Origin of the sequence: Halostella limicola, from assembly GCF_003675875.1 — an archaeon.
GTDB lineage: Archaea > Halobacteriota > Halobacteria > Halobacteriales > Natronoarchaeaceae > Halostella > Halostella limicola.
On record NZ_RCDI01000007.1, the window covers coordinates 1 to 112,306 of the forward strand.

Sequence of the window (112,306 nt, forward strand, 5' to 3'; positions counted from 1 at the left end):
ATTGCGTTCCGGGACGAGGGGGAAGCGTTCCGGGACGAGGGGGAAGCGTTCCGGAACGCGGGAGTGGGGTGCCGCTGAACTGGGGTGCCGTGGGAGGGCGTCGGGGGAAGCGGGGCAGGGGAACCGGACGAGACGTCGCCGCCTCAGTCCTGCGAGACCGCGGTCGCGGTCGCGGCGGCCGTCGCGTCGTTGGGGGGTCGAACGACGACGGTGCGGTCGCCGCGAATCACGACGTCGCAGTCCGCGAGCGTGAACGTGAGCCGAGCGTCGAACTGCGGAGAGTCCTCCCCGAACAGGCGCTCCAGCGCGTCCGGGTCGACACTGTCGTAGAGGGGCACGTCGATGTCCATGGGATCTACGCCCTTGGCGTCGGCGACGGCCCAGACGACGGTCTCCGGGAGGGACTCGTTTTCCGCACTGCGTTCGACGGTGGTCGGTAGGTTCACGCTCATGTTCCATCCCTTCGTAGTACATCCGGCCCCATGGGTACCGTGGCTACAGTGATACGGGAGCCGATCGGATCGGGGCTATATGCATAACACGGGGGTCACTCCTCGTCGAAGAGGAGCGTGAGGAGTTTGCGCTCCGCGGCCCGCAGATGCCTGTTGACGGTCGGCTGCGAGACGCCGAGCGTGTCGGCGATCTCCTGCCCGGTCCGCTCGCGGGGCCAGTCGAAGTAGCCACCGTAGAACGCCGCCTCCAGCACCTCGTTCTGCCGGTCGGTGAGCGACGACTCCACCATCGACCGGAACCGACGCCTCGACCGCACCGGCCGGTCGAGTTCGCGGCGGGCGACCGGCGCCGCGTCGTACCGCTGCCGGAGCCACCGGACGAACGAGTCGACGTCGATCGGAGACGGGAGTTCGACGACGAGGCGAAGCCCGTCGCCGTCGGTGGTCCCGTCGCGGGGGAGCGCGTTCCGTTCCAGCAGCTCGCCGAAGAAGCCGTCCTCGTCGAAGACGACCTCGATCCGGACGGAGCCGTCGGACCGGTCGACGACTGACGACCCGCGGACGTCCGCGCGGTCGTCCGTGGCCGCGAGCAGGTCGTCCGCTGCACCGTCGGGCACGAGCACGATCGTCCGGACCCCGTCGTCATCGAGGCAGACGCGCTCGAACTCCAACTCCGTGCCGGCGGCGCCCGCGAGCGCGACGGGCGGGACGTCGTCGCCGACCCTGAGTTCCAGTTCGGTCGACGAGTCGCTTGCGATAGCGCGCCTGCGCTCGACGTTTCCGAGCGCGTACCCGGTTAGGTCGCCGACCGCGCCGAACGCCCGCCGCTCGCGCTCGCCGAACGCGTCCGGTTCGGTCGCGTAGACGACCAGCACGCGGCGGGGAACGTCGTAGCCGCGGATCGGAACGGCGATGACCGAGCGGAACTCGCGTTCCAGCGCGGCCTGCCGCCAGGGATCGAACGGAGGGTCTCCGAGTACGTCGTTCTGCGTCTGCACCGTCCCCTCCTGAAGTGCTCGGCCGGCCGGACCCTGCCCGTGCGGGCTCTCGTCGACGGTTACCGATATCTGCTCCAGGTACCCCTCGCCCTCGCCGGCCGAGACCGTCGGGATCACGTCCTCGGTGGCAGGGTCGTCCTCGCCGACCCAGGCGAACGCGAATGGCTCCGCAGCGGTGATCCGCTCGCAGACGCCGCGGAGGACCTCGCGCTCGGAATCCGCGCTCACGGCGACGTCGACGCTGCCGCCGAGCACGTCGGCGACCGCCGCCGTTCGGTCGAGCGAGGCGGTCCGGGCCTCCAGCGCGGAGGTCCGTTCGCGCAGCGATTCCTCCCGGTCCGCCCGGTCGAGGGCTGCTCGGACGCCCTCGGCGAGGATGCGGACGGTGTCGCGCTCCCGGGGGGTGAAGTCGTCGCCGGTCGCCGTCCAGACGACGACGCCGTGCTTGCCGAGCGGAACGCAGAACCCCCGGAATCCCTCGCCGACCGCGAACTCCGTCGGTTCGTACGTGGCGAACGTCTCCCAGAGCGGGTTCTCGACCGAGTCGCCGAGCAATTCGTCGGAGAGCGCGCCCTCCGGTGATTCCGCGACCGGCCGGAGTTCGCCGCCGCTCTCGTCGTAGAGGGCGACCATCGCCGCGGGCGCGTCGAACTTCGCCTCGGCCGCGTCGACGACCGCCTCGCAGATCTCTGTCCGGGTCTCGGCGGCCGACAGCCCCTGCGTCACCTCCGCGACGGCAGCGAGTTCCCGCTGGTGCTCGACCTGCTCGGTGACGTCGCGGATGATCCCCGTGAAGAGCCGGTCGCCGTCGTACCGGAACTCGCTGAACGAGACGCCGAGTTCGATCGTCGATCCGTCGCGGCGTCGGCCGGGGAGTTCGAGGTAGTCCCAGTTCAACGCTCGCTCCCCCGACCGGAGGTAGCGGTCCATCCCCTCGCGGTGGCGCTCGGCCATCTCGTCGGACATGAGGAGGGAGAGCGATTCGCCGATCAGCTCCTCGGGCGCGTAGCCGAACACCTCCTCGACCGCCGGGTTGACGTACCGGATCTCGCTGTTCGCGTCGATCGTGACGATCGCGTCGGACGCGGCGTCGGCGAGCGCCTGCAGGTGCGCCTCGCTCCGCGTCGCGGCCGTCGCCTCGGCGTCGGCACCGTCGTCCGACGGGCGCTCGTCACCCCGCACCGCGCGTTCGATCGCGTGCACGAGGAGACGGTCGCTCGCCGCGCTCTCCCGGTCGACGAACTCGGCGCTGGCGTCGAACACGTCGTCGACGGCAGCCTCCTCCGCCGCCGCGTAGACGACCGCAGCGACGTCGGGAAAGCGCTCGCGGAGCGCGTCGAGAACGGCCGCGTCCGCGCAGACGAGGCAGTCGATCTCGTCCGGATCGAGGCCGCGCGAGCCGCGGCCGGTCTCGAAGAACTCGATCGAGATGCCCGTGTCGCGGACGGCGTCGGCGACGGCGTCCGCGGTCGCCCCGTCGGCCACGACGGCGACCGACGCGGCGGAGAGGGATTTCCGTCTCATCGGCAGTCGTCCCCCCTCGTACGACAGATCATATAGTCGTCCCCAGTTACATTCAAACTTCTAGCTGTGAAATCGTTAAGCCGCAGATTCCAAAAAGACCTCCACCCAAAGAGTGGGGTATGTGCCGAGGAACCGAATGCCACACAGATGGTCAAACGCGATGAGCGAGCCGAAGTCAGCGGAGCAGGGCGATAGCGCCGTTTCCGTCGCCGAACCCATCGCGGTCAGCGGCGCGGAGACGTACTTCCGCTCCGTCGTCGAGAACACGTCGGACGGCGTCGTCGGCGTCGACGAGAGCGGCGACGTGGTGGTCGCTAACCCGGCGGTCGAGCGGCTGTTCGGCTACGCGCCCGAGGAACTGATCGGCGAACCGGTGACCGCGCTGATGCCCGAACGACTCCAGTCGGACCACGTCGCCGCGTTCGAGCGATACCTGTCGACGGGTGAGCGCACTGTGGACTGGGACTACCTCGAGTTCCCCGGCCAGCACCGAGACGGGCACGAGCTCCAGTTGAGTATCGCGTTCCGAGAGTCGGAACACGGCGGAGAGCGGGTGTTCACCGGGTTCATCCGCGACGTCACCCCGCGGAAGGAGCGGGAACGAGAACTCGAGCGCCAGCGCGACGAGCTGGAGCGGTTGAACCGGATCAACGGCGTGATCCGCGACATTAACCGGAGCCTCGTCGGGGCCGCGGACCGTGACGCGATGCTGACCGCCGTCTGCGAGCACCTGGCCGCCGCCGATCGGTACCGCTCCGCCTGGATCGGCGAGCGGGACCCGGCAACCGACCGTCTCCAGCCGACCGCGTGGGCGGGCATCGAGCTGAGCGAGATCGATCGCGCGTCCGCGTCGGCGGGCGACAGCGACAACCCTGATCCGGTCGCTGCGGCCGCGCGGACGAGAGAGTCGCAGGTGAAGAACGGCGTCGCCGCCGTACCGATCGTCTACGACGGCACGCCTTACGGGGCGTTGGCGATCCGCGGCGAGCAGCCGGGACTGTTCGACGAGCGCGAGCGCAGCGTCCTGACGGAACTCGGCGAGACCGTCGGTTACGCGATCAACGCGCTCGAACAGCGGCGGATGATCATGAGCGACGCGCGCCTGGAGGTCACGCTTCGCGTGAACGACGCCATCGACGAGTGCAACGCGCTCGTCGGCCGCGAGCTGGCCGTCCTTCGGACCGTCGCCGGTAAGGGCGACCGAGTCGTCATCTTCGTCTCGACCGATCCGGACGTCGAGGCGGCCGACCTGACCGCCGCGTTCGGCGACGTCGTCACCGTCGAGAACGTCCGGCGGGTACGCGACGGACTGTTCGAGGTCGTCGCCGAGGACCTGCCGGTGACCCGGGCGCTCTCGGGCCGCGGCGGGCGACTCAGGTCGGCGAGTATCGAGGGAACGAGTATGCACTTCGTCACTGAACTCCCACAGGACGCAGACGTGCGGGCGCTCGTCGAGACGGTCCGAGAGGCGTTCCCTGACACTCGGCTCGTCGCACAGCGGTCGGTAACGAGGGACGAGCGGTCGGTCGAGGAGTTCCGCGCGACCGCGGACGCCGAGGTCACCGAGAAACAGCGGACGGCGCTCGAAGCCGCGTACTTCGGCGGCTACTTCGACAGGCCCCGCGAGAGCACCGGCGAGGAGCTGGCGGCGTCGCTCGGCGTGTCGCCGTCCACCTTCCACCAGCACCTGCAGGCGGGGCTGCGGAAATCGCTCGCGGCGCTGTTCGAGCAGTAAGTGAAGCGATTCGCACATCGAACGGAACTCGGCGCCGTTCGAGTGCGTCGTTGCGTGTAGTCCGCTAGCTTCGACCGACGATCGGCGACTCGCCGCAGTCGATACACACGTACTCGTCGCCGGCCGTCTCGACGATCGGAGCGTTACACTCGACGCACTTCATCTTCGCATTCCGTGCTGCGCGCGGATAGCGTCCCATGTCCATGCAACGTCGGCGGCGAGGTATAAACCGGCGCGACCGTTGCCGTCGGTTGTCCGGCGTTGCGCCGAATAGTACCGCCCTTCGCGGGACACGACGACGCGCTTGCGCCGGGCGCTTGACTAAGACCGCCCTAGGTCGGGGTGAACCGCGCCTTACTCGCGCAACGTCGCCCGAAGTTTAACACCCGGCGTCGTGACCGACGAGTATGTACGACCGAGTGCTACTGCCGACCGACGGGAGCGAGGCCTCCCTGACGGCGGGCGAACACGCGTTCGACATCGCGTCGACGTACGGCGCGGATCTCCACGCGATCTTCGCCGTCGACGAGACGGTGTTCGCCGCCGACGCCTACTCCGGCACCACCCCGGACCAGTACGAGCAGGTGGGGGAAGAGGCAGTCGAAGAGGTGGCGGAGCGCGCCGCCGACCGCGGCGTGGGGCCCGTCACGCGCGAGGTCGTGTACGGGCCGCCCCATCGGGCGATCGCGGACTACGCGGCGGAGAACGACGTGGACCTCGTGGTGATGGGGACGCACGGTCGGAGCGGCGTCGAGCGCTATCTGCTCGGCAGCGTCACCGAAAAAGTCGTCCGGACGGCCGACGCCCCCGTCCTCACGGTGCGCCCGGAAGCATGAGCACGCCGACCATCACCGAGGAGGACGAAGCGATCCTCGACTACCTCGCCGAGAACGCCGCCGGGCGCGCGGACGTCGCCGACGCGGTGGGACTGAGCGACGACGAGACGGCGGACCGCCTCGACGGCCTCGTCGAGGGCGGCCTCGTCCGCGAATCGACGGGCACCTACGAGATCACCGACAGCGGCGAGCGACTGCTCGCCTCGCCCGGCGACGGCACGGCGGACGCCGGGGTCGACACGCCGCCGGCGGTCGGCGAGGCGATAGCCGAGATGGACCTCGCGCCTGACCACGCGGAGGCCCTGGAGGAGGCGTTCGCGTTCCTGCGGCACTGGGGCGCGGCGTCGTCGGCCGAGGTGATCGACGCGGTGTACAGCGAGAACCCCCTCGGCTACGCCTCGGCGGACGACTGGTGGGCGGAGGCGATCCGCGACCCGCTCGCGGAACTGCCCGAGATAGAGCGCGACGGCGACGCGTGGCGCCACGCCGGCGGCGGGGCGGTCGACGACGGCGACGGCCGGCGGGCGTTCACGTCGACCGGTGAGGAGACGTACGGCAGCGTCAAGCACGCGTTCGAATCGCTGGACGTGGACGCGCAACAGCGCGAGGCCGTCACCGCGGTGTTCGAGCACCTGCAGAGCCACGGCGGCGCGTCCGAGGACGAACTGCAAGAACTCGCGCGCGACGCCGCCGATGTGGAGGCGTCCGCGGGCACCTGGTGGCGCGACGCGGTCGCCCCCGTCCTGCGGGAGTTGCCCGGTATCGACCGGGGTGACGGCCGCTGGCAGTACTCCGGAGACCATCCAGAGTAGCTCCGGCGGCGCGTCGGCACGCCCGGTCAGTTCGCCCGAGCTACCGACCCGCTTCCTCGTCGTCGAGGCCCGACAGCGCGCGCTCGTCGTTGTACTCCTCGGCGCCGCTGGCCTCGCCCGTCAGTTCGTTGTACACCGCCTCCCGGACCTCGTCGGCGGACTCGAAGCGCTCGTCGACCAGTCGGTCGAACACGTCGCCGACCGTCTCGGTCTCGTTGGCGAGGTCGATCTCCTCGTCGCCGTACTCCGTCGCCAGTTCCTCGCTCGTCGCGGGATACTTGTACTCGTCGAAGAAGTCGGCCCCCAGGTCGGCCGACATCCGCTCGGCGCTTTTCGCCCGCTCGCGCCGGCGCTCGTTCGCGCGGTCGGTCACCTCGCTGGCGTCCGGCTGGTCGTCCGTCATGGTCGGACGTTCCCGCGTGACGCGGATAAGCCTGAATCCCAGGTCGGTTCCGAGTGGTTGCCAGATGTCGTCGTCGTACTGCACTCGTGCGGTTATCAGTACTATGACACGGCCTAACATACTTCTCTCTGCTCCACTTACGCCACGACACCCTCGGGTGGGGACAATGAGTGATTCTAACGAGCAATACATGGAGAAGCGGTCGCCGGGACGGGGAGCGAGCACGGAAGGGAGCCGACTGGGCAATCGGTTCAACTCGCGGCTGCGTGAGGCGTTCGGCTCGTCGCCGTTCATCCTCACGAAGTTCGACAAGTTCATGAACTGGGTGCGGGGGTCCTCCATGTTCATGCTCCAGTTCGGCATCGCCTGCTGTAGCCTGGAGATGATGCACAGCTACTCGACGAAACACGACCTGGACCGCTTCGGCGCGGGCGTCCCGCGCGCCTCGCCGCGACAGGCCGACGTGATCATCGTGCCGGGGACGATCGTCTCGAAGTTCGCCCCCCGGATGAAGCGCGTCTACGACCAGATGCCCGAGCCGAAGTTCGTCGTCGGCATGGGCAACTGCACGGCCTCGGGCGGCCCGTTCCAGAAGGGGTACAACGTCGTGAAGGGCGCGGAGGAGGTCATCCCGGTCGACATCCAGATCCCGGGGTGTCCGCCGCGACCGGAAGCGCTCATCTACGGCGTCGCCAAGCTGCAGGAGCGCGTCGCCAACGGCGAGTCCGCGCCGGTCGTCGTCAAACCGTACGAACTGGAGCGGTTCGGCGACCTCGACCGCGGCGAGGTCGTCGACGAGCTGTCCGACCGCATCGACGAGGAGACGCTCGTCATGGAGTACAACTGGGTCGAGGGGAACACGCCATGAGCACGCCAGAGGAAGAGAAACGAGAGCTCGAAGCGGGGGCAACGACCGTCGACTACGACGCGATCGAGGACCTGCTCGGCGACCGCGTGCTGGACCGGGAAACCCACAGCAACGCCGAGGCGTTCGTGATCCGGCCCGACGAGGTGCAGGCGGTCCTCGAACTGCTCAGGCGGGAGGCGGGGTTCGACCACCTCTCCTGTCTCACGGCGCAGGAGTACGAGGACCGCTACGAGTCGATCTACCACCTCCGGAAGTACGACGACCCGACCCAGGAGGTGGGCGTCGTCGTGCCGACGCCGCGCGACGATCCGGTCAGCGAGTCCGCGGAGCCGGTGTTCCGGACCGCCGACTGGCACGAGCGCGAGGCGTACGACCTCGTCGGCATCGAGTACGAGGACCACCCGAACCTCCGCCGCATCCTCCTGCCGGAGACGTGGGTCGGCCACCCCCTGAGCAAGGACTACGACCAGCAGCAGCCGCAGGTCGTCACGCTCGAAGAGCACCGGAACCCGCTGGAGGACGACCACCGGGACGAAGAGTCGGATACGATGATGCTGAACATCGGCCCGCACCACCCGGCGACCCACGGCGTCCTCCACCTGGAGACCGTGCTCGACGGCGAGCAGGTTGTCGACGTCAAACCGGACGTCGGCTACCTCCACCGCTGCGAGGAGCAGATGGCCCAGAACGGCCACTACCGCCACGAGATCATGCCGTACCCGGACCGCTGGGACTACTCCTCGCACTACCCCAACGAGCACGCCTACGCGCGGGCGGTCGAGGACCTGGCGGACCTGGAGGTCCCGGAGTACGCGCAGGTACTCCGGACGATGACCTCCGAGTTCGGCCGCATTCTCGGCCACATGCTCGCCGTCGGGACGTTCTGTCTCGACATCTACGGCGACTTCACGGCCATCTTCATGTACTCGATGATGGAGCGGGACCGCGTGTTCGACATCTGCGAGGACCTCGCCGGCGCGCGGATGATGCCGAACTACTTCCGCGTCGGCGGCGTCGCCTGGGACCTGCCGGAGCCCCGCGAGGAGTGGATCGAGAAGGTCCGGAACTACCTCGACGGCCTGCCGGGGCGCCTGGAGGAGCTGCACGACCTCATCTCCGGCAACGAGATCCTGCAGGAGCGGACGGTCAACGTCGGCATCATCGAACCGGAGGTCGCGAAGCAGTACGGCTGTACGGGGCCGGTCGCCCGCGCGTCGGGGATCGACTACGACATCCGCCGGGACGACCCCTACAGCTACTACCCCGAACTCGACTGGAACGTCGTCACCCGCGACGGCTGCGACAACTACGCCCGGACCATCGCCCGCATGGAGGAGGTCGAGGAGTCCGCGAAGATCATCGAGCAGTGCGTCGACCTGCTCGAGGACTGGCCGGAAGAGGAGCGCACCATCCAGAGCAACGTGCCGCGGACGCTGAAGCCGCCGAAGGGCAAGGAGACGTACAAGACCGTGGAGGCGTCGAAGGGCGAGCTCGGCATCTACATGCGCAGCGACGGCACCGCCAAGCCCGCTCGCTTCAAGATCCGGAGCCCCGACTACCACAACCTCCACGCGCTCCCCGAGATGGCGGAGGGCGAGTACGTCCCCGACCTGGTCGCCGCGCTCGGCAGTCTGGACGTCGTCCTCGGCAGCGTCGACCGTTGAAAAAACGAGGAGATCAGCGTCGAGGGCGCGTCACCACTGCTGGGGCTGCTGACCGCCCATCCCCATCTGACCCCCGCCCATCTGCTCCTGCGGCATGGGTTCCATCGGCTGTCCCATGCCGCCCTGCTGGCTCATCTGTCCGCCACCCATCTGGCCGCCGCCCATCTGCCCCTGCCCGGCCGGCGGCATCTCCTGCGCCTGCTCGAACTGCTCGTGGGCGCGGTGGAGCTGCTGCTGGACCTGCTGGATGAGCTGCGGCTGGCCGAACGACTCCAGGAGGTTGTACGTGCTGTCGAGCGCGCGGCGGATCGTCGCCGCCGTCTCCTGACAGTGCGGGTTCTGGTGGCGCTCGATCTCCTGCAGCGCGTCCTCGGCGACCGACGCGAACAGCATCGCCGCTTCGAGGCCGTAGATCGAGTCGCGAGCGATCAGCCGGTCGTTGAGCTCCGCGAGGTCGCCGACGTCCTGACAGACGCGGATACACGTCGACATGTGTGGCCCCTCGTCGATCATGTTGTCGATGCACCATCTGGTGACGTCCGCGACCTTCTCGAAGTCCTCCAGCGCGGCGTGCAGTTCGCCAGTGAGGTCACCGTCGAAGCTCCGGCCCGTCTGCGGGATGAGCTGGGCGTGCTGGCCCTGCCCGCCCATCTGCTGTTGGCCCATGCCGCCCTGCTGGCCCATCTGCCCTGTCATCTGTCCCTGCTGTGCACCCGTCCGAGGAGGTTGTTGTTGCGACATTGGAATCACTCCCAGACGCTGGGATGGTTTCGGTCGTCCCCCGGGAACTCCCGCGGGAGTCACGCGACGCTACGCGGGAGACGTGGATAAACCGGCGCGGTCGTTTCCATAGTTTTGCGTCGGATAACGGGAAATTTCCCCCGACGGCGGCCTCGAACGGCCGTTGGACGGCCGCTGTGTCGGGGTTTCGTCGCTGTCGCCGACGCCGGTTCGGGCCGACAAAGAGACCGTTACTCGGGTGGCCCGATGCGTCATCCGCCGCTCTCGGTGAGCGCCCGCTCCAGGTCCTCGGTGATCTGCGGCAGTTTGCTCCGGTCGTACAGCGCGGCCGCGGGGTGAAACGTCGGCCGGACGAGGCGGCCACCGCGCTCGAACGTCTCGCCGCGGAGGTCGGTTATCGTCTCATCCGTGTCGAGGATCTCCTGAGTCGCGAACGAGCCGAGCGGGACGACGACGTCCGGGTCGACGCGGTCGAGTTCGGCCTCCATCACGGGCCGCCAGGCGTCTATCTCCTCGACGTACGGGTCGCGGTTCTCCGGCGGGCGGACCTTCACCAGGTTCGTGACGTACAGGTCCTCCCGGGCGATCCCGATGTCCTCCAGGATGCGGTCTAACTGCTGACCCGCCTGCCCGACGAACGGTTCGCCCTGCTTCACCTCGTTCCCGCCGGGGGCTTCCCCGACGAGCATCACGTCCGCGTCGAACTCACCGGCGCCCGGGACGAACCGCTCGCGGTCGAAGTGTTCGTCCGGGACCTCGTCGAGAACGGCCGCGAACTCGTCGTCGAACGCGCTCATGCGTACTGGGCGGGGTCGCTCTCGAAGCGCTGCTTGCAGTCCTCGCTGCAGAACCTGTACGTCTCGCCCTCGTATTCGGTCTGCGCGGGGGCGAACTCCGAGCCCCCGTAGTCGGTCTCGGCCGGGTTCTGCGCCTCGACGTCGCGGTCGCAGACGGGACAGGTCGTCATGCCCGCGGTTCGACGGCCGCGCAGTAGAGTCTTTGCCCCTACGCGGTCGGCGCGTCCTCGGCGTCGACGACCGTGACGGTGTAGCCGTCGGCGCCCTCGGGCACCATCGCGGTCACCGAGACGGTCCGCTGGTCGTTCTCGCCGAGTTCGACGGGCGACCCCGTCACCGACTTGAGCTCGTCGCCGTCGTCGAGAAAGCGGACGACGGGCACGACCTCGCGGGGCGCGGCCTCGTTCAGCACGGTCGCCTCGACCGTCGCCTCCTCGTTCCTGACGTCGGCGGGGACCGCGCCCGGCCTCGCGTCGCCGCTCTGGAACTCCGTGTCGATGACCGCCAGGTGCTCGCTCGACTCGCCCATCGCGTGCCGGTAGATCCGGAGTCGGTTGCGGGCCGCGCCGATCCGGCGGGCGGGGTCGCCGTCCAGTTGCTCCTCCAGACGGAGGAGTTCGTTGTCGATCTCGTCGATCATGGCGTCCTGACCGCCCGGGTCCCGCTCGGGCACCTCCTCCAGTCGCTCGATGACGGCGTCGACGTCGTCGTTCACGTCGGCGTCGCTCTCCCGGCGAGCGGTCCGCAGGTCGTCGCGCACGTCTAGCAGCGGCGGAAGCGATGACATGGACGAACGTTCGACGCCGCGCCGGATGGGTCTAGGGGCGCGATCGCGTTCCGGTCCGGGACGCGCCGACGCAGATACGACTGCGCACGTCGGCGGGACCGCTCCCGACCGGGCGTGTCCGGGCTCTACGAGGAGGGGCCGCCGTCGTCCCGAGCGGCCTCCCGCGTCCGCTCGACGTCGACCGCGAACGCGTCGGGCAGTTGCTCGAACGCTTTGAGCGCGATCACGTCGGGGTCGTTCTTGAACGAGCCGTACGCCTCGCCGACCGGTTCGAGGTCGCGCTCGGCCTCCACGTCGTCGAAGTACGACTCCGCGACATCGGCGAGGTAGACGAACTTGCCGTCGTCGCCCGCGCCGAACGACGCGCCGAGCAGGCGGTTAGCGTACGCGGCCGCGCGGACGTGATCCGGCGCGTCCGAGAGATCCCCCTCGTCGGGGTCGCGCTCTAGCGTGAACTCGGGCAGGCCGTCCCAGTCGATCGGCGCGGTTCCTGACGAAGCCATGGATCGTCCGACGGCGCGAGGCTACGAAACGGTACGGGTCGTCACTCCGACTCGTCGTCTGGGTCGTCGTCCGGATCGTCCTCTGTCTCGACGTCGTCCTCGCGGCGTTCGGTCTGCTCGACCGCGTCCATGTCCTCGTCGCCGCCGCCGTACTGGTTCACGTCCTGTTCCTCGTCCTGATCGCCGGCGTCGCTGTCAGTTTCGTCTGCCATGGATAAGCCTACGGCGTGCAGCGGGATAAACGGCCGTCGCTACTCGTCGCCGGCGTCTTCCCGCGCCCGGGCATCCCGGTACTTGGCGATGTTGTCCGTCGCGGCGTCGACGCGCTCCCGCACGACCTCGTTCTCGATCTCGTCTTCCAGCCCGAGCAGCTTCTGTTCCAGTTCGCGCAATCGGTCGAGGTGCGGCTCGTCCTCGCCCGTCGTCTCACCGTCGACGAGCTCGGCGAGTCCCTCGTCGACCGAGTGCAGTTGTTCGCGAACGGGCGCCGCCGCGTCGTCGGACGCCGCCTGAAGCTCCGTCCGCGCCGCGGAGAGGTCTGACATGCGCGGACCGTACGACGGCGAGCGTAAAGGAAGTGAGGGCGAGCCCGGCGGTGACACCGCCGGGAAAGAGTGTAGAAGCGCCGCCGGCGCAGTGATCAGCGAGGTAACGCCGGCTTAGTCATCTTCGCGCCCGAACGGCGCGTCGACGTCGTCGGACGTGGCGAGACGAGCGACTGCTGTTTCCCGTCGAAACCCGTGCTACGGGGCATAACCCCTCCTTTCCCGGCGGCGACCCGTCCCCGGTCGTGAAACGGGACCGAACAGTCGAACCGGTTTATTCGCCGCCGCAGCGAAGCGGACGACGAGCCATGACCCACCATCAGCACCACCAGCAGGGCGAGAGCGACCGCGAGACGAACGAGTACCGCCCGACCGGTCAGGGTCGAACCGGGAGGCAGGGCGACCGACAGCGCGGACGGGACGAGAGCAGTACCAGCCAGCAGGGACAGCACGGCCAGCGCGATGTCACCGACCGCGGTCGGGAGCAGGGCGACCAGCACCGGCGACAGCAGCGGCGGGGGCAGCAACACCGCGGACAGAGCGATCGCGGCGGACAGCAGGAGACGCAGCGAGACCAGCAGAGCGCCTTCAGTCGTGGCGGCCACCGGAGCGGCGGTCAGGGCGCCGGCGATCGGAGTAGCGGCAGCAACAGGCGGTACGGGCAGGGCCTCGGCGGTAGCCGGCACGGCGGGAAGCGAAGCGGCGAGGACCCGAGCGACCCGTTCCAGGGTGGCCAGCAGCAGCACGGCGATCAGGGCGGCCGCCGGTTTCAGGGCGGCCAGCAGGAGCACGACGAGCACGCCCACGGCCTGCAGCGACAGGACAGCGGGCAGCAGACCGGACACCACAACGACCGGCAGCACGCCGGACAGCAGCGGACCGACCGCCACCAGCAGACCGGCCGCGGACGAGGGACGAGCCAGTACCAAGGTCAGAGCGGCAGCGAGCATCAGCACTCGGGGCAGCACCAGCAGTCCGGGCGTCAGCACGGGCAGCACTCGAGCCATCAGAGCGGCCGGCAGCAGGGCGGCGAACGCGAAGGCCTGAAAGAGCGCGGTCTCAGCCAGGACCACGGCGGAACGACGGGGGAGTACGACGAGGAGACCCAGCAGCGCGGCCGGCGGACCGGCGGTCGCCACTGATCGCCGCCGACCCGTCCGGGCGGACCAACGCGTTCCGGGAGAACGCCCGATATTCAAGTCTTTTCCCCACGTACACGCCGACGCATGGTCGACCAGTATCACGTGACGTTGGTCATTATTAGCGTCGCCATTTTCGGCGCCGTCGTGTTGCCGAAGCTCCTCTCCGACAAGCCGATGTCCTTTCCGCTCCTCTACATCGCCTTCGGGGCGGTGGCGTTCTCGCTCCCTATCGGAATGCCCACCATCGACCCGGTCGGCAGCGCCGAGCTCACGGAACGGCTGACGGAACTGGTCGTCATCATCGCGCTGATGGGCGCGGGGCTGAAACTCGACCGGCCCTTCGACTGGCGCGCCTGGATGTCCGCCTGGAGGCTGCTCGGTATCACGATGGTGATCACTATCTTCGTCACCGCCGTGATAGGGTGGTGGTTCCTGGGGATGCTCCCCGCGCTGGCGATCCTGTTCGGGGCGGTCATCGCGCCGACCGACCCAGTGCTGGCCGCCGACGTACAGGTCGGCGAGCCGCAGGCGGACCAGGACGAGGAGATAGATCCGGAACGCCAGGAGGGCCAGATCCGCTTCGCGCTCACCTCGGAGGCCGGCCTCAACGACGGCCTCGCGTTCCCGTTCACGTACGCCGCCATCCTCGCGGCGGCGGGGCCGGGCGTGCTCGCCGTCGACTGGCTCGGGGAGTGGCTAGCGTTCTACGTCGTCTACAAGATCGTCGTCGGCGTGATCATGGGGTACGTCATCGGGAAGGTCGTCGCGTGGCTGGTGTTCGGCGCGCCGAGCACCACGACGCTGGCCCGCGTGATGGAGGGGTCCGAGGCGCTCGCCGCGACGCTGCTTTCCTACGGACTGACGGAGATCGTCGAGGGGTACGGGTTCATCGCCGTGTTCGTCACGGCGCTGGTGCTCCGCCACTACGAGTGGACCCACGACTACCACGAGACCCTGCACGACTTCGCGGTCGTCGTCGAGCGGCTCCTGATGGCCGCGGTGCTCATCCTGTTCGGCGGCGCGCTGGTGAGCGGGCTCCTGGCACCGCTCTCGATGGCGGGCGCCATCGTCGCCGTCGTCCTCGTCCTCGTCGTTCGGCCGGTCGCCGGGCTGATAGGGATGCTCGGCTCGTCGGCCGATTGGAGCGAGCGCGCCGTCATCTCCTTTTTCGGCATACGGGGGATCGGTTCGTTCTACTACCTGGCGTACGCACTGAACAGCGCGCGCTTCGGCGCTCACGAGGAGATATGGGCGATCGTGGCGGCTATCGTCCTGTTCTCGGCGGTGTTACACGGGGTCCTGGCCAATCCGGTGATGGCCAAAGTCGACGCGGTGCGGGAGACGCGGCGACCGTCCCCCGCCGACTGAGAACGGGCCGTACGTTGCCACCGGTCGGAGCGCCGTCACTTCGGGTTTTTCGGTTTGGAACCCCCCACGCGCGAGAAGAATTCTCGGATCCCGTACGCGAACGTGACCGGGTCGTCGGGACGGAGATAATCGAAGTTCGGGTCCTGGTAGCACGAGGCGAGTACCTCCCGGATAGACTCCCAGAGGGATGGACGAGTCTCGAAGGGAGAGTCGTCCTGAACGATGCTCAAGAGATGACTGAACTCGCCGATCAGGAGATGGCTGCCGACGCCGAGGTCGTACTGAGGGTCGATCTCCGCCTGTCGACCCTGGGACTGGAGCCAGTAGTAGTACGGAAAGTCCGCGTTGGCTCTGACAGTCGCGGGGAGCGACTGCCACATCCGAGGATTGATCTCGGTCAGCATGAGTTCGCCGGTCTCCGCGTGTTCCATGTACTCGATGCAGGCCAGGCCGTGCCACTCGAGGTGGTCGAGGAGCCGCCGGGCGACGTCTTCGAGGTCCTGCCGATAGATCGATTTCCGGTACACGCCTCCCCCGCCGACGTAGGAGTTACCGCGGATCTGCTCGTGCTGAAACGTCGCTAACGGTTCGCCGTGGTCGTAAATACCGGCGAACATGAACTCGTTGGACTTCGGAACGTGCTCTTGAACGATCGGCTCGTGACCCATCTCGTCGACGATTTCGGCCTCGTCGGGCGTCTCGCCCGCTCGAACGTACTGCACGCCCTTCACCTCCTCGACCTCGTTTCGGGGTTGATCGTCGTGATAATCGTTCGTGAGGAGGTTGTACCGGGACTTGACGATCACGTCTTCGTCCCACCGGTCGACGTCGCTGAGGAGTCGCGTATCCGGTGCCGGGACGCCGGCCGCTTCGGCGGCGTCGAAGAGTTCGATCCGGTCGTGGACCGTCCGGAGCTTGTCTAACGGCGGTGCCACGAGTGAGACGTGTTCCGCGAACTCGGCTTCGTACTTCGAGAAGACGTAGATATCGTGCTCGCGAATGGGAACGATCGTCTCGACGTCGGAGCGAGCAGCGACGTCCAACAGGCTCTCCTTGTAAGCGGACAGGTTCTTCTGGGGGGAGGGGAGAGTCACTGTCTCGTCGCAGTAGCGGGACCCGAATTCGGGCACCCTGTCGCGTTCAGAGGCGACGATCGTGTAGATATTCCGCCGAGAGAGCGAACGGATACACGGATAGCTTGCCGGGTCCCACCCAGTCGGGATGAGGACCGACCTGTCTCTGTTTTCGCTGGCGGTCATATTTCTACTGAACTTCACGAAACCATAGGTATACGGCGGTTAAATATATCTCGCGTTTATTACTTGTGTCCTACGAGTTTCCAACCGGGGTCAGGAACGACGGTCCAGAGCGATCCCAGCACCGATTTTGAGGATAGTAAACATTCCACGCGATCGAGATCCGGAGTCGGTAGCCCCCGGGAGGACGGGGACTTATTGCCGTCGCAGCCCTGCACGAGGACGATGGTCGAGTTAAACGAGCACGTCCTCGACGAGTTCGGACACCGCGGAGACTCGCTGATAGCGGAGGAGTTCCTCTCGCTCATCGAGCGCTACCACTCGAGCGACGGGCCCGGCGTCGACCGGTCCGTCGTCAGAGCGTACGCGGAGGCGCTCGACGAGCGGGGGATGAGCCAGCTTGACAGCGACGAGATCGAAGCGGAACTCGACCGGAAGACGGTCGAAAGCGAGACGTGGGCGGGCGACGGCGTGTACGAGGTCGGCGACGACAGGCTGAGCAACTACCCCGCCGCGTGGCACGACCGCCTCGGGGGGTCGACGGATATCGTGGAGTTCGTGGAGACGCTGACGGGCGTCGACCCGCCGATCGGCCAGACCGGAGCGGGCAGTAGCGTCCCCGAAGACGTCCTGATCGACATCGTCGCCGTCGTCGGCGGGCTCGACCGCGAGGAGGCGAAGGTGCGGCTGGAAGAGCTCCGCCGCGACGGCCCGCTCGTCGAGGACGCCGACCAGCACCCGCAGGCGGGCGTGCGACTGGAAGAGTAGCGTCGCCAGTATAGTGTCGCCGTGAGGTAAGGTTTAAACGAGCGAGATGCGTTGTTTCCACTGATGGAAACGGCAGAGACGGTGACCGTCGACTGCAACTGTAAGGTCGGCCGGGTCATCGACCGGTACGACGTTCCGGAGCTACACGAGGAGCTCGCCGACCGCTGGGGCGAGGACAGTCTCCGGGACCTGGAGGAGTACGTCAATCAGAACCTGCTCCGGGCCGCCATGCGCCGTTCGGGGATGGAAGTGCTCGACGGCGAGGTGGAGAACTTCTACGAACTCCTCGTCGGCGACGACACGAGCGAGGGCGTTCGCGTCGAGGCCCGAAAGCGGCTCGAACGGGCCTCCGTCGACGTCGACGCGGTGCGGGACGACTTCGTCTCCCACCAGTCGATCCACACCCACCTCCGGGAGTGTCTCGACACCACGTACGAGGACGAGCGGAGCGACGAGGACCGGATCGAGTCGGCGACGGACACCGTGTTCGCCCTCCAGAACCGGACGGCCGCCGTGACCGACGGGACGCTCTCGCAACTCAGGGACGCCGACGTCATGGCGCTCGGGGAGTTCGACGTGTTCGTCGACGTGAACGTCACCTGCAACGAGTGCGGCCGCCACCACGAGGTCGGCGCCCTCCTCGAACGCGGCGGCTGCGAGTGTCAGCAGTAGCGTTACACACATATACTTGTAAACATATATATTGACGTACTCTACTGCGGAATTATCATTTCAAATTACAGTCTGGACGGGGTCGCACCTGTTCGCTCCGGGGCGGCGAAAATCGCCCGCCAGACGGGCATCGACGCGAGGCGGACGGGGATCGGACAGCGTGCGATGCCGACCGGTCGAACCGGCGATCCAATGGCTGTTTCCGGCGGCGTCTCGGACGAGCCACTATTCACGGGATCGATGAACCGTCTCCGGTTAGGTTCCAGTCTATCTGCGGACTTCTAGAAAAGTAAGATATAGCTTCGAACGGATACGACGTTCGGCCGCGATTACGGACGGATGACGATCTCACCGTCCGCGTAGACGGTGACGTGATAGTCGTCGACGGGGAGTTCGAGTCGGCCAGCGGACCGAGACTCGCCGTCGGTCCGCGGTTCGAAGAGGGTATCGAGCGCGTCGGGATTGACGTGGGCCCCCAGCCGCCGCATCTCCGTCGGATCGGCGTCCGCGATCTCCGCGAGCGCGGTGATCAGCGTCACGCTCAACGATCCCTGATCCGACCAGTCGTGGTGTGCGTAGTACGCGTTCGCTTCTGGATCGTACGTCACTACGTCCGACGATCGGGAGAGCCCTGAACGGGTCATCTCGTCGAGTACCCTCCTCGACTGTCGGCGCCGTTCGGCCGCGACCGGTTCGCGATCAGTGCCATCACTAACTACGGCCGTTGTTCTCAACGAACTAAAGGGTTTGGAACTTGATACGGATCCGAGTTACTGGCTCGCCGGCCGTTCATGCTCGGCGGCGTGGTCGAGAAACCGGTCCACGATCGGGTCGCCGCGGTGGACGACGTAGCGGTCCTGTGGGTCGAAGTCGACGACGCCGGCGTCGTCTAACTTCGGGAGGTGAACCTGGCCGAGCGAGATAGCGACGCGTTCGCGGGCGTCCGACGGCGACTCATCCTCCCGGTCTGCGACCCGGTCGGCGAGTTCCAGCAGTGGGACCGGGTCGTCCGCCTCGCGGAGGCAGTACAGCGCGTTCCGCCGTCGTTCGGTCGCGAGCAGATCGAACGCGGCGTCGAGAGCGCTCGAAACGTCGTCACGGTCGGCCAACACGTTGCGGGGACCTGTGTCGTTCGTCATCGGGAGATGACACGAACGCCAGTCCGCATAAGTATAGCCAGGTTACGAGAGAGTACGAACCATCTACGCGTCGGATCGGGCGGATCGGACCGGGCGACGGGTATCTGCGTGTTAGCGTTTTTGAAGCCGGTTACCGGCAGTAATGACCACCTATGATACTGGCGGTCGGCTGTATCAGACGTTTACTTATCCCGGGCAGGGTGGTAGACCGACCGAGCCACCGGATGAGCAACCAGACCGCCGGGTTCGAGTACGACGCGGTCGATCCGCGGAGTCGGAGAACCTTCGGAGCGGCCTACGCGGCGGCGTTCGCGGGCTGTCTCGTCAGCTCCGCGCTGACGTACGCGTACGTGGGCGGACCGGCGAGGGAACTCAACCCTGTGCTCCGGTCCGTCATCGGCGCAGTGGGCCTGGAGTGGATGATCGTCGTCAGGGTCGCCGTCGCCGTCGGCGGCTACTGGGGATACTACCTGCTGGGTCGACTCTCGGGCCGGGAGCGGACGGCAGTCGCTCTCGGCTGGGTGACCGCGCTGGTGTACGTCGCCGACGGCCTCCACGACCTCCGGGTCGCGCTCGCCGCGGGGCCGGTAGTGCCCGTCGAGATCGCTATCGGCGTCGCGCTGGCGGCGCTCGCGGGGTGGGTCGGCGTCGTCTTCCGACCGCCCGAGGTCATCTAGTGGGGACATTACAATGATCGAACCGATCGTTTTCGATGCCCTAAGCCGGGCAAACGCATGAAACGAACGCATACCGCGGAACGAACGCAGTCCGAGCGGCGCGTCGCCGCCGCTCGCACCCGAGACCGATGACGTGGACGGTCATCGAGGGGGCACGCATCGTGACGCCGACCGGCGTCGAACGGGGAAGCCTCGTCGTCGACGGGGACCGCATCGCCGCTATCGCGCCGCCCGTCCCGCCGTCGAACCCCGACCGCCGGATCGACGCGGACGGGAAGTTCCTGCTTCCGGGCCTCGTCGACCTCCACGGAGACGACGTCGAACAGCACGTCTTCCCGCGGTCTGAGGCGCGCGTCCCGGTGGAGATGGCGCTCGACGCGTGTGACAGGGTCACCCTCGCAGCGGGGATCACGACGAAGTTCCACGCCGTCGCCTTCGAGGAGACGCCGTCGGAGAACCGGTCGCTCCACCTAGCGCGCGAGCTCCGCGACGCGCTCGCTGACTCGGACGAGTTGCTGGCTCGACACCGCTTTCACGCGCGGTGCGAGGTGAGCGACGCGGACTGCGTCGCGGCCGTCCGCGACGCGATCGAGGACGGCGGCGTCTCGCTGGTGTCGCTCATGAACCACGCCCCCGGGACCGGACAGTTCGACGACGCGGAGTCGTTCGAGCGCCGGTACGCGGACGGAAGCGGGAGCGCGGAGTGGGATGCGGAGTCGTTCGCGGAGCGGCGGGACTGCGACGATTCGGTACTCACCGCGCGCGTGAAGCGCCTTGTCGACAGCGCTCGCGACGCTGCGGTTCCGGTGGCCTCGCACGACGACGAGCGTCCGGCGACGGTCGACCGAATGCGGCGCCGCGGTGTGTCGATAAGCGAGTTCCCGGTGACGGAGGCCGCCGCCGAAGCCGCGACCGACCGGGGAATGACGACCGTAATGGGCGCACCGAACCTCGTCCGGGGCGGGAGCCTCTGGGGGAACCTCGGCGTCGAAACGGCGATAGCGGCCGACGCGGTCGACGTGCTCTGCAGCGACTACCACCCGCACTCGCTGCTCCGCGCGCCGTTCGTCGACACAGGCGAACCCCTCCACCGGCGGGTCGCCCGGGTGACGAGCGCCCCGGCCGACGCGGTCGGGCTAGACGACAGGGGCCGGATCGAACCAGGAGCGGTCGCCGACCTCGTGCTCGTGGATCCCGATCCGCGACCCGCGGTCAGCCGCGTACTCGTCGGCGGGGACCCCGTCTATCGATGCGGGAACGGCGAAACTGTCCCTTAACCGCCGTTTCGACATGAAACACCGTCGAACAGTAACGCCGTTTTATTCCTCTCTCGTCCGATGATTCACTCGCTGGTGACGGTACGATCTACGACGGGGGACCGGGGCTCGAAACCGCGGACGCGAACGCGACACCGTCCCGCGTCGGCCGGGGGACCGACGGGGGACGCTTGGCCGGTCGCGATAGGGGGCGCGACCGGCTGTTAGCCGTCACCAGCGAGGATCGTCGTCTCTTCGGAGCGGTTTCCAGCGGCCGTTCGCGGCCGCGAGCCGCCTCGAATTTTGGGTTCGTAGCGTTCCGATACCGGTTCTGTGGGAGGACTTATTGATCGTTATGGACCTGGGAAAGAATCTGAGGTTGACGCTACTGTTTCAAAGTTCAACCTACCCTGATCACAGGGTCATCCTGACACAACTACCATTTTAAGAACATGTATAATTATATATTAGTTAACTTTATACAATCCCGTGTCATCTTATCGGGTGCTACAAACCGAAGTGACGACACGGCGCCCCTAGGGGGGTGGGGAACAGGCTTTCAACCACCGAAAAATTGGACACGCATGTCACGAATTGGGGAACGCAGCAGTCGGGGTGCATGGTTTACGAACGCGGCGGGTTACCGAACGGGAACGCGATCACAATGAGCGTCACTCAGGAATCGGTACCGCCGGAAGGGGAAGAGGAGATCCAAGAGACAGCCGAAGAACAGCAGACGGCCGAGGGGGAGGAACAGACGAAGGAACTCTCGCTCGACGTGATGTTCGAGGTGCTCAAGAACGAACGGCGTCGGTTCGTTCTGAAGTACTTCGACGAGAACGAGGGGCCCGTCGCGCTCGGCGACCTCGCCGAACACGTCGCCGCCCGTGAGAACGACAAACCGGTGCGCGAACTGACCTCCGGGGAGCGCAAGCGCGTGTACGTCGGTCTCTACCAGTGCCATCTGCCGAAGATGGACGACGCCGGCATCGTCGACTTCAACCGGAACCGGGGACGGATCGAGCTCGGTCCGAACGCCGACCTCCTCGACGAGTACCTCGAAACCGAGACCGAGACCGAGCGGCCCTGGCCCCGCTACTATCTGGGTATCGCCGCCGTCGGCAGCGTCCTGTTCACCGCCGGCCAGGTCGGGCTATACCCGTTCGAGTGGGTCACCGGACTCGTCGTCGCGCTCGTCATCGCGGCGTTCGCCGGCTGCGCGCTCGTCCACGACCAGTTCGCGGACGCGTAGAGGGGCTCCTTTTCGTCGCTCTCGGCTTCGAAGTGCACTCCTACGACCGATAAGCCGCTTCTGAAAGCTCCGCAACACATCTATAACAAAGGCCGCAGCGACGCAATCTCGTGTTACCACGTGACAATCCCGACCGTACCGGTCGGATGGATAGCACGAGGACCGATCATGACTGCAAAACGCGCGAGCCGCCCTGCGAGACGCTTCGCGGCGGCTCCGGACGAACGATAACGATGTGTGGAATCACGGCTCACGTCGGAACGGACGAGACCGTCGAAGAACTGCTCGTCGGCCTGGAGAACCTGGAGTACCGGGGATACGACTCGGCCGGCGTCGCGGTGAAAAACGGCTGCGGGATCGAGGTGTGCAAACGCCGCGGCGAGATCTCGCAGCTCAAACAGCAGATCCGGGCCGAGATCACCGGCTCGGGGGTCGGCATCGGCCACACCCGCTGGAGCACCCACGGCCCGCCGACCGACACCAACGCGCACCCCCACACCGACTGCACCGGCGAGGTCGCGGTCGTGCACAACGGCATCATCGAGAACCACGACGACCTGAGAGCCCGACTGGAGAAGCGCGGGCACGCGTTCGAGAGCGACACCGACACCGAGGTCGTCCCTCACCTCGTCGAGGAGTACCGCGAGGACGGCCTCTCCCCCGAGGCGGCCTTCCGCCAGGCGGTCCAGCAACTCGACGGGAGCTACGCGGTCGCGATGATCGACGAGGACGACGACGCGGTGTACGCCACCCGCAGTGGGTCGCCGCTGGTGATGGGCGTTGACGACGGGAAGCGGTTCCTCGCGAGCGACGCGCCCGCGTTCCTCGAGTTCACCGACCGCGTCATCTATCTGGAGGACGGCGACGTCGCCGTGCTCACCGAGGACGGTCACCGGATCACGGACATCGACGGAGCGCCCGTCGAGCGGCCCCCGGAAACCGTCGACTGGGTCGCGGAGGACGCTGAGAAGGGCGGCTACGACCACTACATGCTCAAGGAGATCCACGAGCAACCGACGGCGCTGTCCCAGACGCTCCAGGGCCGGACCAGGTCCGGCCACGACGAGGTGAACCTGGAGGACTTCGGTCCGGGGACGTTCGCCGACGTCTCGGACGTTCAGTTCGTCGCCTGCGGCACGTCATATCACGCCGCGCTGTACGCCACGCGCTTCCTCTCCAGCCGCGGGATACAGGCGCAGGCGTTCCGCGCCGGCGAGTACGCGACCAGCCCCGCGCCGATCCGGGACGAAACGCTCGTCGTGGGCGTGACCCAGAGCGGTGAGACGGCGGATACGCTGGACTCGCTCCGCAACGCGGACGCACGCGGCGCGCGCACACTCGCGTTGACGAACGTCGTCGGAAGCACCGCGGCGCGCGAGGCCGACGACGCCCTGTTCATCCGCGCAGGGCCGGAGATAGGCGTCGCGGCAACGAAGACGTTCTCCTCGCAGATCGCGACGCTCGCGCTGCTCGGGGAGCGGATCGTGCGGGACGTGAGCGGCCTCGCGAGCGACGGGATCGCGGACCTGCTCGGCTCGCTCGAGACGCTGGACCGCGACGTCCAGCGCGTGATCGACGAGAGCCGCGCGGAGCGGATCGCGTCGACGTACCTCGACGAGGAGTCGTACTTCTTCATCGGCCGCGACATCGCGTACCCGGTCGCGCTGGAGGGCGCGCTGAAGTTCAAGGAGATCACCTACGAGCACGCCGAGGGGTTCGCCGCGGGCGAGCTGAAACACGGCCCGCTCGCGCTCGTGACGCCGGAGACGCCCGTGTTCGCGGTGTTCACCGGCCGCCACGACGAGAAGACGCTGAACAACGTCGAGCAGGTGCAGGCCCGCGGCGCGCCGGTGATCGCCGTCGCTGGGGAGTCCCACGAGGAGGTCCACAAGGTCGCCGACGAGGTGCTGACCTACCCCGACGCCGCGCCCGAGGTCGCCGCCGTGCTCGCGAACGTCCAGCTCCAGTTGCTGTCGTACCACGTCGCCGACCGGCTGGAACGGGCGATCGACAAGCCGCGGAACCTCGCAAAGAGCGTGACCGTCAAATGACCGCCGAAAACCGACCGCGCACCGGAGGCCGGAGATGAGCGGGATCGATCCGAGCGAGGTGCAGATCGACTGGCACACGGACGGCTCCGACGAGCAGGTCGCAGTCGGCATCGACGCCGGCGACGTGAAGCTCGCGGTCGCGTTCCCGGTGTCCGCGTCGAAGTCGGAACTGGAGACGGTGCTGTCCGAGCGCGACCGCGAACTCGAACACTACTTCGAGGCGCTGGCCCGGGTCCGCGACCGGAGCGAGTTCCCGCCGCTCGAGCGACGGGAATGACGGGGAAAAGGAAAAGCCTACCTCCGCGGAACTAGCAGTATAACAAATACCTCGTTTCCGCAAAGAAACGTAACGACTGAGAGACAGATGGAACGCCGAAGATACCTACGCCTCCTCGGAGCGGGCGCGATCGGAGCGGTCGCCGGCTGCCAGTCGTCTCCGGACGACGAGAGCGACGGCACCGCGACGCGTGACCCCGACCGGACCACGTCCGCGCCCGCGACGGAACGAGAGGTAGAGGAGGAACGGGTCGAGAACCTCGAAGAGGAGTTCGACACGGTCGTCAACGTGGTCGAGGACCTCGACTGCGACCCGTCCGGGGAGCGCCCCTGCAACGACGCCGTCGTCGAGGCCGCTGGGGACCGGACGCTGTTCCGGTTCCCCGAGGGGACGTACCAGTTCAGCGGCTACACGCCGCTGCGCGAGCTCGACCGAGTCGGCATCGTCGGCGACGGCGACGTGACGTTCCGGCCCCCGCGCGGCTTCAACGACAAACTCCTCGACATCGAGGCGAGCTGGGCCGTCTGTCGCAACTTCGATATCGACATCCGAGAGACGAACACGACGGCCGGCCTCCGCGTGGTGTCGGACGAGGGGTTCCACGTCGAGGACATCGAGTACATCGGACGGGGGATCCACCGCGACGACAGCGTCGTCGACGGGCTCTTCCCGGTCGTTCGGGACCCCGACGGCGTCGGCGTCGTGAAGAACCTCGTCTCGAAGAAAGGGTCCGCGTGGGGACACTACGGCGACGGCCGGGCCGGGATCTACGTGGGGAGCATGAACCGCGGCACGGTCAAGGTCGTCGACTGCCAGTTAGAAGAGTTCGGCGGTCCGGGCATCTACGCGACCGCGACGCCCGGGAACGTACAGGTGATCGGCGGTACCTACCGCAACAACAACGTCGCCTCGATCCGCATCGGCGGCGAAGGGAGCTTCGTCGACGGCGCCTTCGTCGAAGCGAGTCTGGAGAAGTACACCGGACCGCGCACACGCGAGGACCAGGCGTTCCGCCTGCGGGGCGTCGTCATCAACCAGAAGTCCGCGTACGTCGACAAGCCGCCCGGCGCAGAGATCCGCAACACGGAGATCCGGATCCGGGACGTACCGAGTCCGGGCGGCGGGATCGCGGTGTTCGGACCCGGGAAAACGGCGACGGTCCGCGACACCGTCGTCTCGAACGACAACGACGGCGCACCGGCCGTCTACCGCGAGGGACAGCAGGCGTTCGACCACCACCCGGCGTCCGAGGGCGAACGCTGGCTCCACATGGAGAACGTCACCGTGGAGGGCTCGGCCCGGGACGGCACCGCGGTCGTCGTCAGGGACGCGCCGAACTCGATCCTGCGTAACTGCGACATCCAGGCCGATGGCGAGCAGCGCGACGGTGTCAAGTTCGTGACCTCGCCCACTTCGATGATCGACGGGGGGAGCGTGCTGACGACGGGGTTCCCGGTGAGCATCGAGAGCGGCCCGGTCCCCGACGACCACGACATCCTCCTGTACCTCCAGAACGGTCCGGAACTCGAATCGACCGGCGTCGCAGGCTCGGAGGAGAAACTCCTCGTCGACAACGTGATCACGGGGCCGATCGACTTCCGTGTCATCTCCGCGTTCGACACCACGACCGACCAGGTACGTATATCGATCACGGACGTCGGCACGGACGGCGTGTACGGTAGGGTGCTCTCCGAAGAGGAGTGAGCCAGCGTTAACCACCGCTTACCGTGGCAAAACAGCCGTTCTCAATGCGCGTCGGGACGGGAGAGAACCCGGCCTCGGGGCCCCGATTTCTCCCGGTAAGCTTCCCCAATCGAGCGGTAATAGCTCATTTCCCGAACCCGAAACAGCGCATCGGAGGGCGTGTTCCCTCGACTGCGTATAAGATTCTTTTACGGCTGAGTAATTGAATCCTACCGGGGTTGGTAAGTACCCGGTAAGTTAGAACTGTTAATACGGCCACTTTGCGGTGTGGTGTGGGCGGTAACTGGTGAAAATGGTTATTCAAGTAACCCCCAGTTAACCGGCCATGGCAGAGCACCAAAACGACGGGCCTTCCGGGAAGGAAGGAGTTACTGGCACCGATGATGGGAAAGACGGCCTTATCGACCGGCGTTCATACCTCAAACTGAGCGGCGCGGCCGCGGCGAGCACAGTCGTCGCCGGCGTCGGATCCGCGTCGGAGACGGTACACGGTATCGGGTTCGACCGCGTGGTCAACATCGTCGACGACTACGGCGCTGACCCGAACGGGAACGAGCCGATCGACTCGGCGCTCGACAGTGCGATCAGCGACGGGACGCTCGTCCAGTTCCCCGAGGGCCGGTATCAGTTCGGCTCCGTCGATAAGGTCCTCACCGGCATGCAGAGCATCGGGTTCCAGGGCCTCGGCGACGTGAAGTGGGTCCCCCCGACGGGCGCGCCCGGCGACAAGCCGATCTTCAACGTCGGCGGCCGCAGCAACTCTGTTAACCACTTCTTACTGGAGGATATCGACATCGACATCCGGGCCGACAACACCACGGCCGGCTTCAAGCTCCTCGTTCAGGACGGCTTCCACGTGGAGAACGTCGAGTTCATCGGCCGCGGCGACTCCAACGACTATCAGGAGGGCGGCGGACCGAACATCGTCGACTGTTTCATCACGCGCATCGCCAGCAGCAGCGGCGAGGGCGTCCTCAAGAACGTCGTCGCGAAGAAGGGCTCGCACTGGGCCCGGTACGGCGGCGGCCGCGCGCCCATCTGGGCCGGCCCCGGCTTCAAGGGGACGCTCAAGGTCATCGACTGTCACTTCGAGGAGTTCGGCGGGTCCGGCATCTACGCGACCGCCATTCCCGGTAAGATACAGATCGAAGGCGGCGTGTTCCGAAACAACAACGGGCAGGCCATGCGCTTCGGGGGCGACGGCAGCTACGTCGACGGCGCGCTGATCGAGATCGACGCCAGCAAGTACTCCGGCAAGCGCGAGTCCCAGTACGAGGACCGCGCGTTCAAGCACCGCGGCATCGTCATCAACCAGAAGTCCGACTACATCGACAAGGCGCCCGGCGCCGAGATCCGGAACTGTGACATCGTCATCAACAACCACCCGAACCCTGGCCCGGCGATCACCGCCCGCGGCCCGGCGAAGACGGTGAACGTCAAGAACACGCGCATCCAGGTCAACGCGAACGTCCCCGCCGTGCTCCGCGTCGGCCAGAAGGACTTCGGCCACCACCCCGCGTCCGGCACCCCGCGCTGGCTCCGCATGGAGAACGTCAGCATCACGGGCGACGCCGCCGGCGGCAACGCCGTGGTCGCACACGACGCACCCAACTCGGTCATCAAGAACTGCTGCATCCAGCAGACTGGTTCCAGCCGGTCGGGCGTGAAGCTGAACAACGCCGACGGGAGCCGCGTCGAGGACAGCACGATCAACGTCAGCGGCGACGCCGTCGACTTCCAGAGCAGTTCCGTCGAGACCACCAACGTCGAACGGTCGGGCACGTGCCCGGTTCCCTCGGCCGAGGGTGATTCGGGAAACGGGAGTGAGACGGACGACTCGACGAACACCGAGGACTCCACGGACCAGCCCCAGGCCGACTACGAGGTCCGCATCGCCGGCAAGGGCACGGCGACGAACTACGAGTTCACCGCCAGCGACGGGCTTCGCGCCGCCGACAACTCCCTCGAAACGTGGGACACGATCAGCGGCACCTCCGCGTCCGGCTGGGTCACCGACTCGACCAACGAGGACGCCTTCGCCGTCGTCGGCAAAGTGACCGAATTCACCTTCGTCGAGGGCGACGCCGACGTCTACGTCGACGGCCAGCTCGTCGACGACCCCGTCGCCGCTACCGGGTCATCCGACTCCACGGACGGCTCGGGTGGCTCCACCGACGACACCTCCGACTCGACCAACGATACGTCCGACTCGACGGACGACACGTCGCAGGACCAGACGACCCAGCGCGAGCTCCGTATCGTCGGCAAGGGTACGGCAACGAACTACGAGTTCACCGTCAGTGACACGCTCGAAAGCGCCGACGGCACCCTCGAGACGTGGGACGCCATCGACGGCACCACCGCGTCCGGCTGGGTCACCGACTCGACCAACGAGGACGCTTTCGCCTTCGTGGGCGAGATCACCGAATTCGCCTTCGTCGAGGGCGACGCCGACGTCTACGTCGACGGACAGCTCGTCGACGACCCCGTCGTCGCCACCCAGTCCACGGACGGCTCGGGCGACTCCACCGACGACACGTCGAGCCAGCCGACCGAGTACGAGCTCCGCATCGTCGGCAAGGGAACGTCGACGAACTACGAGTTCACCACCAGCGAGGACCTGCAGGTGGCCAACGACTCCCTCGAGACGTGGGACACCATCGACGGCACCACCGCGTCCGGCTGGGTCACCGAGTCCAGTCACGAGGACGCGTTCACCGTCGTCGGCGAGGTCACCGAGTTCGCCTTCGTCGAGGGCGACGCCGACGTCTACGTCGACGGCCAGCTCGTCGACGACCCCGTCGTCGCCACCCAGTCCGACACCTCCGACGGCAGCACCGGCGACACGAGCCTGCCCAACACCATCGTCATCGACAACTCGACGGTGTCCGGGCAGAGCACGTACTCGTTCGGCGTGAGCGGCGACATAGAGAAGGACTCGAGCGCCGGCAGCGTCGAGGACGACGACGTCGTCAGCGGCAGTACCGTCGAAGGACAGGTCGAGGGCGACAAGGACGCCTACCGGTTCTCCGGCGACATCACGACGTTCAACCTCGACGGCTCCGCTGCGGTCTACTTCGAGGAAGACAATGCGTAACGACGTCCCCGCTCGCCGCTCGGCCCTCCGCGCGGAGGTGGTGGCGTAATGTCCTCGGTCTCCCGCACCGAGTGGGCGCAGGTCTCGGACGACCCCGACTTAGAGGAGGACCTCGGCTACGAGATGATCGACCTGGAGATAATCCAGGCGAACAACAAGGCCGAGCAGTACATGTTCCTCCCCCAGGACGAGGAGATGCTGACCGAGGAGGCCTTCATCGTGGCCGAACCGGACTCCGTGGTCGACATCAACTCCCAGATCTAACCCCACACGTACTCGCCCTCTCGACGAACGCCCTCACCTCCACTCCGCTGACGCACCCCCTCTCCACCCCCTCTCGCTGCGCGTCTCTCCCCTCTACACCCCTCCGACTGCCCTCCCGGGCACCCCACTGGCGCACCCTCTCCCACGCTCTCCACTCCGCCCCCGCTGACGCTCACCCCGATGCAGCTACGGTCCCCTCCCCATGGTTCTCGGCGGTCACGTTCCGGTGCGGCCGCGTTTTTTCTCCTCGGATCGCCGCTAAATCGAGTAGGAGCGTTATAACAAAGCGGTCTGCGTGATCGGAGTTTCGTAGACAATGGATAGCGGCGTCGGTGAACACGAGTGCGCTGCGCGGCGACGAAGACCGACCGATCCGGAGCCCGCGACCGTCCGGCGGACGACCGACCGCTCGACCGCGGCGCGAACCGAGAGGGGTGGTGACGGGTCGTGGCCGTGAAAGACAGCGACATCTCGACGTTGCTGTCGAGCGCCAGCCTCGTGTTCGCCGGCGCCGTCCTCGGGTCGGCGTCGAAGCTCATCGAGCGGATCATCGTCGCCCGGACGCTCTCGCCGGAGGCCTACGGCGAGGTGAGCATCGCTCTCACGGTGCTGACGTTCAGCGTCACGATGGCGATGGTGGGGTTCAACCAGGGCGTCCCCCGCTACGTCTCGCGGTTCGACGACGAGAAGGACGTCCGCGGCGTCTGGGTGACGGGGCTGCTCGTTCCGGGACTGGTCAGCCTCCTCGTCGTGGCGGGGCTGGTGCTCAACGCGGAGTGGATCGTCAGCCGGTTCTTCGAGGGGATGGGGTCGGTGGAACTGCTGATCCTGTTCGTCCTCGCGATCCCCTTCACCGTCGGGTCGCTGGTCGGGATCGGAACGATCCGCGGACTCGAGAACACGATCTACAAGACGTACGCGCAGGACCTGTTCCACCCCGGCGTGCGGATCGCCCTGCTCGTCGCCCTGCTCGGCGTCGGGATGGGGATCGACGCCGTCGGCTACGCGTACCTCCTCACCGCTATCGGCTTCTTCGTCTTCACGCACGTCCTGTTGAACCGGCTCATACCGCTGGTCGGCGAATTCGAGACCCACGTGACGGAGATGGTGAAGTTCTCCGCGCCGCTGGTCATCTCGACCGTGCTCGCGCGCCTGTTGACGAAGACGGACACGCTGATGATGGGGTACTTCCGCACGTCGTTCGAGGTCGGGCAGTACAGCGCGGCGTTCCCGCTCGCGAACGGGATGGTGATCATCCTCTCGGCGTTCGGGTTCATCTACCTCCCGCTGGCGTCCCGCCTCGACGCCAACGGCGAGCGCGAGGAGATCGACGCGATCTACAAGCTCACGACGAAGTGGATCTTCGTCATCACCTTCCCGCTTTTCGTCACGCTCCTGCTGTTCCCGGCGGACGTCCTCGGCGCCATCTTCGGGGCGGAGTACCGGCAGGCGGCGCTGCCGCTCGCCATCCTCTCGCTCGGCTTCTTCACCAACGCCGCGGGCGGGCGCAACCGGGAGACGCTGTCGGCGCTCGGCTACACGGGCTTCATCCTGCTCACGAACGCCATCGCGTTCGCGCTCAACTTCGCGCTGAACCTCCTGCTCATCCCGCAGTACGGCGCTGAGGGCGCGGCGGTGGCGTCGGCGGCCTCGTACGTGACCCTGAACCTGACCGTCATCGTCATCCTCGCGGCGAAGTTCGACATCTCGCCGTTCTCCCCGTGGTCCGTCCGGACGTTCGTCGTCCTCCCGGCCGCCGTCCTCCCGGTCGCCGCGCTCCTCTCGCAGTGGGTGTCGCTGAGCGCGCTGACGCTGCTGCCGTTCATGGCCGTCGTCGGGATCGCCTCCGTCTACCTCGCCGCCGTCACCGGCTGTCTCCAGCCGGAGGACGAGATCCCTCTCGACCTCGTCGAAGATCGGCTCGGGATCACGCTCCCGTACCTGCGGCGGTTCATCCCCGACGAGTGACCGACGGCGTGGGGGTTCGCGGTGTCGAACCCGACCACTTACCGACGGCCGGGGAGGTTTAGGCGATTTATATTTATACTCCAGTGGGGCCCATGTCGGTTCGAGTATGACTGGTGTGGCTGGCGGCCGTATCACTGGCGAGAGCCTGGACGAGATGGTCGACTCGATGTGCCACGAGGAGTGGTACGGCAGAGAGCAGTTCGAGGACGGCCGCTACGGTCTCGGATTACTGTATCACGGCGAGAAAGACCCCGGCGGACACACGGTCTGGCGGGACGACGGCAAGGCCGGGGTGATCCACGGTGCCGTATCGAACCTGGACGACCTCGGGATGAGCGAGGGCGATCTCTTCGAAGCGCTGCTCGACCGCCCGGCCTCCGTCCTGCGAGAGGTCGACGGCCCCTTCGTGATCGCCGCCGTCGATCCCGACGCGGACGCGGCAGTCGTGGCGACGGACAAGATCGGAAGCCGGCAGTGTTACTACTCCACCGAGGACGGCTTCCTGTTCGGCTCCGAGGTGAAGTCGGTTCTCACGCAACTGGGCGAGGCGACCGTCGACGAGCAGGGGGTCAGCGACCTGCTGACGATCGGTCACATGTGGGGCGAGAAGACGCTCGTCGAGGAGGTCAGCGCGGTCCCGCCGGGGACGGTGCTCGAGTACCGCGACGGCAACGTCACCAGGGAGCGCTACTGGGAGTTCGACTTCGGCGAGTCGACGAGCGACCAGTACGTCGAGGAGATGGTGCGGAAGTACCGGGCGACCATCGACGACATGTCGAAGACGATGGACGGGACCGTCGGGCTGTGGCTCTCGGGCGGCCTCGACAGCCGGTCGATGGCCTCGGAACTGCGGCGCAACTCCGACTCCCTGGTGACGTTCACGTACGACGCCAACCCGGCCGGCGGCGGCAACCCCGAACTCGCGCGCCGCGTCGCCGGAAACCTCGGCGTCGAGAACGTCGAGATCGAGCTGACGCCGGAGCACTTCCTCGACACCGTCGAGAAGAGCGTCGGCATCGTCGACGGGATGGTCGCGTGGAACATGTTCCTGAACCTCTCCTCCACGTACAACGTGCCGCCCGAGCGCGCCGACCTCCTGCTCGAGGCGTCGGGCCAGGGCGGCCTGCTCGGCTACGACGTGTGGGAGCCGTACCTCCAGCGGAGCGAGTCCCCAGAGGAGGCGCTGTACCAGAGCGACCACCTGACCGACAAGGAGACGGCCCAGCGCCTCCTCGACTTCGACGTCGATCCGCTCGACTCCTACCGGGACGAGGTCGCGAGAAGCACCGAGAGTTCCTTCCGGAACCGGGTGCTCGATAGCTACTACCGCAACTTCTACTCGCGCGGCGACTTCGCGAGCAACCGGATCGCACAGACCCAGTTCGGGACGCGCGTCCCCTTCGCCCACGGCGAGTTCCTCGACCACATCACGGACATGCCGTCGAAGTACCGGACCCGGGCGGTGCCGTTCACGGGCGGCAAGGTGCCGTACGGCACGGCCCCGCTGAAGCTCGAACTCCAGCGCGCGCTGAACCACGGCCTCGAAGACATCCCCTACGAGCGGACGAAGGTCGCCCCGTCGCGGCCGCTGTGGCAACACGCCGCCGGGTTCGTTATCTCGAAGTCCTACGACCGCCTCAAGTCCAAGACGACCTACGGCGGGAAGACGATGATCGGGGAGTGGTACCGCAACCACGACGAGTTCCGCGAGTACCTCGACGGCCTCATCGCCGACGCTGCCGACCGGCCCTTCTTCGACGAGGACGTCCTCCGCGAGCTCCAGTACGACCTCCTGCGCGCCGAGGGGTCGATGAGCCCGCTCGCGTCGGTCACCACCCTGGAGATCTGGCTCCAGGAGCACGTCGACGCCTGACAGCGAGCGAAGCACCGCGAAGCAGGCCCCCGCCGCGGTGCTCGATTCTCACCGGCCGGCGGCGAGTTAGCACGGCTATAACAATACTCCTCAACCGCCTAGTACGGTTCGATGTACTCCCTTGCGCAACTGCGTCGTGGGTTGAAGCGAGGCGCCTCCAATCCGAACCTCTTCCTCAGGGAGGCGAACAGACTCTATCACCGGAAGCTGTACCGGGAGCCGTACAACACGGACGGCGTCGACGTGTTCGCCGAGGACTGGGACAACCTGATCGTGTTGGACGCCTGCCGGTACGACATGTTCGAGGCGACCCACGACCTCGACGGGCACCTCTCGTCGCGGATCTCCCGCGGTGCCCACACCTCCGAGTTCCTCATCGGTAACTTCCACCAGCGCGACCTGCTCGATACGGTGTACGTCACCGCCAGCCCGATCATGCACCGGGGCGAGGGCGAGAAGTACGAGACGAACCTCCACGCCGTCGTGAACGTCTGGGAGCGCGACGGCTGGGACGAGGACCAGAAGACGGTCATGCCCGAGACGATGCTCGAGTACGCCAAAGAGGCCGCAGAGAAGTATCCGAACAAGCGCCTCGTCGTCCACATGATGCAGCCTCACTACCCCTTCATCGACTCCGGGATGGACGCGGACAAGGGGACGGTGCCCGACCCCGACGAGATCGAGAACGACATCTGGGAACAGCTGTTCACCGGCGAGCTCTCCGCCTCACAGGAGGACGTCTGGCGGGCGTACATCGGGAACCTCCAGCGGGCCTACCCCGCCGTCGAGGAGATGATCGAGGAACTGGAGGGCAAGACGGTCGTCACCGGCGACCACGGCAACATGATCGGCGAGCGCGCCTCGCCGTTCCCCATCCGCGAGTGGGGCCACCCGCCGGGGATCTACACCGAAGAGCTGACCAAGGTGCCGTGGCTGGCCGTCGAGGCCGAGACGCGCCGCGACATCGTCGCCGAGGAACCGACCGCGAGCGCCGAGGACGAGACCGAGGACGTGGAGGAAGACGTCGTCGAGGACCGCCTGAAGCACCTCGGCTACGCGGAGATGTGACGCCGCGGAGCGCTCGGTAGTCGGGACCCTTCGCGGAGCGGAGATACCTGTTCTTCGGGCCGGATCAGGCGGTAGTCGTTTCTTCAGACCCTTCGTATCGAGAGAGCTTTCCCGGATCCGTTCGCGCCGGCAGCGAGAGAACCAGCGGGGCGGCCGACCGGTCAGTTATTCGACGAGGTAGCCCAGATCGGAGAGCTGGTCCTTCATCTCGTCGGTGAACTCGCCCTCCGTTCGGCCCGACTCGATCGGCTGGCCGTCCGTTTCGAGCCACTCGGAAAGTTCCGCGTCCATGTCGGCGGCGACGTCCAGATGCTCGTCGGTCGCGTCGCGCTCCTCGTCTGGGAGCGCGTACAGCGCGCTCCCGTCATCCCCCCGGACGTACTTGAACTCGGGCGAGCGGAGCGCGTGGACGTGGCCGGTGCGGTAGGCGGACGCGTCGAAGGCGGGGTTGTTGCCGGCGATCCGTTCGAGGTTGTTCGCCGGGCGCTCCGCGCCGCGCTGGACGATGCTGCGGTCCCGCGTCTCCTCGCGCAGGTCGATCCCCTGGAGGCTGTCGGCGTCCGCGCCGACCGACTCGAGGACCGTCCGCATCACGTCGGCGTGCTGGACCATCTCGCCGTCGTAGTCCTCGACGCCGTCCAGCCCGTGCACGACGAGCGGGACGTGCGTCACGGCGTCGTCGACGACGACCTGGTGTGCGAGCATCCCCTGCTCGCCGAACAGTTCGCCGTGGTCCGCCGTCACGACGAAGACGGTGTCGCCGACGTCGTGCGACCGGACGAAGTCGAACAGGTCGCCGACGAGTTCGTCCGTGTGAGCGATCTCGGCGTCGTAGAGGGCCTTGATCGCGGCCCACTCGGCGTCGTCGAACTCGCAGCCGTCGGCGACGTGTTCGAACAGGTTCTCGTGGTGGTCGAAGGCGATCGCCTGGGCCTCGTCCGCGGACATCGGCAGGTCCTCCGTGAACGCCTCGCGGTACTGCTTCGGCGGCGAGTAGGGCCGGTGCGGGCCGCCGTGGTGGAGGTAGAGGAAGAAGGGGTCGTCCTCGTCGGCGAACTCGTCGACCCACTGCTTCGCCACCTCGTTCATCATGAACCCGAAGTTGTGCTTGCGGGCGTCGAGCGTCAGGCCGCCGCCGTTCGACCGGAGGTTTCGGAGGTAGCGCAACGCAGTGCGCACGTCGACGAGGTCGGGGAGCGTCGACTTGCTGACCCAGGCGAAGCGGTCGAAGCCGCGGTCGAGGGCCGTCGCGGAACTGAGATGGGAGTTGGGGGAGAGACAGGCGGTGCGGTAGCCGGCGTCCCGCAGGAGTTCGGGCACCGTCGGCAGGGCGTCGGGGACGGCCTCGCTCCCCATCCCGACGCCGTGGTGGGAGGGGTAGGTCCCGGTGAGGATCGACGCGCTCGACGTGAGCGTCCAGACGCCGTGCGAGAAGCAGCCGTCGAACGCCGCCCCGTCCGAGCGGTTCGCTATCCGCCGGAGGTTCGGCGTCGTGTCGCGGTCGTGACCCCCCATCGACGTGTGGTCCGCCCGCGTGCTCTCCATCGTAACCCAGACGACGTTTGGCAAGGAACTCATAGTCCGCGTTATCGAAAGCAGATCGGTGCGACGGGGATAGTTATAGCCTATTTACCGTCCGCCATCTGACATGAAAGCGAGGTGAGCGATCAGTTCTCGTCCTCGGAGACGTAGTAGAGTTCCACGTCGCCGTTGGAGCTCACCCTGTCGACGCGGGGCTGGGCTTCGAGCGACTCGAACCCGGCCCGGTCGAACCGGAGGCCGTCGTACGCGACCGTCTCGCGCTGCCTGTCGTACTGGGAGAGCAGCAGGTAGCCCGTGTCTGCTTCGTACTGACTCGGCAGGTCAGACAGCGACTGGTCCTCGACCGACGCCTTCAGGTCCTCACCCCGCTCCGTGCCGTAGATGGCGTCGCTGTACCGGTAGTGGCCGCCGCGGAGCCCGGCGATAGTGAGCGACTCGTTGCGGTCCTCGAACGCCGTCTGGTACCCGGACATCTCCGTCTCGGTCACGTGCTGTGTCGGCTTGTACATGAACGGCGACGGGAACACCGTCACGAGCGCGAGCGGGAGCAGGATGACGAAAAGCACTGCGACGGCCGTCGTCACCGTCCCGTTCCCGCTCCGGTCGAATAGGCCGGCGGTCGCCCTGGCGAGCGCGAACGAGCCCAGGATGGAGCCGACGAGCATGATGAACGCGAGTTCGCGGAAGTACAGCGACGAGACGTCGCCCGCGAAGAAGATCCCGGTCAACACGAACACCGGGACGAGGCCGACGCTCAGGTAGATGACGACCGACGGCACGTCGGACTGGACGTCGTCGTACCGCCCGAAGAACGTCGCCAGCACGATCAGCCCCGCGAGCACGGCGTAAACCGTACTCACGAGGAAGATCCTCGCGAATATCTCCGGCAGGCTCACGCCGATGGCCGTGAGCGACGCGCCCTGGGCGGCCACCGCGGTCCCCGCTGTCGGCGGAGTCCCCTGAACGTACATCGCGAGCGTCCCGCCGATCTGGAGCACCAGATCGCGGACCACCGCCTTCTGCAGCACCCAGGCGAAGAAGATGACGCCGACGATGAAAGTCTGAGCGTAGATCGGTCGGTGGATCTTGATGCGGTTGTGCGACGACCGGACGCGATAGAGGAACTGGACGGCCGAGACGGCAACGAGCAGGACGAGGACGTTCACCATCGCGAGCGGGTGGTAGAGCACGGCCGCCGCCGCCACCAGCGTGATGAGTACGGTCGTCGGGGCGACGAGCGACCCTTCGCCGTCGGCCGACGGCGCGAGCGCGTACTTCAGGACGAGAAAGAGCAACAGGGCAGAAAACAGCGTCGTCTGGCTGAAGGGGTGCGCGTGCGGGTGCGTGCTAAGGTTGTTGATCGGGAGGAGGAGAAACGCCGAGAAGGCCGCGAGCGCCGCCGCCATCGCGCTCGGCGTGACGAGACGCACCGTGAGCGGGACGAACAGGAGCACGACCAGCGAGAGCAGCAGCACCACGACCATGAGCGACTGTCTGAGCGGGAACCCGGAGACGGCGCTCATCGCCACCGAGAAGAGGTGAAGCGCCGGATACAGCAGCATCTCCGGCTCGATCGCCCCGTCGGCGATGTCTTTCACCCACCCGAGGTGCGTGAGCGCGTCGGCCGTGCCGTAGAAGTAGTAGCCCCTGACCAGCGGCAGGCCGAGGATCGCGGTGACCGCTCCGCCGCCGAGCGCGAGGGCGACGCCCCGGAGATATCCGGGCGATCGGAGGAGCGCGACGATCGCTGCGGCGACGAGCGCGACGCCGACGCCCGCCCAGAACGCCGCCGGGGTCGCCGCGTAGATCGACACCTCGTAGCCCGTCGGCGGTTCGTTCCACGCCGCGACCACCGCGCCGGCGAGGGCGAGGTAGCCGACGACGAGCGCTAGTTTCTCGCCTACTCGATTATCGGTAGTGGGTCCCGTATCACGTTGCATCGTTACTGAGAGGATTGGCTGCTCTCCACTGGACTCGGAGGCATCTTTGTTATGGGAGTCGTAACGCCGCGAGCGACGACCGGCGAGCCCGTTCGCGCCGTCGCGACTCAGACCACCGACCGGTACACGTCGCCGAGGCGGTCGCTCGCCGTCGACCAGGCGTACTCCTCGGTGACCGTCTCGTAGTTCGTCTCTCCCATTCCTCTGGCGGCATCGTGGTCCTCGACCAGTTCGGCGAGGGCCGCTTCGAGGCCGTCCACGTCGCCGGGGGAGACGATCCGGCCGTTTTCCTCGTCGACGACCTCGGGGATGCTCCCCACGTCGGTCGTGACGACGGCGTTGCCGCCCGCCATCCCTTCGAGGAGGGCGATCGGGAGCCCCTCGGCGTAGGTGGGGAGGGCGTAGATCGACGCCTCTTCGAGCAGCTCCTGCTTTCGCTCCTCCGAGACGAACCCGAGGTACTCCGCGTCCTCGTACGACTCCGAGAGCGACTCGGCGTGGTCCGACAGGGGACCGCGGCCGGCAATAGACACCCGGAACGAGGGCGAGCCGTTGCGCTTGAGCCGGTCGACGGCGTCGGTCAGCTCGACGATCCCCTTCCGCTCGATGTGGTTGGAGATGAACACCAGATGTGGCTCGTCGTGGTCGAACGACGGCGAGAAGTCGGTCGCGTCGACGGCGTTGGGCAGGACGACGAGCTTCTCCGTGTCGGCGCGGTGCTCGAGCACCTCCCGCCAGTACTCCGAGAGGACGACGATCCGGTCGCTGGCGCCGAAGACGATCCGCTGGAGCGCGGCGACGGCGTAGGAGTCCGTGAGGACGAACTCGTCGAACGAGGACCCGTGGACGTGCAACACGACCGGCCGACGCCAGACGTAGGCGGCGATGAGCACGTACAGCGAGTTCCGGTAGAACGAGAACCGGTGGGAGGTGTGCACGTGGACGACGTCGGGACGGCGGCGGAACGGGAACCCGAGCACGGTGACGAGCGACAACAGCGCCGCGCGGACGTATTCGAGCGTCCCGCCCTCGACTTCCGTGTGGGTGTCGTAGAGGCGCGTGTCTATCTCGTCCAGGTGGCGCTGCTGTTCGGCGATGTACTGGGCGATCCCCCCGCCGCGCCGACTGGCGGGGCCGACGATGAGCACGTCCATAGCTTGCCCGGAGACAGGTCGCCGACCGCCTTATTAAATAAGCCCCTAACCGGGGGACGCTAACCGATTTCGACGCCTAACTCCGGCGTTCCGGAGAGCCGCTGGGCGGTCAGGTACTCCGACATCGCGTAGGCCATCCAGGCCTGACACCAGCGCATGAGCGTGATGCGTTTCGTGTAGAAGCGCTCCTCCCGGTAGTAGAACTGGCCGCCGCCCGCGTACAGGTTGTCGAGCGCCCACTGCAGGATCCGCTCGGCGAACTCCAGATCGCCGGCGTACGAGAACACGAGGATGCCCTGGGCGGCCGCGTGGATGTCCCGCGGGTAGGCGCTCGACTCGTCGAAATGGGGCGCGCCGTCCGGGTCGAAGAGCCCGCGGTAGAACGCGAGCGCGTCGTCTATCGTCTCCTCGTAGCGCGATGTGCCCGTGATCGACTGGTACTGCTGGAAGCACTCGATGACGAAACCGTTGTGGTGGCTGTCCATCGAGAGGTGCGACGCATCGGACGGGTGCCGGTAGTGCCAGCCGCCGACGTCGGTCTGGAGCTGCGCGACGTGGTCGAGGATCTTCGTCGCGCGCTCGCGGTACTCCTCGTCGCCGAAGTAATCGTACAGTTCGATGAAAAGACGCGCCCCGAGGGCACCGGCGTTAATCGTGTAGTACTCCTCGGAGTGGTTCATGTGGTAGTTGATGATCGCCCCGTCGCCGCCGTCGACCTCGCGGTAGTTGAGGTCCTCGACGACGAAGTCGGCGGCGGTGCGGGCCATCTCCGGGTACCGCGAATCGAGGTCGGCGCCGGACAGCAGGGCCTTGACGGCGTAGGAGGTGGAGACGACGTCGGGGTCGTTGGGGTGTCCCCGGCCGTCGAGGTGCTGGAGCTGGTGCTTGTGTCCGCCGCAGAACCCGCTGTAGCCCTCGGACTGGTTGTCGACGAGCCACCGGAGCAGTCGGCGGGCCTCGTCGAGGTAGTCCGTTTCCCCGCCCACGTCGCGTCCGTAGTCGATGTCCGTCTTGAGGCGGTGGAAGTTCAGGTTCGTCATCGCGAACAGCGCCGCCCCCTGATAGTTGCGGCGCTGCTCGACGAGAAAGAGCGGCCGGACGTTCACCGGGGCGCGCTTTATCGTCTCCTGAAAGGCGATGTTTACCCACTTGTTGTCCACCGGGAGCCGCTGCAGTATCTTGCTCGACATCCCGTCCCCGTAGTCCCAGCCGGTGTAGTCGCGTCGGCGCGAGTACGCGAGGGTGTCCCGGAGGACTCTGAGGATCGTGGGCTGGTTCCCCCGCGCGGGCGGGGGGCCGGTACGTCGCTGTTCGTGCGCGCTGTCGGGTTGGTCCAACGTCATGTAAGGTTCATCGGGCGTCTCGTCCGGGAACTCCCGGTTCGAAAACCGCGTCCCCGAGTGGTGGCACCTGCTACCGCCGCTATCCGCTTTGTAATAGACAGCCTATGTTAGCCCGCCGATAGTTTCCGAGAGGAACAGTTAGAAAGAAGCCGGACTGCGCGGGCGTCGGACCGTCTAGATCGCGATCGTAGGGGAGCGGAGCGGCGGGAAACGCCGGCCAGCGCGGAATCAAGGCCCACCTAACAAAGTTGTACTGCCACGGATCTACGGCCAGATGAGGTACCTGTTTTTTACAAACACTCCGGCGCACGTTCACCTCTACAAACACGCCGTGCGCGAGCTCCGACGGCGCGGGCACGACGCTCGGATCCTCGCGCGCGACTACGGGTGCACGATCGACCTCCTGGAGTGGTACGACCTCCCCTACGAGACGTACGGTCGCTGCGAGACGAGCAAGTACTCGCTGCTGCGCAACCTCCCCAACCACTACCGGAACATCCTCTCGTACGCCGTCCGGTTCGATCCGGACCTGGTGTTCGGGATGGGGGCGTACTCCGCCCACGCCGGTGCGCTCACGCGAACGCCGGTCGTCCTCGTCCTCGATTCGGAACCCACGACGATCGACCACAAGATCTCGCGGCCGTTCGCCGACGCGATGCTGACGCCGGCCGCCTTCCAGAAGGATCTGGGCGAACACCACTACGAGTTCCCCGGCTTCAAGGAGTGCGCCTACCTCCACCCCGACGTGTTCGAGTCGGAGGGCGACGTGCGCGAGCGCCTCGGCCTCGGCCCCGACGAGCGCTACGTCCTCCTCCGGTTCAACGCCTTCGGCTCCCACCACGACGTGGGCGAGGGAGGGTTCACTCCCCAGCAGCGCCGAGAGCTGATCGAGGCGCTCTCCGAGGAGGCCACGGTGTTGCTCTCCGACGAGGGCGGGGAGATGGACGTCGACAGCCTGCCGGCCCGGGAGTTCGACCTCCACCCCGCGCTGTTGCACGACGCGCTCGCGGAGGCGGACCTCCTCGTCGCCGACACGCAGACGATGGTCACCGAGGCCGCGCTGCTTGGGACGCCCGCGATCCGGTCGAACTCCTTCGTCGGCGACGGCGACATGGGGAACTTCCTCGAACTCGAGGACCGCGGTCTCGTCCGCAACCTGCGGGCGTTCGACGACGTCCTCGCGACCGCGACGGAACTGCTGGCCGACGAAGACGCCACCGACCGCTGGGAGCGCCGCCGCGAGCAGTTCATGGGTGAGACCGTCAATCTCACTGAAGCGATCGTCGACGTCGCCATGGATCCGTCGTCGATCGACGCGATCCCGTCGCTCTCGCGGCGGCGGATGAAGGACGCCTCGCCGCTGACGACTGGAACCCACACGTAGGACGGCCGACGGTCCGACCGCCCCCACGTCGCACCCTTCTCCGACGCTCCAGACACCTTTTCGAGGCGAGTTGCGCGGCGCTGCTCTCGTGCAGCGCCGCGCGACTCGCCGGTAGCGACGCGACGGGACGAGGCCGCGAGAACGCGGCGATACTGCGATATCGCGCGAGAAGAGCGGGGCGGCGGCCGAGCGAGACGGGAAAAGCGGCGTCAGTTGCTGACGAGCTGGTACGCCCGCTTCGCGATCTCCATGCTCGGGCCGCCGGACTCGACGAGGAAATACGGCCGGAGCTGCGCGCCGAACTTCGCCTTGTACTTGCAGAGCCGCTCCGTGTTCGCGCCGACGAGGTCGTACTGGTGGACCGACTCCAGTTCCGGGTCCTCGACGATGTCGGCGATTATCTCCCAGTGTAGCAGGCTGTTGACGCTGGTCCCCTGATAGTCCGCGCGCGCGCCGCCCTGCCAGAAGTACGCGGCGTCGTTCGAGTAGAGCGTGATAATGCCGCTCAGGAACTCCCCGTCGCCGGAGCGGACGGTGTAGACCCGGCAGCGGTCGTCGAGCGCGTCGACCAGATCGCGTACGAACGGCCAGGTGACACCGAGCGTGTCGTCGTTGTCCTCGTATCGCTCGACCATGCGGTCGAACACTGCCCGGGCCGCGGTCACCCCCTCGATCGAAACCGTCGCGTCCGTCTCCTCGGCGTCGCGGATGTCCCGTCGCAGGCTACTGCTGAACGAACTCCGCACGTCGTCGAGGTCGGCCCCGTCGAGGTCGAGGCGGTAGGTGAACGACGGTTCGACGGAGAGGTCCGCCCACTCGAAGGGGCGCGGGTCGAACTCCGGCGTCGTGATCGTCCGGAACAGCGTCTGGGAGGCCGTCGCGTCCAGTTCGTCGAGGACCCCCTCGGTGAACGTCCGGTTCAGCTTCTCCTGTTTCCGCCGTTTCGGGGAGTTGGGCATCAGGAGCGGCCCCATGTGCGGGATGTTCTTCGACGGCGGCGGGGACGTTATCATGCGGCCGACGCCGCAGTCGCGGACGAACGCCGGAAAGAGCGCGACCGCCTGTTGACCCTTGAAACCGCCGAGGAGAGTTAAATCGGCGGAAGTGTGGACGTCGAGAACGCGGAGCGCTTCGGGCGTGTGAAACACGTCGAATCCATCCGACGGAAGGGCGTCTGCCCACTCGTCTATTGACAGATGTTCGATATTCATCGAGCTCGTTGTACCATGAGATAGGTTATAACTTTGTTATCCTCTCTCTACCCCGCTGGCTGGCTTCCCGGGAGATCTCGAGTCGCCGGTAGAGATCCCCGGGCGGACCGACCCACGCGTCGAGGTCGAGCGCCCGCTCGATCAGGCGGAAGTAGAGACGGCGGTAGCCGGGAAACTCGTCCTCGTTGAAGTATCGAGGGTGCCACAGCACCGTCATCACCGCCTCGTTTCTGGCCGCCTCGATCAGGAGGTCCTCGCAGACCTCGAACGCGCGGTCGAAGTCCTTTCCGGGGTCGGGAAGCGCCTCCTCCATCGCCGTCAGGGGAAAGACGACGAAGTCGTCGTCGAACGGGCGGAGCGGGTCGTACCCGTGCTGAAAGCCGTACTCGACGGACGATCCGAGGCTCGCGTCGTACCGGAGGCCGATATCCGCGTGGTACCGCCAGGTCTCGGGCACGTCGAGGTGGAGGTAGTGCTGCCGCCCGCCGACGACCGGATGACCGAGCAGGTCCTCCAGCACGTTCTTCTCGTAGCCCAGTCGGTCCTTGTCGCCGTAGGAACCGTACGAGCCGTGGAGGCCGATCTCCCAGCCGTCGGCGTCGAGCCGGCGGATGACGTCCGCGATCTTCGGTGATTCGACATCGTACCCGCCGAGGTGCTGGACCCAGCGCGACGGCCGCAGCCACTCCCGGGGGCTCGTCTCCCTGAACAGGTGGGGTTCGTTCAGGAAGTAGAAGGCGGACCGGACGCCCAGCTCCGACTCCAGCGACCGTATCTCGTCGAACTGCCAGTAGGGGTTGTTCCCGGGGAGCGCCGTCTTCAGATGGTACAGCGGCCGCTCCTGAACCGCGTAGTACAGCGACTGGTACGTCTTGAACGGCCTGTCGACGTCGTGGGTCAGACAAAGGGCGAACGAGTCGTCCTCGAACGGGTTGTCGTCAGGCATCGTCCAGCACGTCGCGTATCGTCTCCGCGGCGGTGCCGTCCCCGTAGAGGGGAGGGTTCGATACCGGCTCGAACGAACCGGAAAGCGCCCCGCGGATGGCCGCTTCGTCGGCCCCCACGAGGACGTTCCACCCGGCCTCGACGGTTTCGGTCCACTCCGTCTCGTCGCGGAGCGTGACGCAGGGGGTGTCCAGGTAGAACGCCTCCTTCTGGACGCCGCCGGAGTCGGTGGCCACGCGCTCCGCGCCGTCGATCAGCCGGACGAAGTCCAAGTAACCGACCGGTTCGATGAACCGCAGTTCGTCGGCGTAGCGGTCCCAGAGACCGTGTTCTTGGAGTGCCGCGACCGTCCGCGGATGGGCGGGGAACACGACCGGTTTGGGGGACGCCGCCAGCCCCGACAGGATCGCGTCGAGGCGGTCGGGGTCGTCGGTGTTGCCCGCCCGGTGGACCGTGGCGAGCACGTACTCGCCGTCGCTCAGGTTCAGTTCGTCCGGCATCCCGGAGTGCTCCGCGGCCCGGTCCCGGGCGTGCAGGATGGCGTCCTGCATCACGTCACCGGTGACGTGGACGCCCTCGGTGATCCCCTCCGCCCGGAGGTTCCGGGCGGCGTCCTCGCTCGTGGCGAACAGGAGGTCGGACGAGTGGTCCGTGAGGACGCGGTTGACCTCCTCCGGCATCGACCAGTTGCGGCTCCGGAGGCCGGCCTCGACGTGCGCGAGGGTGACGTCCTCCTTCGCCGCGACGATGGCTCCGGCGAGCGTGGAGTTCGTGTCGCCGTACACGAGGACGACGTCGGGGGACTCCTCCTCGATCAGCGCCTCGATGCCGGTCATCATCTCCGCGGTCTGGGTCGCGTGCGACGCGGAGCCGACCCCGAGGTGGTGGTCCGGTTCGGGGATGGCGAGCTCCTCGAAGAACACGTCCGAGAGCCCCTCGTCGTAGTGCTGTCCGGTGTGGACGAGCACCTCCTCGTGGGTCCCTCGGAGCGCCTCCGAGATGGGGAACGCCTTGATGAACTGCGGTCGAGCGCCGACGATCGTCAGTACCTTGCCCATTGTCAGTTACTCCAGTTTCCGCGTTCGAGTTTGTCGTTGTGCTGCTTGTCGAAGATCATCGCCAGCGTGCAGAGGGTGCCGCCGAACAGCATGAGCAGTACCGACATCGCACCGCCCGTCACTACGGCGTCCAGGACCGTCAACGTGAGGCCCGCGAGGACGAGGCCGGCGAATCCGCCGACGACGCCGAGCGCGTACAGGAGCACGAGCGGGTGGAAGTCGTAAACGAGGTACTTCATCTTCAGCCGCCACAGGAAGTCTCGAAACAGCAGCGCCGAGAGGCGAGGGATGAAATCCGCGTACCGGATGTCGCTCTGCTCGTCGCCGTACACCGCCTCCATGGGGACGTCGGCGATGCGCATGCCGTGGGCGTTGAGCTTGACGAGCATGTCGTTACAAAACCCGTACTCGTCGTACACGGCGTCGAAGTCGAGCCGGTCGAGCGCGCGCAGGGAGACCGCCGTGTACCCGTTCTGGGGGTCGACCATCCGCCAGTAGCCGCTCGCGACCTTCGTGAGGAAGGTCAGCACGGAGTTGCCGAACAGCCGCCACCGGGACATCCCGTCCCAGTGGTCGGGGGAGATCAGGCGATTGCCCTTCGCGTAGTCGGCCTCGTCGTTGACGATGGGTTCGATGATCCGGTCCAGGATGTCGGGGTCCATCTGGCCGTCGCCGTTCATCACGGCCGTCACGTCCAGGCCGTCGTCGACGGCGCGGGCGTAGCCGGTCTTTATCGCCGCGCCGACGCCGCTGTTCTCCTCGTGGCGGATCGTCACGACGCGGGGGTGAAACTCCATGCCGCCGTCGGTCTCGACGTCGGTGTCGAGCGCGACCTCGCCGTCGACCGTCCGACCGGTGTCTCTATCGCCGCCCGCGCCGCCGTCGGGGAACGGCGTCTCGCGGCGGCGCGCGTTGGCCTTGGCGGCGTGGCGCTGGATCTCCGCCCACGTTCCGTCGGTCGAACAGTCGTCGACCACGTACGCGCGGTCGACGAACTCCGGAAGGGTGTCTATCACCTCTCCGACGAACCCCTCCTCGTTGTACGCCGGCACGACGACGCCGACGGTTTTTCCTCTGTACATGGCTATCCACTACCGATCGTGTAGACGTGGTGATGGGTGCGGTCGAGGTCCAGTGCGTCGCGGCCGTCGACGACGACGAGGTCGTCGTCGAACGCGTTCCAGTCGAGGTCGTCGAACTCCTCGTGGGCCGTCACGAGGATGGCGCCGTCCAGGTCGAGGTCGGTCACCGAGTCCAGCGACGCTCCGTACATGTCGAACTCCGAGAAGTCGTCGATCATCGGGTCGACGCCGACGACGGTCGCGCCGAACTGGTTCAGCTTCTCGGCGATGGGGAGCGCGGGCGTCTTCCTGGTCTCCGCGACGCCGGCGCGGTAGGTGACACCGAGGACGAGCACCGCGGAGTCCTCGACGTGCTTGCCGGCGCGCTGGAGCCCCTCGACGAGCTTGCGGACCGCGAAGATCGGCATCTCGTCGTTGACCTCCCGCGCCGTCCGCAGCAGGGGCGCGTCGCTCGCCAGCTCGTTGATGAGGAAGTAGGGGTAGTAGGGGATGCAGTGCCCGCCGACCCCGACCCCCGGGTCGTGGATGTCGCAGAACGGCTGGGTGTTGGCGACCTCGATCGCCTCGTTGACGTCGACGCCCAGCTCGTCCGTGAAGCTGCCCAGCTCGTTCGCGAGCGCGATGTTGACGTCGCGGTAGACGCCCTCGAACACCTTCACGCACTCCGCGGTCGTGGCGTCGCTGACCGGGACGACGTCGTTGACCGTCAGCTCGCCGTAGATCATCTCCGCGACGGCCGTGCTCTCGTCGTCGATACCGCCGACGACCTTGGGGTACGCCCCACGGATGTCCTTCAGCGCGCGGCCGCTGGACGTCCGCTCGGGGCAAAAGGCCAGCCCGAACTGGTCCGCGGCGAGGCCACTCTCCTCGACGAGGAGGGGTTTCACGACGTCCTCGCAGGTGCGCGGCGGCACCGTCGACTCGATGACGACCATGTCGCCCTCGTCGAGACCGGCGGCGATGTCCCGGACCGCCGTCCGGAGGTTCGAGAGGTCGGGGTGCCGGTCGTTGCGGAGCGTCGTGGGAACGATGACCACGTGCACGCTCGCGTCCCCGGCCGTCGTCGGCGGGTCGGCCGACGCGCGGAACGCGCCGGCGTTGACGGCGGCGGAGGTGAGCTCCGGGAGACGGGGTTCGCCCTCGACCGGGCAGTCGCCGTCGTTGATCCGGCCGACCACGTCCTCGTCGATGTCGACGCCGGTCACGTTGCCCGTCACGCCGGCGTACACGACCGCGAGGGGGAGGCCCATCTTCCCGAGGCCGTACACGGCGACCGGCACGTCGCCGTCGACGAACGCGTCGCGGCGCTCGTCGATCGAGCCGTCGACGCCGTACAGCTTCGTCGCCTCGTCCCTGCTCAGCTTCATCAGTGACGCACCTCCGTCGGCGCCGCGCGGCGCCCGTTCGCCTTCCGGTCGATCTTCCGGGCGATCTCGAGCGCGCGGAGCCCGTCCTCGCCGCTGACCTCGGGCTCCTCGTCCGTCGTCGCCGCCTCGACGAACGAGGCGAGTTCCTTCTTGAGGGGCTCGCCGTTGTCGACGGTCGGGCGCTCGATGACGTTCTCGTTCCGGTAGCGGACGTCGCCGTCGTTCTCGACGTACTCCGGGAGCGAGTGGCGGTGAATCTGGACCGTCCGCTCCATGTAGTCGACGTTGACCTGACACTCCCGAGCGGTGATCGAGAGCTGGCGGACCCGCTCCTGGGTGACGCGACTTGCCGTCAGCGTGCCGACGACGTCCTCGAACTGGAGCGACGCCGTCACGTAGGGGTCGTCCTCGGCGCGGAACGCCTCGATCGCTTCCAGTTCGTCGTCGACGAGCGACCGCACGATGTCGATGTCGTGGATCATCAGGTCCTGAACGACGCTGTCGCCGAGATCGCGGTCGAGCGGGGGACCGAGCCGCCGGGCGTCGACCGCGATGATGTCCAGATCCGGGACGATGTCCTGCAGCGTCCGAACCGCGGGGTTGAACCGTTCGACGTGTCCCACCTGTAGGGTCAGGTCGGCGTCGCGAGCGCTCTGGATGAGGTCGCGGCCCGCCTCGGGGTCGTCGACGAACGGCTTCTCGACCAGCACGTGGGTGTCGTGGTCGATGGCATCCTGCGCGACGGCGTAGTGGTACTCTGTCGGCACCGTCACGGACACCGCGTCGACGGCGTTCAGCACGCCCTCGGTCGACAGGACCCGCGCGTCGTAATCGTCCGCGACCTCCTCGGCGCGGTCCGTGTCCGCGTCGGAGATCGCGAACAGTTCGACGTTCGGTAGCTCGCGATACACCCGCGCGTGGTGCCGGCCCATGCTTCCGACACCGATAACTCCTGCTCTGATCTCAGTCATGGTTGTACGTGTGAATGCTGTCAGTCATGCGTCGTAGGTCGTCCTCGTCGAGGTCCTGATGCACCGGGAGCGAGAGGACCTCGTCGGCGGCTCGCTCGGCTTCGGGGGCGCTCGCGGTCGCGTCCGCGTAGGCCGGTTGCTGGTGGATCGGCAGGGGGTAGTAGACGCCGGTGCCGATCCCCCGCTCATCGAGGTGGGCGCGCAACGCGTCCCGGTCCTCGCAGCGGACCGTGTACTGATGATACGCGTGCTCGCGACCCGCCGGTTCCGTCGGAGCCGTCACCGACGGGACCCCCTCGATGGCGTCGGTGAGCGTCGCCGCGTTGGAGCGGCGGGCTTCGACGTTGTCCGGGAGCTTCTCCAGCTGCGCCCGCCCGATGGCGGCCGCGATGCTTGTCATGCGGAAGTTGTGGCCCACCTCCGCGTGCTCGTACGTCTCCGTCCGCCCGTGGTTGATAAAGCGGGCGGCGCGCTCGGCGACGTCCTCCCGGTCGGTCGTGATCATCCCCCCTTCCCCGGTCGTCATGTTCTTCGTCGGGTAGAAGGAAAAACAGGCGGCATCGCCGAGCGAGCCGACGGGCTGCCCGCCGTACTCGGCGCCGTGAGCCTGTGCGGCGTCCTCTACGAGCGCCAGGTCGTGGTCGTCGGCGACTTCCCTGAGGTGGTCCATCGCCGCGGGGAGCCCGTAGAGGTGGACCGCGAGGATCGCGTCGACGTCGCGCTCCCGAGCGACCGCTTCCACCGCGTGGGGGTCGAGGTTGTACGTCTCGGGGTCGACGTCGACGAACACGGGCTCCGCGCCCGCGAACCTGATCGCGTTCGCGCTGGCGATGAAGGAAAACGGCGTCGTGACGACGCGGTCTCCCTCGCCGATCCCCAGCGCCTCGAACGCGGTGTGAAGCGCCGTGGTTCCGTTGGAGGTGGCGACGGCGTGGTCCGTCCCGCAGTACTCGGCGTACTCGGACTCGAACTGCCGGACCAGGGGGCCGTCCGCGACGTGGCCGTCCTCTATTACCTCCGCGACGCGGCGCTGTTCCTCCTCTCCGAGGTCGGGGGACGCGATCGGAATCGAACTCATGCGATCTCGTTCCCTCCTTCGAGGTCGTCCGGGAGCGGACCGAACTCCGCGGGCACTCCCATCGCCAGCGTGTCCGGCGGGACGTCCCGGTCGACGACGGCGCCGGCGGCGACGAACGACCCCTTCCCGACCGTGACGTCGGGGAGGACGGTCGCGTTCGCGCCGATCGAGGCGCCGTCCTCGATGGTCGGCCCCTGCAGCGGAACGTCCTTCCGAACGGGATACGGGTCGTTCGTCAGCACCGCCCGCGGCCCGAGGAAGACGTTGTCGCCGACGGTGGTCTCCGGCGGCACGTACACCCCGGTCTGGATGCTGACGTGGGACCCCACGTCGACCCGGCCGTCGATCACGGTGTCGGTTCCGACGACCACGTCGTCGCCGAACGTCGACTCCTCACGCACGAGGACGCCGTGTCCGGTGACGAACTCGTCGCCCGTCCGGACGTCCGCGTAGACGATCGAGCCCTGCCGGACCGTGGAGTCGTCGCCGAGCACCGTCGGACCGCAGTCGTCGGCGTACTCGTAGGCGACGGTTGCGCCGTCGTCGACGTGCACGCCGTCGCCGGTTACGAGCTCGGCCATGCGGTCACCTCCGTCGGCGCCGGCGGTCCCGGCGGCGGCGATCTCGTTACTCGTCGATCGATGCGTGTCGTTCGTGTATGGCGGGTTCCGCTTCCCCAGCCGTACCCCAGTGCAAGCGGCATGAAAGGCTACTCCCTGCTTATGATGCAGATGCCTTTGTTATTGAGCGCCTTTAGTACGGGTATGAAGGTCCTTCAAGGGGAAAGCGGGTGGACAACGTCACGTCTGCACTGGATCTCGGGATTTCAGCGCGTTGACGCCGTCTGATCGGGTATAACCTAGTTACCGTGACTGTAATCGGTATGTAACAAAGTGGTGATACCGGGATACCACGGTCTAGAAGTCCACGTACGGGTAGGTAGAGATACCGAAGTTGACACACCGCGTCCAATTAATGTCTCAATCCGACACCAGCGCGCTATCGCAGGACGTCGTGTTCGATCTCCTCAGCAGCCCCAGACGCCGGTTCGTGCTGTACTACCTGCGTCAGGAAAACGAGCCAGTAGAACTGCGGGAACTGGCCGACGAAGTCGCTGCCTGGGAGAACGACATGGACGTCGAGGAACTCACAAGCCAACAGCGAAAACGAGTGTACGTCTCGCTGTATCAAACACACGTACCGAAGCTCGACGAAGCGGGGATCATCGAATACGACCAAGACAGCGGTATGGTCTCGTTGGCCGACCGCGCAGACGACCTGGGATCGTATCTCAGCAGCGAAGAGGAGACGCTCCCGTGGCAGATGTACTACCTCGCGGTCGCCGTCGCCGGCGCGATACTGTACTCGCTCGTCGCGTTCGACGTCGCCTTCTTCGCGGCGGTTCCGGAGTTCGTCGCGGGCATCGCGATCATCATCGCGTTCGGCCTCTCGGCGGTCGCTCACTACCTCTACAACCGGTATCACGAACCGGAGATCGACGCCGATCTGGTGAGTACGAACCGATAGCGGCGCTCAAAGGCGACGGCTCCGAAGCGGTGACGGCGGGCAGACTGTTCCTCCGGGCAGCAGACAAGCGCAGAGTACCGACCGCCTAGCACATCGGTTCCCCCGATATACCGTTCATAACAAAGGGAAAATCGCATCATTAAACCGATATGGAGAGTCGGGAAACGACCGGACCATCCACGATCCTCGTCGGGATCGACGCGGCGTGTCGAGGGGTCCTCGACCCGCTGATCGACGACGGGGTCGTGCCGAACCTCGCCGGGCTGCTCGCGGACGGCGCGAGCGGCCCGCTGGAGTCGCAGATCCCGCCGTGGACGGCCAGCGCCTGGCCGTCGATGTACACGGGCACGAACCCGGGGAAACACGGCGTGTTCGATTTCCTCTCGTTCGACGGGTACGACTGGGGGGTAGTCAACGCGACCCACGTCGACGAGCGGCCGCTGTGGAGCCTGCTCGACCGACAGGACCGCACGAGCGTCGTCGTGAACGTCCCGGTGACGCATCCGCCGGAGGAGTTCGACGGCGCGCTCGTCCCCGGGTACGTCGCGCCGGAAGATCCCGACTGTCACCCCGCCGGCGTCCTCGACGACGTGCGGGAGGCGATCGGGGAGTACCGCGTCTACCCGAAGAACGCTGACAGCGCGGAGGGAAAGCGCGAGGCGTTCGCCGACGCCGCGCGGTCCCGCGGCGAGGCGTTCCGCTACCTCGTCGACCGGTTCGACCCGGAGTTCGGCTTCGTCGAGTTCCAGTCGACCGACACCGTGTTCCACGACCTCCCGGGCGACCAGGAGGCCGTCCGGGCGGTGTACGAAGCCGTCGATGAACAGCTCGGCGCGATCCTCGCGGAGTGCGATCCGGACACCGTGGTCGTCGCGAGCGACCACGGCATGGGGCCGTACCGCGGCCACGAGTTCCGCGTGAACGAGTTCCTCCGCGAGAGCGACGACGTGACCGCGGTGAAAGGCGGGGAGGGGATGCCGACCTGGGCCACCGTCCGCGACGGTCAGCTCAAGGAGGGTCAGGCCGAGACCGATCCCGACAGCGGCGCGATGGAGCGCGTCATGGCGGCGCTCGCCGGCGTCGGCCTCACGAGCCAGCGCATCGGGAAAGCGCTGGATGCGGTCGGCCTCGCGGACGCCGTCGCCGCTCGCGTGCCGACGTCGATGGTCAGCGCCGGGACGGAACAGGTCGACTTCCCGTCCTCCCGGGCGTACATGCGCTCCCGCATCGAGTGCGGCGTCCGGATCAACCTCGAAGGGCGGGAGCCGGACGGCGTCGTCCCCGCCGACCGGTACGAGGCCGTCCGCGACGACCTCATCGACCGACTCTCCAGCGTCCGGACGCCCGACGGGGACCCCCTGTTCGACGACGTGGCGCGCCGCGAGAAGTACTTCGAGGGGCCTCACGCCGACGACGCCGTCGACGTGGTGACGGTGCCGTCGAAGTTCGACCACTTCCTCTCCGCGAAGCTCCGCGGGTCGCAGTGGGGCGAGCCGTCGGAGCCCTGGAATCACAAGCGCGACGGCATCGTCGCCCTCGCCGGCGAGGGCGTCGACGAGTCGGCCGCGCTCGGGGACGCCCACCTGTTCGACGTGGCGCCGACGGTGCTCGCCACCATGGGCGTGCCCGCAGACGAGCGGATGGACGGGACGGTCCTCCCGGCGGTGGAGTCGGCCGGAGAGCGCAGCTATCCGGAGTACAGCAGACGATCGACGGCGACGGACGACGAGGCCGTCGAAGACCGCCTCAGCAATCTCGGATACATCGAATAGTTCGGAGTAATCTGACGCATGAGCATCGACATCCGTATTCTCGACGACGAAGACGAGTGGGATCGATACGTCGACCGATCTGACGGCACGAACCTGTTTCACCGGTACGCCGCGCTGGAGGTACAGGCGCAGTACACGAACGCTGAACTGTATCCCCTCGCCGGGTTCAAGGGCCAGGAGGCTGTCGGGCTCTTCCCGGTGTTCGAGATCCGCAAGGGACCGGTGTCAGCCGCGTTCTCGCCACCTCCCGAGATCCGGGTGCCGTATCTCGGTCCCGCCCTCCTGAACGTCGACAAGCTGAAGCGGCGCAAGCGCGACCGCCGCGAGAAGCGCTTCGTCGAGAACTGCCTCGACGTGGTCGACGAGGAGATCGGGCCGAAGTACACGCACTTCAGGACCGACGAGCGCTTCGACGACCTCCGGCCGTTCATCTGGAACGACCACGACGTCACGCCGACGTACACCTACATGGTAGATCTGGACGCGGACGAGGAGACGCTCCAGGCGCGGTTCAGCTCCGACGCGCGGAGCAACATCCGCGACGGCGAGGACGCCGACTACGTCATCGAGGAGGAAGGCTACGAGGCGATTGAGAAGATCCTGGAGCAGGTTCGCGCCCGCTACGAGGCACAGGACGTCTCCTTTCACCTGCCGACCGCCCTCGTCGGCGACCTGTTCGACCGGCTCCCCGACGGCTACGTCCGGCCGTACGCGCTGTACGTCGACGGCGACTTCGTCGGCGGGATCCTCGCGCTCGACGACGGCGAGCGCGTCTACCGCTGGCAGGGCGGCGTCCGGACCGACGCCGACGTCGACATCGCGCCCAACGACCTGCTCGACTGGCGGGTCATGTCGGACGCCAGAGAGCGCGGCCGTTCGCACTACGACCTCGTCGGCGCGGACGACCCGCGGATCAACCGCTACAAGGCGAAGTTCGGCCCGGACGTCGAGGCCTACCACAGCGTCGAGAAGGGGACGCCCGTGATGAACAAGATGGCGCAGCTCTACCGACAGCTGCGGTAGTCCGGCGCGGCGCGCACGCTCCTGCTTCGAGTCGGTGCTCCTTTTTCCGTCGGGACTCCTTTTTCGGCCGGCGCTCGTTGCCTTCCACCGACGCTTTTCGTCCGGACGCTCGCCGGGGGATCGATGTCCGGTCAGCGGCGCTGCACCGACGGTCACGGAGTGCCAGCGGAGTACCTGCTGTGAAGTTCAACGGGAGACGGGGAGAACCGTACCGCGGAGAGCGAGGGTCAGTCGCTCGCTCGGCGCGGTCGAACCGCCGACACCACGTCGGACAGGACGGGCGCCCCGTCGACGATCCACGCGACCAGGGCGGTCAAGAGGAGTGCGAGTTCGAGCCCGAGGTAGAACTGTCCGCGGGGCGTCGCGAGGAACTCGACGAAGGCCGCGAAGAGCGTCCGGAACTCGAAGAGGAACCCCTGCGGTTCGCTGGTCGGGCCGACGACGACCGGCCACAGCAGGATCGAGAACGGAAGCTCCCCTTTCGTCAGTAGCGGGTACAGCACGTCACCAGGGAGATGGCTGACGTGGCCGAACGCGAGCGCCGTCCCCCAGCGGGGGACGCCGGCACGTCGCGCCAGAAGCATCACCGTCGGGACGAAAGCGGCCGCGACGAACACGGAGTGTGCGACGGACGTGCCGCTCGGCAGGACGCCGAAGGTCCACGCCAGCGGCTTGTCGACCAGGTCAGGTAGCTGGGTGCCGAGCGCGAGCAGCAACGCCTCGGCCCCGCCCGGAGGCTCGTCGTAGCGCACTCGGGAGTACACCGAGTACGCGACGTACCCCACCGCGAGGTGCTCCCAAGGCCACATCAGGACTCGGAGACCGAGATCCAGACGTGCGTGGTCCTGTACGCGTCCGCCGAGGTCGGGTCTTCGGGCGGCGTGCCGCGGTAGAGCTGGTACTGGAGCCGCAGGTCGTCCCCGAGCATCTCCGGCGCGACCCCGTGCTGTTCCGTCCAGCGCTCGCCCGGATCGACCGTGTTCTGGAACCGCGTCACTTCCTGCTGCTCCAGCACGGTCGCCCCGCTCTCGTCGGCGTCCACGCGCTGGATGACCACCACGACTGTGTAGGTCGTGCGTTCGCCCTCGTCGTTGGACACCCTGACCGTCATGTCGCGCTCCTCGCCAGCCGTGAACTCCGACGGATACCCTTCCGTCACCAGGTCGCCCGACTCGTTTTCGGTCAGCAGCGTCATCGAGGACGACGACTGGCCGTCGGCGGGGGAGACGATCGCGCCGCCGAGCGCCGCGAACGCGACGAGGACGCTCAGGGCGAGCGCTACGTTCACGAGCGCCACGCCGGCCGAGTCAGCGCCGAAAACGCCCTCGTGGACCTTACCGGTCCAGCGCCGCACCGGAAGCCGGAAGCGCCGGGCGGGCGACAGCCGGAACCGACGTACCGCCGCGACGAGGACGCCGGCCGCGGCGAACAGCGACAGACCGCCGAGCACGGACAGCGCCGTGATCTCGAAGCCGGCCAGCGTGATCGCGAAGACGACCAGCGGAACCACCGCCAGACTCATGCCGAACGCCAGCGCCGCCCGCTCGACGAGGTCGACCCGACGAGCGGTTCCGCCGTTCGTCGCGACCGACCGCTCGCCGACCGATCGAAACCCCTCGTCGCGTCCCGCGCGACCCGGATACAGCGCCGAGACGAGCGCGTACCCGGGGACAAACGCCAACAGCGGCGCGGCGACCGCTGCACGGAGCGCCGTCGGCGCCGACGGGAAAGCGAGCAATAGCAGGTCGGCCAGTAGCAGATAGCCGGCGACGAGCGAGAGATCCACCGGGACGCCTCTCGCCGACAGCAGCAACTGGACCCAGAACGGCCGGTTCGACGTCTCGTGTTTCATTTGAGTCGTTGCCAGTGCGGGATCGGTACGGTTCGTTCGCCCACGACAGTGGGGCAACTGCCACCAGACATAGGACTATCGTTGCCCGAGGATAGACGGCTTCGGGGCATTGTTATTCAGCACCTACGTCTCCTGGCGCGCCGTCGGGACGAACGCTTTGATAGAGTGAAAGAGCCACACGGATGGCGGTGCCGTCGCTTTCGACCGGAGTCGGGAGACCCGGTTCGCGGTCTCTCGGCGCTCGACGTGTGGATCGGCGGAAGTGACGCTGCGAGAGCGATCCCACTGGATCGGATTCGCGTCGGAAGCTGGCACGGGGTCTTCGAGTTCTCTGCTGTCAGCGAACTCCTTGCTGTCAGTGAGCGGCTGTACCGGGCGCCGGAAGGGAACCGCTCACTGGTCCGTCGCGACGCCCTCTCGAAGGGCCCGCGTCGTCGAACAGTCCAGACAGGCGTACACCCGGTTCTCGTTGTTACCGAAGACCTTCGCGAACTGGTAGGTGACGTACGCCCCGCAGTTCCGGCACTGACGGTTCGTTGCCGATCCGCGGCTTCGAGTCGACCGCTCTGGTTGCGACGCCATGACAGACACACCCTCTGTGAGTCGCTTTGTTATACGCCACTTAGCGAAATCGGGGCTGAAACGGCCGTTTTCGGCCGTTTCGCAACGCCGCGTTTCTCAGCGACCGCGAAAGCGAGTGTCGGATACCGTCTGCTTTCCGCGACGAAACTCGGCGAAAGTCGGGCGCGACGATGGGTTCCTCGTGGGATGGTCCCTTCAGTAGTATCCTGAGTCACCTCGAACAGCGTATCTCCAAAGCGACCTCGGCACCAAAGCGTACCTCGTGGTAAACAAATGGTGTCGAGTAACAGTAGTACGATAATCGTATCGTAGTTATGTTTGGGTTAAACTGAAAGAAAGAGGGTAATTCTAGGACGACTATGGACACGAGTTAAGAGCGGCAGGCCCTAGGAAAGCGATATGACTGAGGTGTGGGACGAGATCGGGTTCGTCATCAGCTCGCGGTATCGGGTTGCCGTCCTCGAACGGCTCGCCGAGGGGCCGGCGACCCCGTCACAGATCGCTACCGATTCCGAGCTCTCCATCGCGCACATATCGCGGAGCCTCCGTCGGCTTCGCGACCGCGACCTCGTGGAACTGCTCGTTTCGGAGGACCGGAAGAAGGGACGGGTGTACGGCATCACCGATAGGGGCGACCAGATATGGAACCAGATCCAGGCCGAGAACATGCTCGAGGAGTAGTCCGCGACGGAGGATCAACGCGCTCGTCCGAGCCAGCGGTTTTTTGTACGGTGTCTGTACGGCACCTGGACCGACAGCCGCGTCGCTGGGTCGTCGGGGACGGAACGACGACCCGCACGAGAGTCGACGGAGGGCGTGACCGGTAGGAACGATACCGACGAGAACTGGAGACGCGAGAAGGGCCTGTGGAGGCAGCGGGCGACTGTTACCGGGTAGAGAAACTACGGCCGCTGGTCGTACTACTGCTCACCGCGATGGCGTTTCGACCGATGACCGCCGGTCCAACGACCGGAACCCGTTATCTGGGTCCCCCCGATCCATAGGTAGAGAAACTGATGATTTCTGACTTTCAGGTGGTGTTTCCGCTCAATTCAGTCACGTCGCGCAGACTGATACTACTCCTGTCCGTCGTCCTCATCGCCATCCGGGATGAGCATCTCCGGTTCCCGTTTGTAGGTAGGGGTCTCTGCGAACTGACGGATTCGTTCCCAATCGCTTCGTGACAATCGACCTGTCATTAACACTCGGTTTCGTGGGAGGTAGCATTAAGGGTGTTGGTGGTTTACCCGAGTAGACGGTACAAACTACGCGAAGGAGCCGTTTACCGGCGCGTTTTGTCGTTGCTACGATGCGGGGGAGTGTGCGGATCGGTGTCTCGAACGCGCGGTCAGGACCGAGGAGTCAGTCTTCGACGTCAACGAGGACGCGGCCGTCCGCGAAGACGGTGACCGTACATCCCCACTCGCGGATCGTGAGGTACACGTCGCTACCGTCGCCGGCCGAGTCGAAGAGCGCGTCGAGCGCGTCCGGGTCAATGTGGTCGTAGAGGGACGGAGTCAGGTTGACCGGGTCCGTATCGAGCGCCTCGGCGACTTCCATGATGATGGTGGTACTCAGATCTTCCCTTCGTCCGCCGGCGCGCGCCGCAGTTTCGATTCGATCCGGGGATCTGTCCGATACCGAGGTCGTATCACAGTTAATATTGCTAGTCATAGCAGCCAGGTCGTGTCTGCTTCTCACTGATATCAAGCGTGGTGATAAGCTTTTCTCATGCCCGATGTAACACTACAATGATTTATATTAGTATATTAGACCGGAGCCGATACCACTGCAGTGGTTTTTGATCCAAGCAGTGTATTTTATTATAATTTTACCGTCTGATGTTCACCTGATTGGTGCTCAGTCTCTACGTGGCAGCCGCGTCGATCCAGTATAGACGGGAAACTGTTCAGTGGGGCGAGTAACCTGCAAACACGGTGGACAGCGCATCTAAACCGTTATTAATAGACCCTTAACCGAAGTAATCCGTTATTAACCACAGCCTATACAACCTGAAGAGACACGGATGCAGGTCGAACCAAATTACATACATATATCTGTAAACTAGGGAAGGGAGGCACACACCCGGTTTCCGGTGAAACGCGGGGGATGCCATTCAGGAAGAAGCACACACCGGGTTTCCGGTGAACGATCAGGCAGTAGATCCCGAGACACGCACACCACGTTTCCGGTGAATGCTCGATGAGAAGGGGTTGGGAGGATAGCCGAGTCGGTAGCTGAGAGAACGCGAGCAACAGACCGTGGAAATAGAGCACGGAAGAGACGGGTACGGAAGGAACAGAGCAAATGAACAGGTACAGCTCGGGAAAGTACAGACGGGATGAAATCAGAGCCCCTTTAGACACACACACCACGTTTCCGGTGAAACGAGTGAGAATGCAGGGGTAGGAAGCCAGTCAGAAGGAAAGGAGCGGAAGTGGTCGTTTTGTTTATACACGTATCCTATTGGTAGCGAAATAGCTACTGCTCTGCTCTATACAGTATCTCTCCACAGCATATCGGTAACTATAATACAACAACTGGAGTACAGTCCACTAAGTGAATCGCAAGCCTATGAAGAGCGATAGTATCGCTCGACGACGGGAAGATTCCACCGGAAACAGTGCACGACGAAAGAGAGCGGCTCCGGTAGGTGATTCTGTATTCACCGGGGAGATAATTGGCTCGGAATTCACCGGAAACGTCGTGTGTTCTGCAGTCGGTGTTCGTATTCCCTCGCTCCTCGATGAGCAAGCAACCACACTACGTCATCTCTTTCTATCAGTCTCTTTTTAACTGATCGGGAGTGTTTGCCCTGTCTCCCGCCTCTTTTCGAGATCGCAGTAAGAACGACATCAGGACCCGACATTGGACTCTCTCGCCTGGTTCTAGAGGGGACACCGTGTTTCCGGTGAAGCAATACCCCCGTTTCAACTCCACCCTCCCCCACCCTTCCCCGCGTTTCACCGGAAACGTGGTGTGTGTGTCTCCGGGGGTAAGTATAAAGGCATTTCACCGGAAACGTGGTGTGTAACCGAACCATGTCAGAATCCGCAGACGACCTCTTTACGCGGGAGGACCCGATATTCGCCAACAAGGAACTGCTGGAGATCAACCACCTCCCGGAAGAGGGTCGGATCGTCGGTCGCGACGACGAGATCGCGGATCTGGCGAACGCCGTCAATCCCGCTATCTTCGGCCAGAGCCCGAGCAACGTCCTCATCTACGGGAAGACGGGGACCGGGAAATCCCTCTGTGCCAAGCACATCTCGCAGCGTCTGGTCCGCGTCGCGGGGGAAGAGGGGGTCGACGCGGCCTTCGCCTACGTCGACTGCGCGCAGGACAGCACGGAAACGCAAGCCGTCCAGACTATCGCCAGCACGCTCAACGAACCCGAGGTAACGGACGTTCGGATCCCCGACAAGGGGTTGAGTACGTCGACGTACTACAAGCGACTCTGGAACGTCCTCGACGAGCGGTACGACGTCGTCCTCATCATCCTCGACGAGGTCGACAAACTGGACGACGACGACATCCTCATGCAGCTCTCGCGGGCGGGAGAGGCGGGCAAGCTCGACAACTGTAAGCTCGGAGTCATCGGCATCAGCAACAAGATCAAGTACAAGGACCGGATGGACGAGCGGGTTAAAAGCAGCCTCTGCGAGCGCGAGTTCGTGTTCCCGCCGTACGACGCGACGCAACTGCGCTCCATCATGGAGGCCCGGAGCGACGCGTTCCGCGACGGCGTCCTCGACACGTCCACGATTCCTCGAGCGGCCGCCCTCGCCGCCCGCGAGCACGGCGACGCGCGGAAGGCGATCGACATCCTCCGGTACGCGGGCGAGATCGCGCAGTCGAGCGGGGCCGAGACGGTTCGAGAGGACTTCGTCGTCCAGGCCCGCGAGCGCGCCGAGACCGACCGGTTCCGGGAGCTGATCCGCGGTTCGACGCCTCACTCGCGGTACGTCCTCCAGGCGCTGGCCGTGCTCTCGCTCAACCAGCCCGAAACCGACGGGTTCCGAACCACGATGATCTACGACGTGTACGAGGAGGTCTGCCGGCAGGAAGGGTCCGAACCGCTCTCGCTCCGGCGCGTTCGCGACCTCTTGAAGGAGCACGCGTTCCTCGACATCCTCGAACAGTCCCGCCGCTCTGGCGGCAGCGCAGAGGGCAGTTACACGGAGCACCAACTCCTCGAGGACCCCGACGTCGTGAAGAAGGTCCTCGTCGAAACCGACGACGACGAGGACTGAACGGACGACGAAGGATGGCGAGTTAGTTCGGAATACCTGTCTGAGTTCGCTCGGCACGCCTGCCGAACGTGTCCGGGACAGATCTGGTCGAACGTAGCTGGGGCAGACATGGGCGAACATGTTCGGAACTACACCGAGGGCGTCCGCGGCCGTACTGCCGGTATGCCCGGATTCTCGACGCCGTTCTCCGGCGACGACGAAGAGACGTTCGATGAGTACGACGCGTTCGGCCCAGAACACGTCCCGGAGCCGGGGGCGTTCCTCGACGGGCACGACGTGCTCGACGGCGAGGACCATCTCGCGTTCCACGACCTCACGCGGGAACTGTTCGAGGAACGCGGCGTGTACGACATGACGTTCGGGTACAACCTCGCGCGTCTGAACCTCGACCGCCGCCACCCGGACGCGGGCTACCGCTACGCCATAGAGGACTCCGCAAGCATCGGCGGGGAGTCGCTGGTCGCCGACGACAGGACGGTGCTCCGCGCGGAGTTCACGCCGACGACGGAGTTCTGCCCCCAGAGCGACACGCTCGCTCGCGGCTCGTACCGGGCGTGGAACGGGCTCTCGGAGCGTCACGACTACGACCTGGTCCGCGTTCGCGTCGACGGGATGCACCACAAGAGCGAGTCCATCAACGAGGACATGCGCGACCTCGAACGGTCGTACCTCGACGACGGATCCGTCGCAGACGCCTCGGTCTCTCCCGACGCGGCGGCTTCGACGGGCGGCGAACCGTCGTCGCGCGACGGTAACGAGTCGGGTCGGGGCCCCACGTCGCCGTTCTGACGCGGGAACTGGTCTTCACTCCGTCATTCTGACGCAGGGGACTCGTCACTGCGACGTCTCACGCCGGGTTCTATCTCGTCGCGCCAGTCCCTCACGCTAGATCGCCTTCGTCTCGAAAAAGGAGACCGACGGCTGGGGAACCGCGCTTCAGGTCGTCGGTGGCCGCGGCTCCCGCGACCGCGGAAGCCGCTCACCGGTCAGTTCCGTCGAGGGGTCTCTCAGTTCGGGTCCGGGTCGAATACCTCGGGGTTCTCCTCGCCCTCGGCGCGGACGACGCTCATGCAGCCGCGGCGCGCGACGCGGCTCAGCGCGTGGTCGACCAGCTTGTAGTCGCCGGGGACGTCGAAGCCCATCGTCGCGACCGTCGTGCTCCCGGGGGCGACCGGCTTGGTCTGGATGTGGGTCTGCGGCTCGGTGCTCAGTGACCCCTCGGGGTAGAGCTCCTCCCAGACGTTGCCGATGGGGTGGTAGCTGCTGGTGAGGTTCGGGCCGCCGGTGACGAAGTACGTCCGGACGGTGTCGCCCGTCTCGACGGTCGCCGCCGGGCCGTACCTGTTGGGGGTCGTGGCGTATGCCTCGCCGTTCATCACCACGTAGGTGGGGTCCTCGGCGGCCATCGCCTGCATGTCGAACCCGTGGTGGCCCTCCTCGCCGGCGTCCTTGTCGGTGTAGATCTCGTGCTGGCCGAGGTACACTTCCTCGTCGACCTCCGGCATGCCGTCCTCGGGCTCGACGAGGATGATGCCGAACATGCCCGCGCTGATGTGCATGTCCAGGTTCGCCACGGCGCAGTGGTAGATGTACGCGCCGGGGTAGGTCGCCTTGAAGCGGAGGTGCTCCGTCTCGCCCGGCGCCGTCATCGTCGCCTCCGCGCCGCCGCCGGGGCCGGCCACGGCGTGGAAGTCGACGTTGTGGGGCATCGAGTTCTCTTCGGGATTGCGGAACGTCACGTTGACCGTGTCGCCCCGACGGACCCGGATGAACGGTCCCGGGACCTGCCCGTTGTAGGTCATGTAGTCGAAGGTGACGCCGTCCTCGACCTCGGCGGTCACCTCTCGGGGGACGAGTTCGACGTCGACCTCGGCGGGTTCGTCACGCTCGATGGGTCCCGGGATGTCGGTGGGATCCGCGGCGACCCGGTCGACGGTGGGCGTGTTCGCCCGTTCCATCTGCTCGCGCTGTTCCGTGCGTTCCTCCTCCGTGGGAGTGTTCGCACAACCGGCGACGGCCGTCGCGCCGCCGACTCCGGCCGCCTGTAGCACGCGTCGCCGCGAGGTTTCGAACATTGTCTTGTTCCTCCTTACATGAGGACGTTGGACCCTCTACACTATCAAACAGTTTCATAATTCCCACACGTCGGGAACGTCGGCGAACACGTTCGCATCGAGAAAGCCGTTCAGACGGGTTCAACCCTTGATCGGTACGCCGCGAGGTGGTCGCGGGCAGCCGACAGGTGGCGGGTTCGCGGTTCCGGCGCGTCTCGAATGGCTTCCGCGAGGGCGAACTCCACCCGGGCGAGCCGGCCCTGATCCGGTCGCCGCTCCTTCTCTTCGGCGAGGAACCAGCACTCGGCCGCGATGTCGTCGAGTCGCCGTTCGATCCCGGTGTCCGGCGGCGTCTCTATCGCGCGGAGTACCGCCCGGTTCGCGGCGCGCAACTGCTCGCGCGACATTCGTGGCGTGATAGTGCGGTATCCGACAAGTCGATATGCCCGAACCGGTTCGGGTCAACCGGTACCGTCGTCCCTCACGCACGCGTACGCATGTCGCAGTCAGAGGGCTCCGCGGAGGCAACGTCGCAGTCGGGCGGCTCTGGACAGAAGTCCACGACCTCGAAGGGGTCCCGCCGGGCGTCGACCGCGTCCCGCGGGTCCCGCAGGTTCGTCGCCGCCGGGGTCTGCTTTCTTGTCGCGTGGCAGGTCGCGGCGCTCGTCGGCGTCCCGCGGCGGACGACCGTCGCACTCGGCGCGTTCGGGTTCGTGCTCCACGTCGTCTTCGGCAAGGCGTACGCGCTCGTCCCGACGTACTTCGACCGCTCGCTCGCCGTCGAGCGGGCGCCCGCGGTCCACCTCCCGCTCTCCGTCGCCGGCGTCACCGGCCTCGCGCTCGGCCCGCTCTCGGGCGTTCCGCGGGCCGCCGCGACGGTCGGGACTCTCGCCTGGTGTGCCGGCGCGGCCGTCTTCGTCGGCGTTCTCGCGCTCTCTCTCCGGGGCAACCTCACCGGCGGCGAGACGGGGACGGGGTCGGCGAACGCGCACCGTCGCCGCGTCGACAGGGCGGCGAACGCCGCCGCGCCGTTCGCGGTCGGATACGTCGGGCTTGGGAGCGTCGCCCTCCTCCCCTCGCTCCGCGTCGGTTCCGCGCTCCCGTTCACCGTCACATCCGCCGCGGCGTCGCACCTCCTGGTCGCCGGCGGTGCGGCGGTGCTGCTGTTCGCCGTGGGGTTCCGCCTGCTTCCGCGACTCCTCGGCGCGTCGCCGCCCGCGGCGCTCGTCGCCGTCGTCCTCCCGGCGGGCGCGGTCGGCCCGGCGCTGCTTGCCTCGGGACTGACCGGCGTCCTGCCGACGGTCGCGGGCGTCCCGACGCTCCGCGTCGGCGCGGCGCTGGTCGCGGCGGCGGTCGTCGGTTTCGGCGCCGCCGTCGTCGCTCTCGTCGCCCGCGCCGACCGCCGGCGACCCGGCGTCGGTGCGCTCGTCGCCGGGGCCTGCTGCGGCGTCCTCGGCGTCGGATTCGGGATCGGGTTCGTCTTCGGCGTGCTGACCCCGGCGCTCGCTCCGGCCCACCTGCGCCTGAACGTCCTCGGCTTCCTCGGACTGACGATCGTCGGCGTCACCTACCACTTCTACCCGCCGGCGATCGGGAGCCTGCCGGGCGTCGGCGTTCGCCTGGCGCGCGCGGCGGCCGCGGCGCTGACCGTCGGTCTCCTAGTCGAGGTCGTCGGCCTGTGGGTCGCCTCGCCGCCGACCGTCGCCGCCGCACGACTCGTCGGCGTCGCCGGCGCGCTGACGTACGCCTGGGTTATCCTGGGGCTGTTCTACGAGCGGCGATAAGGAGGCCTGAACGAGCCTGCTTCGGACGGCGAGGTCTACTTCCCAGTTGACCGACTACTCCTCGGTCGGCGCGAACACGACCAGCGCCGTCGCGTCGTCGACGGCCTTCGGCGAGATCTCGCGTTCGCCGCTGAACTGCACGGCGTCGCCGGGGTTCACGGCGTGGCTCTCGTCGTCCAACCGGAGCTCGATCGTCCCCTCGATCCCGTACAGCACGATGTCGTACCCGGGGTGCTGGTGGCGCGGCACTTCCTCGCCGGCGTCCAGTCGCAGGCGGACCGTCCGCGGGCGGTGCTCCTCGAACACTTCGGCGTGCGGGGCTTCCTCAAGCTCGTCGACCGCGGTCAGTTCGGCCATCGTTCGGCGCTACGTCCGCGCGTTCGGTACCCCTTTACCCGAATATGTTTGGCTATCGCGTCCCGCCCGCCGGGGAGTCGTCGTCCCCGCCGCTCGGACGGCCGTCGTCCGGGGCCGCGTCGCCGGTCCCGCCCCCCGCCCCGACGAGAACGGCGGGGATCGACTGCGGCCCGTGACGCCGCAGCACGAACAGGAGGTTGGCCGCGAACGCGAGGACGCCGGCGAGGACGAGCCCCCCGGCAGCGGTGGCGAGAAGCGACGGACCGTCCGTCGCGACGGCGGTCGTCCCGCCGCCCGCCGCGCCGAGCAGGTCGATCGCCGCGAGCGCGCCGACGCCGCCGACGAGGGCGACGAAGTCGGCCGCCGCGACCCGGTCGTCGTAGAGGTCGTCGATCATCGGCACCTGCTCGAAGCCGAGCAAGTCGCTGTACCGGTGGACCCACACGATGAACGGGACGACGTGGTACAGGGTGCCGAGCACGACGAACCCGACGGCGGCGAGCAGGAGGGTCCGTGCCCCGGGCGCGCCGAACGTCGCCTCGGGGGCCAGCGGGTCGGCGACCCACGACGGGGCCGTCAGGAGCGCCCAGACCGTCATCGCTCCGGCCGCGACGGCGTACCGCGAGAGCATCGGCGTCCGCGGGACGCTCGACTCGGCGAGTTTCCGCGCGAGAATCGCGGCGACGCAGAGGACGCTCCCGACGACGAGGACGCCCCCGACGCGGGCGAGCAGGAGGTTCTCGACCAGCCGCCCGCCGGCGAGCGCGACGACGCCGGCGGGATAGCCGACCTCCTCGGCGGCCTGCAGGTACCGGTCGACCCCGTGCAGTTCGGTCTGCGTGAACATCGTCGCCAGCTGGTACAGGGCCCCGAACACCGTCGTCAGCACGGCGCCGAAGACGGCGAGCGTCGCGTGCGTCCGCACGACGTTCGGGCGCACGACCGGCAGGTCGGCGAACACGGGGCGCGTGAACCCCACCGCCAGCGTCAGGCCGAACGCGGTCAGCGCGAGGAAGTACGCGAGCGCCAGCGCGAAGTGGCGCTCGGTCACGTCGAGCGGTCGCGCCGTCGCCAGCGTCCGGCCGACGTTGTAGACGAACGTCCAGAAGCCGGCGAGCATCGCCCCGCCCGCGAACGGGAGCAGGTCGAGCCGCTCGGTCAGGAGCGCGCCGGCGAACCCCGCCAGCCCGGCCGCGATGAGCCACAGCTGGACCCCGGCGAGCCGCTGCGAGTGGAGTTCGGTGCCGGACCACACCGGGACGAACTGCGTCATCGCGCCCATGATCGTGATACAGACCCAGCCGGCGAGCAGGAGGTGCAGGTGCGCGAGGTCCGTAACCGGCCCGTCGGCGACCGCGCCCGCCGCGACGGCGGCGACGAGAAAGCCCAGGGCGACGACGAAGTGCCGGAGCGGGACCGCCATCGGCGGCTGCGCGTCGGTCTCGATGTCTCCGGGAACGGCGCTCATAGGCGATCGATCGGGTCCGCGCTCCGTCGCCGTACCCCCGAACATATTCGCGGCGAAAACCAGACCCCTTCGGAACGAACCGGGCGGTATGGCCGAGACCAGACAGGCGTCAGCGGCGTCGGAGACGGGGGAAACGACGGTCACGGTGAAGTGCACCGGACACGTCCGGATGGAGGTCGGCGAGCCCGAGTTCGAGTACTCGTTCGAGGGTGACACACTCCGTGACTTCCTCGACGCGTTCTTCGAGGAGCACGACGTCGAGGAGATGCTCGTCGCCGAGACGGAGGCCGACGCGTCGACCGACGGGTGGGCGCCGTCGCCGGACGAGTTGCCCGGCACCTGGAAGAAAAACCCCGAGGGCGAGCAGACCCGGACCTACGCCCGCGTCGTCGTCAACGGGACGTTCAACGAGCACCTCGACGGGTTCGACACCGAACTCGACGACGGGGACCGCGTGGCGCTGATGTACCCGTTCATCTTCTGCTGTTGAGCGCCGGGGATCCCGAAGGGACCCCAACTGCGGCGGATCAGGCCGTCTCCGGCCGCGACACCGCCATCACCCACTCGTCGGGTCCCCGTCGTCGCACGTCGCACCGGTCGAAAGCCTCGTCGAGCGGACCGCCGTAGCCGACCGCCTCGGCGAGCATCGACGCGAGCGGCGACGGGTCGTGGTCGTTGACGAGGTAGAACGTCTCGCCCGGCTCCAGTGCGCGGAACTCCTCGACCGCCTGCTCGTGGCGGATGTTCGGCGGGAGCCCCCGGATGTCGAGAGCGTGGTCCGGCACGTCGAGCGTCTCCTGCTCGTCGAGCCGTTCGAGCACGTCGTCGGCCAGCGACGCCACGGCGTCGGGAACGTCGCCGTCCGTCTCTCGCACCGCCTCGTCGAACGGGAGCTCGCACAGCACCGGCTGGTCGAGTTCCCCCTCGACGTCGGCGTCCGGGAAGAGGTCGTGCTCGCGGCCGCAGTCGCAGGTGAACCCGGCCATGTTGACGACGGTACCGAGGACGGGGACGCCGTTCTCCTCGAACAGCGCGGCGCTCCGGGCGGTGTCGCCGACGCTCGTCGGGTACGGCGTGGTGACCAGCACCGCGCCGTCGACGGGGAGCGACTGCAGCGCGGTCAGCACGACGTCGCCGGTGCCCGGCGGAAGGTCGACCACCAGCGCGTCGAGGTCGCCCCACGCCGTGTCCTCGAACAGTTCGCTCACGGCCTCGTGGGCCATCGCGCCGCGCCACGCGATCGGCGCGTCGTTCGCGATCAGTCCGACGCTCATCGCGGCGAGGCCGTCGCGTTCGAGCGGCTCGGCGTCGCCCTCGGCGTTCGCCGACACCGGCCCGTCCAGGTCGAGGAGTTCCGGCACGTTCGGGCCGTAGATGTCGGCGTCGAAGAGCCCGACGTCGCGCCGCGGGTCCGCCGACAGCGCCCGGGCGAGCTGCGTCGAGACGGTCGTCTTCCCGACGCCGCCCTTCGCGCTCGCGACGGCGATGACCGTGTCCACGCCGTCCGGGCGGTCGAGGCGGTCCTCCGACGCCTCGTCCGGCGTCTCGCCCTCGACGGTCGCGCGCTCGACGCCCGCCGTCGCGAGCGCCTCCCGACGGAGCGCCTCGGTCACTTCCTCGCCGGTCGGCTCGTCGAACCCGGCGAGGTCGACGGTGATCGTCACCGCGCCGTCGCGCGCGGACACGTCGGTCACCAGCCCGGACTCGACGGCGTTCGTGCCCAGATCCGGGTCTTCGACGGCGGTGAGCGCGTCGCGGACGCGGTCGCCGAGGTCGTCGTCGACTGCGACGTTGCCCGTCATGCTACCACGCCTCGAACTTTTCGACGTCCTCGTCCGACTCGCGCTCGGTCATGAGCGTCCCGCCGTAGGGACGGAAGTCGAGGTCGTAGGCGTTGGCGACGGCGTCCAGCGCGTCCTCGCGCGCGGCGATCCGGTCGGTGTCGAAGCCGAACGACTCGACGGCGTCGATCAGGTCGTCGTCGCTCACGTAGCCGTCGGCGTACGCCGACGCGATGCCGTCCCGGAGGATGTCGGCGTTGCGCCGCAGGCGCTTGGCCTCGTCGAACCGCTCGCGCATCCCGTCGGTGGGGCTGCCGCGGTCGAGCGGGATGTCGTCGAGCATCGTCGTCGCCTCGTCGTCGAACCGGTCGGCCATCCGGAGCAGTTCGTCGACCTGCTCCTTCGGAGCGAGTGCTTCCCAGGCGTCGCGGGCCTCGTCCGCGACGACCGCGTCGACCGCCTCCGCCCAGTCGGTCGATCGTTCGACGTCCTCGAACGCCTCCGCGACGAACGCGGCGACGTGCTCGTCGGGGACGGTGAGGCCGAGCGACTCGTCGAGGCCGCTCCCGCCGGCAGGGGACTCGCCACCCTCGCCGTCGCCGGTTCCGCGCCGGTCGCCGCCCGTCACGCGGCCGTCGTTCGTCCCGCTCGCGCCGCCCGCGTCGGGGCCGCCGTGCCCGCCGCAGTCGTGGTTCTCGCCCGCTGCCTCGCCTGTGGTGTCGAGTTCGTAGCTGTCGGTCATCGTCGATCACGCTGTCCTTGCGTCAGGCCATCGGTCGCGCCGGCGGGGCCGCCGCCTGGTCCCTGCTGGCCCCGCTTCTGTCGCTCCCGCCTGGACCCCGGTCCGCCGCCGGGCGCGGCGTCGTCGTCCAGGCCGGCGTCGATCTGCTCCGGGTCGACGCCGCGGGCGGTGGCGAGCGCCCGCTTCGCCGACCGCCGCACGTCGTCGCTCCGGTCGTTCAGCCCGTGGCGCTCCAGCGCCTCCTCGGCGCGGTCCGTGCCGAGGTCGCCGAGGCTGGCCGCCGCCTTCGCCCGCACGAACGCCTCGGGTTCGCGGGCCAGCACGGCGGCGAGGATCCGCACGGCCTCCTCCCGGTCCTCGGCGTACTCCCGCAGGTAGTCCGCCGCGTACTCCCGGACACCCTGGTGCGGGTCCGACTTGATCCGCTCGACGAGCAGGTCCTGCGACGCCGCGCCCGTCTTCGACAGCGCGATGACGGCGTTCCGGCGCACCCACCCACTGTCGTCGTCGAGCGCGTCCCGAAGCGTCGACTCGTCGCCGGGCGCGGCCCGCGACTGCGCGACGACGGCCTCGGCGCGCACCCACTCGTCGGCGTCTTCCAGCGCCGACCGGATCGCCGCCCCGGCGCGGTCGGTCGCTCCGTCGGCCGCACCGACGGCGTGGCCGAGCGCCTCGACCGCGAACTGCCTGACGTCCGCGGACTCGTCGCCGGTCGCGCGCTCCGCCAGTCGTGCGACCGTCTCGGCGGCCAGCCCGCCGTCCTCGGCCAGATCGATCAGCCCGAGCGCGGCCCGCCGCCGGTCGCGCTCGCTGCCGGCGTCGAGCAGGTCGCGCAGCGACGCCTCGTCGTCGTCCGGCGCGCGGCCGCGCGCGCTCCGGTTCGCGTACTCGGTCATCGTCTCAGCCTCCAGTAGCTGACGAGCCACGCCGCGACCGTCGCGAGGACGAGGGCGGTCACCCAGTTGGTCGCGGAGCGGGCCAGCCACATCACCGACTCGCCGGCGTCGTCCCCGCCGCTGCCGGCCTCGCCGCCCTCGCCGCCGCCGTCCTGCGCGGCGCTCAACTCGCCGTTCTCGGTGTCGAGCACGGTGAACTGCATCGTCAGCGACTTCTCGCCGTTGACCTCGTCGGCGCTCCCGTTCCAGACGGCGAACGCGAGGTACATCTGGTCGGCCTCGTCGAAGGCGGCGTCGTGCTCGCCGGCGGCCTCGCGCTCGCGGACGAACACGACCGACCAGCCGTCGTCGGTGCGCTCGGAGCTCGCCGCGACGGGCTGTTCGGGCGCGTGACTCAGCGAGCCGTAGCCGCGGGCGTAGTAGTTCTGCCCGTAGCTGTCGTAGCTCATCTGCGACAGCGGGTTCCCGGCGGCCTGCCCCGGCTTCGTCTCGCCGTCCGGGTGCGGGTAGCCGTACATGTCGCCGCCGGGGTCCGCGTCGGAGCGCTCCCAGCTCGACCGCCAGTACCAGATGTTCACCGGATCGCTGTCGCTCCCCATGTCGATGGGCGGTTTGCTCCCGCTCCGGAGCATGATCGCCGCGGCGTCGCTGTACTGGCCGGGCTCGCTGATGTTCGTGTCCGCGGTCGGGTCCTCCCACTCCAGGCGGAAGGCGACGTGCGTGTCGTTGGTCACCGACTGCACCGTGATCTCGTCGACGCTCCCGCCGCCGCGGGGGACCGCCATCCGCTGGGGTTCGAGCGACATCTCCCGCGTCGGGGCGTCGTCCCACTTCGCGGCGTCCGGCTGCGCCGGTACCCGATCGACCGACTGCATCGGCTGCTCTCCGGCGGTCACGACGCTGACCAGCGCCACCTGCCCGACCATCATCAGGACGCAGACGATCACGGCCAGCTTGGTCGCCCGCCGGGCCGCAGCCCGGTCGATCCAGGGGCGCCCGAGGTCGCGGAGCCGCGGGATCACGGCGCCTCACCTCCCTCGGCGGGGGTCGGCTCCGGGGTCGGATCCGGATGCTTCCCGTTGTCGTAGGTCACCAGCGTCTCGACCAGGTCCGCGGCGGCCTCGTACGCGGCGGAATCGGCCGTCTTCCGGAGGTCGTGGGCCATCGCGGGCACGAACTCGACGAGGTGGTCCGAGAGCACCGTCGCCTCCGCCTGCGCGACGCGGTCGGCGGCGGCGCCGTCGCCCTCCGACAGCGCGACGGCGCGCTGTCCCGCGAGCACCTGGGCCAGCTCGAGCTCGGCGGCGACGTGGTCTTGACGCTCGGCGAAGTCGTCGCTCGGTTCGACCCCGAACTCCTCCATGAGGCCGACGACGGTCGCGATGCGGCGCTGCTCGATGCTGAGCTCGTCCCGGGTCGTGTAGTGGGCCTCGTACGGGATCACCGCGTACGTCCCCTCGTCGGCCGGCACGCCGAACAGGTCGTTGTACGCCGACTCTAGCTCGTCGACGGGCGTCTCTTCGACGGCGTTCAGCAGCGCGTCCGCCTCCTCGGCGACGGTGAGGCGCTCCGCGGCGCGTTCGATCCCTTCCCGGGCCTCGGGATCCGTCAGTTCACGAACGGTGCGGTCGTCCGGGTACGTGAACGCCGCGGCGGCGGCGCAGTAAAGCGTCGCCCGCGCGGCGTGGTACTCTGGGTCGGTGTTTCGGCTCATGGCTCTAGGGCTGGTTGGTCCACATCTCGCCCTCGCGGACCTCGAGTTCCTCCTCGAACGGCATGTCGACGACCTTGTTCCCCTTGCGGTCCCATCCCTTCACGCGGTGTTCTTTCACGGTGTAAGTCTCGATCAGCCGGGTCGTCGCGCCGAACAACTGGAGGATGCCGAGCACGTGGTGGCTCGGGTTCCGCACGCGCTCCTGGATGATCTCGATCGACTCGCGGTACGTGCTTCCGGGCCACTCGTTGAGCTTGTCCCCGGTGTTCGGCGTGAACATCTGGGTGAGGAAGTCCGGCGGCACGTGGTACGGCGGCATGTAGAACACCTGCGGCCGGGTGCCGAACTGCGGGTACAGCGGGAGGCCGACCTTCTCGTCGCTCTTGGCGAGGTAGTTGACCGGGCTGCGGCCGTCGGCCGCCGACCGCGTGCCGTTCGGGTGGCCGGCGTCGGGGCCGCGGTTGATGTTGCCGTGCAGGCGCGTCTTCCCGATGCAGGAGGAGACGCATCGGGGGACGTTCCCTTCCTCGATGCGCGGGAAGCAGCCGACCGGCTTCTCCGAGATCCCCGTCTCGGGGTTGTACATCGGCTTGTGGTACGGACAGGACTTCACGCACTTGCGGTAGCCGCGGCAGCGCTCCTGGTCGAGCAGGACGATGCCGTCCTCCTCGCGCTTGTAGATCGCCTTGCGCGGGCACGCCGCGAGGCAGGCCGGGTTCTTGCAGTGGTTGCAGAGCCGCGGCAGGTAGAACTGCCACATGTCGTGGTACTCGCCGTTCTCGACGTCGCTCTCGACAACGTCGCCGGTCGGGTACTCCCCGTGGACCTGATCGTCGCCGAGCGCGGGGTACTCCCACTCCTCCTTCTGGGCGACGTACCCCTTCACCTGCTCGTCCTCGCTCGCGGCCTCGAAGATGGTCTCGTTCTCGCCGAGGTCGTCGAGCAGGCGCATGTCCCAGCCCATCGGGTAGCCGCCGTAGGGCTCGGTCTCGACGTTCATCCACCACATGTACTCCTCGCCCTCCCCGCTGGTCCACGTGGACTTGCAGGCGAACGAGCAGGTGTTGCAGTTGATACACCGGTTCGTGTTGATGATCATTCCCCAGTGCCAGTCCCGCTCCTCCTCGCGGTGCTCGTAGGGGTAGCTGTGCTCGCGGCCGAGTTGTGGGTTGTAGGTTTCGGGCATCAGCTGTCACCTCCCTGCAACGTTCCGTCGATGTAGTTCTGAACGAGGTCGTCGCGGCGCGCGTCGCCAGGCCACCAGTCGGCCTCCTCGTACTTCTCGACCGTCACGAGGTCGTCGCGGTTCGTCCCGGTCGGGGCCCAGACGGTCTCCTCGTACCCGTGTTCCAGCTCCGCCCCGTGCCAGACGATGTCATCCTCGACCTCCTCCGAGATGTTCGGGTCGCCGAAGACGGCCTTGTGGACGAGGTCGTCGGTCTCCTGGGCGGGGTCCAGCCAGATGTTCGTCGTGACGTTGTACCCCTTGATCCCGTCCTCGCTCTCCTCGTCGTCCGGGAAGTGCTGTGGCCACCAGCCGTGCCAGATAGTGAGCTGTCCCATGTCGCCGGCCTCCCGGGGCCGCTGGCGCTCGCTCACCATCGCGCGGACGACGAGGTCGCCGCGCTTCCCGCTGATGCGGACGTAGTCGCCGTTCTCCACGTCGATGTCCTCGGCGTCGCTCGGGTGCAGCTCGACGAACGCCTCGCCGAGCGGCGGCGCGTCCTCCGTCTCGCCGTCGCCCGTCGGGAACGAGAAGTCGTCGACGAGCCGCTCGGTCCCCTCGGGGTCCGCACTGGTCGACCCGAAGTCCCGCGCCGACCAGATCAGGTTCCAGTCGGTCATGCCCCACGAGGAGTGGGTCCGGTACTTGGGGTGAGGGGTGTTGTAGTAGAACTGGTAGTCCTCGTCGTGGTACAGCGGGTTCTCCTCGTCTTTCGCCTCGTCCCACTTCTTGTTCACCCCGTAGGGCGTCCCCTCCGGGCTCTCGATGTGGTCGAGGTCGGCCCGTCCGAGTTCGAGGAACCGGTCTTCCTCCTTGTGGAACTCCATCCGACCGGTCTTCGTGTAGAACGGCCGGTCCTCGTGGATCTGCGAGTAGAACGGGATCCGCGGATAGGTCTTCAACTGGAGGCGCTCCGGGCCGTCCTCGATGTCCTCGACGTCGATGTCCCGGGTGGTCATCCCCGCGTCGAGCGTCTCCTGGATGTAGTTGCGGACGTCGCCGTCCTCGTCGAGGAACTCCGCGAAGTACTCGCGGTAGGAGTCGACGTTGCGCTCCTCCGGCGGGACCTTCTCGTCTAGCTTCTCCGCGACCATGGCCACGATCTCGCCGTCCTGCTTGGTGTCGTAGATGGGGTCCATCACCCCGTGGTCCATGTGCAGGAACGGGTTCTCCGGGCCGACGGTGATGTCGGGGTACTCGCACTCCAGCCACGAGGGAACCGGGAGGACGATGTCCGCGTGGCGCGCGGAGTAGGTCATGTGCATGTCCGAGACGACGAACAGCTCGTTCCCGGTGTCCGGATGCTTGACGAAGTTCTCGATGACGTGCTCCTGGTGTTTGGTCTGGTTCAGGAGGTTGCAGTTCATCGTCCACAGCACGGCCGGCCGGGACATCGTGTACGAGTCCGCGTTCTTCGGCATCACGGGCTCGTCCGCGTCGCCCTGCGGGACGAGGTCCAACTCGCGGTCGAAGTCGCCGCGGACATCATGGGGGTCGAGTTTCTCCCCGCCGAAGAAGGCGAAGGCGTACCCGGGGTACATCCCGTGGGCCGAGTGGCCGTCGGGGTTGACGTACGCCGGGTACCCGTCGAGGAGTTCGATCTTGTACTGGCCGGAGTAGTTGTAGTACCCCGCACCGGCTTCGCCGATGTTGCCGAGCATCGACTGGATGAAGAAGATGGTGCGCTGCAGCGAGTCGTTGGAGTGGAACCAGTGGTTGATCCCCTCGCCGGTGAACCACTGGCCCTTGTCGGCCTCCGCGAACTCCCGGGCGGTGGTCCGGAGTCCGTCGGCCGGGATCGTCGTTATCTCCTCGACGGTCTCGGGGTCGTAGTTCTCCAGGATGTTCGACTTCTGCCGGACGAAGTCGGTGTGGACGCCGACCGACCCGCCGTCGGCCAGCGAGACCTCGGTGTCGACCTCTAACTGCGGCGTCGCCGACATCTCGTCACCGACCTCCTCGCGGGTGACCGCGACCGGGTTACCGTTCTCGTCGAGCATCACGAAGTCGCCCCAGTCGTCCTCCTCGTGCTGGTCGTCGAGGTCCTCTGCGGGCGGCTCGTGGTCCGAGAAGACCTCGTGCGCGCGGAGATACTTGCCGTCGTCCTTCCGGATGAGCAGCGGGAGGCTGGTGAACTTCCGCATGAACTCCTCGTCGTACAGCTCCTCGTCGATGATGACGTGGGCGACGCCGAGCGCGAACGCCGCGTCGCTGCCCGGCCGGATCGGGAGCCAGCGGTCGCACTTCTGGACGGTCGGCGAGTAGTCCGGGTAGACGCCGACCATCTTCCCGCCGCGCTCGCGGGTCTCCTGCAGGAAGTGGTTGTCCGCGAGCTTGTTGTGGATCAGGTTCTTCCCCTGCATGATAGTGTAGTCGGCCTGCCGCCACGCCGACGCGTCCGAGTCGCTCGTCTGGTACCCCGTCGTGATGACGTGGCCCGGCGGCAGGTCCGCGTACCAGTCGTACTCCGTCCACTCGCAGCCGCCGAAGATCGACGCCAGCCGGCGGGCGGAGCCGTGGCGGGTGATGAGGCCGTCGGACTTGATGGCGTTGAACACGTGGAAGCGCTTGTTGTCCTCCAGGTTCGCCATCTTCTCGGCGATGAGGTCGATCGCCTCGTCCCAGGAGACGCGTTCGAACTCGTCCTCGCCGCGGCCCTCCGGGCTCGGGTCGTCGGGGTCCCACCCCTTCCGGACCATGGGGTACTTGATCCGGCTCGGCTCGAACGTCCGGCGGTGGAGCGTCAGCCCCTTCATGCAGCCGCGGGGGTTCCAGTGGCGGGTGACGCCCGCGTTCTCGTAGCCACCGGGGCCGCCGGGGCCGGGACTGCCCTCCTCCTCGTGGTAGATCTGTTCGGCCCTGATCGGCACCCCGTTTTTCATGTAGAAGTTCAGGGCGCACGACTGCGTGCAGTTGGGGTGACAGACCGTCCAGTCCACGCTGTCGTACGCGTAGATGTCGTGGTAGACCTGCTCCCACTCGCGGTTGGGGTAGGACTTGAGCGGGTTGTCTACCTTGGTGACGGGATCAACCGCCTCTGTCGCGTTCCACGCGGAGCCGACGAGCGCGCCGACCGCACCGGACCCGGCGGCGGCGAGGAAGTCGCGTCGCGAGAGACTCATCGCGGATCACCTCGCGTGGCGGAGCGTTCGATTGGCATACGCGTTCACCTCAATACTGACAACTCTTCAAGACCGGAGAGGCTTTTCAGCCGCCGAGAACGTCCCGGAACACGTTCGGCCGGTCGTTCATGCTAAACTCAGCTACCGGCGACGCCCCACGAGACGCGCGCCCACAACCGCTCGTAGCAGTAGTACGTCCCCGTCTTGAACAGGTTCGTCACGAACCCGATCTGGAGGGCGGCGCCCGTGTCGCCGGTGACGGCGAACGCGACGGTGACGGTGATCGCGACCATCAGCAGCCGGTACAGCAGAGTCTTGACCAGCGCTCGCGAGCGGGCCTCGACCGGATTCGGGAGGCGCCGACGCAGCGCCGGGAGGAATCGCGCGACTTGCATGATCGGTTACGTACTCGGCGGTTCGTAGCCGCCCTTCATTATCCCGCGGCCGCGTTCCCAGCCGATGGGAACCGGCTTTCTGGGTCACGCGCCGCGCTGAGAGGAACGCCGAGATCCGACGCTCTCTGGAACGATAACTTCCGATTAACACACCGAGGGACGGCCGCGGACGGCGTCGTCGGCGTTCGACGCGGCGACTCCCGAACCGGCCGACGCAGCCGCGAACGGAGTCGCGTCTCGTCCCGCCGGCGGTCCGGAGCGCCGGTTACCGCCGTCATAACGAAACGGCGAGGGGAAGACGAGGGAGACGACCATGGACGCCATCGACGTGAGCGAACAGTGCGACGCTATCCTCGACGAGATCGCGAGCGCGGTCGTCGTCGACCGGGAGACGCTGCGGACGGTGCTCGCGGGCTTTCTCGGCCGCGGACACGTGTTGCTGGAGGACGTTCCCGGTACCGGGAAGACCCTGACCGCTCGCAGCGTCGCCGCGGTGCTCGACCTCTCCTTCTCGCGCATCCAGTTCACGCCCGACCTGCTGCCGTCCGACGTGACCGGCACGAACGTGTTCGACGATCGGAGCGGGGCGTTCGAGTTCAACGAGGGGCCGATCTTCGCGAACGTGGTGCTGGCCGACGAGATCAACCGCGCGTCGCCGAAGACGCAAGCGGCCCTGCTGGAGGCGATGGAGGAGGGACAGGTCACCGTCGACGGCGACACGTACGACCTCCCCGACCCCTTCTTCGTCATCGCGACCCAGAACCCCGTCGAGCAGGAGGGGACGTTCGAGCTCCCCGAGGCCCAGAAGGACCGGTTCATCGTCAAGACGAGCCTGGGCTACCCCGAGATGGACGGCGAACTCGACCTGATCGACCGCCGCCTGGCGCGGACGAGCCAGCAGCCGACGACGACCGCGGTCTGCGCCCGCGAGACGGTCGACCGGCTCCGGATCGCCCCCGAGCGGGTCCACGTCGAGCAGGACGTGCGCCGCTACATCGCCGAACTGTCCCGCGCGACCCGGGAGGACGCCCGCGTGTCGGCCGGGGTCTCCCCGCGGGGCACCCAGCGGCTGCTGGAGGCGTCGCGGGCCACGGCGGCGCTGTGGGGGCGCGAGTACGTCACGCCCGAGGACGTCCAGCGGATCGCCCGGCCGGCGCTCGCCCACCGGCTCGTGCTCACCCCCGACGCGCGGGTCGGCAACGTGGAGAAGCGCGCGGTGATCGGCGACCTCCTTGACGAGGTGGAGGTGCCGACGGTCGGCGCGGCGTCGCGCTGATCCGGGACCGCCGCCGGCCCGACCGTCAGGCGTACAGCGCGACCGCCAGCACGATCGCCGCGCCGAGCAGCAGCACCAGCGCGAGGAGGGACACGCCGGTCACGTTCATCGCGTAGACCGCGCCGGCGAGCGCCACGGCCGCGACGCCGACGACCGCGGCCGCGCCGACGTGAACGACGGCGACGGCGGCCGTCTTCCCCCGCCGTCCGACCTGCTCGCCGAGGGAGATCGACTGCTCGCCCGCGTCCCAGGCCAGCACCGCGAGCGCCGTCGCGGCGAGCAGCGGGACCCGCCCCGCACCGTAGATAACGCCGCTGGTGAAGGCGGCGATCACGACGAGCGCCGCGCCGGTGCCGACGAGATACCGCGCCCGGATCTTCCGGCGGCTCGCGGGGCGCACCCCGAGCGCGAGCGCGGTCACGCCGAGCAGTCCGGGGACCAGTTCGAGCTGCCGGCTCAGCCGCTCGGGTTCGGTGATCGCGAGCGCGACCGCCGCGGCGGCCGCGCCGACGCCGACGAGCAGCAGGAGCCAGCCGACCGGCGCGCGGGCGCGACCGGCGTCGCGGCCGCGCTCCCGCAGCCCCGCGCCCGCGCCGATCGCGGCGACCGCGACGACTTCGACCCCGAGCGCGAACAGCTGTGACTCCGCGTTGGCGACGACGACGACCGCGGCGAGGGCCGCGACGACCGCGAGGACGGCCCCGACCGGCGTCGGCCGGTCGTCGTGGTCGCGGACGGTCGCGCTCATGCCGACCACCGCTCCGCGGCGCGCAGGAGGACGGTTCCGAGCGGCCGGTCGGGATCCCAGTCGATCACCGGCACGCCGGACTGATGCAGCGAGTGGACGCGGTTGTCCCGCTCGACGCGGGCGAGGCGGCCGCCGACGGTCTCGGCCGTCGTCACGTCGGGGCTGACGACGGTGACGGCGTTGCCGCCCGCCTCCAGCGACAGCGCCGCCTCCACGATCCCGTCGTCGGGCAGCGGCGACAGCAGGATCACCTGCGTGTCGCCGTCGAGGCGCTTGCGAAGCTCCGTGACCTGGCTCCGCAGGCGAGGGTCGCCGCCGTCGGCGTCCTCGTCCGGAGCGATCGCCTCGCCGAGGCGCTCTTCCCCGCCGTCCGCGACCGCGTGCGGCTCGGGTGACTGCTCGGCGTCTTCAGGCGGCCGCATCGACAGCGTCGGATGCGTCGCGAGCAGCCGCCGAGCGCGGTTGCCGTGGTCCGCCCCGGTTCCGGGCGCGAGCCAGAGCAGTTCGCGGCCGACCGCGGCGAGGCCGACGCGGTCGCGGGTCTCGATCAGCGCCGACAGCATCTCCTGGGCGGCGGCGACGCAGTAGGAGACGGCGTGCGGCCGGTCGTCCCCGCGGGCGCGGTACGCCGCCGCCCGCGCGTCGAGACAGAGCAGGACCGAGGCGGAGCGCTCCTCGCGGTACTCGACGGTGGTGAGGGTCCCGGTCCGCGCGTAGCGGTTCCAGTCGACCCGGCTCATCGGGTCGCCCGCGCGGTACTCCCGGGTCTGCTGGAACTCGATGCCGCTGCCGCCCTCGTCCGTGACGATACGGCCGGTGCGGTGCTGGGTCTGGGCGCGCAGCGGCACCTCCGGCACCGCCGCGTGGCACTCTATCTCCGTGTCCGTCGAGACGGTGGTCTCGACCTCGTGCATCCCGCTAATGTCACGGGCGATGACCGTCGCCGCCTCGAAGCGGTGGGTCCCGCGGCGCGCGGTCACCTCGTACGAGAACGTGGTCGACGCCCCCGGCCGGAGCACCGCGGCGTGTCGCGCGGAGCCGCCGGTCACCGGCAGCATCGGCGGCACACCGTCGACGATCCGCAGGTCCGGCAGGGTCGCGTCGCCGACGTTGCGAACGGTCACCGTCACCTCGGCCGGCTCGCCGTGGCCCGGCGCGGCGTCGCTGACGACGCGCTCGATCTCCAGGTCGACCGTCGGGGCCGGCGACACCCGCGGGTAGACGGCGTAGACCACGCCGACGATAGCACAGAGGAGCACGTACGGCCGCTTGCCGAACACGCCGACCGCCCCGGCGAACAGCGTCACGGCGACGACGCCCCGCCACCGGTCGGTCGTCCTCGTCGCGGTCACGAGCGGTCACCGCCGTCGTTCTCGTCGTCATCTCGCTCTCCCCCGTCAGCGAACACCGAATCACCCGGTCGGACGGCGATAGCGGCCGCCGTGCGGTGGAGGCCGCGCTGGAACGCGGACTTGCCCCGGAGCGCGGCGGTCACGCGCTCGCGCAACGAGAGGTCGGCGCCGCCCGCGAGAAACGACGCGGCGGCGGGGTCGTCAGTCCACTCGCCGCTGTCGACCCGGTCGCGGGCCTCCTCGCGGGAACAGCCCTCGGAGCGCATCACCGTCCCGATCGCCGCCGCCCGGAGGCGCTCGCGCACTTGCTCGTCGTCGTCGGAGAGCAGACGAGCGCGCAGGCCGAGCCCGTCGTCGGCCAGTCGGTCGACTTCGCTGCCCGGGTGGGGCGCGGTCGGCACCTGCTCGGGGTCGGGGGGCGTCGCCTGGTCGACGCCCGACCGGGTGCGCGCGGCGAGCACCGCGAGCACCGACAGCACCGCCAGCGCGCCGAGCGGGACGACGAGCAGGTAGTCGTTGCCAAGCCGCTCGACGACACCGGAGACGCTGACGCCCGACCCCATGGACGGGTCGACGGCGAGCAACAGCCCGACCGCCATCACAGCGCTGCCGACGGCGGCGAGCGCGTACCGGAGGGCGCGTCTCACTGTGACTCACCCCCGTCGGTGCGGCTCGGCTGTCCGCGGCCGTCGGCCGGCCGGGAGTCGCCGTCGTCGAGCCCGAGCTTCCGGTAGCCCTCCCGGGCGCGGCGCTTGCGGTCTTCGGTGATCCCCGCGCCGCCGTAGCGGACCTCCTCGAAGGCGTCGGTCAGCGTGCGGACGCCCTCCGGGTCCATCCCGGCCCGGACCGCCTCGCGAGCGAACTCGGCCGGCGTTGTGGACTCGGGGTCGTCCACGTCGAGCCGCCGGGCCATCGCCAGCCACAGCCGGTCGACTTCGTCGGCCGGCTCGACGGCCGGCCACTCGTCCCCGTCGTCTGCGTCGCCGGCGTCGCTCCCGCTGTGCAGCGCCGCGGCGACGAGCGCCAGCAGCCGCTCCCGATAGCGGTAGAGGAGCGCGCCGACCGCAGCGAGCCACGCCAGCGCGACCAGCCACGGGAGGGCGTCGAGCAACATGTCCCAGATGGTCGTCTGCCCGGGCATGAAGCTGTCAGCGTCCGGGTTGGGATTCTGGGGGTCGCTCGGCTCCTGCTGCTGTTGCTCCTGCTGCTCCTGCTGCTCCTGCTGCTGTTGCTCCTGTTGTTCCTGTACCTGCGTCGTCTCCGACCCGCCGCTCTCCGCCGACGCGCCCCCGTCGCTCTCGTCCGAGGACCCGCCGCCGCCGTCGCCGTCCGTCGAGTCCTGCTCCGACTGCATCTCGCTTTGCACGTCCGCGGCGTCCTCCTGACTGATCGGCAACTGCTCCCAGTCGAGGTCGATCACGTCGTCCGGGTCGGTCGACAGCGACGACTCCAGCGTCGTCGCCGAGACCCCGAGCGCGACGACACAGAGCAAGGCGATTGCGACCGAAACGTAGCTATCGGCGTTCATAGTGCGCGGTCAGAACGACTCGTCGGGCGCTGTCTCGCCCGAGGCGATCATCCATTCGAGCGCGTCTATGCCGCTACCGGCGTATAGTTATCCGTCAGGTAACTGCGTCAATCCCCGATTGGGGGCGGCGGCCCGTTCCCGTGGGCGACGGCGGCGGTGAAACGTCCTCGCCGCCGGCGAGACGCGGAGAACGGCCGGAAGCGGCGCTGGTGGCGGCGGAAAAACGAACGAAAACGTCCGCGAACGGGCTGTAGAGTGGGCTTACCCGCCGTTAGACCCCGTTTCGGACACCGGGCGGACACCGTCGAGCGCCGACGGCGACGGACGCCCGAGGTACGGGAGATCCGCGACTACTAAGCCGCTGACGGCGCAACCGCCGCTCGTGACAGACGAGACGACCCGCGCGTGGCTGGTCGAGCGAACCTTCGTCCGGGACGAACTCGGGCTCGTGTCGCTCGTCTACGCCACGCCAGACGGCGAGCGGTACGTCCAGTTGCAGCTGTCGGCGAGCGGCCGCGCCGGGGTCGGCGCCGACGTGACCAGGGAGCTGGCGGTCGAGGACCTCCAGTCCGTCGACGACCCCGAGCGCGTCGAGCGGTACGCCAGCGAGGCCGAGCGCATGGCCGAGCGCCACGACCCGGACGAGACGGTGTAGCCGTCGCGGAACGCGGAACCGGGTCGGCTACACGACCGCGAGCGGGAGCATGAGCGCGACGCCGGCCGCGAGGCCGGCGAGGAGTTCCTTGCGGCCCCCGCCGGGCAGCGACGCACCGATAGACAGCGCCTCCGGGACGAACTCGGTCGCGACGAGGTAGATCATCGCCCCGGCCGCGAAGCCGAACCCGAAGGGGAGGAACTCCCGCGCTACGCGGACGAAGGCGAACGCCAGCACGGCGCCGATCGGCTGGGGCAGGCTGGAGAAGACGGCCCACCAGACCATCTTCCACTCGCTCACGCCGAGTTCGCGCAGGGGGATCGAGATAGCGACGCCCTCGGGGACGTTGTGGATGGAGATGGCGACGGTCATGAAGACGGCGAGCACCGGGACGGTGAAGCCGAGCAACGCCGGCCCCTGACCGATGTTTAGGTCGGCGAAGGCGACGCCGACGGCGACCCCCTCCGGAAAGCTGTGGACCGTGAGCACGCCGAGTATCAACACGAGCTTCTTGAAGCCGGCCTCCTCGTACTCCCGTGGGTCGACGTCCGCGCCGCTGATGACGTGGTGAGCCACCACGACGAGGACGACCCCCGCGAGGAGGCCGGGCGCGATGTCCGCCGCGGTCCCCTCGGCGAGCCCCTCGAATATCAGGCCGAACACCGACGCCGAGACCATGATTCCGGAGGCGAGCCCCCAGAGCGCGACGTTCCAGCGGTCGCTCACGTCGTCGACCAGGAAGAAGGGGATCGCGCCCAGCCCCGTGGCGAGCGCGGTGACGAGTCCGGCGACGAAGACGAGCGTCAGGTTCGCCAGCAAACCCATGGTCGGATTTCGCCCCCCGGGGCGATAACTCCCGCGACTGACGGGTTCGGCCCGAACGTGTTCGCGGTAACCCCGACGCGGCTCTCGGGGCAAGGGAGAGGTATGGTCGCGACCGACTTCGACAACGAGCGAACGTACGACGACGCGCAGTTCACCGCCCGGGAGGCATTCCGGAGCGACCGGATGAAGGTCGTCCTCGGCTTCTTCGAACCGGGGCAGTTCATCCCGGTCCACGCGCCCGACAGCGACGTGGCGATAACGGTCCGGAGCGGGCGAGGAACGATCCGCGACGGCGAGACCGACCGCGAGGTGAGCGAGGGCGACGTGGTCGTCGTCCCGGCCGGGGAGGCCCGCGGCGTCCGGGCGGCGGACGAGCGGCTGGAGGCGACGCTCGTCACCGCGCCGCCACCGAGCGACGCCGACCACGAACTCGTCCGCGAGGGCCTGCGCCGCGGCGAGTTCGACCCGCGCTGAGGAAGTGGGCCGCCCCGTCTACCTGACCGCGCGCCGAGTCCTCACCGCACCGCCTCGATGGCCGCGTCGAGGTCCGCGATCACGTCGTCGGGGTCCTCGATGCCGACCGACAGGCGGACCATCTCCGGCGTGACGCCGCTCGCGCGCTGCTCTTCCTCGGTCAGCTGCTGGTGCGTGGTGCTCGCCGGATGGATGATCAGCGTCTTCGCGTCGCCGACGTTAGCGAGCAGGCTGGCGAGGTCCGTCGCCTCGCAGAGGTCGCGGGCGGCCGCGTACGCCTCGTCGCCGTCGCCCGCGAGGCCGAAGGTGATCATGCCGCCGTACCCCCCGTCGAGGTACTCGGACGCCTCGGCGTGCGTCTCGTGGCCCTCCAGTCCGGGGTAGTTCACCCACTCGACGGCCTCGTGGTCGTCGAGGTACTCCGCGACGGCGAGCGCGTTCTCGCAGTGGCGCTCCATCCGCAGCGGGAGCGTCTCGACGCCCTGAAGCGTCGTCCACGCGTCGAACGGCGACTGCTGGTTCCCGAGGTCCCGGAGGCCGCGGGCCCGCGCGGCCATCGCGAACGCGGCGTCGCCGAAGCGCTCGCGGAAGTCGACGCCGTGGTACGCCGGGTTCGGGCCGGCGATCTCCTCGTAGCCGTGCTCCTCCCACGGGAACGTGCCGCCGTCGACGAGGACGCCGCCGATGGTCGTTCCGGAGCCGTGGAGCCACTTCGTCGTCGACTCCCAGACCACGTCCGCGCCGTGTTCGATCGGCCGGCAGAGGTAGGGCGTAGCGAACGTGTTGTCGACGACCAGCGGGACGCCGTTCTCGTGGGCGACGTCGGCGAGGCGCTCGAAGTCCGGCGTCACCAGTGCCGGGTTGCCGATCGTCTCGCAGTGGACGAAGGCGGTGTCCTCGTCGATCGCTTCCGCGTAGGCGTCGTAGTCGAGGGTGTCGACGAACCGCGCCTCGATCCCGCGCCGGGCGGCGGTGTGTTCGAGGTAGGTGTACGTGCCGCCGTACAGCGAGGCGGCGGTGACGACGTTGTCCCCGACCGACGCGAGCATCGTCGTCAGCAGGTCGAACGCGGCCATCCCGCTCGACGTGGCGACCGCGCCGGTGCCGCCCTCGAGGCTCGCGAGGCGCTCCTCCAGCGTGCCGACCGTCGGGTTGCCGATGCGGCTGTAGATGAACCCCTCCTCGTCGAGGCCGAAGAGGTCCGCCGCGTGGTCGGCGTCGTCGAACACGTACGAGGTCGTCTGGTAGATCGGCGGCGCTCGCGACCCCGTGGCGGGGTCGGGCTCCTGGCCGTCGTGCAAGCTCTGCGTCTCGACGCCGCGATCGTCTCGGTCGTCTGCCATGTGCTGACGGTTCTCCGGCAGCGGCGAGACGGCTTCCCCGAACACCTTCGCGCCCGCGCCGAATCGGGAAAATATTGCGAGTAAGCGCCCCTACGCCGCGACGAGGCGAGGCCGCGCTAGCACTCCCCCACCGCGAGCACCAGTGGCCGGTCCATCGGGACCTGTCGTACCTCAGGGTCGCTCGCGTCCCCGGAGAGGACCTCCCACCGCTGGATGCCGCCCTTGTCGAACGGATCCAGCTCGGCGTCCTCGTTGAACCGCGGGTCGATCCGCAGGCGGAACTCGTCGGGCAGGTAGCCGAGCGCGCCGCCGTCGTTCCGGGAGCCGACGCCCCACGCCCAGTCCGCGCTCGCGGTCCCGTTTTCCACGGCGAACTCGTCGGTCGCGCCCTCGTAGCCGTCGTCTCTCACGACCCACGCGGCGTCGTCCGGGACGCCCTCGACCCGGAAGCTGACGGCGCCGCCCCGCGCGGTCTCGCCGCTGCCGTGGATCATGACGAGACTCAGCCCATCGGGCCCCTCGTAGAGGAACAGCCGCGAGGTGTCGGGCTTCTCCAGCCCCGTCGGCGTGGTCGACTGCTGGGAGTTCTTCTTCCCGGCGTCCGGCTCGTACCCGTAGAAATCGACGACCGACTGGTCCCGATAGCTGAGCGGTTCGAGCGAGAAGCACTCGGGGCGATCCTCCGACTCGTCGCCGCTTCCGCCGCCTCCTTCGTCCCCCGACGCGCTCTCCGCGCTCTCGGCGCCCTCGCCGGTCGGGTCCGCGACTCGCCGCCCGTTCACGAAGACGTCGACGCCGTCAGCACCCGAGAAACGCTCGATCTCGCCGGCGAACCAGTAATCGTCGACCCCACCTCTCGCCAGGAACCCGAGCCCGTCGTCCTCGTACACGATGTCGCTGAAGTCGGCGGCCTCCCCCTCGACCACGTCGTCGGAGACTGCGAACCGGTACTTCGTGACGATCCGGTCGCTCTCCACCACGAGCCGATTCGGATACCGGCCGGTGCCGGGGCTGTACGCGTGGAACTCGGACTCGCCGCGGTCGGCAGCGGCCGCCGTCGGGAGTCCGGTCGCCGCCGCGCCGACGCCGAGCGCTCTCAACAGCTGCCGCCTTGTGATGCTGTGCGGTAACATGGTTGTACTGCGGTGCGGAACGCTACTCTCAACCACACAGCGCCGGGTATACCTTTGGTCGGGCCGCCTGACACGCCGCCGCGGCCGAACACGTTCGCGGGGGATTCTCAGCGGGCGGGAACGCGCGCGGTCGGTTTTGTGGGTGCGCCCGAACGCTCGCGTATGGTCGAGAAGGCACGCCGGTCGAACGTCGGAGAGCACCCCCGCGGGGGGGACCAGCGCGAGTGGGAGGTGTTCGTCCGCGAGGACGAGGGCAACCCGATGCAGCACGTCGGAAGCGTCTCGGCCCCGTCCCCCGAGGTGGCCCACGAGCAGGCGACGCGCCTGTTCGCCTGGTTCGCGGAGGACGTGTGGATCTGCCCCGCGGACGAGACCCACCGGTTCTCGACGCACGACCTGGACGACGAGGCGACGCCCGCACCCCATCCCGACGGCGAGGAGGGGCGGACCCACGAGCTATGATCTCCGTCAGCAAACTCCTCTGTGACCTCGACGCGGAGGGCGACGGCCTGCGCTACGACGCGGCCGACGAGTCCGACGCCGACCAGATCCGCGAGCGCAAGCAGCGCCGGCCGGTCGTCGTCTGGAACCTCACGAAGCAGTGCAACCTCTACTGCGAGCACTGTTACGCCGCGGCGACGCAGGAGCGCGCCCCCGGCGAGCTCTCCACGAGCGAGGGGAAGCGCCTGCTGGAGGACCTGGCCGACTACGGCGTCCCGGTCGTCCTCTTCTCCGGCGGCGAACCGCTCGTCCGGGAGGACCTCCCCGAACTCGTCGCGTACGCCGACGACCTGGGCATCCGGCCCGTCCTCTCGACCAACGGCACGCTCATCACGCCCGAGAAGGCCGCCGAACTGCGCGACGCCGGTCTGGCGTACGCGGGCGTCTCAGTCGACGGCCTCCGCGAGCGCAACGACGCGTTCCGCGGGAAGGAAGGGGCGTTCGACGCCGCCGTTCGGGGCATCGAGGCCTGCCTCGACGCCGGCCTGAAGACCGGACTGCGCTACACCATTACCGAGCGCACCGCGCCGGACCTGGAGGACGTCGTCGACTTCCTCTACGACGTGGGCGTCGACCGCTTCTGCTTCTACCATCTCGACTACGGCGGCCGGGGCGCGGCCATCCGCGACGCCGACCTCGATCCCGAGGAGAAGCGCCGCGCAGTCCGACGGGTCTGCGACATGACCCGCGAGTACCACGACCGCGGCGAGGAGATAGAGACCCTGCTCGTCGGCAACTACTGCGACGCCGCCTACCTCGTCGAATACGCCCGCGAGGAGCTCGGTGGGGTCGCCGGGGCCCGCATCCGGCAGTACCTCCGCCGCAACGGCGGCGACCCGGCGGGTGAGCGCGTCGCGGACGTCGACTACCAAGGCAACGTCCACCTCACGCAGTTCTGGCAGGGGTACTCGCTGGGCAACGTCCGCGACCGCCCGTTCGGCGCGATCTGGGAGGACGACAGCAACCCCCTGCTCGCCGCGCTCCGCGAGCGCGAGGACCACCTGACCGGCAAGTGCGCGGACTGCCGGTATCAGGACGTCTGCCGCGGCGCGTCCCGATTGCGCTCGCTCGGGGCCCACGACCACCCGTTCGGCCCGGACCCCCAGTGTTACCTCACCGAGAGCGAGATCCGCGCGCCAGAGGCCGACATACGCGGCTGAGTCGCCCGCTGGCGACTTCGAATCTCCTTTTACTGCCCGAGAGGACGGACGCGGCGCCGCGAGCGGCGGACCTGCCGCTTCGCTGCGGCGGCGATCGCGATGAACGGCGAGAAGCAGGTGGGATGACAGAGTACGGACGCGGATGCTACTCCACGATGATGGCGCCTTTCATCCCCACCGACTTGTGGGGCGTGCAGACGTACAGGTACTCGCCCGCCTCTTCGAAGGTGTGTTCGTAGGTGAACCCGCCGTTCTCGAAGTCCTCGTGACCGCTCCAGTCCGTCGGCACGTTCTCGGCGACGACGTTGTGGTTCGGGCTGTCCCACTCCCACACGACGGTCGTGCCGGCGTCGACGCGGACCGCCGCGGGGTCGAAGGAGTTGTTCCCGCCGGGACCGACCGCGACCGTCACCTCGTCGGCGCCCGTCTCGTCGACGACGCCGTCGTAGTTGTTGGCGTCGCCGAGGAAGTCCGCGACGGCGTCCGGGGCGCCGCTGCCGCCGTCGCCGCCGTCACCGTCTCCGCCGCCGTTGCCGCTTTCGTCGCCCTCGTCCCCGCTGGCCGAACATCCGGCGAGCAGCGTGGCGGAGGCGGCTGTACCGGCGGTCGCTACGAGAAATCGTCGCCTGTCGAGCGTGTTGTCGTGGGTCATCGGTCTACACTCAGACGGAGGTGGGCCGACTACTTATCCCGGCGGGCGCTCTCTCCCTTGTCGGGAATGGGGCAAGGATTTATAAGTGGGCTCGCCTGAAGTCCGGAGTTAGTCCCGCTCGCCGTTCGACTCGTCGTCGCGGTCGTCGCCGAACAGCTCCAGCACCGCGGCCGTCGCCCGCTCGTCGTCGGCGGCGCGGAGCGCGCTCGTCGTCGGACCGACGAGCGCCGCGGCGATGCGCTCGGTCATGCGTTCGACGGCGCGGCGCTGGTCGTCGGTGAGGTCGTCCGTTCCCTCCAGCCGCCGGATCGCGGCCGTGAGTTCGTCGTGGCGGATCGACTCCGCGCGGCGCCGGATACGGGCGGCGGCCTCGTCGGCGTCCGGGCCGCCGGTAGTCTCTGCCGTCTCGTCTCCGTCGCCGTTCGGGTCCGTTGCGGTCGCATCTGTCGCGGCCGCCTCCGTCGCGGTCGTGTCGCTCATGGTCAGTCCGCCGACGCGGGGTCGGTCGGGGAGTCCCAGGGGAGCGGTCCGTCGTACTCGTCGGGCACGTACGCGCACAGCGGGTCGCTCGCGAGCGGGTCGCCGGTGTGTGCGTACGCCCGCGAGCGGCTTCCGCCGCAGACGCCCCGGTACGGGCACGCACCGCATTTCCCGCCGAACTCGTCGGGGTCCCGGAGCGACTCGAACAGGTCGGAGTTCCGGTACACGTCGACGAGGCTGTCCTCGCGGACGTTCCCCGCCTCGGCAGGGAGGAAGCCGGAGGGGTACACCTCGCCGACGTGGCTGACGAACGCGAACCCGTTCCCGGCGCGGATGCCGGTCCGGCGGCCGACGCCGTCGCGGTCCGGCGCAGCGGTACCGTCCTCGCCCGACAGTTCGAGGCCGACTCGGCGGTAGTGGGGCGCCTCGGTCGTCTTCACGCCGAACGGTGCGTCGTCGCTCACCTCGTGGAGCCACTCCATCACCCGCTCGGCTTTTTCCGGCGCCACCGGGTCGAGCACCCGCCCCCGGCCGACGGGGACGAGGAAGAACACTGACCAGAGGACGGCGCCGAGGTCCGCGACGAGGTCCCGGATCGCCGGCAGTTCGTCGACCGTATCGGCGCAGACGGTCGTGTTGATCTGGAGCGGCAGCCCTGCCTCGCGGGCCGCCTCCGCGGCCGCGACCGTCTGGTCGAAACTGCCCGCCTCGCCCCGGAAGGCGTCGTGGCTCGCGGCGCTCCCGCCGTCGATACTGAGCGCCATCCGCCGGAGACCAGCGTCGGCGAGGTCCTCGATGACCGCGGGGGTCAGCGACCCCGTCCCGCTCGGCGTGAGCGTCATCCCCAGCCCCTGCTCCGTCCCGTACTCGACCAGGTCGATCAGGTCGTCGCGTGCCAGCGGGTCGCCGCCCGACAGGACGACGAGCTGTCCATCGCCGAACTTCCGGGCCTCGTCGAGCAGCGCCTTCCCCTCGCTCGTCGTGAGTTCGTCGGGGTGGCGGCGCTCCTGAGCGTCCGCGCGGCAGTGCTCGCAGGCGAGTTCGCACGCCTGGGTCACCTCCCACACCAGCACGAACGGCCGCTCGTCGAGGTCGACGGCGCTCGGCCGCACGCTCACCCCTCCTCCGACGTGGTCTCCTCCGTCGCAGCGGCCTCCGGGGCTCCCGTCTCGGCGTCGTCGCCGACGCGGGCGCGGGTTACGTGCCCCCCGCAGCCGCACTGCTCGACGTACTCCAGGTCGACGCCGTCGAACGCCGCCCGGAGCTCCTCGTACAGATACGTTTCGGGGTGCCCGTGGTCCCCGTGCGTGACGAGGTTGACGTGGTTGCCCGGGGCCGTGTGGGTGACGGCATCTCTGGCCTGCTCGACGACGAGGTCCCGGTCCTCGGCGTGGACCGGCTTCTCCAGGTTCGCCGACCAGGAGTTGTCGTGGACGCGGTCGGTCACCGGCTCGATGTCGTCGTGTGATACGGAGCCCATGGTCGTGAGATGGCGCTCCCCGGCGGAAACCCGTCCCCCGAACCTGTTCGGGGCAACGGCTTGTCCCGTCACGGCCGAACCGTCGCACATGTCCGAAGCGACCGGCCCCACGGACGACCAGCTCGCGGCCATCAACGCGCCGACCGACCGACCGCGCGAACTGCTCGACGCCCGCGAACTCCCGCCGCCGCAGCCGCTGAAGCGGACGCTGGAACTGCTGACGGAACTGGACGACGGGACCCTGCTCGTCCAGCTAAACGACCGCGCGCCGCAGCACCTCTACCCGAAACTGGAGGACCGCGGGTACCGGTACGACACCATCGGCGAGGACCCGGTCGTCACGGCGGTGTGGAAACCGTAGGTTCGGTGAGAGCGGTGGTCGGTGCGGTAAGAGACGATAGGTGCAGCGAGAGTCGATAGAGACGGCGGGAGGAACAGCGGGTGCGGAGGGAGGGGATCCGTGGGTGCGGTGGTTTACTTCTTCGGGAGCGTCGCGACGAACTCGTTCTCGTCGCGGCGTTCGACCTCGTACCCCTCGGCGTCGAACGACTCCACTTCGGCTTTCATCTCGTAGAACAGGGGCTTGGGTTCGTGGTCGTTGACCAGCGTCAGCGCCTCGCCGCTGTCTAGATCCCCGAAGGCGTCGTGGATCTTGGGGTGGCGTTCCGGCGGCGGCACGTCGCGCAGGTCGAGCGTTCGGTCCGTCATGCGGGCGAAGCTTCTCTCCCGTCGTGCGAAGTCATTCCTCCGAACGTGTTCGTGCTCAGGCGTGCTCGATCTCGACCCGCCACTCGTCGTCGGCGACGCGGTCGGTCTCGTACGTAAACCCCCGCTGTTCGAGCACCTGATACAGCGGCTCCGGTTCGAAACTGTTGACGAGGACGAACGTCTCGTCCGCGTCCAGGGCGTCCAGTTCCGCCACGATGTCGCTGAACGGTTCCCCCTCGATCTCTCTGGCGTCGAGCGTTCGGTCGGGCGTGTCGGTGCTCATCGCGTCCGTCCCTTCGATCGGTTGTGTCCTTGCCGTTCTCCCGACCATGTTCGCTGGCCCGTTCGCGTCGCCTTCCCTGTTGACCGAACAAGTTCGGGAATACTTATTGTCCCCCGCCGTTCAAACGTCCGTACATGCCCCAGGCGCAACTCACGCTGTCGATACCCGAGCAGACCTGGATCGGTGACCTCTCCAGATCCTACCCCGAGGCGCGCGTCCGGATCCTCGCGGCGCTGGCCGGCGAGTCCGCCGGGGTCGGTCTCGCCGAGATAGCGTCGCTGAACCTCCCCGACCTGATCGGCGAGATGGCAGCGTACGACGAGGTGACCGACGTCGAGCTCCTGCAGGAGTACGAGGACGAGGCGCTGGTGCAGTTCGAGACCACGATGCCGCTGCTGCTGTTCGCGGTGCAGGACTCCGGCGTCCCGCTGGAGATGCCGTTCGACATCGAGGGCGGCGAGGCCGAGTGGACGCTGACGGCGCCTCAGGACCGGCTCTCGGAACTGGGCGAACAGCTCGAGACGTTCGGCGTCACCTTCACCGTCGACTACGTCCAGCAGACCATCGAGTCGGACAACCTCCTCACCGAGCACCAGTTAGAGCTCGTCCGGACCGCCGTCGCGGAGGGCTACTACGACACGCCGCGGACGTGTTCGCTCACCCAGCTCGCCGAGACGCTCGACATCGCCAAGTCGACCTGTTCGGAGAGCCTTCACCGGGCGGAGGAGAAGATCGTAAAGCAGTTCTTGCAGGACGCGGACGCGATGCCCGAACGGTGACCGCGTCCCGAACGAACTTTACGTCCTTCATGCTACATCTCCGATAATGGTGCGGGACCCCTTTCGCGACGACGACGCGCCAGGTCTACAGGATGTCCTCGACGCGCTGGACGACCCGGACTGCCGCGCCATCATCACCGAACTCGAAGCGCCCATGACAGCAAGTGAACTCTCCGACGCGGCCGACGTACCGCTGTCGACCACCTACCGCAAGCTCGACCTCCTCACGGAGGCGTCGCTGCTCTCCGAGATGACCGAGATCCGGTCCGACGGTCAGCACACCACCCGCTACGAGATCGACTTCGAAGAGGTCCGGATCGCCCTCGACGAGGAGCAGTCGTTCGAGGTGGGGATCGCCCGCCCCGAGCGCTCGCCCGACGAGCAGCTCGCCGCGATGTGGTCGGAGGTGCGCAAGGAGACATGACGCATCCCTTCATCATCGTCGGCCTCAAGACCGCGACGCTGTTTCTGGGCGGCATGATCACCTTCTACGCCTTCCGGGCGTACCGGCGGACGCACTCGCCGGCGCTGCGGGCGCTCGCCATCGGGTTCGGCGCGATCACGATCGGGTCTCTAACGGCGGGCGCGATGGACCAACTGCTCGCCGTGGACCGTCAACTGGCGCTGATCGTCGAGAGCGGCCTGACCGCCATCGGGTTCGGGGTCATCCTCTACTCGCTGCACGCGGACTAGGGGCGTTCCGTCCGACGTTTTTGAGCCCCGGAACGGTGGTGTACCCGTGTGGGTAGCCGACACACTCGCTCGAACGCGTTCGGGAGTAGCGCCACCGTCTCCCGGGGTCATCTCCCGGTATGGCGCGCATCGTTGACGACGCGACGGAACTCGTCGGATCGACGCCGCTCGTCCGCCTGAACTCCTTCGGCGGCGTGCTGGCGAAACTGGAGCAGTACAACCCCTACTCCGTCAAGGACCGCATCGCCCGCGAGATGGTCGAGGCGGCCGAGGCGGCCGGCGAACTGGACGCGGACGCGACGGTCGTCGAGCCGACCAGCGGCAACACGGGGATCGGCCTCGCGTTCGTCTGCGCGGTGGAGGGGTACGACCTGACGCTGACGATGCCGGAGTCGATGAGCGAGGAGCGGCGCAAACTGCTCGCGAGCATGGGCGCGGACCTCGTGCTGACCGACGCCGACGACGGGATGAGCGGCGCTATCGACGCCGCGAAGGAGCGCAGTCGCGGCGACGACGCCGTGATGCTCCGGCAGTTCCGGAACGAGGCGAACCCGCGCGCACACCGCCTCACGACCGGCAAGGAGGTGTGGGAGGCGACCGACGGCGAGGTCGGCGCGTTCGTCGCCGGCGTCGGCACCGGCGGCACCGTCACGGGCGTCGCAGAGTACCTGACCGAGATCCGCGACGCGGACGCCGATATCGTCGCGGTGGAACCGGAGCGTTCGGCGGTCCTCTCCGGCGAAGAACCCGGCGACCACGGCATTCAGGGGATCGGTGCGGGGTTCGTGCCCGAGGTGCTGCGCGAGGCGCTGATCGACGAGATCGAGACCGTCCACCGCGAGGACGCCGTCGCCGCGGCGCGCCGCCTCGCCCGCGAGGAGGGGATCGTCGCGGGGCTCTCGTCCGGGGCGGCGCTGGTCGCGGCCGAGCGCGTTGCCGAGCGCGACCCAGACGGTCCGGTCGTCACCGTCCTCCCCGACTCGGGCGAGCGGTACCTCTCGACGGACCTGTACGAGTAGTCCGCGACGTGCCGGTCGCCGGCGGGGCGGTTCGTCCCCCGGCGCGAGGGCGCTCGTGGCCTTCTCGCGCCGTGGGAATTTCGATGCCGGTATTAGTGGGTCCGCACGTACCTCAGAACACACTATGACCGAGAACGCTTCGACGACCGCCGTTGGCCGCCGCGATCTGCTGAAGGCGGCCGGCGCTGCCAGCATCGCCGCGACCGCCGCTGCGGCCCCCGGGAGCGCCCAGGAAGACGGCTACGGCGACTGGTTCAGCGACGTCAGCAACTTCGACGGTACCGAGGACATGACCGGGCAGGACCAGGTGACCGTCGAGGTCGGCGTCGAGGCCAACGACGGGTACTTCGGGTTCGGCCCCGCCGCCGTCCGCGTCGACCCTGGCACCGAGGTTGTCTGGGAGTGGACCGGGCAGGGCGGACAGCACAACGTGGTCCACGACGGCGGCCAGTTCGAGAGCGACCTCGTTCAGGAAGCGGGATCGACCTTCTCGCACACGTTCGACGGCGAGGAGGGCGTCTACCTGTACGCCTGCACCCCCCACCAGTCGCTCGGTATGAAGGGCGCGGTCGTCGTCGGCGACGTCGAGGTCGACGACGAGGCGGCCGGCGGCGGTGGCGGCGGCGACGGTGGCGGCGGCGAAGGCGGTGACGGCGAAGGCGGTGAAGGAGGCGGCGAGGAGAGCGACTACGGCGGCGGCGGCCCCGGCATCGACGCCGGCGACTTCGACAGCACGCTCGTCGGCGCGAGCATGGTCGCGGCATTCGTCTCGCCGCTCCTCTTCGCGATCTTCCTGTTCACTCGCCGTCGCGGGTCGGAGTCGGAAGCCCACTACCCGAAGTGATCACTCGCCGGCGAGGTACGCGAGTTGGGCGGTCAGCTCCCGGCGACGCTGGCGCGCGATGATCGTCGCGTCGAGCAGGTCGCCGAGGGGTCCGGCTCCGACGGCGAACTCCGTCGTCGCGGTGAGGGTGGTCGCCCCCTCGCGTTCGTCGCCGGCTCCCCCGCTCTCATCCCCGCCCTGGGACTCCGTGACCTCGTACCGGGTCACCATCTCCTCGAAGATCCCGTCGACCTGCTCGTAGGCCAGGGCGGCGTCGGACTCGATCACCGACACCGTCAGTTCCATCGTGGCGAGGCTGACGTGGTTGACCACGCGGACCCGGTCGCCGTCGACGTGCACCTCGTCGAACCCGGCGGCGTCCATGAGCGCGTCGAGGTCCCGGAGGCGGTCGACCGCGAGTTCGGGCGAAACGTCCGCCGTTCGGGAGACGGAGACCGTCTTCATGTCCCTGGGTTCGCTTCCGGGACGCTTGAACTACGCGGTGGGTTTTCACTGGGTGAGAATGCCCGCCTGTTTATACCTCACTGAACGGCGCAGTCGTCGGTAGGCAGATGCCATGTATCCACAAGAACTCGTGATCGTCGCGAGCAAGACGGCGACGCTCCTCTGTGGGGGCCTCGTGACGACGCTCGCGTACCGGGCGTACCTCCGGACGCGCTCGCCGGCGCTGCGGGCGCTCGCGTTCGGTCTCGGCTTCGTCACCGTCGGCGCGCTGATCGCCGGCGGCCTTCACCAGCTGGTCGGCGTCCCCATCGAGACGGGCATCGCGGTCCAGGGCGCGTTCACCGCGCTCGGGTTCGTCGTGCTCGCGTACTCGCTGTACGCCAACTCCGCGACCGAGGAATCGCGCAGTCCCGTCTCCGGCGACGAGATCGGTCGATAACGCCGCCCCAACGCCGCGTGATCGCGGCACGGATAGCCGCTGGTCCGTCCCCGCCCGCGTTTCTCGCGTGGCCCTACGGCCCCGCCCGTCGCGACCCGCAAGCCGTTTGTTCGCCCCGCCGCAAGGGGTGGCAGTGACCGATTCAGAGGAGCCGAACGCGGAGTCCGACCCGTCTTCGGATCCGGAGCCGGATCCGACCACGGACGCGGAACCGGAACCGAACCCGAGTCCGGACGCGGACCCGGTATCGCTGGACGCGTTCCACGACGTGCTGGAAGACCGCGATCGCCCGGTCGTGACGGCGAGCGAGGTCGCCCGCCGGCTCGACCGCTCGCAGGCCGCGGCCGACGACGCCCTCTCCGCGCTCGCCGAGTCGGACGACGTCGAGCGGCTCGACGTGGAGAACGACCCCGTCGTCTGGTTCCCGTCGGACTGGGCCGCGCTGGCCGACCGCGAGCGCGTGACCCTGTTCCCGGAGCGCCGCGAGATCGTCGTCGACCAGCCGACGCAGTTCACCCGCGCGCAGCTGTCGCAGTTCGCGCACCTCGCCGACACCAACGGCTCCGGCGGCTACGTGTACGAACTCCGGCGGGAGGACGTCTGGCAGGCGCCGTACGACTCCCTCGACGACCTGCTCCGGACCGTCCGGCAGGTCCTGCCCGAGTCCTCGCCCCACGTCGAGGCGTGGATCGAGGACCAGTGGAAGCGCGCCCACCAGTTCGTCCTCCGGACCCACGAGGAGGGCTACACCGTCCTCGAAGCCGCGAGCGACGACCTGATGGGCAACGTCGCCCGACAGAAGCTCGACGACGGCCAGCTGCGCGCGCCCATCGAGGACGACGTCTCCTGGGTCGCCGAGGACCGCGTCGCCGAGGTCAAGCGGATCCTCTACGAGGCGGGCTACCCGGTGCAGGACGAGCGCGACCTGGACGAGGGCGACGCCCTCGACGTGGAACTGAACGTCGACCTGCGACACTACCAGCGCGAGTGGGTCAGCGAGTTCACCGACGTGAAGTCGGGCGTGCTCGTCGGCCCGCCCGGCAGCGGCAAGACCGTCGCCGCGATGGGCGTGCTCGCGGCGGTCGGCGGCGAGACGCTGATCCTCGTCCCCAGCCGGGAACTCGCCAGCCAGTGGCGCGACGAACTGCTCGCCCGCACGACGCTCACCGCCGACCTGATCGGGGAGTACCACGGCGGGAAAAAGCAGATCCGGCCCGTCACCATCGCGACGTACCAGACCGCGGGCATGGACCGGCATCGGCAGCTGTTCGACGAGCGCCGGTGGGGACTCATCGTCTACGACGAGGTGCACCACGTGCCGTCGGCGGTGTACCGCCGGAGCACCGAACTCCAGACCAAGCACCGCCTCGGCCTCTCCGCCACCCCGATCCGGGAGGACGACCGCGAGAAGGACATCTTCACGCTCATCGGGCCGCCCATCGGCACCGACTGGGACGCGCTGTTCGAGGCCGGGTTCGTTCAGGAACCGGAGGTCGAGATCCGGTACGTGCCCTGGGGATCCGACGAGCGACAGGAGGAACACGCGAGCACGAAGGGCCACGACCGCCGGCAGGTCGCGGCGACGAACCCCGCGAAGCTCCGCGAGGTGCGCCACCTGCTCGCGACCCACCGCGACGCGAAGGCGCTCGTCTTCGTCGAGTACCTCGACCACGGCGACGCGCTCGCGGAGGCGCTGAACGTCCCCTTCCTCAGCGGCGAGACGCGCCACGCGCGCCGCGAGAAGCTCCTCTCGGAGTTCCGCCACGGGCAGCGCGACACGCTCGTCATCTCCCGGGTGGGCGACGAGGGGATCGATCTCCCCGACGCCGACATGGTCATCGTGGCTTCGGGCCTCGGCGGATCGCGCCGCCAGGGTGCCCAGCGCGCCGGCCGGGCGATGCGACCGGCGGGCAACGCCCTGATGTACGTCCTCGCGACCCGCGGAACGACGGAGGAGGACTTCGCGAAGCGCCAGGTCCAGCACCTCTCCGCGAAGGGGATCCGCGTCCGCGAACAGGACGCCGAAACGGCGGACTGACCCGCGGGCTCTCGATCGCTGCTCGCACGGCGGGTCGTCGGCCGCGAACTGTTGATCAGTCGCGAGGAAGCGATGGCCTAACGCGGATACGAACGTGATAACAAAGGCCGGATCGACACGAGTAATACGTACTCACTATGCTCCATCGGTTCACATACTTCGATGACTGCGTCGCTCTCGCTTCGGCACGTCTCGACCCCAGAGACCGGTGCGGCAGGGGAACCGGCCGCGAGCATCGCCTCGAACCGCTCACGGGCCATCGCGACGGCCGATGTCCCTCGTGACTGATGCGCGTTCTACAACTCGTCACGAACGGCGGCGCGCGCTTCTTCGAGCAACAGATCGAGGCGCTCGAGGCCAGAGGGGTCGAGTGCACGACGCTCAGCCTCTCGTCGAAGACGCAGCAGGACGCCGACCAGACCCGTTCGATCGGGACGTACTTCGAACTGTACCCCAAGGTCCTCAAGCAGTCGTTCGAGTCCCACGACCTCGTCCACGCGAACTACGGTCTCACGGCGCCGCACGCGCTGGCGCAGCCGAACCTCCCGGTCGTGCTCTCGCTGTGGGGGTCGGACCTGATGGGGCCGGCCGCCCCCGTCTCGAAGTTCTGCGCGCAGTACTGCGACGCGGTCATCGTGATGTCCGAACGGATGGCCGACGAACTCGACTGCGACTGTTACGTGATCCCGCACGGGGTCGACCTGAACCGGTTCCAACCACGTTCGCCACGGGAAGCGAAGGAGGAACTCGGCTGGGACCCCGACAAGAAGCACGTCCTCTTCCCGTACGCCTCCGAGCGGGAAGTCAAGAACTTCTCGCGCGCCGACCGCGTGGCCGCCGCCGCCGACGAGCGCGTCGACGCCGACGTCGAACTACACCAGGTGTACGGTATCCCGCACAAGCGCGTCGCCGTTCACATGAACGCGGCCGACGCGCTCCTCATCACGTCGAAGCGGGAGGGCTCCCCGAACACGGTCAAGGAGGCGCTCGCCTGCAACACGCCGATCGTCTCGACCGACGTCGGGGACGTCCCCGAGCGGCTGGAAGACGTCCACCTGTCGCACGTCGGCCGTACCGACCAGGAGCTCGTCGACGCGCTCGTCGACGTCCTGGTCGCCGATGAAGCCTCTGACGGCCGGAAGGAGGCTCAGGAGATAAGTTTGGAACGCATGGGCGAACGCATCGCGGGCGTCTATCAGGACGTCCTCGCGGACCAGTAAACGGAACGGAAAGCGTGACCGAACGAACGTCGCTCCGAGCGGATGACGGCGGGTCCGCGAGCGGCGGCACGATACCGGCGCGTCTCCTGCCCGCCGCTTCGGACTACGCACCCGGATCGCAGATCGGCACTGTCATTTTTTCCTTCGTAGACGGATCCTATCGGAAATTCGGCCGATCTCCCCGTTCGCCTGCTCGCTGTAAGGAGCTTATAACAACAAACCAATACGAGCCAGTAACACGAAAATGATATCTCGGATCGAGGGTCGAACGAACCGTAGCGAAGGCGCACGCGGCCGACGCCGTTCTACGAGCGCGGTTTCCGCAGCCGGCGTCGGGTCCAGGGCCACCTCGGCGCGGCGCGGCGACCAACTGTCGGACGGGGTGGATCGCTCGTGATGGAGGACGCCGAGTACGCGCTCTGTCTCACCCACGACGTCGACCGTCCGTACAAGACGTACCAGTCGCTGTACTACGCGATCACGGAGCGCGACCCGTCTCACCTGCGGTCGCTCGCCCCGGGTGCGAACCCGTACTGGCAGTTCGAGACGGTGATGGAGTTAGAGGAGGAGCTCGGCGTGCGGTCGGCGTTTTACTTCCTCAACGAGAAACACCTCTTCCGGGAGAAGTCCCCGACCGACTGGTTCCGGCTGGAAAACTGGAAGCGGTACATCGGCCGGTACGATATCGAGTCGCCGGAGATGGTCGACGTCATCCAGACGCTCGACGACGGCGGGTGGGAGATCGGGCTGCACGGCTCTTACGAGTCCTACACCGACCCGGAGCGCCTGAAATACGAGAAGGAGGCGCTCGAGGACGTCCTCGGCCACTCGATCACCGGGTGCCGCCAGCACTACCTCAATCTCTCTATCCCCGAGACGTGGCGATACCACCGGGAGATCGGGTTCCAGTACGACGCCAGTCTCGGAGCGAAGACCGAGTACGGCTTCAAGTACGGCGACGACGTCAAGCACCCCTTCGACGACGAGTTCGCGGTGTTCCCCCTGACCATCATGGAGGTGGGTCTCCCCGGAGTGTCGACCGACATCGAGGGCGCCTGGGAGGAGTGTCGCCGCATCCTCGACGAGGCCGGGGAGCGCCAGGCCGTCGTCACCATTCTCTGGCACCTCCGCATGTTCAACGAACAGGAGTTCCCCGGGTATCGCCGTCTCTACCGTCGTATCGTCGAATACGCGCTCGAACAGGGCGCGTGGGTGGGCCCGCCCGAGGAACTGTACGAGGAGATCGTTCAGGAGGGCACGACCCCAAACACGCTCGGATAGCCCTTTCTGGATACCGTTTCGTGTCGGGCCTTCGCCCCCTTACGTACGAGGGGGTGCGGCCGGCTTACTCGGTCGAGATTTCGAGGTAGACGGTCCGATAGGCGTTCTCCATCGACGGGTCTTCCGGAGGCTCGCCCTTGTAGAGGAGGACGGCGACTCTGATGTCGTCGCCCGTCATCTCGGGTTCGAGCGTGAGCCGTTCCCGTGTGGACTCGTTTTGGCCGACGCTGGCCTGGAACCGCTGGAGCTCTTCGGTCTCCAGGACCGACGCGTTCCCGTCCGAGAAGTCGACGCGCTGGGTCTCTACGACGGCGGTGTACTCCACGGGTTCGCCCTCGTGGTTCGACACGCCGACGGTGAGCGGGAGTTCGCCGTCGCCCCCGACCTCCGTCGTGTAGTTCGTGGCGACGAGTTCGCCCGACTCGTTCTCCGAGAGGAGATAGAGTTCGGTGTGAGGGTCCTCTTGCGGGGCCTCCGCGACGGCGTACGCACCGGTCGCCAGCACGACCAGGAGCGCCCCTACGGCCATGACCGTCCACAGCTGCTCCCTGCCGGGCTTGCGGACGAAGTCCCCCGACAGCACGGACGCGACGGCCGGCCCCACCGGGAGTTCGTAGCGGCGGTGCCGGTCGATCTGCCCCCGACGAACGGCGCCGACGAGGAGCAGAACCGCCGACAGCACGCCGACGATCGCGACGAGCGGAACCGGTTCGATCCCGACGGGCGTGAAGTTCAACGCGATAGCGATAGTGCTGACGAGCACGATAGTCCCGCCGAGCGAGTACGCGAGCCGCTCGGCGACGTTTATTCCGCCGGAGAACGGCGACGCATCGTACAGCGGCGTGTTGTCCGACTTCGAGGGCCGGCTGGGAAACAGCACCGTCGTCAGGGCGTATCCAGGAACGAACAGGAGGAGGGGGAGGCCGAAAAGGACCTGTAGCGGCCCGATCTCACTCGTGACAGCGAGTGCTGCCCCCACGATCACCAACAACAGTAACGGGACGTCAAGCGGTACCTTCTCGGTCAGACCGTCAGTCATTCGCCTCTTTCTGAGCCGACAACAGCACTTTGTTATACTCTCTATTCTAGTGGTAACTCGGTCAAAAATGTAGATGAGTATTCATAAGGTAGGTTTCGGGACGGCTAACAGCCCTATTCCGCTCATAACAATGTGGTCAGGATACCAGAGGGGCGGGTGTGGACGAGAGCGGGGACAGTCCTTCAGTAGACCGTCGTCGGTTTCTCAAAGCGCTGGGAGCCACGGCAGCGACGGGAGCGCTCGCGGCGTGTTCGCGACGGCAGGACTCCCCCGACGAGGAGGACCAGGAGCGAACCGTCGCCGGAGAGATCTCCGAGTACGCGGAGAGCGGCGCGGACTCGCGGACGTTTCTCGACCAGTTCGAGAACATCGTCGACGTCGCCGCCGTCGCGGAGAGCGACGGGGGCCTGACGCCTTTCGACCCGGTGGTCGAGGAGCACGGCGTCGACAGCACGCTGTTCATCTTCGGCGACGGCCGGTACGAACTCGAGGAGATGCATTTCACGGACGTCGAGCGCGTCGGCATGATCGCCGCCGACGGGGCCGAGCCGGCCATCGTTCCGGGCGGCGAGGTCCGAAGCGATACGGACTGGGTCTCCCTTATCGACGCCGACCACGTCTACATCGACGGGCTCCGTCTCGACTTTCGCGACGACGGTACGGGGGGCGAGATCACGATCGCCGGTTCGGGCGACATCACCGTCAGAAACGTCTCGGCGATCGGGCGGTTCAACGCCGACAACCACAGCGTCTTCCAGATAGAGACGTACGACGGTCGCGCCGTCTTGGAGTCCGTGGAGCTGCGGGGCGACCCCGATTCGGAAGCGAGCGTGAGCGGCGTGTACGTCGGCCGCAACCACTCAGGCGTGATCACGATCGAGAACTGCGTGTTCGAGGACTTCTCGAACAACGGGATATACGCGTCTGATCCGGGTCGGTCGGACGGGGCGGGGGGCGTCGTTCACGTCGACGACTGTCTGCTCAGGAACAACAACGTCGCTTCGGTCCGCCTCGGCGGTCCGGGGTCGTCGGTGCGGAACACGCGGATCGAAGTCCCACGTGCGCCTCCGACTCACGGGACTGGAATGAACGCACGCGGGATCCGACTCCGCACCGGACACGACCACGTCGTCGAGAACTGCACCCTCGTGTTCGGGTCCGATGCCGGCTTCTCCTACGGCGCGATCAAGTTTCACCCGGAGTCGGGCGGTGCGACGATTCGGGACACTGACGTCCGGATGGACGCCGATTATCCGGCCATCAACACGGAACCGCCGGCAGGCGACCGCGACGGTTCGGTCACGGTAGAGAACGTGACGATAACTGGCGCCGCCAACGGCGGGCGAGCGGTCGACGTGGTTGGCCGCCCGGGGTCCGTGATCCGGCAGTCCTGTATCCACCAGACGGGCGACCATCGGAACGGGATCGTGTTCACCGACGCGGACAACTGTCAGGTAGCGAATACGACGATCACGGTATCTCGCGACGCCATCGTCACTCACAACTCGTCCGTCGAGGTCGAGAACGTCGAACGTGGCCCCACCTGCGGGGAGTAAGCGGCCGTTAATGGGGGTATTAACGGCGGTACGGAGATCATAAATCGGAGCTTGGAAACCGCAGCCCCCGGATCCGTGCTCCTGCCCGCGGTAGGATCGCATTACTCCACTCCGTAATAGATGCTTCTCGAGAGAGTTGTCTCATTCGAGAATGGTAATTAAATAATGCGTACTGGTGGCCATTACGACGTTCTTACTCTAATGTGGTTATGATACCGTAAGAACAGTAATTAAGTAATGCTGGCTTTCGCCGATTATGGTAAACGGCCATGCGGACGACGAAACGGGTAAGGATGTCGTTACTGACGGAGACGATCGGAAAGGTTCACTTATCGACCGGCGGTCGTATCTGAAAGCCGCCGCCGGCGTGGTTTCGGCGGGCGCCGCTTCTAGCGTCCTCTCCGGTACCTCCAGCGCACGCAGCCAGTACGACACGGTCGTCGACGTGGTCGACGCCGGGGCGGACCCGACCGGTAGCGACCCGATCGACGGCGTCATCAACCAGCACGCTGGCGACAACACGGTGCTGGTCTTCCCCGACGGTACGTACCGCCTCGACGGTCTCTCGCTCTCCGGACTCAACAACTTCGGCATGATCGCTGCCGACGGTGCGGAGCCCGCACTCCGCCCTGGCAACGTCAGTAGCCGGAACTGGATCTCGCTGACCGGCGTCTCGAACATCGAGATCGACGGCATCGATTACGACTGGCAGGGCCGCGGCGGTCGCACCTATATCCGCGCGAACGGCGACGTGTCGATCAACGGCCTGAACGTCCGCGGCCGGATCCGCCGAAAGCACGGCGAGGGGATGTTCATGCGCGTCGACGTGGTCGACGGCAGCGCCACGGCCCAGGTCACGAACTGTCACTGGGTCGGCCCGCGCCGCGGCGACGGCGACAACGCGGTCGGCTTCTACACCGGTCGCAACCACGCCGGGACGATCGTCCTGCGGAACATGCATCTGGAGAACTTCTCGAACAACGCGGTGTACGCCTCCGACCCCGGTCGGTCCAACGGCAGCGGCGGCCGCACCATCGTCGAGGACTCCACGTTCAAGAACAACAACGTCGCCGCGGTCCGTCTCGGCGGTCCCGGATCGGTCTGTCGCAACAACCTCATCGTCAACGACGAGAAGGTGCCCGGTCACGGGACCGGCATCAACGCCCGCGGCGTCCGGATCCGGAACGGCCGCAACATTCTCGTCGAGAACTGCGACTTCATCTACGGCCCGAACGCGTCGCGCTCCCAGGGCGCTATCAAGTTCCACCGCGAGGGCGGTAGCGCGATGATCCGCGATTCGCGCATCCAGATGGACGCCGATTACCCCGCTATCAACGCCCGCACGCCCGCCATCGGCGGCGACACCTCGGTCGTCGTCGACAACGTCAGCGTCACCGGCGACGCGGACGGCGGCCGCGCCATCTCCATCCAGGACCGCGACGGCTCCGCGGTTCGCAACAGCTGTATCCACCAGACCGGGCAGGACCGCCACGGCGTCGTGTTCGAGAACTCGAGCAACTGCGCGGTCGAGAGCTCGAACATCAACGTCTCCGGTCGCGCCGTCGTGATGCGGAGCTCGGACGGGACGACGTCGAACATCACGAAGAACGACTCCTGTCCCGCCCCGACCCGGGACGGTGATACGGGAAACAGTAGCGACCGGTCCGAGATGCCGGTCCTCGACGTCGTCTCGGTCGACGGCGGACCGAAGTTCTCCTACGAGTTCACCGCCAGCGGCGACGTCGAGCGCGTTCTTTACGGCAACGGTCCCGTCTCCGAGTCGAACGACGAAGTGGTCGCGAACGACGACGGGACGGTCACCGTGTCCGGCGTGACCGGGAACGGCTACGGTGACGCGTACCGACTCGCGTCGACGGACGTCGTTCAGGAGTTCACGGCGAGCGTGAACGCGGAGAACTACGTCCTCCGACTCGACGGCACCGAGGTCACCGCGGACGAACTCGTCTCCGCGACTGACGGCTCGTCGGACGGATCCACGGACGGTTCGGGCGGTTCGACCGACGGTTCGACCGATGGTTCGTCGGACGGGTCCACGGACGGTTCGACCGACGACTCGAGTCAGTCGACCGAGCACTCCCTCCGTATCGTCGGCAAGGGTACGGCGACGAACTACGAGTTCACCGCCAGCGACGCCCTCGAAGGCGCCGACAGCTCCCTCGAGACGTGGGACGCCATCGACGGGACGACGGCGTCCGGCTGGGTCACTTCCTCCGGCCACGAGGACGCCTTCGCCGTCGTCGGCGAAGTGACCGAGTTCACCTTCCTGGAAGGCGACGCCGACGTCTACGTCGACGGCCAGCTCGTCGACGACCCCGTCGCCGCCACCGGGTCCACCGACTCCACGGACGGCTCGGGCGACTCTACCGACGACACCTCCGACTCGACGGCGCTCCCGAACTCGCTCGTGGTCGACGGGACCCAGTCGGGCACGCGGAGCACCTACCGGTTCAAGGTGACCGGCGACATCGAGAAGGACGCCGATCTCGGCAGCATCAACGACGGTGACGTCGTCGCCGACGGCCACGCGGAAGGGTTCGTCGCCGGCGGTAAGGACGGGTACCGGTTCTCCGGTCAGGTGACCGAACTGCACCTGGACGGGAACGCCCACATCGAGTTCAACAGCCAGTAGGCGGTCGTCGTCCGTTCGCTGCTCTCCTTTTCGTTCGGGAACGCCTGCCTGTAAGTGGTCTATTACAAAGCCTCGATGCTGACGTAGCCACTGGTGATGAACACCGATCGTCCCCGCCGTGCGCGTCCGTCTGAGAGTCTCCAGCTGCTCCGCCCGACTGTTTCGCGCTACGACCGGCGACCCTAGCGGATCACCGATGACGATCAAGGACCGACTTCTCCGGGGGTTAAAGGCGTCTCTGTTCGGGCAGCTAGCGTCGAAGGTCTCGAACGCGGTGCTGATGCTGCTGCTCACTCGGTACCTCCTCGAACCGAGCGAGTACGGCCTGCTCAACTTCGCGCTCTCGGTACTCGCGATCGGTCAACTGTTCGGGAGCCTCGGACTGTCGAAGTCCGCGGCGCGCTACGTCAACCAGTATCTGGCGGAAGACGAGTCGCAGATCCCCTTCATCCTGCGGCGGACGACGCTGTACATCCTCGTCATGCTGGTCGGTGTCGGCGCCGTCATCGGCCTCTTCCGCGAGCAGATCGCTCGGCTCGTCGGCGAACCCGCGATGGTGCCGTTCCTGCTCGTCGGCATCGGGTACGTCGCGTTCTACACGTACATGAACTACCTCCGACTCGTGTTTCAGGCGTTCAATCGCGTGCCCCTGTCCGCGGCGCTCACCAGTATCGAGGGGGTCGGCCGACTGGTGTTCGCCGCCGGGTTCGTCGTGCTCGGCTTCGGGGCTCTCGGTGCGTTCGTCGGCTACACGATGAGCTACCTCGTCGGGGTCGTCGTCGGAGTTCCGCTGCTGTACAAACTCTATGCGTCGTTCGATCCCTCCGACCGTCCCGAGCCCGGACTGTCGCGCCGGATACTGGAGTACAGCGTTCCGACGACGATCATCAAGGCCGGCGTCCGCCTCGACCGAAAGGTCGACGTCGTGTTGGTCGGGGCGTTGCTCACGAACGCGGCGGTCGGCTACTACACGCTCGCGACGCAACTCGTCAACTTCATCGCCATCCCCGCGGCATCGCTCGGGTTCACGATAACGCCGACGCTCGGGGAACAGAAGGCGGGCGACGACTCGGGGCGCGCGGGCGAGATCTACCAGACCTCCCTCGAGTACACGCTCCTGTTTTACGTGCCGGCGAGCGTCGGTCTCTTCCTCGTGGCGGAGCCGACGATCCGCCACGTCTTCGGGACGGACTACCTCGGAGCGGTCCCCGTGTTGCAGGTGCTGAGCGGCTTCGTCATCCTTCGCGCGATCAACCAGCTCACCAGCGACGCGCTCGACTACCTCGGCCTCGCCCGGATCCGCGCGTACGCGCTGGGCGGCATGGCCCTGCTCAACTTCGGGCTGAACCTCCACCTCATTCCCATCTACGGCGTCGTCGGCGCCGCTGCCGCGACGATGTTCACGTACACGCTGTACACCATCGTCAACGTCTACTACATCGACGACCAGCTGTCGCTCGACCTGCGCGACCTCGCGACCACCGTCGGCGTCATCTGCGGTATCTCCATGGCGCTCGGGGTCGCGGTCGTCCTCCTCCGGTCGTTCATCGTCGACCTCCCGACGCTGTTCGCCGTCGTCCTCGCCGGCGGACTCGTCTGGGCGCTTCTCACCACTGCTAGCGGACTAGTCGACGTTCGGACGCTGTACGGGGATATCGTCGGATCCTAAGGTATGTTACAACGGTGCGTAAGAAGGGAATAACAAGGTGTTTTGATAGTATAGTGGGCGATATGTCGATACGGCAGCGGACGCTGCACTTCACAACAAATCCGAGAAATCTAGTCGCTATCGTCGGTCTGTTAGGGCTGATCGGGCTGGGTCTGGCGTTCTTCCTGCCGAACGCGTACACGCTCACCATCCCACCCCTGCTCCTCGCGGGGGCGGTCGGCTCTCTGGCCGTTCGTAAGCACGAGTACGACGTCGAGTGGCCGGCGCTACCGAACGAGGCGGCCCTGTTCGGCTACCTCATGCTAATACTGGCGACGCTGGTCCTCTACCTGACCAGCGGATACGCCCGCACACTCCCGGTTCACGTTCTGACGCTCACGACGTACGCCGTGGTCGTCTTTCTCGTCTTCTATCTCGACAGCATGGCGCTCCCGCTCGCGATGCTGCTCTCGACGGGGATCGTTCACCGCGCGCTCATCTACTACTCGAGCGCCGCCCCGATCGGTCTCGACGGTCTCTTCCACCTCCGGATGGCGGAGGAGATCGCGGCGACCGGAAGCATGGCACCGCTCGTTGCCGCCGAGTCGAAGTACTGGTTCTCGCCCCTCTATCACGTCCAGACCGCTGCCGCATCGGGCGTCCTCGGGGTTACGCCGCGCGACGCCGCGTTCCTGACGACCGCGATATTCGCGGTCGCCGTCCCGACGCTCGTGACGTACGCCGTCATCGCACAGCTGTGGACGCCCCGGGTCGGTGTCCTCAGCGGGTTCGTGTACATCGTCGCCGACTCGGCGGTCGCCCAGTCGGTTCACCTGACGCCGACTACGCTCGGGATCGTCCTCTTCTCGCTGCTCCTGCTCTCCGCCGTGAAGTACCTCGAAACCGGCGGAACGGCCTATCTGGTTCTCTTCGTCCTCGGACTCGTCGGGCAGGTGCTCAACCACCAGTTGAGCATGTTCATCACCTTCTTCAGTATCGGGACGTTCCTCGTCGCCGCCACGACCTGGAGCGGCGAGTTCGACTCCCGCAGCGCGGTTCTGATCGGGCTCCTCTCGGTCAGTTCGGTCATCCAGTGGTTCGGCACGCGGATGGAGGGTCCGGGCGGCGAGACGACGTTCGCGGAGGTGATCGTGACCAATCTCTATCTCATGATCACTTCGGGGGGAGAGCGGGGCGCCGTGTTCCCCGAAACGGGCAATTTCACGCTCTCTGGTGCGAACTCGCTCACGCCGATACACATCATCGGGATAGCGATCCTGTTCGCGCTGGGCATCGTCGGCGCGGTCTACTGGCTCGACCGGACCGAGCTCTCGGACCCATCCCACCGCTTCGCGGTCGGGCTCGGCTCGCTCGTCGCCGCGATGTCGTTTATCGTCTTCGGTGGCCCGATCTTCGGGCTCGACCTCTTCCTGCCGACCCGGTGGGTCGGCTTCATGTACGTCGTGCTCGCGATGTTCGGCGGCCTCGGGGTGTACGTGATCGCCTCCGACCTCACGGTTCGCACCGGGCACCTGCTCACGGCCGGCGTGGTCGTGCTCCTGCTGTTGACGCCGTACTCCGCGTTCATGCTGTGGAACTATCCGGGGTCGCTCGACGGGCCCGTGTTCGACGACGCCAACGGCGCACAGCGCCTTTCGACGACGGACACGGAGCGGAACATGTACGTCTTCGCCGACCGGAACGCCGACGAGACGACGGTCATCGCCGACCGCGTCGCCAGACAGGTCATCGAGCGCTACTACGAACACCCCGCGGCCCCGTACATCACCGATTACGGATCGGAAGAGGAGGTACAGTACCAGGGCGACGTTCTGATCGCCGACAGGCAGTACAGTCACTCGAACCACGCATCCTACCAGATACGACACCAGGGGAGCACGGCGACGGTGTTCGGTCCGATGCCGATCGAGTGGGAGCGCCACTCGAAGGTGTACTCCAACGGCGACGACAACCTCCGGTACGTGCCGGGCGACCCCACTCTGGACGAGGACGACGAGTCGTAGCGACCGGGGCACTCAGAAACGGCGCGGTTTCGCCGGAGAGCGGTTACAGGTAACCGAGGTCTTCGAGCCGCTCGGTGACCTCTTCGTCGTCGCTCGGCTCGTCCTCGTCGACGCTCTCGTACTCGATGTCCGCGTACTCGGCAGTCTCGGGCGTCTCGCGGAGTAGTTCTCTCGGCACCGACCCCGTCATTCGGGACGGGACCGGAAGCCCCATCGACGCTATCGCCGCGGGCGCCACGTCCGTCAGCGACAGCGACTCGATGCTCGCGCTTTCGTCGAAGGCCGGCCCGGCGGCGAGGAACACCCCGTCGCGCTTGTGGTCGTAGTCGTCGACGGAGACGAACCGCTGGCCGTACAGTTTCGTCGACACCGAGTGGTCCATGTCGGCCGGGAGAAACAGCACGTCGTCGGCGCCCTCGGCGAACGGGCCGTCGTATATCTCCTCGCGGCGGACGACGAACTCGAACGCTGGGCGACCGTCGGGCGTCTTCAGCTCGCGGAGGACGTCGATTATCTCCGTGCGCACGCGCTCGTACTCGTCTTCGGGGACGACGCCGTTCGGCTCTCGCCCCTCGAGGTTGATCCGCACTCCGAGTCGGGACGACCCGCGGCAGTAGGCGCGGGAGGCCCGCCAGTCGACGTTCTGACTGGCGGCGTCGCGGACCGAATCGGGGAGGACGTCGAGGACGGCGTCGCCGAGGCCCAACCGCTCGACCGTCCGGTACAGTTCGCCCGGCGAGACGCCGGCCGCGTCGAGCGTCCGCCACAGGGTCGACAGCCCCCGATCGACGAGTGCCGGTGTCTCGTCGGCGGCGTCGTCCGCCTCTCCGGTGAGTTCGCCCTTCATCGTCGACAGCGACTGGTACTCGTGTTCGGTCGTCGCCTCGACGAAGCCGTGATCCCGCAGGACGTCGTTGACGTGGATCTGGTACCCCCGCTTCGGCCCGATCCCGTGGTCGGAGCAGACGACGACGTTGACGTCGTCGTCGACGGCGTCCAGGACGGCGCCGAGCAGGTCGTCGGCCGCCTCGTACACGCGCCTGAACGCGGTGTCGTCGTCGAAGCTGTGGAAGACGGTGTCGGTCTTCTGTACCTGGACGAACGCGAACTCCCAGTCGCGGGTCGCGAGCAGTTCGACCGCGGCGCGTTCGCGGAGGCGTATCAGGTCGACGAACCCGTCGAGTTTCTCCTCGTGGTCGTCCGCGGTCTCCGCCCGGGAGTACACCCGGTACTCCTCGCCGATGGCGTCCGAGAGCTCGTCCCGGATGCCGGCCGGGTGGCCGTCCGCCTCCTCGTTAGCCAGATACCCCGGGATAACGACGCCGTCTATCTCCTCTGCCGGGTGCGTCACCGGGACGTTCATCACGACCGAGGTGCGGTCCCGGCCGTCGAGGTAGTTCCAGATGGCTGGCGCCTTCACGTCGTTTCGCGAGATGATGTCCGCGTCGAGGGGGTAGCCGTCCACGTCGAAGAAGCCGTAGACGCCGTGGTGGCTCGGGTCGACGCCGGTGTACATCGACGGCCACGCGCTCGCCGTCCACGGCGGGAACGTCGACTCCAGCGGCGCTTCGACGCCGCTGGACCGCAGCGCCTCGAAGTTCGGTAGCGACTCCGCGAACCGGTCGAGGTATGTGAGATCGAGCGCGTCGAAACCCAGGACGAGCGTTCGGCTGCCGTTTCCGTCCATGGTTACTCGTCTCCGACGGCTGTCGAGCGTTCCAGCGTCGTCACCGACCGATAAGGTCCCCGTGTGCTCATGCGCGTTCGGTAACTATGCGCCCGGGGGACGGGCTTTGTTATGAGGAACATATCCGAGCGGCGGCCGTGGCAGGCGTTCACGCTAGAACGGCTCAAAACCCCGGGACTGGACGGCTGTCGCCGGTCGACTCCCCGTGCGTCAGGTCACTGGACGGTCCGGACGCACTCAGCGATCCTCGGCCGTCCGCGAATCGACCGATTAGCCGGGTAGACCGTCATAGGCGGTTGATAACAAAGGGACGGGCCTCGAAGTGTATCCTGTGAAACTACGATCGCAATCGAAGGTATCCTCTGTGTCTCGTATCGGCGTCGGACGCTCGATTCCGTCGGTCTCTCCGCTCCTCCGGGCGGGGCGGGGTGCGACGACAAGCCGGTGATGACGCCGATGGCTACCGCTTCCACCGAGGGCCGGACCGATGCGACCGAGCGCCGGTCGATCGTGAACGGGTTCGACTTCACGTACGACGCGTACGAGCGCCTGCTGAAGGCGGGGCTGAGCAACGGCTACGACTTCCTCACGGTTCGGGAGTACCTCGACCGAGCGGAACTCCCGGACCGATTTCTGGTCCTCCGCCACGACGTCGACCGGAAGCCGGAGAACGCGCTCGACCTCGCCCGGATCGAGTCGGCGCTCGGCGTGCCCAGTACGTACTACTTCCGGACGATCGACAAGACGTACCGACCGGACCTGATCCGGGCCGTCGAGTCGCTCGGTCACGAGGTCGGCTACCACTACGAGGACATGGACCGGGCCGACGGCGACCGGGACGCCGCCCACGAGTCGTTCGCCCGCAACCTGGCGAAGGTCCGCGAGGTGGCCGACGTCGACACCGTCTGCATGCACGGCAACCCCCTCACCGCCCACGACAACCGGGACATGTGGGACGGGGAGCGCGGGTTCGAGGCCTACGACCTGCTCGGGGAGGCGTACCTCTCGATGGACTTCACCGACGTGACGTACTTCTCGGACACCGGGCGGACGTGGCGCGACGGGTCGTTGAAGGTCAAGGACCACCCCGTCGGCGAGAGCGAGAAGCACGTGCAGGTGGAGACGACCCGGGAGCTCGCGGAACTGCTCTACGCGAGGGAGGTGTCGCGCGCCTGCGTCCTCGTCCATCCGAATCGGTGGGCGGGGTCGGCGGGCGAACTGATCAGCGAGTGGACGAAAGACCAGGCGATCAACGCGGTCAAACGGGGGATGAACGTACTATGACTGTCATCACGATCGGACTCGACGGGGCGAACTGGGAGATGATCGACGAGTGGCTGGACGACGGCGAACTGCCGAACCTGCGCCGCCTCGTCGACGAGGGCGTGGGCGGCGTCTCCGAGAGCTACCTGCCACCGCTGACGGTGCCGAACTGGAAGTGCTACGCGACCGGGAAGAACCCCGGCCGGTTCGACGTGTTTCGGTTCGACCGGATCGACACCCGGTCCCGCGACCACGTGTTCCACGACTCGACGGACTTCAAGAGCCCGGAACTGTGGGACTACCTCAACGACGAGGGCCACACCGCCGGCGTGATCAACAAACCGTCGACGTACCCGCCGAAGTCCATCGACGGCTTCGTGGTCGCCGGCGGACCGGACGCCTCCGAGACGGAGTACCGGTCGCTCAAGGAGGGGTACACCGATCCGCCGGCGATAGAGGAGTTCCTCCGAGAGGAACTCGACTACGAGATCCACCCATCGCCGATGATCTCGCCGTCGGAGAAGGGACCGGAGGAGATCGAGGCCGTCCTCGATCTGGTCGACAAGCGGTTCGAGGCGGCGGAGCAGTTGCTCGACCGTGAGTCGCCCGACTTCCTCCACCTTACGATCTTCTACAACATGGCCCTCCAGCACTACTTCTGGCGCGACGAACCCGTCCTGCGCACCTGGAAGCGGATCGACCGCAACGTCGGGCGGTTCCTCGACGAGGGACACGACATCGTGGTGATGTCGGACCACGGCACCGCCCACGTCGACACCGTGTTCTATATCAACACGTGGCTGGCTCAGAACGGCTACCTGAAGACGGAACGCAGCGTGGACGAGGTCCTCCGGAACGTCGGACTCACGCGCGAACGCGCGCTCGCGGTCGCGAAGCGCCTCGGGATCGTCGAACCGCTGAGCCGCGCGCTCCCCGAGCAGATCCAGCGCATCATCCCCTGGGAG

The 112,306-nt window shown here is 67.5% G+C and carries 108 protein-coding genes (1 of these 108 cut by a window edge); 50 read left to right on the forward strand and 58 right to left on the reverse strand.

The window, feature by feature from the left end; genetic code table 11:
• Window positions 1-143 precede the first annotated feature (143 nt).
• Together D8670_RS19100 and D8670_RS19105 are read right to left on the reverse strand one after the other, a co-directional pair.
• Window positions 144-452 carry a HalOD1 output domain-containing protein gene (locus D8670_RS19100; RefSeq protein ID WP_121819722.1) on the reverse strand — a complete coding sequence of 103 codons (309 nt, stop codon included), beginning with the start codon at window positions 450-452 and terminating at the stop codon, window positions 144-146.
• 95 nt (window positions 453-547) lie between these two features.
• Window positions 548-2,974, reverse strand: a complete 2,427-nt coding sequence (locus D8670_RS19105) for a PAS domain S-box protein (protein ID WP_121819723.1) — start codon at window positions 2,972-2,974, stop codon at window positions 548-550.
• A 160-nt stretch (window positions 2,975-3,134) separates the two neighbouring features.
• On the opposite strand from D8670_RS19105, the gene D8670_RS19110 reads away from it, so the two are divergent.
• A complete protein-coding gene (locus tag D8670_RS19110; RefSeq protein WP_162994374.1) occupies window positions 3,135-4,709 on the forward strand; it encodes a PAS domain S-box protein in 1,575 nt (524 codons plus the stop codon).
• A gap of 64 nt (window positions 4,710-4,773) precedes the next feature.
• On the opposite strand, the gene D8670_RS21695 is transcribed toward D8670_RS19110, so the two are convergent.
• Window positions 4,774-4,908 carry a hypothetical protein gene (locus D8670_RS21695; protein WP_255459104.1) on the reverse strand — a complete coding sequence of 45 codons (135 nt, stop codon included), beginning with the start codon at window positions 4,906-4,908 and terminating at the stop codon, window positions 4,774-4,776.
• A 208-nt stretch (window positions 4,909-5,116) separates the two neighbouring features.
• On the opposite strand from D8670_RS21695, the gene D8670_RS19115 reads away from it, so the two are divergent.
• Window positions 5,117-5,545, forward strand: coding sequence for a universal stress protein (locus D8670_RS19115; RefSeq protein ID WP_121819725.1), 429 nt, complete (start codon window positions 5,117-5,119; stop codon window positions 5,543-5,545).
• Window positions 5,542-6,357: a helix-turn-helix domain-containing protein gene (locus D8670_RS19120; protein ID WP_121819726.1), complete on the forward strand. Its 816-nt coding sequence runs from the start codon at window positions 5,542-5,544 to the stop codon at window positions 6,355-6,357. The genes D8670_RS19115 and D8670_RS19120 overlap by 4 nt, the downstream gene beginning before the upstream one ends.
• A gap of 40 nt (window positions 6,358-6,397) precedes the next feature.
• On the opposite strand, the gene D8670_RS19125 is transcribed toward D8670_RS19120, so the two are convergent.
• A complete protein-coding gene (locus tag D8670_RS19125; protein WP_121819727.1) occupies window positions 6,398-6,760 on the reverse strand; it encodes a DUF5789 family protein in 363 nt (120 codons plus the stop codon).
• 190 nt (window positions 6,761-6,950) lie between these two features.
• On the opposite strand from D8670_RS19125, the gene D8670_RS19130 reads away from it, so the two are divergent.
• On the forward strand, window positions 6,951-7,628 hold the full coding sequence (locus D8670_RS19130) for an NADH-quinone oxidoreductase subunit B (RefSeq protein ID WP_233752287.1): 678 nt from the start codon (window positions 6,951-6,953) through the stop codon (window positions 7,626-7,628).
• Window positions 7,625-9,292, forward strand: coding sequence for an NADH-quinone oxidoreductase subunit D (locus D8670_RS19135; RefSeq protein WP_121819729.1), 1,668 nt, complete (start codon window positions 7,625-7,627; stop codon window positions 9,290-9,292). The genes D8670_RS19130 and D8670_RS19135 overlap by 4 nt, the downstream gene beginning before the upstream one ends.
• Window positions 9,293-9,322: 30 nt before the next feature.
• On the opposite strand, the gene D8670_RS19140 is transcribed toward D8670_RS19135, so the two are convergent.
• From D8670_RS19140 to D8670_RS19165, 7 genes are all read right to left on the reverse strand, one after another.
• Window positions 9,323-10,033 carry a four-helix bundle copper-binding protein gene (locus tag D8670_RS19140; RefSeq protein WP_121819730.1) on the reverse strand — a complete coding sequence of 237 codons (711 nt, stop codon included), beginning with the start codon at window positions 10,031-10,033 and terminating at the stop codon, window positions 9,323-9,325.
• A 251-nt stretch (window positions 10,034-10,284) separates the two neighbouring features.
• Window positions 10,285-10,830, reverse strand: a complete 546-nt coding sequence (locus tag D8670_RS19145; protein ID WP_121819731.1) for a uracil-DNA glycosylase — start codon at window positions 10,828-10,830, stop codon at window positions 10,285-10,287.
• Entirely contained in the window at window positions 10,827-11,000 is a 174-nt protein-coding gene (locus D8670_RS19150) for a YHS domain-containing protein (protein WP_121819732.1), read from the reverse strand. The genes D8670_RS19145 and D8670_RS19150 overlap by 4 nt, the downstream gene beginning before the upstream one ends.
• A gap of 38 nt (window positions 11,001-11,038) precedes the next feature.
• Window positions 11,039-11,617 (reverse strand): DUF7553 family protein, encoded by a 579-nt coding sequence (locus D8670_RS19155; RefSeq protein WP_162994375.1) that lies wholly within the window; start codon window positions 11,615-11,617, stop codon window positions 11,039-11,041.
• Between the two features lie 125 nt (window positions 11,618-11,742).
• On the reverse strand, window positions 11,743-12,120 hold the full coding sequence (locus D8670_RS19160; protein ID WP_121819734.1) for a hypothetical protein: 378 nt from the start codon (window positions 12,118-12,120) through the stop codon (window positions 11,743-11,745).
• A 41-nt stretch (window positions 12,121-12,161) separates the two neighbouring features.
• Window positions 12,162-12,332 (reverse strand): hypothetical protein, encoded by a 171-nt coding sequence (locus D8670_RS21195; RefSeq protein WP_162994376.1) that lies wholly within the window; start codon window positions 12,330-12,332, stop codon window positions 12,162-12,164.
• A gap of 39 nt (window positions 12,333-12,371) precedes the next feature.
• Window positions 12,372-12,665: a DUF7553 family protein gene (locus D8670_RS19165; protein ID WP_121819735.1), complete on the reverse strand. Its 294-nt coding sequence runs from the start codon at window positions 12,663-12,665 to the stop codon at window positions 12,372-12,374.
• A gap of 308 nt (window positions 12,666-12,973) precedes the next feature.
• On the opposite strand from D8670_RS19165, the gene D8670_RS21200 reads away from it, so the two are divergent.
• Together D8670_RS21200 and D8670_RS19175 are read left to right on the forward strand one after the other, a co-directional pair.
• On the forward strand, window positions 12,974-13,807 hold the full coding sequence (locus D8670_RS21200) for a hypothetical protein (protein WP_162994377.1): 834 nt from the start codon (window positions 12,974-12,976) through the stop codon (window positions 13,805-13,807).
• Window positions 13,808-13,891: 84 nt separating this feature from the next.
• Window positions 13,892-15,175: a cation:proton antiporter gene (locus D8670_RS19175; RefSeq protein ID WP_121819737.1), complete on the forward strand. Its 1,284-nt coding sequence runs from the start codon at window positions 13,892-13,894 to the stop codon at window positions 15,173-15,175.
• A gap of 35 nt (window positions 15,176-15,210) precedes the next feature.
• Here the strand turns inward: D8670_RS19175 and D8670_RS19180 are convergent, their stop codons facing one another.
• Window positions 15,211-16,305: a carboxylate--amine ligase gene (locus tag D8670_RS19180; protein WP_162994378.1), complete on the reverse strand. Its 1,095-nt coding sequence runs from the start codon at window positions 16,303-16,305 to the stop codon at window positions 15,211-15,213.
• A gap of 351 nt (window positions 16,306-16,656) precedes the next feature.
• Between D8670_RS19180 and D8670_RS21205 the strand changes: the two genes are divergently transcribed.
• Together D8670_RS21205 and rdfA are read left to right on the forward strand one after the other, a co-directional pair.
• Window positions 16,657-17,199, forward strand: coding sequence for a hypothetical protein (locus D8670_RS21205; protein WP_162994379.1), 543 nt, complete (start codon window positions 16,657-16,659; stop codon window positions 17,197-17,199).
• A gap of 63 nt (window positions 17,200-17,262) precedes the next feature.
• Window positions 17,263-17,871 carry a rod-determining factor RdfA gene (gene rdfA, locus D8670_RS19190; protein WP_121819739.1) on the forward strand — a complete coding sequence of 203 codons (609 nt, stop codon included), beginning with the start codon at window positions 17,263-17,265 and terminating at the stop codon, window positions 17,869-17,871.
• Window positions 17,872-18,200: 329 nt separating this feature from the next.
• Here rdfA and D8670_RS19195 read toward each other — a convergent pair whose 3' ends face one another.
• Window positions 18,201-18,479: a HalOD1 output domain-containing protein gene (locus D8670_RS19195; RefSeq protein ID WP_121819740.1), complete on the reverse strand. Its 279-nt coding sequence runs from the start codon at window positions 18,477-18,479 to the stop codon at window positions 18,201-18,203.
• Window positions 18,480-18,641: 162 nt separating this feature from the next.
• The gene (locus tag D8670_RS19200) at window positions 18,642-19,010 is read right to left on the reverse strand and encodes a DUF7344 domain-containing protein (RefSeq protein WP_121819741.1); all 369 of its coding nucleotides are present in this window, start codon (window positions 19,008-19,010) and stop codon (window positions 18,642-18,644) included.
• A 224-nt stretch (window positions 19,011-19,234) separates the two neighbouring features.
• Here D8670_RS19200 and D8670_RS19205 point away from each other — a divergent pair, with 224 nt between their 5' ends.
• From D8670_RS19205 to D8670_RS19255, 11 genes are all read left to right on the forward strand, one after another.
• On the forward strand, window positions 19,235-19,687 hold the full coding sequence (locus D8670_RS19205; protein ID WP_121819742.1) for a hypothetical protein: 453 nt from the start codon (window positions 19,235-19,237) through the stop codon (window positions 19,685-19,687).
• Window positions 19,688-19,815: 128 nt separating this feature from the next.
• A complete protein-coding gene (locus D8670_RS19210; protein ID WP_121819743.1) occupies window positions 19,816-20,964 on the forward strand; it encodes an alpha-D-ribose 1-methylphosphonate 5-triphosphate diphosphatase in 1,149 nt (382 codons plus the stop codon).
• Window positions 20,965-21,607: 643 nt separating this feature from the next.
• On the forward strand, window positions 21,608-22,195 hold the full coding sequence (locus D8670_RS19215; RefSeq protein WP_121819845.1) for a DUF7344 domain-containing protein: 588 nt from the start codon (window positions 21,608-21,610) through the stop codon (window positions 22,193-22,195).
• Window positions 22,196-22,428: 233 nt separating this feature from the next.
• Window positions 22,429-24,246 (forward strand): glutamine--fructose-6-phosphate transaminase (isomerizing), encoded by a 1,818-nt coding sequence (gene glmS / locus D8670_RS19220; RefSeq protein WP_121819744.1) that lies wholly within the window; start codon window positions 22,429-22,431, stop codon window positions 24,244-24,246.
• 34 nt (window positions 24,247-24,280) lie between these two features.
• On the forward strand, window positions 24,281-24,523 hold the full coding sequence (locus tag D8670_RS19225) for a hypothetical protein (protein ID WP_121819745.1): 243 nt from the start codon (window positions 24,281-24,283) through the stop codon (window positions 24,521-24,523).
• Between the two features lie 87 nt (window positions 24,524-24,610).
• On the forward strand, window positions 24,611-26,227 hold the full coding sequence (locus D8670_RS19230; RefSeq protein ID WP_121819746.1) for a hypothetical protein: 1,617 nt from the start codon (window positions 24,611-24,613) through the stop codon (window positions 26,225-26,227).
• A 325-nt stretch (window positions 26,228-26,552) separates the two neighbouring features.
• Window positions 26,553-29,324, forward strand: coding sequence for a twin-arginine translocation signal domain-containing protein (locus D8670_RS19235; protein WP_121819747.1), 2,772 nt, complete (start codon window positions 26,553-26,555; stop codon window positions 29,322-29,324).
• A gap of 48 nt (window positions 29,325-29,372) precedes the next feature.
• The gene (locus D8670_RS19240) at window positions 29,373-29,588 is read left to right on the forward strand and encodes a hypothetical protein (protein ID WP_121819748.1); all 216 of its coding nucleotides are present in this window, start codon (window positions 29,373-29,375) and stop codon (window positions 29,586-29,588) included.
• A gap of 447 nt (window positions 29,589-30,035) precedes the next feature.
• Window positions 30,036-31,556: a flippase gene (locus tag D8670_RS19245; protein ID WP_121819749.1), complete on the forward strand. Its 1,521-nt coding sequence runs from the start codon at window positions 30,036-30,038 to the stop codon at window positions 31,554-31,556.
• Window positions 31,557-31,662: 106 nt separating this feature from the next.
• On the forward strand, window positions 31,663-33,429 hold the full coding sequence (locus tag D8670_RS19250; protein WP_121819750.1) for an asparagine synthase-related protein: 1,767 nt from the start codon (window positions 31,663-31,665) through the stop codon (window positions 33,427-33,429).
• A 141-nt stretch (window positions 33,430-33,570) separates the two neighbouring features.
• Window positions 33,571-34,497: a hypothetical protein gene (locus D8670_RS19255; protein ID WP_233752283.1), complete on the forward strand. Its 927-nt coding sequence runs from the start codon at window positions 33,571-33,573 to the stop codon at window positions 34,495-34,497.
• A 165-nt stretch (window positions 34,498-34,662) separates the two neighbouring features.
• Here the strand turns inward: D8670_RS19255 and D8670_RS19260 are convergent, their stop codons facing one another.
• The 4 genes from D8670_RS19260 to D8670_RS19275 all read right to left on the reverse strand — a co-directional run bounded on the left by D8670_RS19260 (window position 34,663) and on the right by D8670_RS19275 (window position 40,476).
• Entirely contained in the window at window positions 34,663-36,075 is a 1,413-nt protein-coding gene (locus tag D8670_RS19260) for a sulfatase (protein ID WP_121819752.1), read from the reverse strand.
• Between the two features lie 89 nt (window positions 36,076-36,164).
• On the reverse strand, window positions 36,165-37,979 hold the full coding sequence (locus D8670_RS19265; protein WP_162994380.1) for an MFS transporter: 1,815 nt from the start codon (window positions 37,977-37,979) through the stop codon (window positions 36,165-36,167).
• Window positions 37,980-38,086: 107 nt separating this feature from the next.
• Window positions 38,087-39,133: a glycosyltransferase family 4 protein gene (locus D8670_RS19270; RefSeq protein WP_121819754.1), complete on the reverse strand. Its 1,047-nt coding sequence runs from the start codon at window positions 39,131-39,133 to the stop codon at window positions 38,087-38,089.
• Between the two features lie 59 nt (window positions 39,134-39,192).
• A complete protein-coding gene (locus D8670_RS19275; RefSeq protein WP_121819755.1) occupies window positions 39,193-40,476 on the reverse strand; it encodes a prenyltransferase/squalene oxidase repeat-containing protein in 1,284 nt (427 codons plus the stop codon).
• Window positions 40,477-40,750: 274 nt separating this feature from the next.
• Here D8670_RS19275 and D8670_RS19280 point away from each other — a divergent pair, with 274 nt between their 5' ends.
• Complete coding sequence (locus D8670_RS19280; RefSeq protein WP_121819756.1) at window positions 40,751-41,860, forward strand: DUF354 domain-containing protein; 1,110 nt, start codon at window positions 40,751-40,753, stop codon at window positions 41,858-41,860.
• A gap of 209 nt (window positions 41,861-42,069) precedes the next feature.
• On the opposite strand, the gene D8670_RS19285 is transcribed toward D8670_RS19280, so the two are convergent.
• From D8670_RS19285 to D8670_RS19320, 8 genes are read right to left on the reverse strand one after another with little or no spacing between them, the layout of a single operon-like run.
• On the reverse strand, window positions 42,070-43,071 hold the full coding sequence (locus tag D8670_RS19285) for a GNAT family N-acetyltransferase (protein WP_121819757.1): 1,002 nt from the start codon (window positions 43,069-43,071) through the stop codon (window positions 42,070-42,072).
• 25 nt (window positions 43,072-43,096) lie between these two features.
• A complete protein-coding gene (locus tag D8670_RS19290; protein WP_121819758.1) occupies window positions 43,097-44,017 on the reverse strand; it encodes a polysaccharide deacetylase family protein in 921 nt (306 codons plus the stop codon).
• Window positions 44,010-45,074, reverse strand: a complete 1,065-nt coding sequence (gene wecB, locus D8670_RS19295; RefSeq protein ID WP_121819759.1) for a non-hydrolyzing UDP-N-acetylglucosamine 2-epimerase — start codon at window positions 45,072-45,074, stop codon at window positions 44,010-44,012. Before wecB ends, D8670_RS19290 begins: the two co-directional genes overlap by 8 nt.
• A 2-nt stretch (window positions 45,075-45,076) precedes the next feature.
• On the reverse strand, window positions 45,077-46,156 hold the full coding sequence (locus D8670_RS19300) for a glycosyltransferase family 2 protein (RefSeq protein ID WP_121819760.1): 1,080 nt from the start codon (window positions 46,154-46,156) through the stop codon (window positions 45,077-45,079).
• A 2-nt stretch (window positions 46,157-46,158) separates the two neighbouring features.
• Entirely contained in the window at window positions 46,159-47,517 is a 1,359-nt protein-coding gene (locus D8670_RS19305) for a nucleotide sugar dehydrogenase (protein WP_193569482.1), read from the reverse strand.
• A 5-nt stretch (window positions 47,518-47,522) separates the two neighbouring features.
• Complete coding sequence (locus tag D8670_RS19310; RefSeq protein WP_121819762.1) at window positions 47,523-48,494, reverse strand: Gfo/Idh/MocA family protein; 972 nt, start codon at window positions 48,492-48,494, stop codon at window positions 47,523-47,525.
• Window positions 48,487-49,572, reverse strand: coding sequence for a DegT/DnrJ/EryC1/StrS family aminotransferase (locus D8670_RS19315; protein WP_121819763.1), 1,086 nt, complete (start codon window positions 49,570-49,572; stop codon window positions 48,487-48,489). The genes D8670_RS19310 and D8670_RS19315 overlap by 8 nt, the downstream gene beginning before the upstream one ends.
• Entirely contained in the window at window positions 49,569-50,153 is a 585-nt protein-coding gene (locus tag D8670_RS19320; protein WP_121819764.1) for an acyltransferase, read from the reverse strand. Before D8670_RS19320 ends, D8670_RS19315 begins: the two co-directional genes overlap by 4 nt.
• A 394-nt stretch (window positions 50,154-50,547) precedes the next feature.
• Between D8670_RS19320 and D8670_RS19325 the strand changes: the two genes are divergently transcribed.
• The 3 genes from D8670_RS19325 (at window position 50,548) to D8670_RS19335 (ending at window position 53,894) form a co-directional block, all read left to right on the forward strand.
• Window positions 50,548-51,099: a DUF7344 domain-containing protein gene (locus D8670_RS19325; RefSeq protein ID WP_121819765.1), complete on the forward strand. Its 552-nt coding sequence runs from the start codon at window positions 50,548-50,550 to the stop codon at window positions 51,097-51,099.
• Window positions 51,100-51,248: 149 nt separating this feature from the next.
• Window positions 51,249-52,871: an alkaline phosphatase family protein gene (locus D8670_RS19330; RefSeq protein ID WP_121819766.1), complete on the forward strand. Its 1,623-nt coding sequence runs from the start codon at window positions 51,249-51,251 to the stop codon at window positions 52,869-52,871.
• 18 nt (window positions 52,872-52,889) lie between these two features.
• Window positions 52,890-53,894 carry a lipid II:glycine glycyltransferase FemX gene (locus D8670_RS19335; RefSeq protein WP_121819767.1) on the forward strand — a complete coding sequence of 335 codons (1,005 nt, stop codon included), beginning with the start codon at window positions 52,890-52,892 and terminating at the stop codon, window positions 53,892-53,894.
• Between the two features lie 227 nt (window positions 53,895-54,121).
• Here D8670_RS19335 and D8670_RS19340 read toward each other — a convergent pair whose 3' ends face one another.
• The 3 genes from D8670_RS19340 to D8670_RS19350 form a co-directional block, all read right to left on the reverse strand.
• Window positions 54,122-54,703, reverse strand: coding sequence for a metal-dependent hydrolase (locus tag D8670_RS19340; RefSeq protein WP_121819768.1), 582 nt, complete (start codon window positions 54,701-54,703; stop codon window positions 54,122-54,124).
• Window positions 54,703-55,746: a DUF1616 domain-containing protein gene (locus tag D8670_RS19345; RefSeq protein WP_121819769.1), complete on the reverse strand. Its 1,044-nt coding sequence runs from the start codon at window positions 55,744-55,746 to the stop codon at window positions 54,703-54,705. The genes D8670_RS19340 and D8670_RS19345 overlap by 1 nt, the downstream gene beginning before the upstream one ends.
• 393 nt (window positions 55,747-56,139) lie before the next feature.
• On the reverse strand, window positions 56,140-56,328 hold the full coding sequence (locus D8670_RS19350; protein ID WP_121819770.1) for a DUF7563 family protein: 189 nt from the start codon (window positions 56,326-56,328) through the stop codon (window positions 56,140-56,142).
• A 399-nt stretch (window positions 56,329-56,727) separates the two neighbouring features.
• Here D8670_RS19350 and D8670_RS19355 point away from each other — a divergent pair, with 399 nt between their 5' ends.
• Complete coding sequence (locus D8670_RS19355) at window positions 56,728-57,009, forward strand: ArsR family transcriptional regulator (RefSeq protein ID WP_121819771.1); 282 nt, start codon at window positions 56,728-56,730, stop codon at window positions 57,007-57,009.
• Window positions 57,010-57,690: 681 nt separating this feature from the next.
• On the opposite strand, the gene D8670_RS21700 is transcribed toward D8670_RS19355, so the two are convergent.
• Window positions 57,691-58,002 carry a HalOD1 output domain-containing protein gene (locus tag D8670_RS21700; protein WP_162994386.1) on the reverse strand — a complete coding sequence of 104 codons (312 nt, stop codon included), beginning with the start codon at window positions 58,000-58,002 and terminating at the stop codon, window positions 57,691-57,693.
• 1,367 nt (window positions 58,003-59,369) lie between these two features.
• Here D8670_RS21700 and D8670_RS19365 point away from each other — a divergent pair.
• Window positions 59,370-60,581, forward strand: a complete 1,212-nt coding sequence (locus D8670_RS19365) for an orc1/cdc6 family replication initiation protein (protein WP_121819772.1) — start codon at window positions 59,370-59,372, stop codon at window positions 60,579-60,581.
• A 162-nt stretch (window positions 60,582-60,743) separates the two neighbouring features.
• Window positions 60,744-61,370: a DUF7998 family protein gene (locus D8670_RS19370; RefSeq protein WP_233752284.1), complete on the forward strand. Its 627-nt coding sequence runs from the start codon at window positions 60,744-60,746 to the stop codon at window positions 61,368-61,370.
• Window positions 61,371-61,588: 218 nt separating this feature from the next.
• Here the strand turns inward: D8670_RS19370 and nirK are convergent, their stop codons facing one another.
• Complete coding sequence (nirK, locus tag D8670_RS19375) at window positions 61,589-62,656, reverse strand: copper-containing nitrite reductase (protein ID WP_121819773.1); 1,068 nt, start codon at window positions 62,654-62,656, stop codon at window positions 61,589-61,591.
• A 110-nt stretch (window positions 62,657-62,766) separates the two neighbouring features.
• Complete coding sequence (locus D8670_RS19380; RefSeq protein WP_121819774.1) at window positions 62,767-63,042, reverse strand: DUF7553 family protein; 276 nt, start codon at window positions 63,040-63,042, stop codon at window positions 62,767-62,769.
• A gap of 90 nt (window positions 63,043-63,132) precedes the next feature.
• Between D8670_RS19380 and D8670_RS19385 the strand changes: the two genes are divergently transcribed.
• Window positions 63,133-64,419 carry a hypothetical protein gene (locus D8670_RS19385; protein ID WP_205254130.1) on the forward strand — a complete coding sequence of 429 codons (1,287 nt, stop codon included), beginning with the start codon at window positions 63,133-63,135 and terminating at the stop codon, window positions 64,417-64,419.
• 54 nt (window positions 64,420-64,473) lie between these two features.
• On the opposite strand, the gene D8670_RS19390 is transcribed toward D8670_RS19385, so the two are convergent.
• Both D8670_RS19390 and D8670_RS19395 read right to left on the reverse strand, forming a co-directional pair.
• Complete coding sequence (locus tag D8670_RS19390) at window positions 64,474-64,776, reverse strand: cupin domain-containing protein (RefSeq protein WP_121819775.1); 303 nt, start codon at window positions 64,774-64,776, stop codon at window positions 64,474-64,476.
• Between the two features lie 52 nt (window positions 64,777-64,828).
• Window positions 64,829-66,244, reverse strand: coding sequence for a hypothetical protein (locus tag D8670_RS19395; protein ID WP_121819847.1), 1,416 nt, complete (start codon window positions 66,242-66,244; stop codon window positions 64,829-64,831).
• 88 nt (window positions 66,245-66,332) lie between these two features.
• Here D8670_RS19395 and D8670_RS19400 point away from each other — a divergent pair, with 88 nt between their 5' ends.
• Window positions 66,333-66,734: a MoaD/ThiS family protein gene (locus D8670_RS19400; RefSeq protein WP_121819776.1), complete on the forward strand. Its 402-nt coding sequence runs from the start codon at window positions 66,333-66,335 to the stop codon at window positions 66,732-66,734.
• A 37-nt stretch (window positions 66,735-66,771) separates the two neighbouring features.
• Here D8670_RS19400 and D8670_RS19405 read toward each other — a convergent pair whose 3' ends face one another.
• The 8 genes from D8670_RS19405 to D8670_RS19440 form a co-directional block, all read right to left on the reverse strand.
• A complete protein-coding gene (locus tag D8670_RS19405; RefSeq protein WP_121819777.1) occupies window positions 66,772-68,046 on the reverse strand; it encodes a P-loop NTPase in 1,275 nt (424 codons plus the stop codon).
• A gap of 1 nt (window position 68,047) precedes the next feature.
• Window positions 68,048-68,767, reverse strand: coding sequence for a hypothetical protein (locus D8670_RS19410; RefSeq protein WP_205254131.1), 720 nt, complete (start codon window positions 68,765-68,767; stop codon window positions 68,048-68,050).
• Entirely contained in the window at window positions 68,764-69,663 is a 900-nt protein-coding gene (locus D8670_RS19415) for a HEAT repeat domain-containing protein (RefSeq protein WP_121819778.1), read from the reverse strand. The genes D8670_RS19410 and D8670_RS19415 overlap by 4 nt, the downstream gene beginning before the upstream one ends.
• A complete protein-coding gene (locus D8670_RS19420) occupies window positions 69,660-70,685 on the reverse strand; it encodes an ethylbenzene dehydrogenase-related protein (RefSeq protein ID WP_233752285.1) in 1,026 nt (341 codons plus the stop codon). Before D8670_RS19420 ends, D8670_RS19415 begins: the two co-directional genes overlap by 4 nt.
• The gene (locus D8670_RS19425; RefSeq protein WP_121819779.1) at window positions 70,682-71,377 is read right to left on the reverse strand and encodes a TorD/DmsD family molecular chaperone; all 696 of its coding nucleotides are present in this window, start codon (window positions 71,375-71,377) and stop codon (window positions 70,682-70,684) included. Before D8670_RS19425 ends, D8670_RS19420 begins: the two co-directional genes overlap by 4 nt.
• A 4-nt stretch (window positions 71,378-71,381) precedes the next feature.
• Window positions 71,382-72,563, reverse strand: a complete 1,182-nt coding sequence (locus tag D8670_RS19430) for a 4Fe-4S dicluster domain-containing protein (protein WP_121819780.1) — start codon at window positions 72,561-72,563, stop codon at window positions 71,382-71,384.
• Entirely contained in the window at window positions 72,563-75,724 is a 3,162-nt protein-coding gene (locus D8670_RS19435; RefSeq protein ID WP_121819781.1) for a molybdopterin-containing oxidoreductase family protein, read from the reverse strand. Before D8670_RS19435 ends, D8670_RS19430 begins: the two co-directional genes overlap by 1 nt.
• A 137-nt stretch (window positions 75,725-75,861) precedes the next feature.
• On the reverse strand, window positions 75,862-76,119 hold the full coding sequence (locus tag D8670_RS19440; protein WP_121819782.1) for a DUF2061 domain-containing protein: 258 nt from the start codon (window positions 76,117-76,119) through the stop codon (window positions 75,862-75,864).
• 313 nt (window positions 76,120-76,432) lie between these two features.
• On the opposite strand from D8670_RS19440, the gene D8670_RS19445 reads away from it, so the two are divergent.
• Window positions 76,433-77,395, forward strand: a complete 963-nt coding sequence (locus tag D8670_RS19445; protein ID WP_121819783.1) for an AAA family ATPase — start codon at window positions 76,433-76,435, stop codon at window positions 77,393-77,395.
• Between the two features lie 25 nt (window positions 77,396-77,420).
• Here D8670_RS19445 and D8670_RS19450 read toward each other — a convergent pair whose 3' ends face one another.
• Genes D8670_RS19450 through D8670_RS21420 form a run of 4 tightly spaced genes read right to left on the reverse strand, consistent with a single transcriptional unit; the run spans window position 77,421 to window position 81,023 of the window.
• Window positions 77,421-78,143: a DUF7519 family protein gene (locus D8670_RS19450; RefSeq protein ID WP_121819784.1), complete on the reverse strand. Its 723-nt coding sequence runs from the start codon at window positions 78,141-78,143 to the stop codon at window positions 77,421-77,423.
• A complete protein-coding gene (locus D8670_RS19455; RefSeq protein ID WP_121819785.1) occupies window positions 78,140-79,495 on the reverse strand; it encodes a DUF58 domain-containing protein in 1,356 nt (451 codons plus the stop codon). Before D8670_RS19455 ends, D8670_RS19450 begins: the two co-directional genes overlap by 4 nt.
• Window positions 79,492-80,142, reverse strand: coding sequence for a DUF7269 family protein (locus D8670_RS19460; RefSeq protein WP_162994381.1), 651 nt, complete (start codon window positions 80,140-80,142; stop codon window positions 79,492-79,494). The genes D8670_RS19455 and D8670_RS19460 overlap by 4 nt, the downstream gene beginning before the upstream one ends.
• Window positions 80,139-81,023 carry a DUF4129 domain-containing protein gene (locus D8670_RS21420; RefSeq protein WP_193569476.1) on the reverse strand — a complete coding sequence of 295 codons (885 nt, stop codon included), beginning with the start codon at window positions 81,021-81,023 and terminating at the stop codon, window positions 80,139-80,141. The genes D8670_RS19460 and D8670_RS21420 overlap by 4 nt, the downstream gene beginning before the upstream one ends.
• 382 nt (window positions 81,024-81,405) lie before the next feature.
• Here D8670_RS21420 and D8670_RS19470 point away from each other — a divergent pair, with 382 nt between their 5' ends.
• Complete coding sequence (locus tag D8670_RS19470; RefSeq protein ID WP_121819787.1) at window positions 81,406-81,678, forward strand: DUF7967 family protein; 273 nt, start codon at window positions 81,406-81,408, stop codon at window positions 81,676-81,678.
• Between the two features lie 27 nt (window positions 81,679-81,705).
• Here the strand turns inward: D8670_RS19470 and D8670_RS19475 are convergent, their stop codons facing one another.
• On the reverse strand, window positions 81,706-82,503 hold the full coding sequence (locus D8670_RS19475) for a ZIP family metal transporter (RefSeq protein WP_121819788.1): 798 nt from the start codon (window positions 82,501-82,503) through the stop codon (window positions 81,706-81,708).
• A 102-nt stretch (window positions 82,504-82,605) separates the two neighbouring features.
• On the opposite strand from D8670_RS19475, the gene D8670_RS19480 reads away from it, so the two are divergent.
• Entirely contained in the window at window positions 82,606-82,977 is a 372-nt protein-coding gene (locus D8670_RS19480) for a cupin domain-containing protein (protein ID WP_121819789.1), read from the forward strand.
• A gap of 41 nt (window positions 82,978-83,018) precedes the next feature.
• Here D8670_RS19480 and D8670_RS19485 read toward each other — a convergent pair whose 3' ends face one another.
• Both D8670_RS19485 and D8670_RS21210 read right to left on the reverse strand, forming a co-directional pair.
• The gene (locus D8670_RS19485; RefSeq protein WP_121819850.1) at window positions 83,019-84,320 is read right to left on the reverse strand and encodes an O-acetylhomoserine aminocarboxypropyltransferase/cysteine synthase family protein; all 1,302 of its coding nucleotides are present in this window, start codon (window positions 84,318-84,320) and stop codon (window positions 83,019-83,021) included.
• Window positions 84,321-84,436: 116 nt separating this feature from the next.
• The gene (locus D8670_RS21210) at window positions 84,437-85,420 is read right to left on the reverse strand and encodes a hypothetical protein (protein ID WP_162994382.1); all 984 of its coding nucleotides are present in this window, start codon (window positions 85,418-85,420) and stop codon (window positions 84,437-84,439) included.
• A 195-nt stretch (window positions 85,421-85,615) separates the two neighbouring features.
• Here D8670_RS21210 and D8670_RS19495 point away from each other — a divergent pair, with 195 nt between their 5' ends.
• Complete coding sequence (locus tag D8670_RS19495) at window positions 85,616-85,915, forward strand: Htur_1727 family rSAM-partnered candidate RiPP (RefSeq protein ID WP_121819790.1); 300 nt, start codon at window positions 85,616-85,618, stop codon at window positions 85,913-85,915.
• Entirely contained in the window at window positions 85,912-87,114 is a 1,203-nt protein-coding gene (locus tag D8670_RS19500; protein WP_121819791.1) for a TIGR04347 family pseudo-SAM/SPASM protein, read from the forward strand. Before D8670_RS19495 ends, D8670_RS19500 begins: the two co-directional genes overlap by 4 nt.
• 145 nt (window positions 87,115-87,259) lie before the next feature.
• Here the strand turns inward: D8670_RS19500 and D8670_RS19505 are convergent, their stop codons facing one another.
• The 4 genes from D8670_RS19505 to D8670_RS19520 all read right to left on the reverse strand — a co-directional run bounded on the left by D8670_RS19505 (window position 87,260) and on the right by D8670_RS19520 (window position 89,726).
• Window positions 87,260-87,766 (reverse strand): halocyanin domain-containing protein, encoded by a 507-nt coding sequence (locus D8670_RS19505; RefSeq protein WP_121819792.1) that lies wholly within the window; start codon window positions 87,764-87,766, stop codon window positions 87,260-87,262.
• Between the two features lie 108 nt (window positions 87,767-87,874).
• Entirely contained in the window at window positions 87,875-88,246 is a 372-nt protein-coding gene (locus D8670_RS19510) for a hypothetical protein (RefSeq protein ID WP_121819793.1), read from the reverse strand.
• 2 nt (window positions 88,247-88,248) lie between these two features.
• Complete coding sequence (locus D8670_RS19515; protein WP_121819851.1) at window positions 88,249-89,358, reverse strand: TIGR04053 family radical SAM/SPASM domain-containing protein; 1,110 nt, start codon at window positions 89,356-89,358, stop codon at window positions 88,249-88,251.
• 2 nt (window positions 89,359-89,360) lie between these two features.
• Complete coding sequence (locus D8670_RS19520) at window positions 89,361-89,726, reverse strand: CGCGG family putative rSAM-modified RiPP protein (RefSeq protein WP_121819794.1); 366 nt, start codon at window positions 89,724-89,726, stop codon at window positions 89,361-89,363.
• Between the two features lie 88 nt (window positions 89,727-89,814).
• Here D8670_RS19520 and D8670_RS19525 point away from each other — a divergent pair, with 88 nt between their 5' ends.
• Window positions 89,815-90,087, forward strand: a complete 273-nt coding sequence (locus D8670_RS19525) for a DUF2249 domain-containing protein (RefSeq protein ID WP_205254132.1) — start codon at window positions 89,815-89,817, stop codon at window positions 90,085-90,087.
• A 113-nt stretch (window positions 90,088-90,200) separates the two neighbouring features.
• Here the strand turns inward: D8670_RS19525 and D8670_RS19530 are convergent, their stop codons facing one another.
• Both D8670_RS19530 and D8670_RS19535 read right to left on the reverse strand, forming a co-directional pair.
• A complete protein-coding gene (locus D8670_RS19530; protein WP_121819796.1) occupies window positions 90,201-90,434 on the reverse strand; it encodes a DUF2249 domain-containing protein in 234 nt (77 codons plus the stop codon).
• A 55-nt stretch (window positions 90,435-90,489) separates the two neighbouring features.
• Window positions 90,490-90,717: a DUF2249 domain-containing protein gene (locus tag D8670_RS19535; protein ID WP_121819797.1), complete on the reverse strand. Its 228-nt coding sequence runs from the start codon at window positions 90,715-90,717 to the stop codon at window positions 90,490-90,492.
• A gap of 134 nt (window positions 90,718-90,851) precedes the next feature.
• Between D8670_RS19535 and D8670_RS19540 the strand changes: the two genes are divergently transcribed.
• From D8670_RS19540 to D8670_RS19560, 5 genes are all read left to right on the forward strand, one after another.
• Window positions 90,852-91,496 carry a helix-turn-helix domain-containing protein gene (locus tag D8670_RS19540; protein ID WP_121819798.1) on the forward strand — a complete coding sequence of 215 codons (645 nt, stop codon included), beginning with the start codon at window positions 90,852-90,854 and terminating at the stop codon, window positions 91,494-91,496.
• A 46-nt stretch (window positions 91,497-91,542) separates the two neighbouring features.
• Window positions 91,543-91,920, forward strand: coding sequence for a winged helix-turn-helix domain-containing protein (locus tag D8670_RS19545; RefSeq protein ID WP_121819799.1), 378 nt, complete (start codon window positions 91,543-91,545; stop codon window positions 91,918-91,920).
• Window positions 91,917-92,189 (forward strand): DUF7521 family protein, encoded by a 273-nt coding sequence (locus D8670_RS19550; RefSeq protein ID WP_121819800.1) that lies wholly within the window; start codon window positions 91,917-91,919, stop codon window positions 92,187-92,189. Before D8670_RS19545 ends, D8670_RS19550 begins: the two co-directional genes overlap by 4 nt.
• A gap of 119 nt (window positions 92,190-92,308) precedes the next feature.
• Window positions 92,309-93,208: a cysteine synthase A gene (gene cysK, locus D8670_RS19555; protein ID WP_121819801.1), complete on the forward strand. Its 900-nt coding sequence runs from the start codon at window positions 92,309-92,311 to the stop codon at window positions 93,206-93,208.
• Between the two features lie 124 nt (window positions 93,209-93,332).
• On the forward strand, window positions 93,333-94,052 hold the full coding sequence (locus D8670_RS19560; RefSeq protein ID WP_121819802.1) for a halocyanin domain-containing protein: 720 nt from the start codon (window positions 93,333-93,335) through the stop codon (window positions 94,050-94,052).
• Here the strand turns inward: D8670_RS19560 and D8670_RS19565 are convergent, their stop codons facing one another.
• On the reverse strand, window positions 94,053-94,496 hold the full coding sequence (locus D8670_RS19565; RefSeq protein WP_121819803.1) for an SRPBCC family protein: 444 nt from the start codon (window positions 94,494-94,496) through the stop codon (window positions 94,053-94,055).
• A 112-nt stretch (window positions 94,497-94,608) separates the two neighbouring features.
• Between D8670_RS19565 and D8670_RS19570 the strand changes: the two genes are divergently transcribed.
• The 4 genes from D8670_RS19570 to D8670_RS19585 all read left to right on the forward strand — a co-directional run bounded on the left by D8670_RS19570 (window position 94,609) and on the right by D8670_RS19585 (window position 99,474).
• Complete coding sequence (locus tag D8670_RS19570; RefSeq protein WP_121819804.1) at window positions 94,609-94,935, forward strand: DUF7521 family protein; 327 nt, start codon at window positions 94,609-94,611, stop codon at window positions 94,933-94,935.
• Between the two features lie 133 nt (window positions 94,936-95,068).
• Entirely contained in the window at window positions 95,069-96,973 is a 1,905-nt protein-coding gene (locus tag D8670_RS19575; protein WP_205596939.1) for a DEAD/DEAH box helicase, read from the forward strand.
• Window positions 96,974-97,260: 287 nt separating this feature from the next.
• Window positions 97,261-98,193, forward strand: a complete 933-nt coding sequence (locus tag D8670_RS19580; protein ID WP_121819806.1) for a glycosyltransferase — start codon at window positions 97,261-97,263, stop codon at window positions 98,191-98,193.
• Between the two features lie 396 nt (window positions 98,194-98,589).
• Window positions 98,590-99,474: a polysaccharide deacetylase family protein gene (locus tag D8670_RS19585; RefSeq protein WP_193569478.1), complete on the forward strand. Its 885-nt coding sequence runs from the start codon at window positions 98,590-98,592 to the stop codon at window positions 99,472-99,474.
• A 64-nt stretch (window positions 99,475-99,538) separates the two neighbouring features.
• Here the strand turns inward: D8670_RS19585 and D8670_RS19590 are convergent, their stop codons facing one another.
• Entirely contained in the window at window positions 99,539-100,513 is a 975-nt protein-coding gene (locus D8670_RS19590; RefSeq protein WP_121819808.1) for a DUF1616 domain-containing protein, read from the reverse strand.
• A 158-nt stretch (window positions 100,514-100,671) separates the two neighbouring features.
• On the opposite strand from D8670_RS19590, the gene D8670_RS19595 reads away from it, so the two are divergent.
• The 4 genes from D8670_RS19595 to D8670_RS19610 all read left to right on the forward strand — a co-directional run bounded on the left by D8670_RS19595 (window position 100,672) and on the right by D8670_RS19610 (window position 108,391).
• Window positions 100,672-102,069, forward strand: coding sequence for a right-handed parallel beta-helix repeat-containing protein (locus D8670_RS19595; RefSeq protein ID WP_121819809.1), 1,398 nt, complete (start codon window positions 100,672-100,674; stop codon window positions 102,067-102,069).
• Window positions 102,070-102,325: 256 nt separating this feature from the next.
• Window positions 102,326-104,719, forward strand: coding sequence for a hypothetical protein (locus D8670_RS19600; protein WP_162994384.1), 2,394 nt, complete (start codon window positions 102,326-102,328; stop codon window positions 104,717-104,719).
• A gap of 196 nt (window positions 104,720-104,915) precedes the next feature.
• Window positions 104,916-106,388 (forward strand): flippase, encoded by a 1,473-nt coding sequence (locus tag D8670_RS19605; RefSeq protein ID WP_121819811.1) that lies wholly within the window; start codon window positions 104,916-104,918, stop codon window positions 106,386-106,388.
• Window positions 106,389-106,450: 62 nt separating this feature from the next.
• Window positions 106,451-108,391: a hypothetical protein gene (locus D8670_RS19610; RefSeq protein WP_121819812.1), complete on the forward strand. Its 1,941-nt coding sequence runs from the start codon at window positions 106,451-106,453 to the stop codon at window positions 108,389-108,391.
• A gap of 43 nt (window positions 108,392-108,434) precedes the next feature.
• Here the strand turns inward: D8670_RS19610 and D8670_RS19615 are convergent, their stop codons facing one another.
• A complete protein-coding gene (locus tag D8670_RS19615; protein ID WP_121819813.1) occupies window positions 108,435-110,078 on the reverse strand; it encodes an alkaline phosphatase family protein in 1,644 nt (547 codons plus the stop codon).
• Window positions 110,079-110,534: 456 nt separating this feature from the next.
• On the opposite strand from D8670_RS19615, the gene D8670_RS19620 reads away from it, so the two are divergent.
• A complete protein-coding gene (locus D8670_RS19620) occupies window positions 110,535-111,362 on the forward strand; it encodes a polysaccharide deacetylase family protein (protein WP_233752286.1) in 828 nt (275 codons plus the stop codon).
• On the forward strand, window positions 111,359-112,306 hold the 5' portion of the coding sequence (locus tag D8670_RS19625) for an alkaline phosphatase family protein (protein ID WP_121819814.1). It continues 618 nt past the right edge of the window; 948 of the gene's 1,566 nt are visible here — the first part of the coding sequence; it begins with the start codon at window positions 111,359-111,361; its stop codon lies beyond the right edge, outside the window. Before D8670_RS19620 ends, D8670_RS19625 begins: the two co-directional genes overlap by 4 nt.

What these genes read in the sequence shown, in the direction of transcription:
- D8670_RS19535 (WP_121819797.1), bottom strand. Translation starts at nt 90,717, where the DNA reads ATGAGCACCGACACGCCCGACCGAACGCTCGACGCCAGAGAGATCGAG.
- D8670_RS19365 (WP_121819772.1), top strand. Translation starts at nt 59,370, where the DNA reads ATGTCAGAATCCGCAGACGACCTCTTTACGCGGGAGGACCCGATATTC.
- D8670_RS19210 (WP_121819743.1), top strand. Translation starts at nt 19,816, where the DNA reads ATGACGTGGACGGTCATCGAGGGGGCACGCATCGTGACGCCGACCGGC.
- D8670_RS19620 (WP_233752286.1), top strand. Translation starts at nt 110,535, where the DNA reads ATGGCTACCGCTTCCACCGAGGGCCGGACCGATGCGACCGAGCGCCGG.
- D8670_RS19130 (WP_233752287.1), top strand. Translation starts at nt 6,951, where the DNA reads ATGGAGAAGCGGTCGCCGGGACGGGGAGCGAGCACGGAAGGGAGCCGA.
- D8670_RS19205 (WP_121819742.1), top strand. Translation starts at nt 19,235, where the DNA reads ATGAGCAACCAGACCGCCGGGTTCGAGTACGACGCGGTCGATCCGCGG.
- D8670_RS19605 (WP_121819811.1), top strand. Translation starts at nt 104,916, where the DNA reads ATGACGATCAAGGACCGACTTCTCCGGGGGTTAAAGGCGTCTCTGTTC.
- D8670_RS19260 (WP_121819752.1), bottom strand. Translation starts at nt 36,075, where the DNA reads ATGAGTTCCTTGCCAAACGTCGTCTGGGTTACGATGGAGAGCACGCGG.
- D8670_RS19610 (WP_121819812.1), top strand. Translation starts at nt 106,451, where the DNA reads ATGTCGATACGGCAGCGGACGCTGCACTTCACAACAAATCCGAGAAAT.
- D8670_RS19225 (WP_121819745.1), top strand. Translation starts at nt 24,281, where the DNA reads ATGAGCGGGATCGATCCGAGCGAGGTGCAGATCGACTGGCACACGGAC.
- D8670_RS19615 (WP_121819813.1), bottom strand. Translation starts at nt 110,078, where the DNA reads ATGGACGGAAACGGCAGCCGAACGCTCGTCCTGGGTTTCGACGCGCTC.
- D8670_RS19480 (WP_121819789.1), top strand. Translation starts at nt 82,606, where the DNA reads ATGGTCGCGACCGACTTCGACAACGAGCGAACGTACGACGACGCGCAG.
- D8670_RS19125 (WP_121819727.1), bottom strand. Translation starts at nt 6,760, where the DNA reads ATGACGGACGACCAGCCGGACGCCAGCGAGGTGACCGACCGCGCGAAC.
- D8670_RS19560 (WP_121819802.1), top strand. Translation starts at nt 93,333, where the DNA reads ATGACCGAGAACGCTTCGACGACCGCCGTTGGCCGCCGCGATCTGCTG.
- D8670_RS19155 (WP_162994375.1), bottom strand. Translation starts at nt 11,617, where the DNA reads ATGTCATCGCTTCCGCCGCTGCTAGACGTGCGCGACGACCTGCGGACC.
- D8670_RS19340 (WP_121819768.1), bottom strand. Translation starts at nt 54,703, where the DNA reads ATGTGGCCTTGGGAGCACCTCGCGGTGGGGTACGTCGCGTACTCGGTG.
- D8670_RS19140 (WP_121819730.1), bottom strand. Translation starts at nt 10,033, where the DNA reads ATGTCGCAACAACAACCTCCTCGGACGGGTGCACAGCAGGGACAGATG.
- cysK (WP_121819801.1), top strand. Translation starts at nt 92,309, where the DNA reads ATGGCGCGCATCGTTGACGACGCGACGGAACTCGTCGGATCGACGCCG.
- D8670_RS21695 (WP_255459104.1), bottom strand. Translation starts at nt 4,908, where the DNA reads ATGGGACGCTATCCGCGCGCAGCACGGAATGCGAAGATGAAGTGCGTC.
- D8670_RS19150 (WP_121819732.1), bottom strand. Translation starts at nt 11,000, where the DNA reads ATGACGACCTGTCCCGTCTGCGACCGCGACGTCGAGGCGCAGAACCCG.
- D8670_RS19350 (WP_121819770.1), bottom strand. Translation starts at nt 56,328, where the DNA reads ATGGCGTCGCAACCAGAGCGGTCGACTCGAAGCCGCGGATCGGCAACG.
- D8670_RS19355 (WP_121819771.1), top strand. Translation starts at nt 56,728, where the DNA reads ATGACTGAGGTGTGGGACGAGATCGGGTTCGTCATCAGCTCGCGGTAT.
- D8670_RS19415 (WP_121819778.1), bottom strand. Translation starts at nt 69,663, where the DNA reads ATGACCGAGTACGCGAACCGGAGCGCGCGCGGCCGCGCGCCGGACGAC.
- D8670_RS19115 (WP_121819725.1), top strand. Translation starts at nt 5,117, where the DNA reads ATGTACGACCGAGTGCTACTGCCGACCGACGGGAGCGAGGCCTCCCTG.
- D8670_RS19570 (WP_121819804.1), top strand. Translation starts at nt 94,609, where the DNA reads ATGTATCCACAAGAACTCGTGATCGTCGCGAGCAAGACGGCGACGCTC.
- D8670_RS19135 (WP_121819729.1), top strand. Translation starts at nt 7,625, where the DNA reads ATGAGCACGCCAGAGGAAGAGAAACGAGAGCTCGAAGCGGGGGCAACG.
- D8670_RS19110 (WP_162994374.1), top strand. Translation starts at nt 3,135, where the DNA reads ATGAGCGAGCCGAAGTCAGCGGAGCAGGGCGATAGCGCCGTTTCCGTC.
- D8670_RS19230 (WP_121819746.1), top strand. Translation starts at nt 24,611, where the DNA reads ATGGAACGCCGAAGATACCTACGCCTCCTCGGAGCGGGCGCGATCGGA.
- D8670_RS19600 (WP_162994384.1), top strand. Translation starts at nt 102,326, where the DNA reads ATGGTAAACGGCCATGCGGACGACGAAACGGGTAAGGATGTCGTTACT.
- D8670_RS19100 (WP_121819722.1), bottom strand. Translation starts at nt 452, where the DNA reads ATGAGCGTGAACCTACCGACCACCGTCGAACGCAGTGCGGAAAACGAG.
- D8670_RS21420 (WP_193569476.1), bottom strand. Translation starts at nt 81,023, where the DNA reads ATGAACGCCGATAGCTACGTTTCGGTCGCAATCGCCTTGCTCTGTGTC.
- D8670_RS19405 (WP_121819777.1), bottom strand. Translation starts at nt 68,046, where the DNA reads ATGACGGGCAACGTCGCAGTCGACGACGACCTCGGCGACCGCGTCCGC.
- D8670_RS19505 (WP_121819792.1), bottom strand. Translation starts at nt 87,766, where the DNA reads ATGACCCACGACAACACGCTCGACAGGCGACGATTTCTCGTAGCGACC.
- D8670_RS19510 (WP_121819793.1), bottom strand. Translation starts at nt 88,246, where the DNA reads ATGAGCGACACGACCGCGACGGAGGCGGCCGCGACAGATGCGACCGCA.
- D8670_RS21205 (WP_162994379.1), top strand. Translation starts at nt 16,657, where the DNA reads ATGGTCGAGTTAAACGAGCACGTCCTCGACGAGTTCGGACACCGCGGA.
- D8670_RS19215 (WP_121819845.1), top strand. Translation starts at nt 21,608, where the DNA reads ATGAGCGTCACTCAGGAATCGGTACCGCCGGAAGGGGAAGAGGAGATC.
- D8670_RS19495 (WP_121819790.1), top strand. Translation starts at nt 85,616, where the DNA reads ATGGTCGAGAAGGCACGCCGGTCGAACGTCGGAGAGCACCCCCGCGGG.
- D8670_RS19485 (WP_121819850.1), bottom strand. Translation starts at nt 84,320, where the DNA reads ATGGCAGACGACCGAGACGATCGCGGCGTCGAGACGCAGAGCTTGCAC.
- D8670_RS19335 (WP_121819767.1), top strand. Translation starts at nt 52,890, where the DNA reads ATGAGCATCGACATCCGTATTCTCGACGACGAAGACGAGTGGGATCGA.
- D8670_RS19410 (WP_205254131.1), bottom strand. Translation starts at nt 68,767, where the DNA reads ATGACCGACAGCTACGAACTCGACACCACAGGCGAGGCAGCGGGCGAG.
- D8670_RS19345 (WP_121819769.1), bottom strand. Translation starts at nt 55,746, where the DNA reads ATGAAACACGAGACGTCGAACCGGCCGTTCTGGGTCCAGTTGCTGCTG.
- D8670_RS19430 (WP_121819780.1), bottom strand. Translation starts at nt 72,563, where the DNA reads ATGCCCGAAACCTACAACCCACAACTCGGCCGCGAGCACAGCTACCCC.
- D8670_RS21195 (WP_162994376.1), bottom strand. Translation starts at nt 12,332, where the DNA reads ATGGCAGACGAAACTGACAGCGACGCCGGCGATCAGGACGAGGAACAG.
- D8670_RS19145 (WP_121819731.1), bottom strand. Translation starts at nt 10,830, where the DNA reads ATGAGCGCGTTCGACGACGAGTTCGCGGCCGTTCTCGACGAGGTCCCG.
- glmS (WP_121819744.1), top strand. Translation starts at nt 22,429, where the DNA reads ATGTGTGGAATCACGGCTCACGTCGGAACGGACGAGACCGTCGAAGAA.
- D8670_RS19315 (WP_121819763.1), bottom strand. Translation starts at nt 49,572, where the DNA reads ATGAGTTCGATTCCGATCGCGTCCCCCGACCTCGGAGAGGAGGAACAG.
- D8670_RS19325 (WP_121819765.1), top strand. Translation starts at nt 50,548, where the DNA reads ATGTCTCAATCCGACACCAGCGCGCTATCGCAGGACGTCGTGTTCGAT.
- D8670_RS21200 (WP_162994377.1), top strand. Translation starts at nt 12,974, where the DNA reads ATGACCCACCATCAGCACCACCAGCAGGGCGAGAGCGACCGCGAGACG.
- D8670_RS19545 (WP_121819799.1), top strand. Translation starts at nt 91,543, where the DNA reads ATGGTGCGGGACCCCTTTCGCGACGACGACGCGCCAGGTCTACAGGAT.
- D8670_RS19175 (WP_121819737.1), top strand. Translation starts at nt 13,892, where the DNA reads ATGGTCGACCAGTATCACGTGACGTTGGTCATTATTAGCGTCGCCATT.
- D8670_RS19590 (WP_121819808.1), bottom strand. Translation starts at nt 100,513, where the DNA reads ATGACTGACGGTCTGACCGAGAAGGTACCGCTTGACGTCCCGTTACTG.
- D8670_RS19435 (WP_121819781.1), bottom strand. Translation starts at nt 75,724, where the DNA reads ATGAGTCTCTCGCGACGCGACTTCCTCGCCGCCGCCGGGTCCGGTGCG.
- D8670_RS19550 (WP_121819800.1), top strand. Translation starts at nt 91,917, where the DNA reads ATGACGCATCCCTTCATCATCGTCGGCCTCAAGACCGCGACGCTGTTT.
- D8670_RS19120 (WP_121819726.1), top strand. Translation starts at nt 5,542, where the DNA reads ATGAGCACGCCGACCATCACCGAGGAGGACGAAGCGATCCTCGACTAC.
- D8670_RS19310 (WP_121819762.1), bottom strand. Translation starts at nt 48,494, where the DNA reads ATGACTGAGATCAGAGCAGGAGTTATCGGTGTCGGAAGCATGGGCCGG.
- D8670_RS19565 (WP_121819803.1), bottom strand. Translation starts at nt 94,496, where the DNA reads ATGAAGACGGTCTCCGTCTCCCGAACGGCGGACGTTTCGCCCGAACTC.
- D8670_RS19200 (WP_121819741.1), bottom strand. Translation starts at nt 19,010, where the DNA reads ATGACGAACGACACAGGTCCCCGCAACGTGTTGGCCGACCGTGACGAC.
- D8670_RS19280 (WP_121819756.1), top strand. Translation starts at nt 40,751, where the DNA reads ATGAGGTACCTGTTTTTTACAAACACTCCGGCGCACGTTCACCTCTAC.
- D8670_RS19580 (WP_121819806.1), top strand. Translation starts at nt 97,261, where the DNA reads ATGCGCGTTCTACAACTCGTCACGAACGGCGGCGCGCGCTTCTTCGAG.
- D8670_RS19285 (WP_121819757.1), bottom strand. Translation starts at nt 43,071, where the DNA reads ATGAATATCGAACATCTGTCAATAGACGAGTGGGCAGACGCCCTTCCG.
- D8670_RS19300 (WP_121819760.1), bottom strand. Translation starts at nt 46,156, where the DNA reads ATGTACAGAGGAAAAACCGTCGGCGTCGTCGTGCCGGCGTACAACGAG.
- D8670_RS19475 (WP_121819788.1), bottom strand. Translation starts at nt 82,503, where the DNA reads ATGGGTTTGCTGGCGAACCTGACGCTCGTCTTCGTCGCCGGACTCGTC.
- rdfA (WP_121819739.1), top strand. Translation starts at nt 17,263, where the DNA reads ATGGAAACGGCAGAGACGGTGACCGTCGACTGCAACTGTAAGGTCGGC.
- nirK (WP_121819773.1), bottom strand. Translation starts at nt 62,656, where the DNA reads ATGTTCGAAACCTCGCGGCGACGCGTGCTACAGGCGGCCGGAGTCGGC.
- D8670_RS19380 (WP_121819774.1), bottom strand. Translation starts at nt 63,042, where the DNA reads ATGTCGCGCGAGCAGTTGCGCGCCGCGAACCGGGCGGTACTCCGCGCG.
- D8670_RS19270 (WP_121819754.1), bottom strand. Translation starts at nt 39,133, where the DNA reads ATGGACGTGCTCATCGTCGGCCCCGCCAGTCGGCGCGGCGGGGGGATC.
- D8670_RS19330 (WP_121819766.1), top strand. Translation starts at nt 51,249, where the DNA reads ATGGAGAGTCGGGAAACGACCGGACCATCCACGATCCTCGTCGGGATC.
- D8670_RS19530 (WP_121819796.1), bottom strand. Translation starts at nt 90,434, where the DNA reads ATGACGGACCGAACGCTCGACCTGCGCGACGTGCCGCCGCCGGAACGC.
- D8670_RS19275 (WP_121819755.1), bottom strand. Translation starts at nt 40,476, where the DNA reads ATGACGTTGGACCAACCCGACAGCGCGCACGAACAGCGACGTACCGGC.
- D8670_RS19290 (WP_121819758.1), bottom strand. Translation starts at nt 44,017, where the DNA reads ATGCCTGACGACAACCCGTTCGAGGACGACTCGTTCGCCCTTTGTCTG.
- D8670_RS19425 (WP_121819779.1), bottom strand. Translation starts at nt 71,377, where the DNA reads ATGAGCCGAAACACCGACCCAGAGTACCACGCCGCGCGGGCGACGCTT.
- D8670_RS19520 (WP_121819794.1), bottom strand. Translation starts at nt 89,726, where the DNA reads ATGGGCTCCGTATCACACGACGACATCGAGCCGGTGACCGACCGCGTC.
- D8670_RS19160 (WP_121819734.1), bottom strand. Translation starts at nt 12,120, where the DNA reads ATGGCTTCGTCAGGAACCGCGCCGATCGACTGGGACGGCCTGCCCGAG.
- D8670_RS19500 (WP_121819791.1), top strand. Translation starts at nt 85,912, where the DNA reads ATGATCTCCGTCAGCAAACTCCTCTGTGACCTCGACGCGGAGGGCGAC.
- D8670_RS19370 (WP_233752284.1), top strand. Translation starts at nt 60,744, where the DNA reads ATGCCCGGATTCTCGACGCCGTTCTCCGGCGACGACGAAGAGACGTTC.
- D8670_RS19400 (WP_121819776.1), top strand. Translation starts at nt 66,333, where the DNA reads ATGGCCGAGACCAGACAGGCGTCAGCGGCGTCGGAGACGGGGGAAACG.
- D8670_RS19250 (WP_121819750.1), top strand. Translation starts at nt 31,663, where the DNA reads ATGACTGGTGTGGCTGGCGGCCGTATCACTGGCGAGAGCCTGGACGAG.
- D8670_RS19385 (WP_205254130.1), top strand. Translation starts at nt 63,133, where the DNA reads ATGTCGCAGTCAGAGGGCTCCGCGGAGGCAACGTCGCAGTCGGGCGGC.
- D8670_RS19525 (WP_205254132.1), top strand. Translation starts at nt 89,815, where the DNA reads ATGTCCGAAGCGACCGGCCCCACGGACGACCAGCTCGCGGCCATCAAC.
- D8670_RS19165 (WP_121819735.1), bottom strand. Translation starts at nt 12,665, where the DNA reads ATGTCAGACCTCTCCGCGGCGCGGACGGAGCTTCAGGCGGCGTCCGAC.
- wecB (WP_121819759.1), bottom strand. Translation starts at nt 45,074, where the DNA reads ATGGGCAAGGTACTGACGATCGTCGGCGCTCGACCGCAGTTCATCAAG.
- D8670_RS19390 (WP_121819775.1), bottom strand. Translation starts at nt 64,776, where the DNA reads ATGGCCGAACTGACCGCGGTCGACGAGCTTGAGGAAGCCCCGCACGCC.
- D8670_RS19240 (WP_121819748.1), top strand. Translation starts at nt 29,373, where the DNA reads ATGTCCTCGGTCTCCCGCACCGAGTGGGCGCAGGTCTCGGACGACCCC.
- D8670_RS19445 (WP_121819783.1), top strand. Translation starts at nt 76,433, where the DNA reads ATGGACGCCATCGACGTGAGCGAACAGTGCGACGCTATCCTCGACGAG.
- D8670_RS19395 (WP_121819847.1), bottom strand. Translation starts at nt 66,244, where the DNA reads ATGAGCGCCGTTCCCGGAGACATCGAGACCGACGCGCAGCCGCCGATG.
- D8670_RS19235 (WP_121819747.1), top strand. Translation starts at nt 26,553, where the DNA reads ATGGCAGAGCACCAAAACGACGGGCCTTCCGGGAAGGAAGGAGTTACT.
- D8670_RS19320 (WP_121819764.1), bottom strand. Translation starts at nt 50,153, where the DNA reads ATGGCCGAGCTCGTAACCGGCGACGGCGTGCACGTCGACGACGGCGCA.
- D8670_RS19585 (WP_193569478.1), top strand. Translation starts at nt 98,590, where the DNA reads ATGGAGGACGCCGAGTACGCGCTCTGTCTCACCCACGACGTCGACCGT.
- D8670_RS19540 (WP_121819798.1), top strand. Translation starts at nt 90,852, where the DNA reads ATGCCCCAGGCGCAACTCACGCTGTCGATACCCGAGCAGACCTGGATC.
- D8670_RS21700 (WP_162994386.1), bottom strand. Translation starts at nt 58,002, where the DNA reads ATGACTAGCAATATTAACTGTGATACGACCTCGGTATCGGACAGATCC.
- D8670_RS19105 (WP_121819723.1), bottom strand. Translation starts at nt 2,974, where the DNA reads ATGAGACGGAAATCCCTCTCCGCCGCGTCGGTCGCCGTCGTGGCCGAC.
- D8670_RS19450 (WP_121819784.1), bottom strand. Translation starts at nt 78,143, where the DNA reads ATGAGCGCGACCGTCCGCGACCACGACGACCGGCCGACGCCGGTCGGG.
- D8670_RS19440 (WP_121819782.1), bottom strand. Translation starts at nt 76,119, where the DNA reads ATGCAAGTCGCGCGATTCCTCCCGGCGCTGCGTCGGCGCCTCCCGAAT.
- D8670_RS19265 (WP_162994380.1), bottom strand. Translation starts at nt 37,979, where the DNA reads ATGCAACGTGATACGGGACCCACTACCGATAATCGAGTAGGCGAGAAA.